This is a genomic window from Thalassospira alkalitolerans (assembly GCF_002115745.1).
In the GTDB taxonomy this organism is placed as follows: Bacteria; Pseudomonadota; Alphaproteobacteria; order Rhodospirillales; family Thalassospiraceae; genus Thalassospira; species Thalassospira alkalitolerans.
Genome location: NZ_JFKB01000003.1, coordinates 173,015 through 288,357, shown reverse-complemented (window position 1 = coordinate 288,357; position 115,343 = coordinate 173,015). Strand labels below are relative to the sequence as shown.

The window sequence follows — 115,343 nt, the reverse complement described above, 5'->3', positions numbered from 1 at the left end:
GCCTGATGGATACCCTGAAAGCTGAAGGTTTCGATACCAGCCAACTGATACAGGCACCCGATGCCCAAACGGGCACGGCGCTGATTTCAATTGATCATACCGGGGAAAACATGATCACCGTGGCGGGCGGGGCGAATATGACGATGACGCGCGCTGATATTCGCGACAAACAAATGCTTTTGGAAAATTGCACCTATCTTTTGGTGCAGCTTGAATGCCCGGTGGTTGCGGTGGCATATGCGATGAAATATGCCCATGATGTCGGGGCAACCATCATCCTTGACCCGGCCCCGGTTCCTGACCGGGTTGTTTTGCGCGATTTGATGGCTTTAACCGATATTGTCACCCCCAATTCCAGCGAATGTTTCGCCATGACCGGCATCCAGCCCGACAGCCTCGAAACCGCCAATCAGGCAGCGGCAAAGCTTCGTGAAATGGGGGCGCGTATCGCCGTCATCAAGATGGGATCAAAAGGCGCGTTTTATTGCGACGGCGACCAATCGGGCATCATCGAACCGTTTGATGTTTCAGCCATCGATACCGTTGCCGCAGGTGATTGTTTCAATGCCGGGCTGGCAGTTGCCTTGCATGATGGGCAGGCATTGCCCGACGCGGTGCGCTTTGCCTGTGCCACCGGTGCCTTGGCGACTACGCGCCATGGTGCGGCCGATGCCGCCCCGACACTTGATCAGGTCATGTCCCTGATCGAAGCTGCGCATTAATCGATCATCAGGATGGGGCGTTGATCAGGCTGTTAAAGTAATCGATAACCCCATCGGCATCCCATTTCGCCGTGCCTTCCAGTTTGCCGATCACCTGACCATTGGCATCAATCACAAAACTGGTCGGCAGGCCGCGCGCGCCAAATGCCCGCGCGGTTGCCCCGCGAGGGTCAAGCACGACGTCAAGGTTGCCGATTCCATTTTCATCAAAGAATTCACTAACCACATCCGCACCACCGCGATCCTGACTAAGGGCCAGAACCCGAAACGCCTTGCCATCCATTTCAGCAGCCAACCGATCAAGATCGGGCATTTCTTCGATGCAAGGGGCGCACCATGTCGCCCATAGATTGACCAAAATAACCTGACCTTTCAGGTCCTTAAGGTCACGCTTGGTGCCATCGGCATCGATGAAAATCGTCTTTTGGGGCAAAGAATGATCATCAAGTACGACGTCCATTTTCGAAAGTTCTTGCGGCAATTGCGTATCTGCAAAGGCAGGGCTTGCATAAATGGCCGATATGGCGACAATCACGCCCAGATTTACGTAACGAAGCAATGCCTTCACAATACTCACCTTTCCAACGCTTGCGGATCACAATGACCGACAAAAACGCTACCGACCAGAAAAATGCCAACGCCCTGTGGGGTGGCCGCTTTGAAGCAGGCCCCTCGGCCATCATGGAAGAAATCAATGCTTCCATCGGCTTTGACAAACGCCTTTACGCCCAAGATATTCAAGGATCCAAGGCCCACTGCGCGATGCTGGTCAAGCAGAAGATCATTCCCGCAGAAGATGGCGATAAAATCGCCACAGGTCTAGACCAGATCCTTCAAGAAATCGAGAGCGGCAATTTCACCTTTTCGGCCGCCCTTGAAGATATTCATATGAATGTCGAAAGCCGCCTGCGCGAATTGATCGGCCCGGCGGCGGGTCGCCTGCATACTGCGCGTTCGCGCAATGATCAGGTTGCCACCGATTTCAAACTCTGGGTTCGCGATGTTGCGCTGACCGATCTTGATGTCGGTCTTAAGGGGCTTCAGGAAGCCTTGATCAATCAGGCGGGCTCACATGCCAACACCATCATGCCGGGCTTTACGCACCTGCAAGCCGCCCAGCCGGTGACCTTTGGCCATCATATGCTGGCCTATGTTGAAATGTTCGGCCGTGATCGCGGCCGGGTTGCCGATTGCCGCACCCGGGTGAATGAAAACCCGCTGGGTTCCGCTGCCCTTGCCGGAACGCCCTATCCGATTGACCGGCACATGACGGCAAGCGCGCTTGGCTTTGACCGCCCGACCGCAAACTCGCTTGATGCAGTTTCGGATCGCGACTTTGCCTTGGAATACCTGAACGCGGCATCGATCACGGCGATGCATCTGTCGCGTCTGGCCGAAGAAATGGTCATCTGGTGTTCGGCACAGTTCAAATTTGTCGGCATGTCTGACAAGTTTTCGACCGGTTCATCGATCATGCCGCAAAAACGCAACCCGGATGCCGCCGAACTGATCCGTTCGAAAATTGGCCGGATCGTCGGCTGCTATAATTCTCTGATGCTGTCGATGAAAGGCCTGCCACTGGCCTATTCCAAAGACATGCAAGAAGACAAGGAACCGGTATTTGAGGCCCATGACCACCTTGGCCTTTGTGTTGCCGCCATGACCGGCATGATCGCCGACATGAAAGTGCATAAAGACAATATGCGGGCCGCTGCCGGTGCCGGTTATACCACCGCAACCGATCTTGCCGACTGGCTGGTTGCCGAACTGGGCATGCCGTTCCGCGATGCGCATCATGTGGTTGGTTCGACCGTGAAATTGGCCGAAACCAAAGGATGCGACCTTGATCAGCTATCCCTTGAAGACCTTCAAGCGATCGAGCCGAGGATAACCAAAGCAGTCTATGATGTTCTGACGGTTGAGGCATCGGTTGCCGCCCGTCAAAGCTTTGGCGGGACGGCACCGGTTCGCGTGACGGAATCAGTCAAGGCGGCAAAGGAAAGGTTCCTGAAATGAGCAACCAGATGCTTAAACGCAGCACGGTAATCGTTCTGGCGGTGATGCTGGGCCTGTCTGTTGCCGCCTGCGGCAAAAAAGGCCCGCTCGAACCGCCGACCGACGCAGGCAACAACTATCCACGGACATATCCGGCACAATGAACCATTTTCAATATATTGATGGCGTTCTTCACGCAGAAGGCGTTTCCATCCCGGCCCTTGCCGAAAAAGTCGGCACACCGTTCTATTGTTATTCCACCGCAACCCTTGAACGCCACTACAAGGTCTATGCCAGTGCGTTTGACGGGCTTGATGCCACGGTTTGCTATGCGATCAAGGCGAACTCCAATCAGGCAGTTCTGAAAACACTGGCCAAGCTTGGTGCGGGTGCCGATGTTGTTTCGGTTGGTGAAATGCGTCGTGCGCTGCGTGCCGGTGTTGCACCGGACAAGGTGATCTTTTCCGGCGTTGGCAAGGCCGATGCGGAAATGCGCGAAGCCCTTGATGCCGATATTGCCCAGATCAATGTCGAAAGCATCCCCGAACTGGAAGAACTGAACCGTGTAGCCATCGACATGGGTAAAAAGGCCCGCATTGCGATCCGCATCAATCCGCATGTCGATGCCAAAACCCACGAAAAAATCGCCACCGGCAAAGCCGAAAACAAATTCGGCATCGACTGGACCCGTGCGATTGAGGTTTACCGCATGGCCGCCGCCATGGAGGGCATCGACGTTACCGGCATTGCCATGCATATCGGATCGCAATTAACCGACCTGGCCCCCTTCCGCGAGGCATTTACCCGCCTATCTGGTCTGGTTGAAAAACTTCGCGACGAAGGAATTATCATTCGTAATCTGGATCTTGGCGGCGGTCTTGGCATCGCCTATCAAGGCGAAACCCCGCCATTGCCCGATGCCTATGGTCAGATGGTCCGCGAAACCGTAGGTCATCTGGGGTGTCACATCACGCTGGAACCCGGTCGTTTGATCGCGGGGAATGCCGGTGTGATGATTTCACGCGTCATGTATATCAAAGACGGCGAAGCCAAACGTTTCGTGATCCTTGACGCGGCGATGAATGATTTGATCCGCCCGACGCTTTACAACGCCTATCACGAAATCATCCCGGTTGATGAACAGGGTGAAAAAGATAAACAGGCATTGGTTGATGTGGTTGGTCCGGTCTGTGAAACCGGCGATACCTTTGGCAAGGATCGTAAACTGCCCGATAACCTGCAACCCGGCGATTTGGTTGCTGTGATGTCGGCGGGTGCCTATGGTGCTGTGATGTCATCGACCTATAATACGCGCGCATTGACGCCCGAAGTTCTGGTCAAGGATGATGCCTATGCCATCATCCGTCCGCGCCAGTCGATTGACGAACTGATCGGTCTGGACCGTATTCCAGAGTGGCTCGATTAATCGCCCCCTGAAAATCATCTTAAAGGCGGCCTTTTCACATAAAAGGCCGCCTTTTTATTTCGGCCACGGCATCATCGTTACTTGACCCGCCCGGCCAAAGCCCCAAACTTAGAATAAGGTCCCGATATCAAGCGGACCGAACGTCACGGCACATGGCCATATGCTGGGCCGAATGCAGGGGCCGAAATTCGATATGTCGATCATACCACCCAATCCCCGACTGGAACATCATCTGCGCCTTGCGCAGATGATCATGACGTGGGAACGCGTGTGGCCGCGCCTGATCCCGGCGATCAGCATGTTGATCTTGATCACCGGTCTGACCCTGACCGGCAGTTTTGAGATGTTGCCCGCGACCGGCCATATCATTTTTCTTTCGATCCTGTCGGTGACGACCCTTGTCGCGATTCTTCTGCCCTGGCGCCAGTTTGAATGGCCCGGCCGCCGGGCGGTTCTTCAACGGATCGAACGCGAAAACGACCTTGAAAACAATCCACTGCAAAGCCTCGAAGATCATATTCAGGACGATGAAGATCCCCTGACCAGTTATCTGTGGCAAAAGCAATTGCAACGCTACGAGACGATGCTCGATCATCTGCATCTGCCGCGTCCCATCCCGTCACTTGCCCGGATTGATAAATATGGCCTTGTCGTTTTACCGGTACTGTTGCTGGCGGTGGGATTATTTGCCGGACATGACCGGATCAGTGAACGTTTCCACAAGGCATTCAGCCCCCTGCAACGCCTTGGCACCGCTGATTTCAATACAACGCTATGGGTTACCCCGCCGGCCTATACCGGACAAATTCCACGTGTTTTGCGCTTTGCCGAAACCGGCGTCAAACCCAATATCCCTGCCGCCCAACAAGATACCAATTCCGAGACCAACAGCCCGAATATTATCAATGTCGACGTCCCGGTCGGGTCCATACTTGCGGGCAACATCGGCAGCATCTGGAAACCGACCCTGCGGGCGCCAAATGGCAACCGCACCGTTTCCGAAAGCAGCGACAGCAATTATGTGATTTCGACAGAACTTGATCAGGCCGGACCATGGCGCATTTCGATATGGGGCACGGACCGCCTGACGCTTAATGTCAATCTGATTGCGGACAAACCCCCGGCACTTTCCTTTGTCAGCCCCCCATCGATAACACGGCGCGATCACATCCGCCTCGACTATGTCGCGACGGATGATTACGGCATGAACAACCTTGATCTGGTCATCACACCCGCATCTAGCAGCATTGGGCGCGATCCATTTGGATTGAATGACACGATCCGTATCGATATGTCCGGCTCTGACGGTCAGGCTGGTGGTGGTATCAATGCCATGCCGACACGGATTGAAGGCCCACGTTTCATTGATCTGGTATCCCATCCCTGGGCAGGGCTGCCGGTTAACCTGCAACTGGTGTCGCAGGATAATGCCGGGCAAAGCGGGCAAAGCGATATCCGATCAATTATCCTGCCAGAACGCGAATTCACCCATCCGGTTGCAAAAAAACTGATCGCCATCCGTCAGGGGTTATTGCGCTATCCCGACCGCGCCCTCGAAATGCGCAACGCCCTGTTGCCAGTCTTATATGCCCCGCAGGCATTTAACGGGCATATCGGTGTTTTCCTTGCCCTTTCCGTGACCGAAGCACGCCTATCAGCCCATCTTCAAGACCGCAAAGTCCATCAAGATGTCGCCGGTCTGCTTTGGCACATTGCCGAAGAAATAGAACGCGGCAGTTATGGCATTGCCGAACGCAACCTGATGGAGGCCGAGGAACGCCTGCTGGACGCTTTGACCAATCCAAATGTAACCGAAGCGGAAATCGCCGAACTGATCGAAAATTATCGTCGGGCGCTGAATGAATATATGGCCGCTCTTGCCCGCGAAGCCCCGCAAAATCAACAAAACCCCCAAGGCCCCGCCGCAATTCTTGAACAACAGGACCTGTCGCGCATTGTCGATCAGATAGATGCCCTGATGCGCGCCGGGGCACGTGATCAGGCTCGCGCCCTGATCGATCAGCTGCGGGAACTGGTTGAAAACATGCAGGTCACATCGGGCGAAGGCGGCGCCGACATCACATCGACACTGCGTGAAATGCTTGATGGTGTACGCGATATCGCCCGCCGCCAGCAGGATTTGATGAATGAAGGCGACGACCCTGCAAATACCAACGGAAACGGCGACCGCGCCGATCAACAACATTCCCTTGCCAGTGATGCAAAAGGCCTGACAAGCAACCCCGGCTTTGGTCAGTTCGGCAATCTAAGTGGCATCGAAACCGCAATTGACGCCATGCAACGCGCCGCCGAAGCTCTTGACCACAATCGCGCCCATGAAGCCCTTCAACAACAGGGACAGGCGATAGAAGCCCTTCAGCGTGGCATCGGCGAACTCAGCCGCGCACTCGAAGGACTAAGCCAGATGATCCCGATGCTTGAAGAACTTAGTGGTTCGGGTAATCGTGATCCACTGGGCCGCCCTGTTGGGGGCGACGGCACAACGGTTATCCCCGAAGTCGATACTCTTGAACGCGCCTGGCGCATCTTGCAGGAACTGCGCCGCCGTTCCGGTGACCCTGATCGGCCACAAGTCGAACAGGAATATATCGATAGGCTGCTGAAGCGCTTCTAAAGGCCGCGTGACGCCACAACAGAAACTCCGCAGCACCTCTTTATGCAATCAGCACAAAACGTCCTGACGACTGTTTTTATCGCACCACAAGGCGGCAACGGCTCATCGGAAAAACGTCCCATCCGTCCAAGATGCTGCACCGTCCAAAAAATCGGCAAACCTGTTTCCAAACGACACAGCCAACGTGCAATCACCTTGCATGTGGAACACCGCGCCATGTTTGCCTTGGTCAGAACCAATCCCTTGGGGTGAACCTTCTTTCAGGACGAGACACACAAACAAAAAAAGGGCAGCGACGGATCACTGCCCTTTATCATTTTTCGGCTCAAACCGCCTAGGGTTCAACACCATCACGCGGGTCAAGGAAGGTGACCTGCAAGCGGGTCGCCGTTGGGTTCGGGCGACGAATTTTGGTTTCCACCGTCATTGTCTGCCCAACCGGAAGCATCTGTGCCTCCATCGGCATGTCCCCACCGCTCTGAACCGCACTTTCGTCAAAGATCAGCGGCACTTTTTTGCGCTGAACCACACGATCAAGCGGGTCAAGAAGTTCGATCAAAAGATAAGGCAAAACGCGGTCGGTTTCGCTGATATTGACGATCTCGGCGCGAACGACAAGAACATCAACACCGTCTTCTTCTTCACGAGTCGGCGGCAATTCCCGAATATCAAGGCCATCGCCAACATGCGGCACATCGAACCCGACCATGTCATAGACCTTGGCAATCGGCGGCCACAGATTGATCAGAATATCTTTGGCGAAATATCCACCCGCACCGATCCCGCCCAAAATCAGGAAGAACAATATCCAGCCAATGACGCCTTTTTTCGATTTCGCAGGCGGCTTTGGATTATTGCGGATCAATTGTTGTGGAATGGGGGGCGGATCCGGCATCTTATCGGGATCTTCAACCGGCTGACCTGCTTGGCTGGCCATCTGGTCGGCATTGAAATCAGCACCAAGCGCGCCATCCTGATCAAAGGGCGGCGGCGGGTTGTTTGCCGGTGCAGGCGCAGCAGGCTTCGTCCCTGGCGGGTCCTGATGCCAGCTATTGCCGCAACTTTTGCAGCGTACCGTTCTGCCCTTTGGGCCGATCGCCTCTGTTTTCACAGAGTATTTTTTGGAACAATCTGGGCAAGTAATGATCATTGCAAACCTGGCATCTCGATGTCAGCGGCATATAACCCGGGGCACGGCCATAACCTGTGTGACTTCCGACGTTTCCCCGAATGCCCCGGTATAGGCGGAACCTACACTATATGTAAATAGCGGCGATTTAACAGACTGTTAAGTACAGATAACTGAAGCTGCCCTGATTTGGGTATCACAGCATTGCATATATGGTGTGACAATAGCATCCGAAGAACTGTTTAAGTCGTCATATTTTCGGCCAATCTGCGATGATATGCATCACAGCGACCGTCAGAAACGGACTTTCGCAATTGTTCACCCGCCCCCGTCATTATCATGTTATGTCGGGACCTTATGCGTCGTTCTGCGATATGGAGCGCAAGTTTTGACTGAAGTCGTCAGTTTCAGGAATGTGGGTGTTCGTTATGAATCCGGGCCGGAGATTCTGCGCGATCTGAATTTTGCCTTGCACCGCGGCAGTTTTCATTTCCTGACCGGAGCTTCGGGGGCTGGAAAATCAACATTAATGCGGCTGCTGTACCTTGCCTTGCGCCAAACGCGCGGCGAAATAAGTATCTTCGGTCGTGACAATATCCGTATTCCACGCGATGAATTGCCCGCCATTCGCCGCAAGATTGGTGTGGTATTTCAGGATTTCCGCCTGATTAATCATCTTTCGACATTTGAAAATGTCGCCCTGCCGCTACGTGTGGCCGGGGTCGAAGACCTGCAAATTCGCAAAAATGTCACCGAACTTCTGGAATGGGTAGGCCTTGGCGAACAGATCAATGCCATACCATCCCGTTTGTCAGGCGGGCAGCAACAGCGCGTTGCCATCGCACGCGCCGTGATCGGACGCCCGGCCTTGCTTTTGGCCGATGAGCCCACCGGCAATGTCGATGATCGCATCGCAATGCGGTTGCTGTATCTTTTTGAAGAACTCAATAAACTTGGCACCACCGTGCTGATTGCCACCCATAACCGCCAACTGGTACGAAAATTTGGCCATAACCAGTGGCTGTTGGAAGCTGGCACCCTGCACGACATAACCCACAGCACCTGATAACACACCTGACAGCGCATCAACTGACGGCAACTGGACCACACAGGACCCTAAAACGATCATGGCTTTTCGTTCGCACCCGTCACATCTGCCGCTCGACAATGATTCATCGACGCGCTTTTTGCCAAGCATCGTCGCATTGATGGTGGCGTTACTGACTTTTTCGATCGTTGGCCTTGCCGCCCTGCATGACAGTGTCGGCAAATGGTCCGGTCAGATCGAAGGCAGCCTGTCAATTCAGGTGCCCCCGACCCGCATGGCCGAACGCAATCCCGAAGAACGCGAACAGGCGCTGCAGGTAACTGTTGATAATATCATCGACCAATTGTCGGGCATATCCGGCATTGCCCGGATCGAAGAACTCAGCCCCGAAACCATGTCGGCCTTGCTTGAACCCTGGCTTGGCCCCGATGAAGTCGTCAGCGAACTGCCCATCCCGCGCATCATCGAAATCACGCCAGAAACCGGCTTCAATTTCGATATGCTGGAACGCAGACTGGGTGAAATCGCCCCCGAAGCCGTGCTTGACGATCATCGTATCTGGATCGAACGCATTGCTGATGTCGCTTTTTCTGTCGAACTTGCCTTAACCGCACTGATCATTGTTTTGTTTGGTGCGACCATGCTGTCGGTCGTGTTTGCCACCCGATCCGGGCTTTCGATCCATCGCACCATCATTGAATTGCTACATCTGATCGGGGCACAGGATTCTTATATTGCCGGTCAATTTGCCCGTCATAACCTTCGATTGGCTTTCTTTGGGGCACTGATCGGGCTTTTGATTGCACTGCCGATTTCCGGACTAATTGCATGGCTTGGCCTGCGGGCAGGCTGGCCGATCCCATCACTGGTGTTCAGCCCGCTTTTCATCGGAATTATCATTGCCATTCCGTTCGTGGTTGCCGGGGTTGCCCAGATGACGGCGAAAAGAACTGTGCTGCGTGTGTTACGCAGAATGTTGTAACCAACGCCACAGCTTCGTATAGTCATCTGCACGGTTATGATCATTTGCCTTTTGAGATCATGACCTTGGCCCTAACAGGAGACCGAATTCGAATGCCCGCGCCCCGTCAGGCCCAATCATATGAGTAAGCCGCCCCTTTCCGTTTTGCACCGCCGACGTTTTCGCCGGTTTCGTTTTCTGCTGTCGACCGTGATCCTTGTGGGATTGCTGTGGGCCGGTGGTTTTGTCTGGTATGTCGGCATCATTCCGACAAATGTCGAAGAACCGGATCGCAAAACCGATGCGATTGTCGTTCTAACCGGTGGTAGCGAACGCCTGTCCGAGGGGCGCCGCCTTCTGACCCGCAGACTTGCCGAAAAACTTTTTATTTCGGGGGTTTATCGCGGGGTCGAGGTTGACGAACTTCTGTCGGCAGGCCAAGCCGATCCGCGTCTTCTTTCATGCTGTGTGGTTTTGGGCCATGTTGCCGAAAACACCCGCGGCAATGCGATTGAAACCGCGGTATGGGTTTACGAGGAAGGCTATAAAAGCCTGCGTATCGTGACAGCAAACTATCACATGCCGCGATCGCTTCTGGAATTCCGCAGCCTGATGCCCGATGTCGATATCATCGCCCATCCGGTTTTCCCCGATACCGTCAAGGTCGACAGCTGGTGGCGCTGGCCAGGCAGTGCCAGCCTGATTGCCAGCGAATACAACAAGTTTCTGTTTGCCAGCCTGCGCAATTATGTCCTGCAACTTCTGCCTGGCGGCAATAGCGCGTCCCTGCACCGCTCAACACCCGCCCCGCAAGAACAGGATTACTCGGCGTCGAACTGAATTTCGCAAAAACCGAGCCAGACAAACAACATTTCGTTCGTACCGCATAACTGTTACAAACCCTTGAACGAGTAGCTTGAAGGACTTGTCTGCATGAGAAATCTGCGCGCGTTTCTTTTTAACGTGTTGTTTTTCGGTGGTACGACGCTGTTATGTATCGTCATGATTCCGCTGATACCACTTGGTCGCAAAGCCAACCAGTTTGTTGGCCACGCATGGGCCTGGATGACCCAGAAGATGCTGGAATCGACCGTTGGCATGTCCCGGCGCATACGCGGTCAGGAAATCCTTCCCGATGGTCCCTGCATATTGGTCGCCAAACATCAGTCGGCCTGGGAAACCCTGACATTCCATACCGTCGTTCCCGATCCGGCCTATATCCTGAAAAAGGAACTGACGCGCATTCCGCTGATGGGACAATTCCTGTTGGGGTCCGGGCAAATCGCGGTTGACCGCTCTGCGGGGTCTTCGGCCTTAAAAGACATGATCAAGGGCGCTGGACAGGCGATTGCTGATCGCCGTCAGATTATAATCTTCCCCGAAGGCACACGAACCCCACCGGGTTCGGATCGTCCATATCATCCGGGGATTTACGCCCTGTACAGGGCCTTTCCTGATGTTCCGGTCATTCCCGTCGCCGTTAATTCCGGCATGTTCTGGGGCCGTCACAGCTTTATAAAATATGGTGGCGAAGTCACCATGGAATTTCTGGCGCCAATCGAACAGGGGCTGGATCGCAAGACCTTTATGAAAGAAATCAAAGCCAAGATCGACGGTCGCACCCGCGAACTTGAACGCGAAGCACAGGCTGAATTCAACCTGCCGACCCTGACATCACAGGATATCGAGGTCGAAGAAGCGCGGGAAAAAGCCAAAGCCGACGCCGACAAGCAAGACGCACAAACCGCGATCCCGCTTAAAACCAAAGCCGAAGAAAAAACCCCGTCCTGATTAAAGCGAATATCCCAGATACGTAAAAGGCCGGACACATGTCCGGCCTTTGGTCGTTCTCATATCAAGGCCATCAGAACCCTATGCCTTTCGGCGCGTCGCCTGCCAGATACCAAAGGCAATCAAGGCAATGCCGCCCAGATGATACAAATGCAACTCTTCGCCCAAAAAGATAATTGCAAGCACACTGGCAAATACCGGCATCAGATACAAAAACACCCCCGCATTTGCCGGTCCGACAACCGCAACCCCCTTGTTCCAGAACAGATAACCCAAAAATGCTGGTCCGACCCCGATATAGAAAATCTTGATCATATCGGGCCATGCCGGATCAAGATGGGTAAAGAACGGTTGGCCTTTTACTGTTACGGACCAGATATAAAGCGGGGTCAGGAACACCAAACCAATCAGTGCCGAGACAAAGACAAGGCTTAGCGGATGCACGCCCCGGGGCGCACGTTTGAGCAACATCGAATAAGCTGCCCAGACCATCGCCGACACCAGAGCAAACAAATCACCCGACACAAAGTCCATGTCGGCAAAAACCGCAAAATTGCCCTTTGCAATGATCACGGCGGTGCCAACACCGGCAATCAACACACCAACCCATTGACCGATCTTTGGTTTGTCTGCCGTTAACAAAGCCGCAAACAACAAAACCCAAACCGGGGTTGTTGCATTCAAAAGCCCGGTGTTAACCGCCGTGGTGTTATAGGCCGCCAGATAAATGATGATCGAAAACAGGAAAACACCGGTGGTTCCAATCAGGAACATCGACATCTTGTGATGCGCCATCAGTTTCAGATCGCGTTTCAGATGCGGAATGCAAACCGGCAACAACAAAACAGCCGCCACAACCCAGCGCCAAAAGGCCAATGCCTCAAGCGGGACCGTCGCATTCACCCCGCGCGCCACAACATGGTTTGATCCCCACATCATCGCACAGGCAATCAGCATCATATAGGCCGCCGTCATCGACGTATTACCGCTCTTGGTCATCGTGGTGGCATCCGGCATCAGATCCCGGCTCCCATATTGATTTCACCGTATTCGCGCCGGACCAGATCCATCAGATCATGCAGGGGCGGATCAACAATCCCCATTTCATCAAGATGGCAGACTGTATTTTCCAGATATTCAAGGTTCGGGCCGACATTGCCATGGGCGGCAACAATAATTTCGACCGCGGTGCGCACCGAAAGGTTCCCGGCAAACTGTTCATGTGTCGGATCCGCGACATAGGTATGCGCGATGACCGTGCGCCCGTCTGACAGTTCAATCTCGATATCGGTCGGGATATAGGTATTGGTCACCAACTCGCGTTCATCAAGATAGTCTTTGACGACGGACCACGCATCGGGCGCGATGCGAAAGGCATTGCCAACACATTCCCCACCTTCATTCAGGCCCAAAACAAGCCCGGGGTTTTCCGGCGTGCCGCGATAGTGATGCGAATAAATGCAAAAAGACCGGTGATAGCCGCGCAACAGGGCCTGCGCCCGTTCTTCAAAATCGAAGCCCGGACGCCACAACAGCGATCCATATCCAAAAACCCATCTTTCTTCGGGCAGCGTCAAAATATCCTCCGGCAGGATTGGCGTTTAATATTCGTCGCAAAATCCACAGGCAAAATCTAGCGTTTGATCATGACCAATGCCACCCCAAGGGCTGCAATTGCAAACCCGACAAAGCCCAACAGACCCAGATTTTCGTCAAACAGCACCCAGGCAAAAAACGCAGCCGTTGGCGGCACCAGATAAAACATGCTGGCAACCCGTGTTGCTTCGCCCTGTTTGATCAATACCATCAAAAGCATGATCGCCCCGATTGACAGCACCAGCACCAGCCAGGCCATCACAAGGATGAAATCCATGCTCCAATCAACGACCAATGGTTCCCGGATCAGCGCAACAATGCCGACAAAGATCCCCGCGGCCATGTATTGGATGACTGTACCGCTCATCAAATCCATGCTGGTACAGAACCGTTTCTGATAAATCGTCCCGGCCGTCATGCCAAACAGGGCCATAATGGCAAGTCCAATACCAAACCCGGTGATGCCAACACCATCACCGATCTTGGGCACCAGAACCAGCGCCACCCCGATCAGGCCAAGGATAAGCCCGCCCCATTGGCGCGCCGTCACCCGTTCACCCAACAGCGCCCCGACAACAGACGCGGTCACAACGGGCTGCATCCCGACAATCAATGCCGAAAGCCCGGCAGGCATCCCGGTATCAATCGCCCAGAAAACCCCGCCCAGATAGATGCCATGCACCAGCATCCCGGTGGTGCTGATATGGGCGACCTCGCGCCAGCTTTTGGGCCATCTGGCGCCCAGCATCCAAATCACCGGCACCATCAATACGATGACAACGGCAAAGCGAATAAACAAAAAGGTAAATGGATCGGCATAGGGAAGACCGAATTTCGCACCGACGAAACCCGTGCTCCACAGGAACACAAATACGAACGGCATGACCCGGCCAAAAGCAGGATGGTTGGTGGCAGACATGACATTTCCCTTTAACCAAGCAGGGGATGCCTGTGGGGCGCATCATCCCGCCACAACACAGCCCGCAAATCACGGGCCGCGCAAATATCTTATTTAATCGGGCTTTTTCTTGCCCGTTTCATCGCTATGGCGGTCTTCGCCCTCGGCCGAGAAATTGGTAAAATACTGTCCGGCGTCAACAATGCCGCGGCGAATTTCGCGCGTACGGCTAAACAGTTCGAACAGTTTATCCCCCTCGCCCCAGCGGATCGCCCGTTGCAACGCCATCAGGTCTTCCTGAAAACGTCCAAGTACTTCCAAAACGGCTTCGCGATTGTTTAAAAACACATCGCGCCACATCGTCGGATCGGACGCGGCAATTCGGGTAAAGTCCCGAAAACCGGATGCGGAAAACTTGATCACTTCCTGACGCAGGGCATCTTCAAGGTCGGTCGCGGTGCCAACAATCGTATAGGCAATCAAATGCGGCAGATGCGACGTAATGCCAAGAATACGATCATGATGATCGGCATCCATGCATTCCACCTTCATCCCGCAGGCTTCCCAAAGCGCCTGAACCAGCGCCGTTGCCTTTTCCGATTCACCGGGAACCGGGGTCAGGATGCACCAACGGCCTTCAAACAATTCCGGAAAGCCAGCATCCGGGCCGGAATGTTCCGTCCCGGCAAGCGGATGACCGGGAACAAACGAAACGCCTTCGTCCAGATGCGGGGCAATATCCCGAATTACCGCCTGTTTAACCGACCCGACATCAGAAACAATCGCGCCTTTTTTAAGCACACCTGCCAATTGGGCACCAATGGTTTCATTGGCGCCCACCGGCGCACAGATCATGATCAGATCCGCATCAACCACCGCCGACTTGATATCGCAATAGGCCTCGTTGGCGATGCCAAGTTCAAGCACACGGTCGCGCGTTGCCTCGGACCGCACGGCACAGGTGACTTTTTTCGCCAGACCATCGCGCAAAATGCGACGCGCCAAGGACGAGCCAATAAGCCCCATGCCGATAAAAGCAACGGTATCAAATAGCGGTTTGGATGCGGTGTTGGTCATTTTACCTGTTCACAAAGTCTTTGATGGCCTGAAGGCAGATATCCATTTCTTCCTTCGTACCGATCGAAATACGAAGCATCTGCGGCAGACCATAGCCACCGATCTTGCGCGGGATAACCCCCTTGGACATCATGAAATCATTGGCCGCGTCGGCGTTTTTGCCCTCAGCCGCGGGGAATTCAACCAGCACAAAGTTGCCATAGCTCGGATGGGCGATCAGACCAGAAATCGCATTCACCTCGTCACGGAACCATGCCAGCGTTTCGGCATTATGACGCACACAGGTATTGACGAATTCATCATCGTCAAGGGCTGCCAGACCGGCTTCCTGCGTCGGAAGGGCAACGTTGAACGGATTGCGCAGACGCCCCAAGACATCGGCAATATCAATCGGCGCATAGCACCAGCCAAGACGTATGCCGCCAAGACCGTAAATCTTCGAAAATGTCCGGGTCATGACCGTATTTTTGCCCGCACGGACCAGTTCTTCACCGGCAGTGTAATCTTCCTGACCGGTCATAAATTCGGCATAGGCCGCATCAACCACCAGAACGATATCTTCGCGCAGGCCGTCACGCAGGCGTTTCATTTCGCCGTCCGTAATATAGGTCCCGGTTGGATTGTTCGGGTTAGCCACAAACACGATCTTGGTCTTTGCTGTCACCGCAGCCAGCAACGCATCGACGCTGGTGGTCATGTTGGTTTCAGCTGCCGTCACCGGCACCGCACCAACACCCTTGGCCGCAATCGGATACATCAGGAAACCGTGCTGCGAATACAGCACTTCATCGCCCGGACCGGCATAGGCACGGATCAACAGCGTGATCAGTTCATCCGACCCGGCACCGCAAACAATCTGATCGGCCTCAAGGTCGTATTTCTCGGCCAGCTTGTTGCGCAGGGCTTCGCAGCCGCCATCGGGATAACGATGCAGCTTGTCGGCGGATTTACGCAGCGCTTCAATCGCTTTGGGGCTTGGACCCAGCGCGCCTTCATTCGATGAAAGCTTGATCACGCGGGTTGCACCACCAGCGGTCGATACACCGCCTTTATAGGGGGCAATATCAAGAATTCCGGGACGTGGGGTGGGCGCAGACATTTCCTAGATTCTCCCAATAAGCAAGACCGATGACATCCAGCGGCCTCTGCCAATCATTTATCCATCAACTCAGCGCATCTTCGGGGATCGGCACAGCATAGGCACCGACAACACTTAAGCCTTCGGGGGCCAGCCCCTGTTCGCTCAGTGCGCGCTGAAACGCTTCGGCGCGATTACAAAAGAAACCTGGCACATCAACAAGAACAAAACGACGATCACCAGTTTCATTGGCAGAAAAGCCAAGGATTGCCGAACCATCGATACCATTCGCAATTTTTTTGCGCGCCGTATCCATCGAAATCTCGTTTGGCAGGCTTACGATAAACAATGTGCGGTCGTCACCGCTTTCTTCCAACTCGATTGGGGCAAGAACAAATCCCTCTGTCTGCTCGCCCCGGCCGACCGGACGGCCGCCAAAGGGCAGCTTGGAAACAATCCGAACCGGACTGTCATCAGACAAAAGCGTCCACCAGGGCTGGGTCTCGCCGACTTCGGGCTTGGGGAACACCCCCACGGCTGCCCGGCCTTCTTCCAACGCATGAAACGCCTCGCGCGGGGTATCAAATTCGACGATTTCGTTCAGACAACCGAAATTAAGCCGTGCCAGTTCCCAGCAATCGATCCCATCGGCATTGCGGCATAATGCGACCGTATAAGGCGCTTCAAGCCGCGTCCCGGCTGCGATCATTTCGCGCCATATCTGGATCAGGGCGGTTTTGGGAAAGGCACCGTCATGGCGGTCAACCAATGTTCGCATAATGCGGGCTTCGCGCGCCGGGCGATAAGGCACTTTGACCTTGCCACCGGCGGCAATGACGCGATCCTTATAGGCCCCAACCGCCTGAACCACTTTGGTGCGTCGAATGATCAGTGATTGCAGCGCCTGATCGATCTCATCGATTTCGGTCCGCAACCCATCTAGGTCAAGATTTGCTAAATTTTCGTCGCTTTGCGCCATGATCCGCTCTTTTCTCAAACGGCGCCCAGTATTAGGACAGGGCAACCGAAAAGCAAAGAAAAGATTGACTAAATCCAGTGCGCTTCATAGCTAGAACCATACCCTGCGGCCAATCATGCCCGCCGGACGCCATCAAGAAGCCCGCATAACGGGTTCCGGTCAATCAAGATACAAGCCATCTCGCCTGACCGATCAGCAGAATCAAGGGGATAGGACGTCTATGTCGACCGCCGACAGCAAAGATCAACGCCGCACCCTTCCCGGCCATCACATGGTCCTTGGGGAAACTGCCAAGTTGCGCCTTGATAGCGGCATCGAATTTGGTCCGTTTACCATCGCCTATCAAACCTATGGCGAACTGAATGCCGAAAAATCCAATACCATTCTGGTATGCCATGCCCTGACCGGTGATCAATATGTCGCCGACGAAGTTCATCCGATCACCGGCAAGGAAGGCTGGTGGCGTGAAATCGTCGGGCCGGGCAAGATCATCGATACCGACAAATATTTCGTCATTTGCTCGAACGTCATTGGCGGCTGCCTTGGCAGCACCGGACCTAAGGATATCAACCCGGAAACCGGAAAACCGTGGGGTTTGGATTTCCCGGTGATTACCATTGCCGATATGGTGCGCGCCCAAACCATGCTGATTGATGCCTTGGGCATTGATACGTTATTCGCCGTCATCGGCGGATCGATGGGCGGCATGCAGGTGCTGGAATGGTGCAAAAGCTATCCCAAACGGGTTTTTGCCGCCGCGCCTATCGCCACCAGTTTTCGCCACTCGGCCCAGAACATTGCGTTCCACGAAGTCGGGCGTCAGGCGGTTATGGCCGATCCGGACTGGTGTGGTGGCAATTACCTGTTAGAAGGCAAAAAACCGGCACGCGGCCTGGCTGTTGCGCGGATGACCGCCCATATCACCTATCTGTCGCAACCGGCCCTGCATCGCAAATTTGGCCGTAAACTGCAAAACCGCGGGGCGATCACCTATAGCTTCGATCAGGATTTTCAGGTCGAAAGCTATTTACGCCATCAGGGCAAAAGCTTCGTCGACCGGTTTGACGCCAACAGCTATCTCTATATCACACGCGCGATGGATTACTTTGATCTGTCGGTTGAATTTGATGGCCGTCTTGCCGATGCCTTTAACGGGTCCAAAACCCGGTTCTGTGTCATTTCATTTTCAAGCGACTGGTGCTTTCCCACGCCAGAAAGTCGCCAGCTTGCCCATGCGCTTAACGCGGCATCGTGTAATGTCAGCTGTGTCGAAATTGAAAGCGACAAAGGCCACGATGCCTTCCTGCTCGACGAGCCGGATTTCCACATGGTGCTGAGCGGCTTTATCGACGGTGCAGCCAAAAGTCGGGGATTGAAATAAGCCATGAACCATTTTGCAAAAAACGGCACGAACACCTCGCTTCATAATGACCGCATCCGTGTCGATCTTCAGCTGATTGCCGATATGGTCGAACCGGGCACGCGTGTGCTTGATATCGGGTGCAGCGACGGTGAACTGCTGGGTTATCTGACCCGCAACAAAGATGTTGATGGCCGGGGACTGGAACTCTCGAACCAGGGCGTGCGCAATTGCGTTGCCCAGGGCCTGCCCGTCATGCAAGGTGATGCTGATCGCGATCTTGGCGATTATCCTGATGGCACATTTGATTACGCCATCCTCAGCCAGACACTTCAGGCCACCCACCGCCCCAAAGAAGTCCTGTCGGAATTGCTGCGTATTGGCCAAAAAGCCATTGTGTCCTTCCCGAATTTTGGCCATTGGCGCGCACGTTTTGACCTGATGTTTCGCGGCCGGATGCCACAAAACCCCAACCTGCCGATCATGTGGTACGAAACACCGAACATCCATTTCTGTACCGTGCGCGATTTTGTCGCCCTGTGCGATGAATGCGGCTTTAAAATCGAACGGTCTATGGTGCTTAATGAAAGCGGATCAAAAGTCAGCCTGGACAGTCATTCCCGACTGGCCAATTTCTTTGGCAATCAGGCGCTGTTCATGCTGAGCAAGTAACAACACCGTTTTACCCCCCCCAAAGGCCGCAGGTTTTCTGCGGCCTTTTTGCGTTTTTCTATCACAAAAACGTCCCTTCTTCGTCATTGCACGAACATGGTCACATCATGGGGACGTTATGGCACAATCATCACTTTATCGTATTGGGCGCACTGCAATTCTGGTTATCGGCATTGGGCTGATGGCTGCGTGCTCGCAAAAAGCCGAAACCTTGAAAATCACCGTCGACCAATTCGGCAGTGCGACCGAGGCCGCCTTTGACGCCTTTGGCACCGCGCAAACCGCACAGTTCGCGCCGGCACCGAAATCCGCAAGCGCCAAACAAACCGAATTCATTGCCAATATGGATGCCTTCACCGGCAAGGTGACGCCATCCAACCTGCCGATCCTGCTTGATCCCGATGCGGTCAAGGTTGATGCAACGGTTGCCCAGCAATGGCAAAAAACACTGGCGCAACTGCGCAACCAGTACCGCCAGTTTGTTGCGATCTTTGATCAAATCGAAGCCGGATCCGCACTGGGGGCATCGGCGGTCACTGATTCCGGGCCGATCCTTGAGAAACTCCGCAGCCAGCTTGACGCGATCACCAGTGATCTGGCCAAAGACCCGCCGCAATATCTGGTGCGGCGCGGGGCCCTGATCGCCGAGCTGAACAAAATCCGTGCGGATAGCGACGCCCAAGGAAAATCACTGCGTCTGCAAATCTGGTGGCAGGACTGGCAAGCTTTGATGACAGAAGAAAAGCTGCTTCAGACCCACACCCTGCGCAGCTTCCTGACTGCATCATCGCTGGGAACCCATCTGCAAAGCCAGATTGATGATTATGCCAAACTTGATATGGCCGCTCTGATTGGCGCCGCTGAACAGGGAATTTCACTTGCCGGACATGTTCGCGACCTTTCGCCCACCGAACTGGTCGCACAGGGCAGCAATCTGTTTGAAACCGCAACCGGCGCTACGGCTGCCACAACCGCGCAATAAGGGGGTAAAACCATGACAAATCTTGACGAAATGATCCGTGCCGCCAAGGCAAGCTTTGTAGCCATCGACACCGCCTATCAAGCGGCCGACATCAATGACAAACTGATAATGGCTGAAACACGCAACAAGGCCGCCGATCAACTGGTTGCCTTGCAGGCCAAACAACTGATCCGCAATGCATCACAAATCACCGATGCCGATATTGCCGAAATGAAAAACCTGAAAGAACGGATCGATACGGCGGCACAAATTCAGGCCGCCCTTTTGCAATTCGTCGGTCTGGTTGCAAAATTCGTCGGTTAACTTTGGTTCCAGCGATCGGCATCGGCATCGTCCGATGCCTTCGCTGTGACCCAATGATCGCCTTTTGGGGTTTCCTCGCGCTTCCAGAACGGGGCACGGGTCTTTAGGAAATCCATGATAAAGTCACAGGCCTCGAACGCCGCACGGCGATGAGCTGACAGGGTGATCACCAGAACAATCTTCTCGCCGGGCAACATGCGCCCGACCCGATGGACAATCCGCACATCATCAAGTGGCCAGCGACCGGCGGCTTCATCGGCGATCTTTTCAAGTTCGCGCTCGGTCATGCCCGGATAATGATCAAGTGTCAGGGCGGAAACCTGATCCCCGCCATGGATATCACGCACCAACCCGACAAAACTGACCGCCGCCCCGATATCGCGGCGCCCGTCAGTCAGGGCGGCCAGTTCTGCGCCCGGATCGAAATCCTGTTCCTGAACGGTAATGCGTGCCATTGCCCTTGATCCTGATGATGCGCCTAGTCGAGGTATTTAAGCCCGGTACGAAGATAAATATACCCGGTCTGAACCGTTACCAAGCCTGCAATCCACAACAGGATATCACCGATCATGATCGACGGGATCATTTCGGGTGACGCATCCCCGACCAAAAGAAAACCAAGTGCTAATATCTGCGCTGTGGTTTTCCATTTCGCAAGAACGGTAACCGGCAAAGGCACCTTAAGCTCGGCCAGATGTTCACGCAGGCCCGACACCATGATTTCGCGGCACATGATGATCACAGCCGGCAAAATCGCAAAACCGGAAATGCGATCAAATGCCACCATCATCATAAGGGCTGCAGCGACCAAAAGTTTGTCGGCAATCGGATCCAAAAACCGGCCCAGCGGCGAGACAACATTCATGCTGCGCGCAAGGTAGCCGTCAAAAAAGTCTGTCACCCCGGCAAAGGCAAACAGGGCAAACCCGATCCAGTTACCAACCGGTCCGTGGATATAAAAGGACGCGACCAATGCCGGGATCACGATGATGCGCGACAAAGTCAGCAGATTGGGAATCTGGTTTCTCATGAAAAGGCCTGTTTGCGGATATTTGGGGCGAACGATCCGGCAGGGCTGTGATAACCAGCCCCGGATGACGCAATTATTAATAGCTCCGGGCACTTACCACAAGGGCCGCGTTCAATTGCAACAAAGCTGTTATCAAACTAACCACTCAAATACCCGAAAACACGATCAGGTTTCCCCGTGAAAATGGTCGTAAATCTTGCGTGCAATTGCCGCACTGATGCCGTCCACCGCTTCCAAATCCTTTAACCCGGCATCGGCCACCCCGCGCGCCGATCCGAAATGATGCAACAACGCTTTTTTGCGCGCCCCACCAATCCCCGGCACGGCATCCAACTGGCTTTTGCCGATCTGTTTGGATCGTTTGGCACGATGGGTCCCAATCGCCCAGCGATGGGCTTCGTCGCGCAAACGCTGAATAAAATACAGCACCGGGTCCTTCATATCGAGGCGCACAGGCGCCTTTCCCGGAATATGAAGGACTTCCTTGCCCGCATTGCGATCCACCCCCTTGGCGACCCCGACCAACATCACATCTTCGATGCCAAGGTCTTCAAGCACGGCCCGTGCAATGCCCAACTGCCCCAGCCCGCCATCAATCAGGCACAAATCCGGCCAGGTACCATTTTCACGATCCGGGTCTTCTTTTTGCGCACGCGCAAACCGGCGGGTCAAAACTTCGCGCATCATGGCAAAATCATCGCCGGGCGCGATATCGCCTTTGATATTGAATTTACGATAGGCATTTTTCATGAACCCCTCTGGCCCGGCGACAATCATGCCGCCAACCATATTGGTTCCCTGAATATGGCTGTTATCGTAAACCTCGATCCGTTCCGGCGTGCTTTCAAGATCAAGCTTGTCTGCCAGGTCTTCAAGCAGTTTGCGCTGTGACGCGCTTTCGGCCATGCGCCGGCCCAACGCATCCTTGGCATTGGTCAGGGCATGCTCCACCAACTTGCGCCGTCCGCCACGCTTGGGCACCTGCAAGGTGATCTTGCGGTTATTATTGATCGACAATGCGGTTTCGACCAGTTCCTGTCCTTCGATCTCATGCGACAGTAAAATCTGTTTCGGGGCCGGTTTATCGGCATAGAACTGCCCGACAAAGGCCGACAGAATTTCCGGTATCTCGGCACTCTGTTCATGGCGCGGAAAATACGACCGGTTGCCGTAATTTGAACCGGATCGGAAAAAGAACACCTGAACACAGCTTTGCCCGCCTTCGTGATGCAGGGCAATCACGTCGGCTTCCTCAACCCCTTCAAGATTGATGTCCTGATGGGACCTGATCTGGCTTAAGGCCCGAATACGGTCGCGATACATCGCCGCCTGTTCAAAATCCATGCGTTCGGATGCGGCCAGCATATCGGTTTCTAGCTGCTTTAGAATTTTCTGGCTGCGCCCGGTCAGGAAGTCGCGGCAAATATCGACCAACCCGTCATATTCCGCCTTGGCGATACGATCCACACATGGGGCGGCACACCGCTTGATTTGGTACAACAGGCACGGGCGCGACCGGTTGGAGAACACAGAATCAGTACAGGACCGCAGCAAGAAGGCGCGCTGCAAATGATTAATCGTGTTGTTGACCGCCCAGGCCGAGGCAAAGGGACCAAAACAACTGCCATCCTTGGCCCGCGCCCCGCGATGCTTGACGATACGCGGATAATCGTGATCTTCGGTAATCAGGATATAGGGAAAGCTTTTATCATCGCGCAAAAGGATGTTGTAACGCGGCTTAAGCTTTTTAATCAGATTCGATTCAAGCAGAAGCGCTTCGGCCTCGGTATGGGTGGTGATGATTTCCATCCGCACCGTCTGGGCCACCATCCGGGCAATCCGGATCGGCAGTTGCATCAAACGGGTATAGGCCACCACGCGCTTTTTAAGGTTCTTGGCCTTGCCGACATAAAGGATGCGATCCTTGTCATCGATCATCCGATACACCCCGGATGAGCCCGGCATGGTTTTTAGCGCATGTTTGATCGCCTCGACCCCGCGTGCGGCCCCCCCTTCAAGTTCATCGCTTTCAAGCGACAATCCGATTTCCCGAACGGGGGTTTCGGATGGGGTTTCAGGCTTCATCAAGGCTTCTCCGGCAGATTTATTAAAAATCAAAAGTTGTGACGACCGTCACTTCCCAAACGGGCTTCTGACAATACCCAAAAAGATTAACGCCGCAACATCACTTCACAGAATCGCTGTGGGAAAAAGATGTCCACCAAGCCTGTGGATAAGTATGTGGGTAATAGGGGGGCTGTTTTCTGCACCCCTTGAGAGTCTTAACGTTCTGTGAAGTGATTAATTATTGGGCAAAACATCTAAGTCATTGTTTTATATGGTAAAAAATACTGTCAACCTGAAAACATTCGGTAATAGAGGAGTCAAAAAAGAATATTTTCCTTTGATTCCCTAGCGGCAGATGCTTGTGCATAAGGACAACAACGATTCGGCCCAGAGGAATCACAGAGTCCCCGTCCCAAACCGTTAACAAAAGTAAATTTCAAGCCGGTTTAACAAAGCGATCAACGCGCGATATTAAAGCGCTCTATTTCGACCCCGACCGCCGCAACGTCGTCAAAGACATCAAGCTTTTCAACCCGAACGTTTACCTTGCGCACCCGGCGATCCGCCAGACACATATCGGCCAGTTTTTCCCCAAGAGTTTCCACAAGGTTCACATGGCCGTCCTGACAAATCTCGCGCGTGCCGGTCACCAAATCTTCATAGCTTAAAACAGTGGCAATATCGTCATTCAAGACGCCCTCGCCTTCCAGAACGGCAAGGTCAAGATTGATACGCACCCGTTGCGGACGACCTTTTTCATGATCATACACCCCGATCGATGTCCCAACGACCATGTCACGCACGAAAACACGACGCAAACTGCCCGCATGATCTGCATAGGGCAGTGTCGTAATGTTATCGTCCTGTTTAAGGCCTGCGGTCATGGTCTGGTCTTCCTTGTGCTGCGCTTGTGCGGCCAGATGTCCGAAATCCATGTCCGGCACATCATTCCTCTGGCATTTCATCTTCGCCACTGGCTGCCCAATTAAGGTGCTGCCCGCCGTCAAGGGCTAACATTTGCCCGGTGATGGCAGGCGCGGCAAGGAAAAACCGAACCGCGTCGCAAATCTCTTGCGGGTTTGTTCCCACTTTCAGCGGGGTCTGATCACATTGTTGATCAAAAACTTCCTGTGTTTGCCGGGCACTAGGCAATGCCGGCCCCGGCCCAATGCCATTAACCCGAATACGGGGCGCTAATGCCAGCGCCAGCGTCTGGGTCAAGGCCCAAAGCCCCGCCTTGGACAGGGTATAGGTCATGAAATGCGGTGTCAGGTTCCAGACACGTTGATCAATCAGATTGATAATCGCCCCTTTTTGCCCCGCCGGAAGACGCTTGGCAAAGTCCTGTGACAAAACAAACGGCGCCCGAAGATTGGCCTCCATATGATAATCCCAGCCCGCACGTGTGGCGGTCGCGATGTCATCATATTCAAAGGTGGATGCATTATTGATCAGAACACCAACCGGGCCAAGGGCCGCGGTTGCTTCGCGGATAACACGCCCGGTGTCTTCTTCTTTGCCCAGATCGGCCGAAATCACGCAGGCGCGCTGTCCCATGGCCCGAATTTCATCGGCAAGGATGTCAGCATCCCGGCGCGATGAATGGCAATTAAGGGCAAGATCATAACCCTGCCCGGCAAGATCAAGTGATATCGCCCGGCCGATACGTTTGGCCGCCCCGGTGATAAGGGCCGTTTTCGGCATTGTCCCTGTCATATGGTTTCCATCCCGTCAGTCATGATGTCCCCCTGTTACGGGACCACCGGCCGGTTTGATCACCACCGGCGCCGCCAGATATGATTGGTAAAACCGGAACTTACAATCAAACCCGCCTGTCGGTCCATCATCGCGTCACCTGTCAGACAAGCAACCAGTCAGGCTGAAACCAGACTGGCGACATAGCCAATATAGGCCGCAACAAACACCATCCCGGTAACCCGTGATATCCCGCGCATGAAATAACCGACAATCAGCAAAACAACCGTCACCGCCAGCATGATCCACAAATCAGATCGCAAAATCTGATCCGGCACCGCAATCGGCGCAATTAGCGAAACACCACCAATGATCACCAAAAGGTTCAACAGGTTCGATCCGACAACATTGCCCAATGCCACATCGGAATGCCCGCGCAACGCGGCCACAATCGAGGCCGCCAATTCCGGAAGCGACGTTCCAAATGCCACAAGGGTCAGACCAATCACCGCTTCGGACACACCAAACTGGCGCGCCACGGTCACACCGCCATCAACCAGCAAATCTGCCCCAAAGGTAAGGGCGACAATACCAACAAGCGTTGTAACGACCGGTTTCATCCACCCCTTTGGCACCTCACCGACTTCGTCGACTTCTTCTTCATGCAGGTCACGGGCATCACCCGGATTTTTCATGTCATGCTGATAGGTAAAGTACCAGATCGCCGCCAGCACCAGCAGCATGATCCCCCCGGCCCAACGATCGATCACCCCAAACAGGCACAGCCCGATAAACAGAACCGTTCCCAGCAACATGGTTCCCCCGTCGCGCAGGATCATGGTCTTGGATGCGGCAATCGGTTTTAAAATGGCCGCCGCTCCCAAAATCAGCAAAATATTGGCGATGTTCGAACCAACCACATTACCCATCGCGATATCCCCCGAATCCCCCAATGCCGCATTCAGCGACACGACGAATTCCGGGGCCGATGTCCCGGCCGCAACCACTGTCAGGCCGACAATGACCTTGGAAACCCCCATCAAAAGCGCCAGACCGACCGCGCCGCGTACAATAAACTCGCCACCGGCAGTCAAAAGCACAAGGCCCGCGATAATCTGTAAATAAGGGATAAACTGTTCCAATTTAGGCCTGCTCGTTTGGGAATTTTATCATTGTTTGTCGGCCCGTTCGGGGGCACGCGGAACATCGCATCCCCGAACCGGAATAGCAAGCCACGTCATCGCGGATTTACAGGCGCGAAACAAGCCCCGGACAAGTCAATACGATAGGGCCACGTCGCGGTTCGTTTCTGTTTTTCTTCTGGCTCATCATCGCCACAGGTCATCACCATTTGCCCGTGTCATCCGTCACAGTGATCTTCGCATGCGCGAAATTTCCATAGAAATCATAAGGGTATTTCCGCTATCCTTATTCTATTGATTTCCTTTGCATCCCTTCCACCCCGGTAGCGTACCCAATTATGTCTCACAGTGTCTTGTTCGAGCTGTTTCTGGTCCTGACTGCGGCGGTGATTGCTGTGCCGCTGGCCCAAAAACTGCACGCAAATTCGATCATTGGTTTTCTAATCGGTGGATTTTGCATCGGGCCATTCGGCCTTGGCCTGATCAATGACCGCGAAGACATTTCAACCGTTGCCGAACTTGGTGTCGTCTTTCTGCTGTTCATGATCGGCCTTGAATTGTCGCGTGAACGGTTGCGTGTGATTGGTGGCCGGTTTGCCACACTGGGTTTCCTGCAAATCGCCGTCACATTGGCAGTGATATTTGGCATCCTGCTGCTGATCAGCAAGGATATGCCATCATCCATGGTGATTGCCGGGGCGCTGGCCTTGTCATCGACCGCGATCATTTTGAAACATCTTTCCGATGAACGGCAATTGCATACCCGGTTCGGACGGGCAGCCCTGGCGATCCTTTTGTTACAGGACGTCGCCGTTGGTCCCTTCCTGATCATGGTACAGGCCGCGGGCAAGGCCGGGACGGAAACCAGCCCATGGATCAGCGTCCTGACCGGTATCGGCGCGGTTGCCATCCTGTTACTCGTCGGGCGCTATTTGTTGCCGCGCCTGTTTCGCTATATCGCGGCCCTTAAAAACCCGGAACTGTTTGCCATCGGAACACTTTTTGTCGTTCTGGCCGCCAGCACCCTGACCGAGGCCGCCGGGCTTTCCATGGCACTGGGCGCCTTTATTGCCGGGGTGATGCTGGCTGAAACAGAATTCCGCCATCAGATCGAAGCCGATATCTCCCCCTTCCGGGGGGTATTCCTGTCGCTGTTCTTCATGTCGGTTGGCATGTCGGTCAATGCCAATGTCGTCATCGGCGAAGCTGGCACCATCATTTTGTGGCTGATTGCCCTTCTTATGGTCAAGGCAGCCGTTCTGTTTGGATTGTCACGGCTCATCGGCTTCAATCAGGCATCATCAATCCGGGTCGCCATGAGTTTGGCTGCCGGGGGTGAGTTTGCCTTTGTGATGCTGGCCCTGGCATCCCAAAACGGCGCCGTATCCCATGATATTGTTGTCATGCTGATCCCGGTGGTAGCGATTTCAATGGGCCTGACCCCGACCTTGATTTCGTTGGGACACCGAATCGAACAAAGACTTCACCCAAAAGAAAGCGACCAACTGACCGCGATCGAAGAACAAACCGGCGGCATTGAAAAACATGTTCTGGTGATCGGCTGTGGCCGTGTTGGTCGGGTTTTGGCCCGTTTACTGCGGACCAAGAATATCCCGTTCATCGTTCTTGAATCGGATGCACAACAAGTTTCACGCGGTCGTGCCGAAGGATTGCCGGTTTACTTTGCTGATGGCACGCGCCCGGAAACCTTCCGCGCGGCCCATACCGAACAGGCCCATATCGCCGCCGTTGCCATGGGCAACCCGCATGCAACGGAAAAAACCGTTGCCCTGCTGCGTCAGCATTATCCGCATCTGAAAATCTTTGCCCGTGCGCAGGACATCACCCATATCGGCCCCCTGTCACGCAGCGGCGCGGATGCCGCCATCCCCGAAGTTCTTGAAACCGGGTTACGCATGTCCGATCACGTCTTGTCGGCCTGTGATATCCCGCAAGAAGAAATCGATATCGAAATTGCCAAGTTCCGGCGCGCCGATATGTTGCTGATGAACGAACTGGCCCCGCGCAGCCCGCGTCACAAGGTCGATGAGCCAACCGCAGCCCCTGCAAAGCCTTCCAAGCCACCGAAAAAGAAGTAACGTTCCTAAGAACAAAAACCCCCACCGCATGGATGGGGGTTTTTCGTTTTCCGGACCGGAATTCTTATGGTCCGAGGAATCTGTTATGGCTCAGGCAGCTTCAACATCAAGCGCATAACCCGCCGCACGAACCGTACGGATCACATCGCGCGTGCCCTTGACATCATTCAAGGCCTTGCGCAAACGGCGGATATGAACGTCAACAGTACGGGTTTCGACATAGATATTCGGCCCCCAAACTGCGTTCAAAAGCTGCTCGCGCGAGAAAACACGCCCCGGATGCTCAAGGAAATACCGCAGCAAACGGAATTCCGTCGGGCCAAGATGAATGGCTTTGCCGTTGCGACTGACGCGATGGGCTGCAAGATCCATTTCGATATCGGAATAGATCAACTGCCCTTGTGGTTGCGCCGGACCAGATCGACGTAAAAGCGCACGAATACGTGCCAGCAATTCGCCAATTGCAAAGGGTTTGGTCACATAATCGTCGGCACCGGTATCAAGGCCGCGAATACGATCACCCTCTTCTCCGCGCGCAGTTACCATAATCACCGGAAGATCCCGGCTTTCAGGCTTACGGCGGATCTGGCGGCAAACCTCGATCCCCGACATAACCGGCAACATCCAATCCAGCAAAACCAGATCAACATGGGTTTCAGCCAGAATTTTCAACGCTTCGTCACCGTCTCCGGCTTCAACAACCTGCATCCCCTCGCGTTCGAGGTTGTAGCGCAACATGGTTACGATTGCAGCTTCGTCCTCGACGATAAGAACCGTTGGGTCCATCTTCCTATGCTCCAGTGTCACTCATTCGGTTCTACGACCGCAAAGTTCGCGGCGTCATTTTTTGGCCGACTATCCATCGGCAGGTCTTCGCCTTTGATCCGGTAATAGATCGTCTCGGCGATATTTGTTGCATGATCGCCAATACGTTCGATGTTCTTGGCAATAAACAACAGATGGGTCGATGCCGTAATGTTACGCGGATCTTCCATCATATAGGTCAGCAACTCGCGGAACAGCGAGTTGTACATATCGTCAACTTCCTGATCGCGCGCCCAGACACGCTGGGCTTTTTCCGCATCGCCTTCGATATAGGCGTCCAGAACGTCTTTGATGATTTCCTGGCACAGCTTGGCCATGTTCGGGATAACCTGAACCGGGCGGATCGGCGGTACCTGGTTCAAAACCTGGGCACGTTTGGCAATGTTTTTCGCCAAATCACCGATACGTTCCAGATCATTGGAAAGCTTCAGCGCTGTCACAACCTGACGCAGGTCATCTGCCATCGGCTGACGCAAGGCCAGAAGACGCACGGCAAAGTCCTGGACTTCCTGTTCCAGCTTGTCGATCCGATGATCGGAAAGAATGACCTTTTCAGCCAGTTCCGAATCACGTTTGACAATCGCACGGATCGCCGAGATCAACTGGCTTTCTGCAAGCCCGCCCATCTGCGAGATGATATTGTTCAAACGGGTCAGTTCTTCGTCAAACGAACTGACGATGTGATGTTTGTCGTCGGCCATCTATAAATACTCCTGCCCGGAATTAACCGAAGCGACCCGTGATATATCCCTTGGTACGCTCGTCCTTGGGATTTGTGAAAATCTGATCGGTTTCGCCCACTTCGACCACTTTGCCGAGATGGAAGAATGCGGTGCGCTGCGACACACGTGCCGCCTGCTGCATCGAGTGCGTTACGATCACAATGGTGTAGTTTGAACGAAGTTCGTCGATCAGTTCCTCGACCTTTGCAGTTGCAATCGGATCAAGGGCCGAGCACGGCTCGTCCATCAGAATAACTTCGGGGCTAACCGCAACCGCACGTGCAATGCAAAGGCGCTGCTGCTGGCCACCTGAAAGACCGGTTGCCGGTTCCTGCAAACGGTCTTTGACCTCTTTCAAAAGGCCGGCCCGTTCAAGCGAGGTCATGACGATTTCATCAAGTTCGTCGCGCGAATTGACCAACCCGTGAATACGCGGGCCATAGGACACATTGTCATAGATCGATTTCGGGAACGGGTTTGGTTTCTGGAACACCATGCCGATGCGTGCCCGCAACTGAACAACGTCAATCGCCTTGTCATAGATGTCGCGATTATCCAGCGTCACCTGACCGTTGATCGTCACACCATCAATGGTATCGTTCATGCGGTTCATGCAGCGCAGGAAAGTCGATTTCCCGCAACCCGACGGGCCGATCAGCGCGGTGACCTGACGTTCAACAATGTCAAGATTGACATCAAAAAGCGCCTGGTTCTCACCATAGAAAAGATTGAGGTCACGGGCCGTCATTTTCGGGCTCGTAACGGACGGCTCTGCCGTCATCGCGCTTTGAGTTACAACAGCCATTTTACCACTTCCGTTCAAATTTTTTGCGCAGATACACGGCAAATCCGTTCATCAGGACAAGGAAGCCCAGCAGCACCATAATGGCGGCCGAGGTTTTCTCGACGAAGGCACGTTCCGGGCTGTCTGCCCATAGATAGATCTGCACCGGCAGGACCGTCGCCGGATCAAGCGCGCTTCCAGGGATATCAACGATAAAGGCGACCATCCCGATCATCAAAAGCGGTGCAGTTTCACCAAGTGCCTGCGCCATACCAATGATCGTTCCGGTCAGGATGCCCGGCATTGCCAGTGGCAACACATGATGGGTCACGGTCTGAACCGGTGACGCCCCAAGACCAAGGGCGGCCTGACGGATTGACGGCGGAACCGCCTTGATCGCGGCACGGGCGGCAATAATGATCGTCGGCAAGGTCATCAGCGCCAGCGTCAAGCCCCCGACAACCGGGGCCGATCGCGGCAAATGCATGACATTAAGGTAAACTTCAAGCCCCAGCAGACCGAACACGATTGACGGCACCGCCGCCAGATTGTTGATATTGACCTCGACAATCGTCGTAAAGCGGTTGCGCGGTGCGAATTCTTCAAGATAAACCGCCGCCAGCACCCCAATCGGGAAAGACAGCGCCAAGGTCACGGCCAAGGTATAAAGCGACCCGACAGCAGCCCCCCAAATCCCGGCAAGTTCGGGCTCGCGGGAATCTCCATTGGTAAAGAACCGGGTGTGGAACTGTTTTTCAACCGCCCCGTCTGCCTGCAACGCATGATACCACGAGATTTCTTCGTCATTCAGACGGCGATCACCTTCGTCAACATCAGCGCTGATATAGCCTTTGTTAAGCATGTCAAAGTCATCGCCCGAAATCATCCAGACCTTGCGGGTCTGCCCGATCAGGCTTGGATTTTCCATCACCCGCTCACGCAGGTCATAGGACGCACCACCCGAAATGATGTCATACATGTCGCGCTTGCTGCGACGATCAGTGACTTCCGGGAAACGTTTGCGCAGGCTTTCCTTGATCAGGCCGTCAAAATTGGCCTTGCCGATCACGGCGGGATCACCTGTGCCATCCGGGTCAATCTGTGCCGGGTCAAAGAAGACTTCGACCTGCACATAGGTCTGGAAAAAGGCCGTATAGCCCTTGGACCCGATCGAATACGTCAGCACGGCCAATGCCAAAAGCGCGATCGCAATTGCGCTCAGGCCATACATCTTAAAGCGGCGCTCGGCGGCGTAACGCTTTTTGATCTGGCGTGAAATCTTGGGGCTGTCCCAATCAACCGGCTTGCGCAGATTTCCTGAGATAACCTTTGCAGCGGCTCTGTCTTCCATCAGCGATGCCATATCAGTCATATTTCTCGCGATACTTCTGAACAAACTTAAGGGCAAACACGTTCAAACCCAGCGTGATAAGGAACAGAGCCAGCCCCAGCGCAAACGCCGACAAGGTTTTGGCACTGTCAAATTCCTGATCACCAACCAGAAGCGTTACAATTTGAACGGTTACGGTCGTCACGGCCTGCAAAGGATTGACCGTCATATTGGCAGCAAGCCCTGCTGCCATCACCACAATCATGGTTTCGCCAATCGCACGCGATACCGCCAGCAACACCGCCCCGACAATACCGGGAAGGGCTGCCGGGAAAATCACATTTCGAATGGTTTCCGATTTGGTTGCGCCCAAGCCATAAGAACCATCGCGCAACGATTGCGGCACCTGAGACATCACGTCATCAGACAACGAAGATACAAACGGAATAATCATGACACCCATGACCAGCCCGGCTGCCAGCGCACTTTCGGAACTGACATCAAGCCCAAGAACAGCACCGTTATCGCGCAGAAATGGCGCCACGGTCAGGGCCGCGAAAAATCCATAAACAACCGTCGGCACACCGGCCAGAATTTCAAGTGCAGGCTTGGCAAAGGCGCGGAATTTCGGGGATGCGTATTCCCCCATATAGATGGCTGAGAACAATCCGACAGGCACCGCCACACACATCGCAATCAGTGTGATCAACAAGGTCCCAACGAAAAGCGGGATGGCACCAAATGCCCCCTCGGAAGCCACCTGATCAGCGCGAATTGCCGTCTGCGGGCTCCATTCCAGACCAAACAGGAAGTCCAGCGGATTGATCTTGGTAAAGAAATGCAGCGCTTCAAACAAAAGCGAAAATACGATGCCGACCGTCGACAGGATCGCAATCCCGGAACAGGCAATCATCACATAGCGTGAAATCCGCTCGACATTATTACGCGCCCGCATGTCACGGCTGATTTTGCGATACGAAAACGCAAGGCCAACAAGCGCCACGCTTATCATCACAACCACCAGCGCAACATTGGCAATGATCTGCAAACTCGCAAGACGTTTGCCCGCGTCAATCACTTCCGGTGACACGCTAAGGTGTTCGCCGTTATCGGCAGCAAGCAGAAAAATACTGTTAAGCGCCAGCGACAATTTACCCGAGTCATTAAGGATCTCTGGCGGCAAATCCGAGATAATCATTCCCTGAATGATCGTTCCCTGAAACATGTGCCAAACCAGCAACAGCAAAATTGCCGGAAGACCACACCACATTGCCGTATAGGTCCCGTAATGGGCTGGCAGGGAATGAAGGTTGCTGTACCGGCCGCCCGACAGGGCAATGGCCCGCTGACGCCCGAAATAGAATGATAGCGCACAAAGGGCCGCAATCGCGAGCAACAGAAAGGTCAGGGACATTACGATAAATCCGTTTGTCTGGAGGGCCAGCTTAAATCACGAAAAGGCCAATAGGACAAAAACAATAAATCAATCAAGCCTGGAAACAAAGAAACCGGTGGCAGCATGGGCCGCCACCGGTTGAAAGATCGCGTTACATGCTCAGCGGAGCAAGGTTCATCGCTGCATCATGAACGGCTTTGCGTTCTGCGGCATCCATCGGGATCAGACCACGGTCAGCAAGGTAACCTTCCTCGCCCCAAGCTTTGTCAGAGGTGAATTCCGAGACATATTCTTTGATGCCCGGAATGGTTCCGACGTGGGCGTTTTTGACGTAGAAGTAAAGCGAACGGGAAACAGGGTAGTCACCAGCTGAGATGGCTTCGAAGGTCGGCTCGATGCCTTCGATTTTCGAACCCTGAAGTTTGTCGCCATTCTGGTCGAGGAACGAGAAGCCAAAGATACCGAATGCGTCTTTGTTGGCTTCGAGTTTCTGAACGATCAGGTTGTCGTTTTCGCCAGCTTCGATGTAAGCGCCGTCTTCACGGACACCGGCACAAACAGCTTTGAATTTCTTTTTGTCAGCTTTTTCAAGCTCGGCAATAACCGGGAATTCTTCACAAGCTTCTTCAAGTACCAGCTCGGTGAAAGCATCGCGTGTGCCAGAGGTCGGCGGCGGGCCAAGAACTTCGATTTTCACGGTCGGCAGGCTCGAATCAATCTCGTTCCAGGTGCTGTACGGATTGTCGATCAGCGACTTGCCGTCTTTCGAAGGAACGGTTTTGGCCAGTGCCAGGAAGATCTGTTCTTTGGTCAGGTCAAGCTGACCGGCATCTTTGGAGTTCGACAGAACGATACCGTCAAAGCCGATTTTGACTTCGGTGATTTCGCTGATGCCGTTTTTGCCGCAAGTCTCAATTTCGGACTTCTTGATGCGACGCGATGCATTGGTGATGTCCGGATGTTCTTCGCCAACACCGGCGCAAAACAGCTTCAAACCACCGCCAGAACCGGTCGATTCAATAACCGGGGTCTTGAACGAGGAGGTCTTACCGAATTCTTCAGCAACCGCGGTTGCGAACGGGAATACGGTGGACGAACCAACGATACGAATCTGGTCGCGTGCCTGGGCAGCGCCAACAAAGGCAACGCTCATCAGCGCTGCAACAGCAAGAGTCTTCTTCATGGTAATTTCCCCAATGATTGTTCCAAAGCGGAACGGTGCAACGATCTGCGAGCCGGACTCTACCGCTGGGTGCTTACGGTATTGCGTCACTTTTATGAACGTTATGTGACAACGCATCAGAGATGCAAAAAATCCGCTAAAAACCTTTATATTTCAACGAATTTGATTGTTTTGCACAATCAGTTTTCCGCGCAATCAACCCGGCGTTTTTGGCCCCAACATCCCTTGGCCCAATATCTCTGTTACAAAAACTGTAACAAAGATACCGCGCCCAAACCGCCGCCTGCCAACCGCGCAGGCGCTCGTTGCCACGATTGGTCGGCACATTCCTTGGACTTTACAAACCCGGTTGAAAACACGAAGCTTGTTCATAAGATATCAACCCGATGGGGACATTGTTGCGGGGAACCGCGCAAAAGGGAGACGACAATGAGCACGACGCTCGACGAGATTCAGGAACTGATCCAGAAGCTTTCCGGTGAACTGGGCGATATGTCCCAAGCCGCTTCGCGCCATATCGACGACCTGCATGTTGCGGTCAATAATATCGCATCACATGTTCTGGCCATGGAAGCCGTGATTTCGGTTATGGCAACAAAAGTCGATATCAACGAAGCCGATGTTCAGGAATGGATCCGCGAAAAAACCGCGGCCTATGCCGAAGACAGCAGCGAAAGCTCGGCTGCCGAAGGCATCGCCCACAGCCTGCTGACTAAAGAGCCGGCCAAAGAATAGTCGATTACGCCTTCTGCCCCGGCAGTTGATCCGTTCGGCACAAAAATTCACAAAAGCCCGCAGACAATGATGTCATGCGGGCTTTTGTCATTTGATTTAATCGCATCCCCGATACCTGGGTGACGTGACCTTAATAATAGGCCGCCAACTTGCCCGGCACCGGTCCGCCCGCTGCCCAATCCAAAAGCTGGACGGTATGCAGGACTTTCAGATCATCGGTTTCAAGTTGCACCATGCAGCCAATATTACCCGTCGCGACAAGATCCGGGGCGATATTCTTGATATTGCCAAGCTTGCGTTCGCGCAGTTTACCGGCAATTTCGGGCTGCAACAGGTTATAAACCCCGGCGGAACCGCAACAAAGATGCCCCTCGGCGATCTCTAGCACCTCAAACCCGGCTTTTTTCAAAAGATCACGGGGTTCGCGAATGATTTTCTGGCCATGCTGCATCGAACAGGCCGAATGATAGGCAACCCGCACATCATTCAATCCCGTTGCCGCAAACGCCCCGGCAGGAATATCAATACCCGCCAGATATTCCGTAATGTCACAAGCAAGTTCGGAAACCTTGGCGGCCTTGGCGGCATAGACCCGATCATTACGCAACATATGGCCGTAATCCTTGACCGTCGTCCCGCAACCCGATGCAGTAATCACAATCGCATCAAGCCCCTCGCCCTTCAGTTCTGCGGTCCAGGCATCGACATTGGCCTGGGCCTGATGATGGGATTTTTCTTCCTTGCCCATATGATGAACCAGCGACCCACAACACCCCGCCCCCTTGGCAACGACAATCTCGATCCCAAGCCGGGTCAAAAGCCGCACAGTCGCTTCGTTAATCTCGGTTTCCAAAACCTGCTGCGCACAACCGGTCAGGATGGCAACACGCCCTTTGCGTTCACCAATCGCCGGAATCACCTGTGGTTTATCAACCCAGCTTGGCGGTGGCATATGACGTGCCCCCATTTTTACCATGCCTTTAAGCCGCCCCGGCAATAGCCCCGCAAACGGCGATGCCAGCTTTGCCCCGATCAGCGACAATCGGAAAAGCGTCGGGTTGGGCACGACAATCGCCAAAATCTTGCGCAGCCATTTATCGGCAAAGGGCCGTTCATAAGTCTGTTCGATATGGGCGCGCGCATTATCAATCAGATGCATGTAATCAACACCCGATGGGCATGTCGTCGTACACGACAGGCACGACAGACAACGATCAAGATGCTTAACCACCTTGTCCGTTGCCGGTTTGTCGTTTTCCAGCATGTCCTTGATCAGGTAAATTCGCCCGCGCGGGCTATCAAGTTCATCGCCTAATGTCACAAAGGTCGGGCAGGTTGCGGTACAGAACCCGCAGTGCACACATTTGCGAAGGATCTGTTCACTTTCGGCAATCGCCGGATGGGCAAGCTGGGCCGGGGTAAAATTGGTTTGCATTATGCGCCCTCCCCGCCTGATATTGATGGCATCATGCGCCCCGGATTAAGGATCGCGGCGGGGTCAAAATTCGCACGAATTTTTGCATTGATCCGGGCCAGTGCCGCGTCTTCGGACTGAAACACCGAAATCCGGTTTCGGATATCAACCGGGGCCCGCACCAAAACCGCCCGTCCATCTGCCGCCAAGGCGATTTGGCGGGTTTTATCGACCATGGCATCCGCCACATCCGCCCCCGGCAAGCGCAACCAAATTTGCGCCCCGGCCCAATCCATCATGATCGCACCACCGGTTTCCGCCGCCAAAGTCGCCGCAACATCGCCACCCGATGCTGGCGGAACTGACACCCGCCATAACAGGCCCGATCCCCCGGCAAAGGGCGCAACATCGGCAACCGCCGCCCAGAACGCTTCGCTATTGGTACTATGCAATTCTTCGCTGGCGCCGATATCCGCCAACAGTTTGCGTAATGCTTCGCACCGCCATGCGACCGACGGGGCTGGTCCCTCGACCCGCAAGGCAACAATCCCCGATCCCATTTCGGTCGCAACCGACACACCCAGCTTGGCGACATCAGCCGATGCAATCCACGCCGCACCCGAAACCTCGTTCTCGCTGCCCATGGCATCGGTCATTGCCCGTCCGGCGGCTTTGGGATCATCACAGGCAATCAAAACCGTTCTGGTTTTTTCATCGCGCGGCATGACTTTCATGGTGATGGTATGCATCACGCCAAGGGTGCCAAACGATCCCGACATCAATTTTGACAAATCAAACCCGGTAACGTTTTTCATCACACGACCACCGGATTTAAAATCTTCGGCCCGGCCACTGATGGCTTCAAACCCCAAAATATGATCCCGTGCCGCACCAACTTTGATCCGTCGCGGACCAGAAAGATTGGTGGCGATCAATCCGCCAATTGTGCCCGCATGATCGACAACACCATCGGCCAAAAGCCCCGGGAAATTTCCGGGCTCAAAATGGAATTGCTGATTTTTTTCGCGTAAAAGGCCCTGAATTTCGGCAAGTGACGTTCCTGCCCGTACCGACATCACCAATTCTTCGGGTTCGTAAAACAAAACCCCGGTCAGTTTTGACAGGTCTAAAACATGATCGCTGGCAACCGCGTGACCAAACTCACGCTTGCTGCCGGACCCGATGATTTCAAGCGGGGTTTTCGATCCAAGCGCCCAGCCAATTGCATCGCGCAACTGTTCGGGCGTGGTGGGGGATATGACGTCCGCCATTTTGGTCTCTCTCTTCCTCTCCTGATCCTTGCCGACTGGTTTGTGGGAACCGATGGCAGGATTATTTTTCTTATCGTCTCTCGGCTCTTGTTTTTCGCCTAGCCTCAGAAACGCGGGATATTCGGGAATTTATCGGCAACACCGCGCGCATGCAGGGTCTTAAGCTCGCCACAGCCATGCAAGGTCGGGAATACCTTGCCGGGATTAAGCAACTCGTCCTCGTCAAACGCCAGTTTCAGGCGTTCCTGATGCTTCATGTCGTCTTCGGTAAACATTTCGGGCATCAGGTCGCGTTTTTCGACCCCAATCCCGTGTTCACCGGATAAAACCCCGCCGACTTCAACACACAGCTTAAGGATATCAGCGCCAAAGGCCTCGGCGCGTTCAAGGTCGCCGGGCTGATTGGCATCAAACATGATCAAAGGATGCAAATTGCCATCACCGGCATGAAAAACATTGGCCACCCGAAGCCCGTGCCGCTGTGACAACACCTGCATCCCGGTCAGCACTTCGGCCAATCGACGGCGCGGGATGGTGCCATCCATGCACATATAATCGGGTGAAATGCGGCCAATCGCCGGGAAGGCATTTTTGCGCCCGGACCAAAATAGCAGTCGTTCTTCTTCGCTTTCGGAAATGCGCGAATAGACCGCCCCACATTGGGTCGCAATGGCCCCAACCTGTTCGATCAAATAATCGACTTCAACCTTTGGCCCGTCGAGTTCGACCAGCAACAACGCCTCGACATCAAGCGGATAACCGGCATGAACAAAATCCTCGGTCGCCTTGATCGCCGGGGCATCCATCATTTCAAGCCCGCCGGGAATGATGCCATCGGCAATGATTTTGGCCACGCAATCGCCCCCGGCTTCGCTGCTGTTAAAGCCCAGCAAAAGCGCGCGCGCGGTTTCGGGTTTGCGCAAAATCCGCACGGTCACTTCGGTCACAATGCCCAGCAAGCCTTCGGAACCGGTAATCACACCCAAAAGATCATAACCCGATTGATCAAGCCCCTTGCCCCCGACACGAAGGACTTCGCCTTCGATCGTGACCATTTCAACGCCAAGCACGTTATTGGTCGTTAGCCCATATTTAAGCGAATGCACCCCGCCGGAATTTTCGGCGATATTGCCGCCAATCGAACAGGCAATCTGGCTGGATGGGTCCGGGGCATAATAAAACCCCTTATGTTCGACCGCGCGCGTAATCCCCAGATTGGTTACACCGGGTTGCACAACAACCGCCCGGTTATCCCAATCGATATCCAGAACCCGATTGAATTTCATCATACCAATGGTAATCGCATCTGCCATCGGCAGTGCCCCACCCGAAAGCCCGGTACCCGCACCACGCGGAACAACCCGGATTTTATGGATATGACAATACTTAAGGATGGCCGCGACCTGCCCGGTATTTTCGGGCAGGACCACGATCATCGGCAATTGCCGATAAGCCATCAACCCATCGCATTCATAGGGCCTGAGCTGATCTTCATCGACAATAACCCCGCCATCAGCAGGAACGATGTTCCGCATGGCGGCAATAATATCCTTGCGACGTGCAAGGGTCGATTGATCGGGCTCAGGCATCCTAAGCATGCGGGGTTACTCCGTTAATTCGATCAGCAAATCCTTGCTGTCGACCTGTGTACCGGCGGGGGTATAGATAACTGCCACAACCCCGTCCTTTTCCGCGTGGATCGCGGTTTCCATTTTCATCGCTTCAAGCGAACACATCACATCGCCTGCCTTGATCTTCTGGCCTTCGACAACATGTACCTCGACCACAAGACCGGGCATCGGGGCTGCGATATGCAGCTTGTTACCGTCTTCGGCCTTGGGTTTGACCTTGCCCGTCACGGCCAGCGTCTTATCAGCGACCTTAACCGTCCGGGGTTGACCATTCAGTTCAAAAAACACCGTCCGATGACCTTCCTCGTCCCCGCCTTCGGATGTCGCAAGATACCGAATGACAAGCGTCTTGCCCTTTTCCAGATCAACGGAAATTTCGTCATTCTGGCTCATCCCATAGAAAAAGATCGGGGTCGGCAGGATCGAAACATCGGCGTGATGACTGCGATGTTCAGCATAATCAAGGAACACCTTGGGATACATCACATAGGATGCGACCTCGGCATCGCTGATATTGCGATGGGTTTTCTTTTCCATTTCCGAACGGGTGGCTTCAAAATCAATCGGCGCCATGGATTTGCCCGGACGATCACTTAATGCCTCGCCACCTTTCAGCACCTTGCGCTGAAGGGCGGGCGGGAAACCGCCAACCGGCTGACCAATTTCACCCCGGAAGAACGAAATCACGCTGTCGGGGAATGCGATGTCCTTTTTCGGGTCCATCACATCCTGTTCGGTAATACCCGACGTCACCATGGTCAGCGCCATATCACCGACAACCTTGGAACTTGGCGTCACCTTAACAACGTCACCAAACATCTGGTTAACCGCCGCATAGGCTTTCGACACTTCGGGCCAACGTTCCTCGATCCCCAAGGATCGGGCCTGCTGGCGCAGGTTGGTATATTGGCCACCCGGCATTTCATGGACATAAACGTCCGATGTGCCGCTGCGGATATCGCTTTCAAACCCGGCATAGTAACGACGAATTTGCTCCCAATAGGTCGACACTTCCTTAAGCGCCTCGGTCGAAAGCCCCGGATCACGCGGCTGGCCGATATAGTTATTGGCGATTGATCCAAGATTTGGCTGCGATGTCAGACCTGACATCGAATCCATTGCGGCATCCACCGCATCGACCCCGGCATCAATCGCTGCAATCACGGTGGCTGCCGAAATGCCGCTGGTATCATGGGTATGGAAATGGATCGGAAGATTAACCGTATCCTTCAATGCCTTGATCAAGGTCGTTGCCGCCGCCGGCCGCAAAACCCCGGCCATATCCTTCAAACCCAGGATATGAGCACCGGATGCCTCAAGCTCGCGGGCCATTTTGACATAGTAATCAAGGTTATATTTCGGGCGTTTTTTGTCGAAAATATCGCCGGTATAACAAATGGTCGCTTCGCACAGCTTGTCGGTCTTCAGCACCGCATCCATGGCGACCTTCATGTTATCGACCCAGTTCAGAGAATCGAACACACGAAACACATCCATGCCGTGCTCAGCAGCCTGCTTGACGAAATATTCAACCGCATTGTCAGGATAATTGGTGTAACCGACCGCATTTGATGCCCGCAAAAGCATCTGGGTCAGGATATTTGGTACCCGTTCACGCAGCTTGACCAGACGATCCCACGGATCTTCTTTCAAGAACCGCATGGCAACGTCAAACGTCGCCCCGCCCCAACATTCCAGTGAAAACAGCTCTGGCAAACCATGCGCGTAATACGGCGCGATTTTCAACATATCGAACGTCCGCATCCGCGTCGCCAAAAGCGACTGATGCGCATCACGCATGGTGGTATCGGTCATCAGGACACGTTCCTGATCCTTCATCCAGCGCGAAAAGCCCTCTGGCCCCAATTGATCAAGCTTCTGCTTGGTGCCCGGACGAATTTCGTCCAGATCAATTGATTTTGGCATCACCGGCGCATGCTGGTTGGTCGGCACGACCCGGCCTTCGACCTCGGGATTGCCATTAACCGTGACTTCACCGATGAACCGCAACAACCGGGTTGCCCGGTCGCGACGACGCACGAATTTAAACAGTTCCGGCGTTTCATCAATGAACCGCGTGGTGTATTCACCCGCCCGGAATTTCGGATGATTGATCAGGTTTTCAAGGAACGCCAGATTGGTCGCAACCCCGCGAATACGAAACTCGCGCAAGGCCCGGTCCATACGATCCACCGCTTCACGCGGCGTGCTGCCCCATGCGGTAACCTTTTCCAGCATGCTGTCATAAAACGGCGTAATCACCGCCCCGGAATAAGCCGTGCCCCCATCCAGACGAATGCCAAAACCATTGGCCCCGCGATAAACCTTGATGATCCCGTAATCGGGCACAAAGCTGTTTTCGGGGTTTTCGGTCGTGATCCGACATTGTAACGCATGATCGCGCAGCTTGATCTTATCCTGCCAGGGAATGCCGGTTTCCGACGGGAAGCCGATCCGCCCGCCCTGCGCAATCAGGATTTGCGCTTTTACAAGGTCAAGACCCGTCACGCATTCGGTCACGGTATGTTCGACCTGAATACGCGGGTTAACTTCGATGAAATAGAATTTGGATGTATCGACATCCATCAGGAATTCGACGGTGCCAGCGTTGACGTAATTGGCGGCCTTGCCCAAACGAAGCGCCGCATCACACAGACCCGCACGCTGTTCTTCATCAAGATAGGGTGCCGGGGCGCGTTCGACGACTTTCTGATTGCGACGCTGTACGGAACAATCACGTTCAAACAGATGCACCAATGTGCCATGCGTATCGCCCAAAAGCTGGACTTCAACATGGCGGGCACGCCGGATCAGTTTCTCGAAATAAATCTCGTCATTGCCAAATGCGGCTGCGGCCTCGCGCTTGGCTGCCAGGACGTGTTTTGACAAATCCTTGGAATTTTCAATCACACGCATGCCGCGGCCGCCACCACCCCAACTGGCCTTAAGCATGATCGGATAACCGACCTGATTGGCAATACGGGCAACTTCGTCCATATCATCAGGCAACGCGCCCGATGCTGGCATAACCGGAACCCCGGCACTTTCGGCCATATTGCGCGCCGAAACCTTATTACCAAGGCTGCGCATTACTTCGGAATCAGGCCCGATAAAGGTGATCCCGGCCTCGGCACAGGCATCGGCGAAATCCGGGTTTTCCGACAAAAAGCCATATCCGGGATGAATCGCATCGGCACCAGCTTCGCGGGCGACACGCAAAATATCTTCGATATCAAGATAGGCGCGAATGGGTTTGTTGCCCTTGCCGACGGTGTAACTTTCGTCGGCCTTAAACCGATGCAGGGCAAAACGGTCTTCATCAGAAAAAATAGCAACCGTGCGAATACCAAGTTCATTGGCTGCACGCAGAACACGAATCGCGATTTCACCGCGGTTCGCGACCAGAAGTTTACGGATACGCTTTGGTGCTGAACGCGTCATGGACACCGGGCTCCTACCAGATTTACATGGCAGGCGCGTCCCTGTGCGCCCCTGCCGAAAGCCAAGAGAAACGCCACGATATGATCCTGGAATGCGTTGCGGTGCGGGATGCCTGCAACGCCATACCGTCTGTGGCGATTACGGATGCCTGTCACGTTAAAGCGTGTGCAGTGCATCCAAAGTTCCTGGCGCCCGGTGGGCAGGCGACGTTCCTGATATATGCGCAATGCGCTGCCTCTGTCAAAGCATGATCTTCGAAATTGGTAATACCAATTTCATTTTATCAGTGCGAGCCTCTTTTCACCATGTGGAAAACGGATATTTCGCCCAAGACACCCCGTGGGATCGAAAACTGCGATCAGCCGCAGACTTTTGTTACATTTGTGCTATTGTCCGCCGCTTGAAAACCACCCTGATTTCAAGGCTGTCGCGCCCATGCCGAAAATCAATCTTCGACTAAAGTTTCTGCTGCTCTCGATCCTGCCGCTGGTTCTGGCTGCTGCGGCGATCTCATATCTGGTGTTTGCACAGGCCGAACGACTGGCCGAAGCCGAAATCAGAACCTTCGAACGCAACATCCTCGAAGCCCGCAAGGAAGAGCTTAAAAGCTATCTTGAACTGGCCATGGCGTCGATCGATCATATCTATTCGGTCGCAAGTCCGCTGGATGCGGTATCCAAGGAACGCGTCAAGGCAATTATCGAAGACCTTTCCTATGGGCAGGATGGCTATTTCTTTATCTATGACCGCGATGGCACCGCCCTTGTCGATCCGCCGCAACCCTGGCGTCTGGGGCGGACATATTGGAACCTGCGCGACCTTAACGGCAATTCGGTCATTCAGGCATTGATCTTCAATGCGGAAAAAGGCGGCGATTTTCATCAGTTCATCTGGGATAAACCATCAACCGGGCTACCGGCTGAAAAGATCGCCTATTCGCTTATGCTGGAAAAATGGGGCTGGATGATCGGCACCGGGATTTATATCGACGACATTTCCGAGCAGGTGAAGGAAATCGAGACCGAGGTCTCGTCCCACATCCGCAGCACCACCATTTCCATCGTTGGCATTACCATTCTTGCCGTCATGCTGGTCGGCATATCGGGCACGGTGGTGACCCTGTCGGAACGCAAACTTGCCGATTCCAAGTTAAAGGAACTAACCCATCGGGTTGTCGATGTTCAGGAACAGGAACGTTTGCGTGTGTCGCGTGAACTTCATGATGGCATCAGCCAGATTTTGGTTTCGGCCAAATATTCGGTCGAAACCGCAATGGCGCGCCTGGCCCTGGGCAAGGATTACGCCACCGAGCCCATGGAAAAAGCCGCTAAACGGCTGCAAGATGCCATACACGAAGTCCGCCGTATTTCACGCGACTTACGTCCGGCGGTGCTTGATGACCTTGGCCTGCGCCCGGCGATTGAAAGCATGTGCAAGGAACTCGGCGATCGATCCGGCATGCAGATCGAAGTCAAATCCGACAACATTGATGTTGTCCTTGATATCGCCAAGAAAACCACGCTTTACCGCGTGTTACAGGAAAGCTTGACCAATATCGAACGCCATGCCGATGCCACCCATGTCAAGGTGACGATCCGCCGCGAAGGCCAAAGTGTTGTAATGAAGATCATGGATAACGGGGTTGGCTTTGAAACCAACCGTTATATCCGTAACCGCGATCCGCGTGCCGGTATCGGGCTTCGCAATATTCGTGAACGCATGGAATTCCATGGTGGCGGCATGACGGTTAAATCCGAACCCGACGATGGAACGACCATCACAGCTTATATTCCGGTTTCGCGTGATAATGATCTACCCGTCACGGCCATCAGCGGCTAATCTAATCAACTATTCCGGCAAAATGACAGAGAACTGATGTAACCATGAACAGCGCAAATATCGCCTATTCGCCCAACCGTCCCATTCGTGTTTTGCTGTGTGACGACCATGCGCTGGTCATGGACGGCATCCGTTCCCGCCTTGAATGCTATGACCATATCGACATCGTCGGCGAAGCCGGCAACGGCATGGAAGCCCTGTCTTTGGCGGCAAATGTCAAACCTGATATCGTTTTGATGGATATCTCGATGCCGGTCATGAACGGGTTGGAGGCCGCGGAAAAATTCCGCGAAACCATGCCCGACATACGGGTCATCATCCTGACCATGCATGAAAACCCCGAATATCTGCGCACGGCACAGGTCGCCGGGGCACGTGGCTTTATCTTAAAAGACGTCTCGTCAAACGATATGGTCCGCGCCATCGAGGCAATCGCCCATGGCGGCGAAGCCTTTAGCCCGACACTGGACCGCATCAACAGCACCGAAAGCGCATCGGGTGATGGCATGCCGCTTACGACTCGCGAACGCACAGTCCTGCGCCTTCTGGCCAAAGGTGCCAGCAACAAACATGTCGCGCGCGAACTCGATATCAGCGTACGTACCGTCGAAACCCACCGCCGCAACATCAAACGCAAACTTGATATCGACAGCTCGGCCGGTCTGGTCCGCTATGCGATTGAAAAGGGTCTGGTGACGCTTGACAGCACACCGTAACCATAAATCAAACACCAGACGAGGTTGTTGGCCTTTCCGTACAAATTGCACAAGACTTGAATTCACCAATTAACACGCTAAATTGTACAAGGGCTTAGAGTGCTTCCACCTAACGACTTGCAGCACCCGCCTCCATGCCTTTCCCGTTTTGCCAGGGGGCCTCGTGAATTACAGCGCACCACAACCAACCCTGCCCGATATGACGCGTTGCCGCCTTTGCAGCATTCGCCAGTTTGCCCTGTTCAACAACCTGACAGAGGACGACTTCGCGCTGGTGCATTTACCGGTCGAGGAAATATTCCTGTCAAAACGTCAGGCACTTTACAATGCCGGTGACGATGCGAATTCATTGTTCACCCTGCGCCGTGGCTTGATCAAACTGACCCATTATCTGGCTGATGGATCGCAACGGGTTGTCCGACTGGTGCGTCCCGATGGCACAATCGGTTTGGAAGCACTCGTCAGCAACAGCTACACCCATCATGCCGAAGCAATGCAAGACAGTGAACTTTGCAAAATCCCTGTGGCTGTCGTCGAAAAACTTGATCGCGAAAGCCCGCGCCTGCACAAACAATTGCTAACCCGCTGGCATCAGGCCGTCATGGAAACTGATACTTGGCTGACTCAGATGTCAACCGGCCCAGCCCGTGAACGGGTAGCACGGCTTTGCCTGTTTCTGAGTGATGAAAACGGTAATCATTGCATTCTTCCGGGGCGCGAAGATATTGGCGCGATGCTGGGTATCACGACCGAAACCGCCAGCCGTATTATTGCGGAATTTCGCCGCCTCGGCCATTTAACCCTGCGCAACCGCCGTGACTTTGATCTTGATACCAAAGCCCTTCAAATGATCGCCGGACTGACCCCCGACACTTTCCTGTCAATCCCGCACAAATCTCTGGACCGGGCCTAGCGCATCGCCTGTGGAAGGGTGGTCTGAAATGCCGAATTTGGCCCGCAGGCCTTTGACAACCGGTCGTATTCATCGGGTGTATCAATCGCCCGATGGTCTTCACGTCTTGAAAGATCAATGGCGCGCAGGCGTCGCTTGAATTCCAGCCCGTATTGGCGAAGCAATCGCTTTTGCAAACGTGCGACCTCGCCCGCCCCGACGGGGCGCATGGCGGCAAAATCATCGACGATTTCGACCACCATCGCGTCCAGCTCTCGCTGGACATCGCTTTGCATATGCTGGTTGATCTGCACATGCTGCCCTTCATGGCCATAAACGATGTCATATTCGCAACTGCCGCGTTCCAGTTCGGACGCGACATACACCAGATGTTTGACAACCTCGACCTGCGGGCTAACCCGAACCGGGCGCAAACAGAATTGGCCGATGCCAATCTCGACCGGCTCAATGCGCATATCGAACTGCGCCTGCATTTCAAATTCGGTCAGGCCCGTCACCATATAGCGGCTTCCCTGATTGGCCCGGCGGTTCAACCACCGGACCGAGCGATGCCGATCCAGCATCGGATCCCGATTGATGAATGAAAGCTTGGCATCCGGCATCCCGGGAATCGTGCAACGGCTTTGCTGTGCCTGTACAGCGTTCGCGTTAAACAACCCGACGAACAAGACAATCACGCCACAGAAAACGCCCCCGCCCCAGGCGACAAATCGGCTTAATCCTGATCGCGTTGCCTTGTCACCTGCCATAAATCAAATACATCATTCCGTGCGGTATTCCATGTTCTGAGGTGTCATCTGGATGCATCAAAAAGGGGTCATGTCAGCTATGGCTAACATGGGCGGCACACTCCACGCAAAGCGGTGTGGTCGGATCAAATTCCAGACGCTTCTTTTCGATTGCCTCGCCGCAATTATGGCAATAACCGTAATTCGCGCTTTCAATCCGCGACAGCGTCTTTTCGATCCGATCCAGCTCGGCCAGCCTGCGACGTTCTTGCTCCAGATGCATTTGCTGATTCTGAAGTGCGTCCATCCGCGACAAACGCCCGACGGCCTGCTGATCCAATTCAACCGGCTTTCGGTAATCTTCAGAATGGGTGGAATGGGCGCTGATATCGGCGCGCCGTTCTTCCAACCGCTGGCGCAGGAATGCAATATCAAGATCTTTGCGTTCTGAAACTTTGCGTTCTGACATTCTGATCCCTCACCGTTAAATTGCCGCCTTTTCATATATATGGGTAGCAACCAGTAGGTTTTGCCAAGGGGACGGACCGATTTTATTCCCGCCCCCCTGAAATCAGATGTCCTCAGCCGCAATTACCGCAGGCATCAACCAGTTTTTCCATCGCGGCTTCGGCCTCGTCATCGTCAAGTTTCTCGGCCTTCATATTTTTCTGGATTTTACAGCACAGTTTCGGGCCATTCGCAAAGGCATGATCGGTCCAGAATGGAATGTCCGTGCCGAAATATCCGACCTGATCAAGGAACGACACACCGTAATAATAGGCCGACCCGACCGAATTATAGAAGGTCGGATCATCCAGAAAACCGCCATCCGGGGTCATGGATTTGGTCAGGCACCAGTCAAGGATCACCGCAATATCGGCCGATGCCCGTTTTTGAGTCGCGCCATCGACTTCCGCCCAGCCAAGATCAAAAATCTTGGCGACGTCATAATTGTTGTGATTGTTGAATTCGCCGTCGTGCTTCCAACCGTAAGGATAAGCATCATCGCGAATGGCAAGCGTCGTATTAAAGATTGTCGGCCACAAATCAACCTTGCCATGCTGATAGGAAATATTGTGGAAAGTCAGGCTAAGATCCGGGCTTTTCAGAACCTCGCCTGTGTCGGTGGCAAACCATGCCCCCCAATATCCACTTTGATCATCCTGCCAGTCATTCAGCCACTTTTTATAGGCCGCGATATAATCGTCACTCAGGTCGAAACCTTTGACATATTGACGGAAATAATCGCGGATTTCGCTTTTGAAACACATCTCGGACAGGGCGGCACTTACCGCGCCCAGCGCATCACGCCGGTCCAGACCATCGGCAAAAATCTTTGATGTTTTCTGTCCGTCAAGCCATGCGACCATGTCTGCCGGCTTGGCAATCGGCGCCAGGAATGTCAGCGGATAATCTGGTGCGATACCTTCATCGGCCAACGCATTGACCGCGTCAATCATCGCATCAACTTTCAGGAACCACTGATCATAACACGGCCCCCAGGAACCATCACTAGCAACCTGTTCCTCCGCCCAGTCCTGATCCCGGTCAGACAACGATTTTGCAAACTGCGCGATCTTCTGTTCCAGCTTGTCCCAGTCCGCGTTGTAAAGCAGCAACCATTTGCATTCGATCATATACTGATCGGATGCTGCCATACTGTCGCCCGTCTGCTGGGCCGCAATCAGCTTGTCCTCAAGCGGTGCAAGCTTGTCGGCATAGACCGCTTTTTTGCCGGGATAATCCGGATCAAAAGCACAAAACTGCTGTTCAACCAGCGAATCGAAATCTGTCACGCCTGCCCCTGTCATCTATCGTCTTTACATCTGTCATCTGTATATCCGGTGACTTAACACAGGTGACGCCCAAAATGGAAAGTGAAACAGCAAAGACAGTCAATCGATCACCCGATCACCCAATCACCCCTGTGCAAGCCAGCTTCGGATAACACGCAATGCCTGTTCGGGGTCACTATCGACAACACGGCTGGCAACATTGGCCTTGCGCCGATCAATGCGGCCTTCAATCCCGGCAACAGAAAAATTCTCAATCCCGGTATTTTGGCCTGCCACCGCCCCAACCGCCCCGCCGGACTGATCGGGATCACGCCGACGGTCGGGCAATATTACGGGATCATAACGCGGGATCGGTGCCATCGGCTTTGGTCCGGGCAAGTGACCACTTTGCGCTGTGTCCGCCGCACCGGCAACCTCATCAGTTCCGGCAATCCCTGATGTAACTTTGTCTGCCATGCCTGAATTCTCCCCCTGTTGCCGCCCATGGGCAAGAAAAATCGGGCCTTTCCCCATCGCCGGCACTTGTTCTGGCCCCTGCACAGGTTCTCACACTGACGTGCTTTCCCCCGACCCACCGGGCAAGAAGCGACAAGTATTCAAACCCTCCCCAAAAAGAGGATCTTCAATTTCCAATCAAAATTTGGTATATTAGACCTGCTTAAACTTTAGTCGAATACGGTATCGGGTTTCAGACCACCCAATATCCGCTCCCAAGGTCGCGAATGGCGTGTTGATCGGAATACTGATCACCCTCAACCCGTTTATCAGCAGCCCGGACAGCAGGATATAAGCGGGTTAGCGACGCCCGGTGCCATAACATCAAAGTTACTTGCCCCGTGAATGCCGCGCTCATAGAAATTTAGGCTGGTGGCGTTGTAATAAGCTGTCAGCTCACGCATGTGTATCATGATGATATACCAAAGGTTTCAGAACTTTACCTCGGCTTACCTTTAGGGTAATCACCACCTAAGAATAGGTCTGCCGATACCTTTTGATTAATAAAATATGCGGGGGATGCCCTACGTGCACAGGGTAGTGGGAACATTAACGTCATTTGCAATCGCAATGGCGACAACGTTATACGCCGTAACAGGCGATGTGCGTGCTGTGGAATTCGGCGAAGCACCGATGCTTGAGAGTGCTGTCGAATACGGAACACTGCCTCCGGCAGTGGAACGCCTTCCCAAAACGCCGATGATCATCACCCCGAACGACAAACTGGGGCAGTATGGCGGCACATGGGAAATGGCCCAGAATGGCGAACGCGATCATGCGCTTCTGATCCGCACCATCGGCTATGAACCGCTTCTGCGCTGGACCCCGCAATGGACCGACACCATTCCCAATGTCGCCCTGTCCTTTCAGCCCAGCAGTGATGCGACGGAATTCTTCTTTCGGTTGCGGCCGGGCATGCGCTGGTCGGATGGCGCGCCATTTACCGCCGACGATATTACTTTCTGGTATGAAGACATTCTGCTGAACCCGGCATTTCAAAATGCCCTTCCCGAATGGCTGACCGCAGACGGAAAACCGGTACATATCGACCAGATCGACAAAACAACCGTCGCCTTTCGCTTCAGTTCACCCTATGGCCTGTTCCCGACCTTCCTTGCCCGCCCCGAAGGCGTCGAACCGGTAAGCTATCCGGCACATTTCCTGAAACCGCTGATGCCGAAATACAACCAGAACGCTGATGCCGAGGCTCGCAGCCTTGGATTTGCAAACTGGCAGGAACGTTTCATTTCCGTATTCGGAACTCCGGGCACAATCGATGATCCCAGTCGTTGGCGCAATCCAGACGTTCCGACCCTGAATGCATGGGTCCTGACCGGGGTCTATGGCAAGGACGATCCGTTGATTGCCATGCGCAATCCCTATTACTGGAAAATCGATCCGGCCGGACGCCAGTTGCCCTATATCGACAAGGTGTCATTCGAACTGGTCAACAGCAAAAATGCCGCGGCCGATGCCGCGATCGCTGGCCGTGTGAACATGCAGGAACGCCATGTCAGCCGCCGCGCCGACGAAGTTCTGGCCGCCAACAGCAATCTGGCGCCGTTCACATTGATTGAAAGCGACATGAATATTCTAACCCTGTCGCTGAACCTCAATGACAAAGACCCGGTCCTGCGCAAGATTTTCCAGGACAAGGAATTTCGCATCGCCCTGTCACATGCGATTGATCGTGACAGCATCATCGGCCGGTTTGTTCCCGGCGCCTTGCCCCATCAGGCAGCCCCGCGCCCCGAAAGCCCGCTTTACCACACAATGCTGGCCCGCCAATTCATCACCTATGACCCTGTTCTTGCCGCAAGTCATCTGGCCAATGCCGGGCTGACCCGCAAGGATCAGGACGGCTTCCTGTTGCGCCCCGATGGCAAACGCTTGTCCTTTACCATCGACACCCAGGGCACATCACGCCACGAAATGCTTGCCGCCGTTGTCGATTACTGGCGTGATTTGGGCATTGATGTCACCGCACGCGATCTGTCACGCGATGTTTTCGTCGCCATCCGTGATCTTAACGATCACCACGCCAGCGCATGGGGCGGTGATGGCGGGCTTGATGCCATGGTCATCCCGGTCAATTACCTGCCAATGTCAACGGAATCTTCGTGGTTCGCAACCAGCTGGGCAAGCTGGTATCTTAACCCGGCGAACACAAACGCCGTTGAACCACCCGCCGAGGTCATCAAGCAACTGGACCTTTATAACCAGTTGAAAGCAACCGCGAATGCGGAAACGCAAAACAAACTTATGCGCGATATTCTCGACATCAGTGCAAATCAGTTTTACGTTATGGGGATTGCATTGCCACCAAACCGCAAAGGGGTCGTGGCAAAGAATTTCAAAAATGTCCCCAAGGTCATCCCGGCAGCTTGGAGTTATGCCACACCGGCACCGACAAATCCTTGCCAGTACTATCTTGAGGTCCAATAACAAGTTCAACCGGCAATCAAGCTGGGCGTGGGTTTAGGGGTCGGCGTGAAGAAGCTGTTTCATCGCCTGTTTGGCAGTCTGGTTTTCAAGATCGGTGTCGCAATTATTATTGTCGAAACCATTCTGCTTGGCCTCTTTGGTGGTTACTACGTCCAGTATTTCGGCGCCGAGATCGACCGGCGCATCGTTGAACAAATCAGCGCCCCTGGCCGCCTTATTCAGGACGAACAACTTAAAATCTCGGTGATCAGCGACCCCAAACAGCTTGAATTGTTGTTGGGTCCGCACCTGCGCGACGCCATGGCCATCGGTTTTGACGGCACCATCTATCATGCGCTGGATCCGATGCTGATCGGCAGGGATATTGCCAATATCCCCGATTTTTCCACCAACCGGTTTTCCAGCAACCTCCGCAATCAGGTTCTGTTCACCACCGACGGCCCGGACGGGCGCAACATGGTCAGCATCACGCCCCTGTTCAGCCTGAATGCCAACCAGCCCTTCATGTTCGTTTACTTCAAGGTATCGACCACCGGCCTCGAACAAAGCCAGCACCAGATGCAATCGGTTCTGCTGATCGGTTCGGTGATGTGTATCCTGATGACGTCCGGCCTGATTTTCCTGTTCATGCAGCAAACGGTCCTGCGGCGCCTGATTACCGCCTCGCAATTTGTTTCCGAAATCCAGTTCGGCAAACTCAGCACCCGCCTTCTGCCGGCTGGTCGTGATGAAATCGGCACGCTTGAACGTGGGCTGAATGCCATGGCCGAAAGTCTGGAACGGCGCACAAATCAGCACCAGATTGCCCAAGAAGCGCTGCGTGACAGCGAAGAACGCTTCCGCGATTTCACTTTGTCTTCGGCGGATTGGTATTGGGAAATGGGTGCGGACCTTAAAATTGCCTTCGCATCCTATAAATTCTATCAGTTGATCGAAGAACTGCACGGCTCCCCGCAAGGCCAGTCTTTTGACAAGCTGGGACTGAAAGCCGAGGCCGATCAGGGCTGGGACAGTATGGTCAAACGGCTTGAAAGCCATTTGGCGTTCCAGAATTTTGAATTCTCGTGGATTGGTCTTGACGGGGAAAAACATTATGGCCGCATAAATGGCGTGCCGGTTTTTGATCTCGATGGATCGTTCAAGGGCTATCGCGGCACGGGCAGCGACATTACCGCACAGCACCGCGCCGCCGACGAACAACACGCCCTGCAGCGTCAACTTGCCACCTCGCAAAAGCTCGAAGCCGTCGGACAGATGGCAGGCGGTGTCGCGCATGAATTCAACAACTGCCTTGCCGGTATCCTAAGCTTCGCCGAGGTCGCACGCGCAAAAATCAATGATCCGGATCGGGTTAAAGAATACATCGATCACATCATTTCACTGGGCGAACGCGCCACCAGTGTTGCGGATCAACTTTTAATGTTTTCGCGCCGCCGGATCGATCAACCAACCATTATCCAGGTCGATACCGCCATCGCGGAAATGGAAAAGCTGCTGGTCACGCTTTTGGAACATCGGATCGAATTGCAAATCTGGTCCCATGACGCACCGCTTTATACCTGCGTTGACCCGACCCAGCTCTCGGCCTGTATCCTCAACCTTGCGATCAATGCCCGTGATGCCATGCCCGAAGGCGGCACGTTGCAAATCTCGTGCTGTGGCGCAACGATCCCGCCGATTAATGAACGATCCACCGATGATGACGATCACATCTATCCCAAAGGCGCCGCTGGCAATTATGTCGTGATAACCGTGCAAGATACCGGTACCGGCATTCCCGAAGACATTCTTGGCAACATCTTCGAACCGTTTTTCTCGACCAAGGAACCGGGCAAGGGGACCGGACTTGGTCTGTCCATTGTCCATAGCTGGGTCGAAGAATCGGACGGTTTTATAGAGGTTGAAAGCATCGCGGGCGAAGGCACCACGTTCTCGGTCTATCTGCCGCGCTCCGAGGCTGGCGTCACACGGGTGGCTGCCGCCCATGAAATCGAAAACTTCCCGGGTAACGGCGAACGTGTGCTGATTGTCGATGACGAACAATCCTTGCGCACCACCGCCAAGATCATCCTCGAAGATGCCGGTTTTAATGCCATCGTGGCCCGCAACGCCGAACAGGCTTTGGAAATCATTGCCAAGTCCTACAAAACAGACCGTATCGACGTCATTCTGACCGATGTCGTGATGGCAGGGCTCAGCGGCCCGCAACTTGCAATCGAGGCATTGCGCCAATATCCCGAAATTGCCGTTGTCTTAATGTCGGGCTATCCGGCCCGGACACGCAAGGAAATGGAAAAGATGCTGGGCGACTATATTTTCGTGAAAAAACCGTTCCGCCCGGCCCAGTTGCAAAAAGCCATCCACGAGGCCCTGGCAAGTAAAATGGAACGCCGGCGTCTTTAAAGACAAAGGGCGATTCGTTCGAAAATTGGCGCTATTTCGGATGAGCCGGGTTTGCCATCCTCGCATTGTTAAAAAAATTCCAATCCTCAAACACCGCGCAACTCCTTGATTTTGCCGTGCTCCTGAAAATGTCAGGGATCGAAAACGCTGTGCTGTGACAGCTGTCACTTTAAAAGTGTTAACCAGACCCTAATCTTTAAATCAGAAGACAGCGATATTACACGCAATTGCAGTATCAATACCCTTCACGACATTTGAGACGAGGATACCATGATCGGTTCGGTACAAGGTTCAGGACTTAGCTCAGCGGCACAGGCTGTTAACGATGCCATCACGCCAGGTGGCGGTGAAGACGGCGTTTCAGCACCAATCACTGCGGCGACCTCTTCGATCCAAAAGGCCGAAGGCCTTGCCAAGGTTATCGGATCCATCGTCACGGAACATCAGCCGCTTGAAACCAGTGGCTCGCGCGGTACGCGCCTTAATCTTCTAGCGTGATTTTCCCTCTCGTTAGCTTCCTCTGGGTGGTTTCGACCACCCTTTTTTCTGTCTGAACCAATCCAACATATCCCCAAAACCCCGCAATATTAATCCGGGGCGCGTTCACTGTTCGCATCGCGCTTTACATCATGCAGCGCACCATACATGGTGCATCGCATGATCATTGCCATGTCACGGATCAGGGGGTTTTCCCGTCTATTGGAAATGCCGAGGGTCAGGACCATGCGAATCGTGGCGGAATGTCATCTTCATGACAAAACCCGTTCGCCGTGGTAGTCTTATTGCGAATTTACAACGGAACAGTTGATGGCGACCAACCGCATTGGCAGCAATGCCACCCAATCGGGTCTTACAGATGCCCGCTCCATGCCGCAGGGTATCCCTGTCAGCACGCGTGGTCGTGTCGCCACCCATTCCGATCAGCCATCGCCTGACAGCTTCATCGCCGCCCAGCTTGCCCGGCTGCGCAATCTGATCGCCACCGATCAGATTGATCATAACGCCCGGCGTGGCACCTATCTGAATATCCTGCTCTAGGGGTCACTTATCCCCGGCCCCCCCAAGGCGCGCCCATCGGCCCGCCTTTTTTAAGGTCTGCAGATCGGCTTCCCGTATAAGGCAGGAACCGGCACCGATGATAAATTCCACCACAAAGAAAAGTGCCCCGTACCTAAGTACGGGGCCAGTTTGTTTGTCCGGGTGTGTGGACAAGGGAGCTTGCGCAAAAGCGTGAAAAAATCACGCAGTTGCCTGGTTTTCGCTCATCGAGCGAATGGGGTATTCCAGCTTGTCGACGATTTCTTTCGGCACAACCTGCCAGAAATGGCCGCGTTCACGATCCCAATTGTCAAGCATGGTACGTGCAAAACCGCTATCGGTTTCGGTAACATGCTCTTCAATCAGCGAACGACAGACTTCGTCCCAATGCTGGGTTTCAATACGCTGGTAAAGGATGGAACCATCATTGACGACATCGCCAAAGGTTCCCGCCAAATCATAGATGAACGCCATGCCACCGGTCATCCCGGCACCAAAGTTTTCACCGACCGATCCAAGGATCACCGCCGTGCCACCGGTCATATATTCACAACCGTTCGAGCCACAGCCCTCGACAACGACCGTGGCGCCAGAGTTACGCACACAGAAACGTTCCCCCGCCTGACCGGCCGCAAACAGTTTCCCGGCCGATGCACCATAAAGGATGGTATTGCCGATGATCGTGTTTTCGTTGGTCTTAAGCGGGCTGGAAGGCCGCGGACGCAAAACAATGGTCCCGCCCGAAAGGCCCTTGCCAACATAATCGTTGGCATCGCCCTGAACTTCCAGTTTCAAGCCCTGAACGGCAAAGGCACCAAGTGATTGCCCCGCCGATCCGCGCAGACGAACGTGCAGATGGCCGGGTTTCAAACCGGTCATGCCGTATTTCTGCGTGATCAGCGATGAAATACGGGTGCCGATGGCGCGCTGCGTGTTCTGGATATTGTATTGCAACTGCATCTTTTCACCGTCTTCAAGAAGCGCACGCGCATCCTTGATCATCTGGGCATCAAGCGTATCGGGAACCTCGTTACGGCCAACGGTCGTGCAATAACGTGCATGACCACCGGCATCGGCCTGTGCCAAAAGCGGGTTCAAATCAAGGTCAACAAGGTCTTTGGCGCCACGGTGAACCTGCTGAAGCAGGTCCGAACGACCAATGATGTCCTGCAAATTGTCATAGCCAAGCTCGGCCAGAATATCCTTGACCTCTTCGGCCATAAACGTGAACAGGTTCACCAGCTTGTCTGCCGTGCCGACAAATTTGGCCCGCAATGCCGGGTCCTGGGTACAAACGCCCACCGGACAGGTATTGGAATGGCACTGACGCACCATAATACAGCCCAGTGCGATCAGGGATGCGGTGCCAATACCAAATTCTTCGGCACCCAGCATCGCCCCGATCACCACGTCACGGCCGGTTTTGAAACCACCATCAACACGCAGTTTGATTTTGCTGCGCAGGTTGTTCAGCGTCAGAACCTGATTAACTTCCGACAGGCCCATTTCCCACGGAATACCGGCATATTTGATCGAGGTCTGCGGGCTTGCCCCTGTACCACCATCATAACCGGAAATCAGGATCACATCGGCCTTGGCCTTGGCCACACCGGCGGCAATCGTGCCAACGCCCGAACGCGACACCAGCTTGACGCAAACCTTGCACCGCGGGTTGATCTGTTTCAAATCGTAAATCAGCTGCGCCAAATCTTCGATCGAATAAATATCATGGTGCGGCGGCGGCGAAATCAGGGTCACACCCGGCGTCGCATTACGCAATTTTGCGATCTCTACCGTGACTTTAAAGCCCGGCAACTGGCCGCCTTCGCCCGGTTTTGCCCCTTGGGCAACCTTGATCTGGATTTCTTCGCAATTGTTCAGGTATTCGGCGGTAACACCGAAACGCCCCGATGCAACCTGTTTGATCGATGAACGGGCATTATCCCCGTTCGACCGCGGACGGAAACGTTCACGCGATTCACCACCCTCGCCCGAATTTGATTTTGCCCCGATGCGGTTCATGGCAATGGCCAATGCTTCGTGGGCTTCGGTCGAAAGCGCGCCATGCGACATCCCCGGCGTCACAAAACGCTTGCGGATTTCGGTGATGCTTTCGACTTCTTCCTGACGCACGGCCTTGCGATCCGACCGGAAATCAAGCAAGTCGCGCAGATGAAGCGGCTCGCGCGAGCGCAAACCTTCGGAGAATTTCCGGAACGTGTTGTACGACCCGGTCGTAACCGATGACTGCAACGTATGGATCAGCGGCCCGGTCCAGACATGGCGTTCACCCGAACGACGATATTTATAAAGTCCGCCCACCGGAAGCGTCACAACATTGCCGTTGAACGCCTCTTTGTGCTGGGCAATACAGCGACGCTGAATCCCCTGCATACCGATGCCTGAAATGCGCGACGGCATGCCGGGGAAGAATTCCGCCACCAGCGAGCGCGACAGGCCAATACTTTCAAAGTTATAGCCCCCGCGATAGGAACTGATGATCGAAATGCCCATCTTGGACATAATTTTCAAAAGGCCCGCATCAATTGCGGCCTTGAAACGCTGCATGACCTCGGCGGTGCTCCCCACATTGGGGAATAACCCGCGGGCATAACGGTCCAAAAGACCTTCCTGCGCGACATAGGCATTCACCGTGGTGGCACCGACACCGATCAGAACGGCAAAGTAATGCACATCCATGCATTCTGCCGACCGCACATTCAGCGAAATATAAGTCCGAAGCGACGTCTTCACGAGGTGGCTGTGAACACCACCGGTCGCCAGGATCATCGGGATCGCCGCATGATCCGCCGAAATATTTTCATCGGTCAGGATGATATGCAATGCACCACCGCGAACGGCCTCTTCGGCTTCGCGCTGGATACGGCTGATGGCATCACGAACAGCGGTTTTCCCGCCATTGATGTCAAACGTCGTGTCAATTTCGACCGCCGTTTCACCCATATAGCCGCGCATGGCATCATATTCGCCATTGGTCAGAACCGGGCTTTCAAGCTGAAGCAGATCACACTGGCTTTCATCCTCGTCAAGGATGTTACCAAGGTTGCCCAACCGCGTTTTAAGGCTCATGACACGCGCTTCGCGCAAACTGTCAATCGGCGGGTTTGTCACCTGTGCAAAGTTCTGGCGGAAGAAGTGATGCAAACCGCGATAGCGATCCGACAGGATCGCAAGCGGGGTATCATCGCCCATCGAACCGATGGCTTCCTTGCCGTCTTCACCCATCGGATGAAGGATCAGCTCAAGGTCCTCATGGCTCAGGCCCATCGCTTTTTGCAAACGCAAAAGCGTATCTTTGTTCAAATGTGCCGGTTCGATATGTTCTGGCGAAATAAGGTCATCAAGCACCTTGGTGCGACCAACCCATTTCGACCAATCCCGACGATTGGCAAGTTTGTCTTTAAGCTCGCCATCATGGAACAGCTTGCCTTCGGCCAAGTCGATGGCAATCATCTGTCCCGGGCCAAGCCGCCCTTTTTCAAGACAGCTTTCCTCGTCGATATGGACCATCCCGGCTTCGGAACCGGCAATCAAAAGGCCATTACCGGTCACCGCATAGCGCAGCGGACGCAAACCATTCCGATCCGTCCCGCCCATAAGCCATTTGCCGCCATAGGCCGCAAGGGCGGCCGGGCCATCCCAGGGTTCCATAACCGCGTTGCAATAGGCATAGAGGTTTTTATAGCTGTCGGGCGTGGACGCCTTTTTCGACCATGCTTCTGGCACCATCATGGTTTTAACCATCGGCAGGTCGCGACCGGCACGCACCATCAATTCAAACACCGCATCAAGGGCGGCGGAATCCGATGATCCGGGTTGAATAACCGGTTTCAAGTCTTCGATGCTGTCGGCAAAGGCCTCGTGGCCCATACGGGCTTCGTGGCTTTTCATCCAGTTGACGTTACCGCGCAGCGTATTGATCTCGCCGTTATGGGCCAGCACGCGGAACGGCTGTGCCAAGGGCCAGCTCGGGAAGGTATTGGTCGAATACCGCTGATGGTAAACGCAGAAATTCGACACAAAACGTTCGTCGCGCAAATCCGGATAGAACGTATCAACGTCTTCGGCCAGGAACATGCCCTTATAGATCACCGACCGGCACGACATCGAACAGATATAGAAATCCTTGATCGCTTCGGACAGGACGGCTTTTTCAACCCGGCGACGAATGGTGTAAAGGTCGACTTCGAACTGGTCTTCGTCAACACCGTCACGACCACCAATCAGAACCTGCTCGATTTCCGGGCGGGTCTGGTTGGCTTTTTCACCAATCACCGAAACATCCACCGGCACCTGACGCCAGCCAAGAATGCCGTAACCCTGTTTCAGGATTTCGGTTTCAACAATCGCGCGGCAGCGTTCCTGTGCGGCCATATCAATACGCGGCAAGAAGACCTGACCAACCGCAATCAGGTTTTCCGGGGCTTCCTGATTGGTAACCTTCAGGTATGCCTTAAAGAAATCCTGCGGAATTTGCAGGTGGATACCCGCGCCATCGCCGGTTTTGCCATCCGCATCAACAGCCCCACGGTGCCAGATGGCTTTCAGGGCTTCGATCCCGGCTTCAACCACTTCGCGGCGCGGCTTGCCATCAATCGCCCCGACAAGACCAACGCCGCAATTGGCGTGTTCTTCAGCCGGGTCATACATACCATTCGCCGACAGATGTTCAGCGTTCTGTTCAAAACGGGCGATTTCTTGGGCGCCACGGTCATGAATAATCTTGTTCATAACTCTCTCTCCTAATGCGGCAGCGGGATTAAGCAGCAGCTTCTTTGCGCGCCAGCAAATATTCGTCAATCCGATCAGCCGCATCGCGACCATCCCGAATGCCCCAAACCACAAGCGATGCACCGCGTGCAATATCGCCAGCAGCAAAAACGCCATCCAGATTGGTCATCATCGACCGGAAATCGATCTTGACCGTTCCCCAGCGTGACACACCCAATTCCGGTGCTTCAAACAGGGTCGGCAAATCTTCGGGTTCAAAACCAAGGGCCAGGATGACCATGTCGGCATCCATGGTGTAATTCGATCCCTCGATCACTTCCGGACTTTGACGGCCACCGGCATCGGGTGCCCCCAAACGCATTTTAACCGCCCGAACCCCCGTCACCTTGTCGTCGCCGACAAAGGCTTCGGGATTGGTCAACCAGACAAATTCAACACCTTCTTCTTCGGCATTGCCAACTTCGCGCTGGGAACCGGGCATATTGGCGCGGTCACGGCGATAAAGACATTTGACTGATTTTGCCCCTTGGCGAATGGCGGTCCGCACGCAATCCATCGCGGTATCACCGCCACCGATCACGACAACATTCTTGTCTTTGGCGTTTAACGTACCGTCGTCATAGGCTGCAACCGTATCGCCAAGACCAATGCGGTTCGACGTGGTCAGATATTCAAGCGCCGGATAAATATTGCCAAGGCCGACACCGGGCAATTTTAGATCGCGGGATTTATAAACGCCCGTCGCGATCAAAACGCTGTCATGTTTACGGCGCAGGTCTTCAAGCGTCGCATCCCGGCCAACTTCGAATTCGGTGTGCATGATAACACCGCCTTCTTCCAAAAGCTTAACCCGGCGCTCAACAATATGCTTTTCAAGCTTAAAGCTTGGAATGCCGTAAACCAGCAAACCGCCCATACGGTCATAACGGTCATAGATATGAACTTCATATCCTTTAAGGCGCAGCTGCTCGGCTGCGGCCATACCGGCGGGGCCACCGCCGATAATCCCGACCGACATGCCATTTTCCTGGGTCGGCTTTGGTGCCTTGACCCAGCCATTGGCGAATGCGGTATCGGTAATATATTTCTCGACCGACCCGATGGTCACCGCACCATGCGTTGATTGCTCGATCACGCAATTGCCTTCACACAGGCGATCCTGCGGGCAAATGCGGCCGGTCACTTCGGGCATGTTGTTGGTCGCCGACGAAATCGCATAAGCTTCTTCCATGCGACCTTCGGTCGTCAGGCGCAGCCAATCGGGGATGTTATTATACAAAGGACAATGGGCCTGACAGAACGGCACGCCACATTGCGAACAGCGCGAAGACTGATCGGCGGCTGATTGGCTTTCAAAGTCCTCGTAAATCTCATCGAAGTCCGTGCGACGCGCAGAGGCTTCTCTCTTGTGCGGATATTTTTGTTCAAGATGAACAAACTTCAGCATCTTTTCTGTCATGGCGGCCCTCTAAAAGGGTTTTATGTTGCGGGTTGGCTTTTATATACCCGCCGGTTTCGCAAGAATCCAGCACAAAATACAATATAGGTCAATATTACTGACCATTATATCCGCACGACAAATCCGGTTATCGGGGAATTCACAATCCGACACGCTGAAAGAAAGTTTCAATAGTACCGTTTTGGTACTATTATTGCATTTCGCCTGATCAAGCTAAGCTGCTATAAGCGATGAGTTTTTGCCGACAACAGGGATCGAGACCGGGGTGACGTTACATCATATAATTCTTCTGGCCGTCGTTCAGGGGATAACAGAATTCCTGCCCATCAGTTCATCGGGTCATCTGATCCTGACGCCGCTCCTGACAGGCACAGAAGATCAGGGTTTAATGGTAGATGTCGCCGTTCATGTCGGCACCCTTGCCGCCGTCATGATTTATTTCTGGCGCGACGTTCTGGCCATGATCGCTGGATTCTTCGTTCTTCTGTCGGGCCGGATTAACCCCGGTGCGCGACTCGCGCTGCACATCATCCTTGCCACCATCCCGGTTGTCGGAATCGGCTTCTACTTCAAGGTTTCCGGCATCGAAGAACAGTTGCGATCGGTTGAAATCATCGCCTGGACAACGCTTGGCTTTGGCATTGTACTTTGGGTGGCCGATAAAATCGGCATGACCATCAACCGTCTGGAACATATGCGTTGGGGCGGTGCCCTGTTTATCGGCTTTGCCCAGATTATCGCCCTTATCCCGGGCACCAGCCGATCGGGCATCACCATGACGGCCGCGCGCCTGATGGGCTATGAACGCGCCGATGCCGCACAGTTTTCCATGCTGCTGTCGATCCCGGTCATTCTGGGCGCCGGGCTTTTGGCTGGTATTGACCTGCAACAATCGGGCGATATGGCCTTAACCCTGGATGTTCTTCTGGCGGTCGGGCTTTCATTTCTTACCGCATTGATCGCGATTTCCATGCTGATGAACTGGTTAAAGCGCTCCACCTTTACGCCCTTTGCGATCTATCGCATTCTTTTGGGTGGCGGATTGCTGGTCTGGATTTATGGCTTTGGCGGCGGTCCGATTCCCTTCCTCCAATAACGATAACCAATAAACCGACCCCATGCCGGCACGGCGGATCTTTGCCAATGTCGATCCCGGTAACATTGCATTGATCCGCGCGTTTGAAAAATCAGGCGATGCCCGCGAAGGGCAACTTCGCGGCACGACGCATGCCACCCTATCGGCATTCGCGATCCGGTGATCTTTGGATTGATCGCCACCACCCCACAGACCCGCGTCACATGCGGGCCTTACACCGGTCGTAATCCGCCGCCGACCTAAGACTTCCCAACCAATCAACCCCGGCCAACCTGTGGCACTAGTCCTCCCAGACTGGCCCGCCCGACAATACGACCTGCGCCCGCGCCGGATCTTCGGCGGCATATCCACTATCCTCGACAAAGCCCATCAGAAACGGCTCGTGCGATAGCAAAAAATCAAGCGCACCACGCTGAACATCATTGCTGGTGATCCCGACTTTCAGGTCCTCAATCCCCATTCCGGTCTGGGCAAAAAGCCCTTCAAGCAATTCATCATCGCCCGCGATATGGGCAATCGCCCGGATCGCCAGTGTTTCGGCTGCTTCTTTGTTCATGACCCACCTGCCCTGTGACGCATCGTGTTTGAGTATCCAAACCATTCTATCTGGCAAGTGCGCGCCAGATCACAAGCCCCACCCCATCGTCCAATCATATTTAAATCCGCTAAACCTCTAACAAATACATGCCATTACCCGGTGATGCAAAACAGCCCCCTGTAAATTCGAAATTACTACCATACATCAAAGGGGAAGGTATGTTTTTCAGCCTTGAATACACATTGCTTCCCTGAAAACAACCACCTGAACCTTCCCCATACGGAATGAAGCAAAATGATATCACCGATAAAAGCGATACTCATCGGCATTGGGGCCATGTCTTTGATCGGTGCAGATTCAAATGAACATCATCTCATCACCAAAATCACATCCATTCAGCTGGCAGAACGATTGAACACAAGCGACGGCAAGGGTTTCTATGCCGAAATTCTGACCGCTATAACCAAAAACAATCGCTTCAGGATGGATATCCAGATCCAGCCCCTAAAACGTTCGCTGGTCGATTTCGCCGAAAGAAAAGCCGACTGCATATGGCCAATCGACCGAAATCTGATTGTCAAATTGATTGGGGAATCATCAGATATACTCGAAAGCGATTATGTATTCGAGGCAAGCCAGCACATCTTTACAGCCCCCGGGCAACCTGCCATTTCAAACCTGAAAGAACTTGCCGGAAAATTGGTGGGCGTCACAATCGGATCAAATGTTGAAGAAGAACTTCGGGATGCATCCGCCCTGGTTGATCCCGTTCCGCTGCAAGATAATAAAATAAACATGCTCATGGCGGGCCACTTATTCGCAATCATCGGCTGGGCACCGGATTTCCTGATCACTTTTCACGATTTGAAACTTGGGTCACCGCAATACGACAAATCCCTTGTTCTGACCAAGACCCGCAACGCGTTCGTCTGTCACAAGTCACCGGTAACGATCAACTTTCTGAAAAAAATGAACCCGGCAATCAAAGCATTTCGTGTTTCTGCGCAATCCAAAACAATTGCCGAAAAATATGGTGTTTCGCAAATTTTTGGCCACGAAGACATCAGCAACTAACCCTGCCGGTGACGGGCAAAAACCCGTCAAAAAATACGTCACCGCCTGCAATCTGGGAACTTGCCCGGATCATCCGTGTTTGGGCGGCTTCCATGTTGATTGCCACATGTCCTGCCTGCCCGTCACATTGGGTCAGCTAAACCATTTTCCCTTGGCAAGGGATCGCCAAATCACAAGCCCGGCAATCACGATCAAAACGCCGCCAATCATGCCGAAATTCTGCCCCAACAGAACCACAATGCCCCAGAACCCGATTGTACCAAAACCAACAGCAAGACCAAGAAAGGACGCTTTGGTCAGGCTATCCTGATTTTTTTGGGCGGCTTCGGCACGTTTAAGCTCGTCAACAATCTCGTACCAGGCGATCTGCTGCCAGCGAGAATATTTAAGTCCCTTGCGCGGGCCTTTGCGCAAAAATTCGTCAAGCAATTTGACGATATTGTTCGCGCGTTCTTCGGGCACGACATATTTGCCGAACCGTTCTTTCTTGCGCGGGCCTTCGTCTTCTTTTTCGGCGTCGATATCGCTCACCCAACCACTCCGCTCGTTACCCCCATATTCGGGCTATCTTCTTGGTCATAAGCGTTTCTGATTTATATCCGGTAAACCGGCCTGCCCAAACCAGCCGGGCCATCAGACTTTACGCCAAGTCACCGACATTGGCAGAGTGAACCTATTCAAACGCCACAAATCCCCCACCCGTTACACCGCAGATGGTTCGATGGCGTAATGGCGCGACAGCTAGATGGCCCAATATGGCCTAGCCTTATTCCAACCTGAAGACACGTCAAACAAGACAATCAGGCTGATCACGACGATCATTACCGCCTTTACGGTCTTTGCGGTCTTACAACCGGGAAAAAACGCCGCACCGCGTATTTTTCAATCTCGACAAGGACAAAGACCGATGCCGCTGTCACCACAATCGCCACCCATGCCATGGCATCCAGCGCCACCGTCTTAAACAAAAACTGCATCGGCGGTGCATAGGTGAACAAAAGCTGGAACCCAATCACCAAGAAAATGGCAAGCAGAACCGACCGACTGCCAAAAATCCCGGCAACGTTAAACGATGACGCCCTTAAGAAACGTGCATTCAACAAATAGAAAACTTCAAACATCACCAGCGTATTTACCGCCGCCGTCCGCGCCAGTTCCACCGATGCGCCCTGTTGCCTTTGCCACAAAAACATTCCAAACGTCCCGACGACCAGGATCATCGACACGAACAAGGTCCGCCATACCAAAAACCGTGACAAAATCGGTTCATTGCGCGACCGCGGCGGGCGAAGCATCACATCACGTTCCGCTGGCTCAAATGCAAGTGCAAGAGCAAGCGTCACCGCGGTGATCATATTCACCCACAAAATCTGTACCGGTGTAATCGGCAACATCTGGCCCAATGCAATGGCGGCGACAATGGTCAAGGCTTCGCCGCCATTGGTCGGCAAAATAAACATGATCGATTTTTTCAGATTGTCATAAACCGTCCGGCCTTCTTCAACCGCATGCGCGATAGAGGCAAAGTTATCGTCGGCCAGCACCATCTCGGCGGCTTCTTTTGCGGCCTCAGTACCTTTAACGCCCATTGCCACCCCGACATCGGCACGTTTCAGGGCCGGGGCGTCATTCACCCCGTCACCGGTCATCGCCACCACATGCCCCAATGATTGCAACGTTTCAACCAACCGCAATTTATGCTGGGGACTGGTGCGGGCAAAAACATGGGTATCGCGAATTCGCATCGCGAGTTCGTGATCATCAAGCTGGTCAATATCATGACCGGTCAAAACCACATCGGTATTGCCCAAGCCAAGCTGGGCGGCAATGGCGCGCGCGGTCAAGGCATGATCACCGGTAATCATTTTCACTTCAATACCGGCAGACCGGCATTCCGCCACCGCTTTGATTGCTTCGGCACGCGGCGGATCGGCAAGGCCAAACAGACCGATCAAAGTCAGATTTTTCTCGACATCGCCAAACCGTAATTCTCGATGGCTGTTCAATGCCGGACGCGATGCCAGCGCAAGAACACGCTGCCCCCGTGCGGCGATTTCTGCCATCTGCGCTTCCCAATACGTCCGGTCAATCGGCTCGTCCTGATCATAGCTGCGCTGCTGATCACACATTTCAAAAATGCGTTCCGGCGCGCCTTTGACATAGATAAAGCCCTGCCCGTCGTGATTGTGATGCAATGTCGCCATGAACCGATGCTCGGACTCAAAGGGAATAACATCGCTGCGCGGGCATCGCATGGCTTCAAATTCCGGGTCCAGCCCGGCCTTCATCGCCACCACAACCAGCGCCCCTTCGGTCGGATCACCGTCCACAATCCATTCTTCGTCAACCTGACGCAGCCCGGCATCACTGCACAGCAAAACCCCGCGCGCCATTTCCGACAAAAGCGGCCGATGATCCAGCGACACCGGCGCGTCATTTAAAACAAATTCCCCGACCGGCACATAACCGACACCTTTCACCGAAAACAAATGGCGGCTGGTGGCGATGGATTGAACCGTCATTTCATTGCGTGTCAGCGTGCCGGTCTTATCCGAACAAATCACACTGACCGATCCAAGCGCCTCGACCACGGGAAGGCGGCGAATAATCGCCTTGCGCCGGGCCATGCGCTGCACGCCGATGGCCAAGGTAATCGTCATGATCGCGGGCAGGCCTTCGGGGATTGCCGCAACCGCCAGCCCCACCGCACCGATAAACATCTCGGCGGCTGAATTGCCATAGACCAAAACGCCAAAGCCAAACGTCGCGGCGGCAATAACAAGGATTGCCGCCATCAACCAACGGCCAAAAATCGTCAATTGCTGCAAAAGCGGCGTGGTCAGGGTTTGAATTTCGGCCAGCATGGAACTGATGCGGCCAATCTCGGTATGCTCGCCGGTGGCGACAACCACCCCGGTCGCCTGCCCATAAGTCACCAATGTGCCCGAATAGGCCATTGATGACCGATCCCCAAGATCGGCGGTCTCGGCCACCACTGCCGGGTCTTTCTCGACGGGCAGGGATTCACCGGTCAATACCGCTTCCTGAATTTGCAGGGTCTTCACCCGCAAAAGCCGCAGATCGGCGGGGACCTTGTCCCCCGATTGCAAATAAACAATATCGCCGGGTACCAGGTCTTCGGCCGGAATTTGAATTCTTTTGCCGCCGCGCATCACACTGGCATAAAGCGACAGCATCTTTCGGATTGCTTCAAGCGCGCGCTCGGCCTTGCCTTCCTGAATAAAGCCGATCACGGCATTAATCACGACAACCCCGGCAATCACGGTGGTATCAACCCAATGTGCCAATGCCGCGGTGACCAAGGCCGCCCCCAAAAGCACATAAATCAGGACATTATGAAACTGAAGCAAAAACCGGATTACCGGCCCGCGTCGGCGTGGCGGACGCAAAACATTCGGCCCAAAGGCCGCCAAACGTTCTGATGCCTCTTTATCGCCAAGCCCCTTCGCAGCCGCAACGTTCTGCCGATCCAGAACCGCATCAACCGGCACTGCATGCCATGCAGTGCCCTGTGGCGGAAGGTCTTTATGCTGATGATGATTGGAGTCTTGCACCGGGCCATCCATTGGAAATCTTACCACGCTATAATCAGGAACCAGCTTCTTCTCTGAAGTCTGGTGTCATTGACTATTGTGGCGCAACAACCACTGACAATGCACTGATTAGAATCAAAATTGCTGCCGTCATACCTGCGTATTGTCGGCAGCAACCCACTGGCAATCGTCAGCAAACCTGTCGATCACATAACTAAATTACGATCAAACCGGGATCGGATTGACGCATGGCAATACGATGACATTTCATCTTGAGTTGCAAAATGCATGGTCGCCCATAATGATCGCGCCTCAGGCAACAACCAATGCCGTAATGGCAATCACACCAAAGACAATAAGGTGAATCATTGATGACTCCTGTCAGCAAGGAACAAAATCGTTCCGATCAAACGCGGTCAGGTTGCGTTTGTTGCAAAGCTATACATACCAATCTGGGTTATTTGATGGCGTCGGACCGAACATGCGCCCACACCGGGCAGTGCCGTTAACCGGCCCCGATAAACAGGATCAGACAAAAAATGGAATGGTGCGGGCGGCCGGACTTGAACCGGCAAGGTCTTTGAGGACCGGCGGATTTTAAGTCCGCTGCGTATACCAATTTCGCCACGCCCGCAAAACGTGTTCCAAACCGGCTTTGCACCGGAATTTCCACTTGGCCGATCAGGTTCTAGCGCGGCTTTAAAATCGGTGCAATACCGGATTGTCTGTTTATGCCAATCGCGATTATCCAAATCAACGATCTGCGGGTTTCCCGTCAAAGATGCCATTGCGCCACAAATGCCCGTCTTTCACCATATTGCCCCCATTTTTTATCGTGATGATGCCAATGGTCCCAATGGATTTTTGATATCAAAACAGGCATCCCGGTCAAATCGTGAAGCGGCGCACCTACATTTCACTGGTCATTGCAGCATGTCTGGCAATCGCCATACTGGCCCCTTTTTCGCGCCGGGAAATCGTCCCGAATGCCAATGCTGGCAACGGCGACAGTCGCCCGGATGCCCCGATATTGCGCAGCGAAACCCTAAACCGGACCGGCAATCAAAAACGTCACATTGACCGTCTCTATCAAAAAATGGAAACCGACATCGTCGGCAGCATGCTTGAACCGCTGTTTCTTGACGATTCCATCCCGCCTTCCGAACAACCGCCCAATGCGCTGGCACTTGGTACCGGGGACGCCACCACGATTGAAACATTTGGCGGGCGGTCGGCCTTGGCATCAATCGCCCGAAAACTCGATTTCGACAGCGCCAATGGCACATTCCCCAACCAGTCACGACGCCGCGCCACCCCGATCAGCATCTGGGTCCATGGCAGTCAGGCCGATATCGAAAACCGCGTTTCTGAAACCGGCTATAATCCGGGGCTGAGTGGCGATGTGATTTCAATTGATACCGGGGTAGATTATCTGGTCGATGACAGCCTGATTGTCGGGCTTGGCATCGGCTGGGGCAGCGTGCTCAGCGAAGTCGCCGCCCGTCAGGTGCTTTATCGCGAAAACAATGTCACGTTTTCCCCCTATTTCGTCTCGCGCATGACCGAATGGCTCAACATCCGGGGCAGTCTTGGCATTGGCAGCAGCACCATCGCCCAATCGGCCATAAATGGCGGTGCCAACGATCTTAACTACGCCGAAAGCCTTGATAGCGCGACCTTGTCCAGTTCCATCGGTTTTGGTGCAGAATACGATCTTGGCTTTGTCCCCGTCACGCTAAGCATCGATGGCGATATGATCACCGCGCGCGAAAAATTCGAAACCGCACGTGCCGCCGATGGCACCATGGTTCCGGCTCGCACCGCCCTAAGCCAGCTTTTCGATACCACGGCCGAGGCCCGCTATGATCTGGTTTTGGGCGATCATCGTCTTGTGCCCTTTGCCGGACAGGATCAAACCGTAACCCTGATGAACCAGGGCTATGGCCGGTCCACCAACCGGCGCTATTTCGCCGGCAGTGAATATACCTATGACCCTTGGCAGTTTGGCGTATCGGTTGAAGGTTTTCGGGAATTTTCCCCCAATGTCGCCCCCCTCGAAGGGATACGGTCAGAAATCACCCTGCAATCTGAACTTCCCTATGGCTATGGCGTGCTAAGCCCCTATGTAAACGGCGAAACCACCGGCACCTATCTTCAAATGGCGGGCGGGATTACCCATGACTGGGGCACCATCCCCGGACAAATGAGCATCGAATTTCAACGCAAACTGACGTTCGCAACCGAACACAACAATTTATCGGGATTGCTGACTGTACATTTTGACTTCTGACCGATTAATCGCCCATCGCCATCTTGTGGCTTGGCGTGGCCCCGCTGTGCGGTTAGGGTGCAGAAAGATTACAAAACCGCCAAATTCATCAGGTCTGCGCCATGACACAATCCGATCAAGATGCGCCAAAAAATGCGCCTGAAAATGTGACTGAAACACCGACTCCGCCGGTGTTTGACCGCATCTTTCAAAAGCAGTTTATCGATCTGTTGCTGTGGCGGCGCGATGTGCGCCGGTTTCTCACCGACCCCATCCCCAAAACCGATATTGACGATTTGATCAAGGAAGCCTGCCTTGCGCCCTCTGTCGGCAATTGTCAGCCCTGGCGCTTTGTAAAGGTCAATGACAAACACCGCCGCCGCGCCATCCGCGACAGTTTTGAACGCGCCAACCAGGAAGCACTTGACGATTATCACGGTGAACGCGCCAAACTTTATGCATCCCTGAAACTTCAGGGCATGGATCAGGCGCCGATACAGCTTGCCGTTTTTGCCGACGAAGAAACCGAGGCAGGCATGGGATTGGGCCGCAAAACCATGCCCGAAATGCTCGATTATTCTGCCGTCGCCGCCGTGCAACTGTTGTGGCTGGCAGCCCGCGTCAAGGGGATCGGGGTGGGCTGGGTATCTATTCTGGAACCTGAAACCGTGCTTAAAACCCTTGAAGTGCCGGGTCATTGGCGTCTGATCGCCTATCTGTGCATTGGCTATCCCGAAGAAGATCACGTTGTACCCGAACTGGTCCGCGAAGGCTGGCAGGATCGGATTGATCCCTCTGCCCTGACGCTTGAACGCTGATCGACTCGATCAAAACCAAAAGGAAATCAGGATGCCCACCGACAAGGATCAACCGGCCAACCCGGAACAACCGAATCAGACCGCCCGAAAAACCCTGCCAAATGGCCATTATTTCAAAATCATGGGCTATTTGCTGACCGCCGCTTGGGTCGGTTACATTCTGGCGATTTCCGGCGGTGACACCAGCCACCCGATGTTTGATTATATCTTTGTCGTGCCCTTGGCCTTCTGGATCGGCGGCATGATTGTCGGCAAAATCCTGCGCGCCAAAAGCGGCGCAGATCGCCCATAAACAATGCCCCAAAAAATGAACAAAGGCGCTGAAATCAGCGCCTTTTGTCATTTCCGGTCTTTATCCCGGCCATTCCGGTTTCGCTCATCGCGATAGGTATCATCATCGGAAAAACTGCCCAGCCGCATCACCCCCATGGCAAGGCTGATGCCGCCAAAGGTGATGAACAGGCCAAAAAACAGCAAAAAGATAAACATCGGCGCATCGCGTGACGACATGGCAAGGCTGTAAATCCCGCCAATATCGAAAAACAGCACCAACGCCCCAAACACCAGCGCCCCGAACCCGCCATAAGCGGTATGCTCGATCATAAACTTAACGATGGATCGCGCTTCGCGGGCGGCCTTACTGTTGCGTACAGTATCGTCGTTATTGTGGTCATCTGTGCTCATGATCTCTCCGACGATTTGTCATTACAACCAGCATAGCCGCGCCATGATCTTTGGAATATGACCAATCGCAATCTGCGTCTTAAGCTCACGCCCCTAGGACGAAACCGGCCCGCTATCTTCAATAACCTCGCGGCCCTGATCAACAATCACCGCACGAATACGCTCGGACGCCAGATCAACATCCTTGGCTTCTTCGCCGCGCACCACCAATGTCGTGCCCAATTTTCCTTCGCGAAGGAACGGATAGGAGCCGATATCGGTATCGGGGAAATCATGCTGAATGTCGCCCAGAACCTTGGCGATTGATCCTTCGGGGATATATCCCCCCACCGAACGCGATACCATCGGGCGCCCACCGGTCAGTTGATGTTTAATCCCCTGGAACATCGCCTGCATGATCATCGGCACACCGGCCATGACATAGACATTTTCCATACGGAACCCCGGTGCCTTTGATACCGGATTATCAATCAATTCCGCCCCGACCGGAATATGCGCCATGCGCAGCCGCGCATCATTCAGATCGGCCGGGTTTTCATAATGACTTTTCAGCAATGCGTGCGCCTTGGCATTTAGCTCAATCTCGACCCCAAAGGCCCGCGCCACACAAGGCGACGTAATATCATCATGGGTCGGGCCAATGCCGCCAGTGGTAAAGACATAATCAAACTTTGCCCGGCATTCATTGACCGTCTCGATGATGGTGGTCTCGATATCGGGAATGACCCGCGTTTCCGCCAGTCGAATGCCAAGCTTGTTCAGTTCTTCCGCCAGATACGGCAGGTTCTTGTCATGCGTCCTGCCCGACAGGATTTCATTACCGATAATAATCAAACAGGCCCGAACCGGATCAGACATCACAACCCTCACAAACTTGAACTCGTCATTTATCATCCCGCCAAATACGACGGATGATCACAGAAAATCGCGCAACATCGCCACAAGCGGCACATCGGCCGGGGGCATCGGATAATCCTTCAGCCGGATTGGCCGCACCCATTTAACCTGCTGGCCTTCCATCGGGGTAATCTCCCCCTTCCAGACCCGGCACAGATAAAGCGGCATCATCAGATGAAAATCATCATAGGCAAATGACGCAAAGGTAAACGGTGCCAAACAGCTTTCGGTGATATCAATGCCAAGCTCTTCCTTAAGCTCGCGCACCAGCGCCATTTCCGGCGTTTCCCCGGCCTCAACCTTGCCACCGGGAAATTCCCAAAGCCCGGCCATGGATTTTCCTTCGGGACGTTGTGCAATCAACACCCGATGATCCGCATCGACTAATGCCACCGCACTGACAAACACGGTCTTTTCCGGAATTTTACCTTGGCGCAAGTCAACCGACATGCAGCCCTTATTTGGATTTTCTATGCTCATGCGATTGTTTTATCCTCCATACCCGCTTTCGCCAAGAGGCGCATCACGAAGCGAAAATATGATCGGGGATTTTACCTTCAAAATATCGATCATAAGCCGCAACATATGCGTTTTCCAGATGCCGCGTATAGGCTTCGGAATCAAACAATGGCACGTCAAAACGCGTGTCGATCAATTGTTGGCGAATTTGGCCAAGCCGTTCGGGGTTTTCCACCAGATCAATAATCAATGCTTCGTATTGGGCTTCGGTTTCGGCCACCAGTTCGGGCAAGCCAACCGCACATAGCAGGCTGGCGGCAACGCGCGCGGAAAAACTGTCCCCGGCCTTGGTCACGATTGGCAATCCGGCCCAAAGCGCGTCACTGGCCGTCGTATGCGCATTGATATTAAACGTATCAAGGAACAAATCGGCATGCTTGTGCCGCGCAAGGTGTTCCGGCTCTTTTAATCGCTCGGCAAAGACGATGCGGGTCCGATCAATCCCGCGGGCTTCGACCTCGCGAAGCAGGTTTTCCTGAACCCCTTCATTGGCGCGTAACAGCCAAAGAACACTGTCCTCATATTTGGCCAAAAGTCGCATCCAGATATCAAACTCGTTCGGCGATATCTTGTAATTGCTGTTGAAACTGCAAAAGACAAATCCCGTTTCGGGCAGGCCAAAATCGCTGCGCGTTGTCGATGTTTCAGGGATGATCCGGTTACGATCATTGGGCTGATAGCTATCTGGCAGATAGATCACCTTTTCGGTATAAAACGGCCGCTGCTTTTCGGGAATAATCACCTTGTCGGCAACGATATAATCCATGAAATCAGCGCCGATTGTCCCGGGATACCCCAGATAATTGATCTGGATCGGCGCCAGCCGATAGGCGAAAAGCCCGGTGCGCCCCTGACGGGTAAAGCCCTTCAAATCAACGGCGATATCAATTTTCTGTTGTCTGACCGCGGCAACAATCTGCGGGTCCGAGGCGGTCGTTATATCGACAAAACTGTCAACGATACCTTGTAACCGGTCGCGCTTAACCCCTTGTTTGACCGTGCCATAGCTATAGGCATGGATTTCAAACTTTTCGCGATCATGATGTTCCAGCAAACCAATCATCAGGATCAACGTCGCGTGATCATGAAAATCGGCTGAAAAATATCCGATCTTGATTTTATCGGGTTTTGTCACCGGCCGTTCGGGCAGGGGCAATGCATTCACATGGTAGCGTTTCTTGACAATATTGGCCGCACGCTTTTGCTGGCGCTCCGCGTTGTCATCATAGGACAACATCGAAAATGGCTCGACCGCATCGCCGTCTATCCCGATACGCGATGCAAGCTTCTCAAACTCGGCAATGCCCGACCAATCACACAGCAAGGCCTGCATATAAAGCTTCTGCGACAGGGCGGGCATATTTTCGCCCTGCACCTTGGCGGCAAAGCCAAAGCTTTGCTGGGCCGCACTGATCTTGCCTTTTTGGAAGAACGTATTGCCCAGATTATAATAGGCCTCGGCATAGTTTTTGTTGGCCTGGATTGCGCCAACAAAATACTTCTCAGCCGTATCAAGCTTGCCCAGCTTGTGATAAATCCCGCCGATACTGTTGTATCCTTCGGCATATTTCGGGTTGGTTTTGATCGCATTGGCAAAGGCTTCCAATGCCGCCTGATGACGTTCCTGCTGATACAGCAAAACCCCCAGATTGGCGTGCGCCTGGGTAATTTCCGGCGCCAGTTCAACCGCCTTGCGAAAGCTCTGCTCGGCAAGTTCGAACTTCTTCAGAACAAACGCCGCCGCCCCGACCAAATTCCACACCACACCGGAATTTGGCGCTTCCTTGACAAGCGCATTTGCCGCGTCAAATGACGCCTCAACCTGCCCGCTATCAAACAGCCGCCGGACCTCGGTCACTTTATCCTGCAACGATCCCTTGCCCATAACGGCGGCCGGATCACGAAGCTCGGCCAGTGCCTTTCGGGCGCGTTCATTTTTCGGATATGACGTCAGGAAGTCTTCATAAAGCTTGATCGCTTCATCCTTTTGGCCCTGGCGTTCCAATGTTTTCGCCCGGCGTTTCACCTGATCAAATGAAAGCTTCAAACCCTACTCCCCGCATCACGCACTCTTTGGCCGCGTCCCCAACCGAAAACCCGACCCTCTGCAATTTTATGGCAGCTATCATAAACTGCCTTGCCAATTGATTGGTCAGAATTCGGCCCAACCGACCAAACATTCCGACAAACAAAAGGCCCGGATCAACAATCCGGGCCTTTTGTTAAATTATGGTTTCTGCCTTGGGATCAAGTCCAAGCCCAAAGCTCAAGACCTAGCTCAGTTGACCATGGCAATGTTTGTATTTCTTGCCTGATCCACATGGGCAGGCTGCATTGCGTGCAACACGCCCCCAGGTCGCCGGATTATTGGGATCAACATTCCCCGATGCCGCACGCGACTGAACCGTTGCACTATCGCCTGAACCACCGCCCATGGCTTCGGGTTCCGGGTGATTTTCATGCATTTCCTGCTGGGATCGGCGCGGTTCAAGGTCTTCCGGGCGCGGGGCCGATTGCAATTCAACATGTGACAACATCTGGGTCACACGTTCACGCAGTGTCACCAGCATCTCTTCAAACAGGTTAAACGCCTCGCGCTTGAACTCGTTCAACGGATCACGCTGGCCATAGGCCCGCAAACCAATCCCCTGACGCAGATGATCAAGCGCCAGCAAATGCTCTTTCCAATTCTGATCCAGCAATTGCAGCAACAGGCTTTTTTCAACCTGACGCATGATATCGGCACCGTAATTGGCAACCTTGGCCGCCATCTTACTTTCAACTGCCTTCTCGATACGCTCGCGCATGACTTCGACATCAATGCCTTCTTCCTTGACCCAATCGGTCACCGGAAGGTCAAGACCAAACAAACGCGTGCATTCTTCATGCAGGCTGGCGGCTTCCCACTGCTCGGGATAAACTTTTTCCGGGCAGTATTTGATCACCAGATTTTCAACAACTTCGGCCCGCATGTCGGCCACGTCTTCGGCAACATGCTTGGCCTGCATCAAGTCGCGACGCTGTTCATAAATCACCTTACGCTGGTCATTCATGACATCATCAAATTTCAGCACGTTCTTACGAATGTCAAAGTTACGCGCTTCGACCTTCTGCTGTGCCTTTTCAAGTGCCTTGTTGATCCACGGGTGATAGATCGCCTCGCCTTCTTTCAGGCCAAGCTTCTGCAACATCCCGTCCATGCGCTCGGACCCGAAAATACGCATCAAATCATCTTCAAGCGACAGGAAGAATTTCGATCCCCCCGGATCACCCTGACGGCCTGAACGACCACGCAACTGGTTATCAACACGCCGTGATTCATGACGTTCCGTCCCGATCACGAACAACCCGCCTGCATCCAGAACTTTCTGCTGATCGGCTTTAACCTCGGCCTTGATCCGCTCGATCCCTTCGGCGCGTTTGGCTTCGTCTTCGATATTGGTCAGTTCAAGATCGGCGCGCATTTCAACGTTGCCGCCCAATTTAATATCCGTACCACGACCGGCCATATTGGTCGCAATCGTGATCGCCCCCGGGGCACCGGCCTGCGCCACAATAAACGCTTCGCGTTCATGCTGCTTGGCGTTCAAAACTTCATGCGGGACTTTGCGCTCTTTCAAAAGGTCCGAAAGAATTTCGGACTTCTCGATCGACACCGTCCCGACCAATGCCGGTTGTCCGCGCTTGTGGCAATCATCGAGCAATTCGGCAATCGCCACCCATTTTTCCCGTGCGGTCCGATAAATTTCATCATCGGCATCTTTACGGGCAATCGGGCGATGGGTCGGGATTTCAATAACCTGAAGCTTATAGATTTCCTCGAATTCCTCGGCCTCGGTCATCGCCGTACCGGTCATACCCGCAAGCGTCGGATACAGGCGGAAAAAGTTCTGGAACGTAATCGATGCCAGGGTCTGATTTTCGTTTTGAATCTTGACCTTTTCCTTGGCTTCCAATGCCTGATGCAGGCCATCGGAATAGCGGCGGCCTTCCATCATGCGCCCGGTGAACTCATCAATGATAACAACCTTGTCATCCTTGACGATGTAATCGGTGTCGCGCTGGAAAAGCTTATGGGCGCGCAGCGCCTGATTAACGTGATGCACCAAATGCACATTGGCCACGTCATAAAGCGTGCCTTCGGTCAAAATGCCCATTTCACCCAAAAGACGTTCGGCATTTTCCGTGCCGTCTTCGGTCAGGGTGACGGCACGCGCCTTTTCATCTTTTTCGTAATCGTCATCGCCCAGTTTCGGGATCAGCACGTCAATCGCGCGATACAGTTCCGAACTGTCTTCAGCCGGGCCGGAAATAATCAACGGGGTCCGCGCTTCATCGATCAGGATGCTGTCAACTTCATCGACGATGGCAAAGTTGAACGGGCGCTGCACCATGTCTTCCAGACGGAATTTCATGTTATCGCGCAAATAATCAAAGCCCAGCTCGTTATTGGTCGCATAGGTCACGTCACACGCATAAGCCGCCCGACGTTGATCATCGGTCATGCCATGCATGATCACACCGACCGAAAGGCCAAGGAAGCCGTAAACCTGCCCCATCCATTCCGCATCACGACGTGCCAGATAATCGTTGACGGTAACGACGTGAACGCCCTTGCCCTCAATCGCATTCAGATAAACCGGCAAGGTCGAAACAAGCGTTTTACCTTCACCGGTTTTCATCTCGGCGATTTTGCCCGATGTCAAAACCAGACCACCCAAAATCTGAACATCGTAATGACGTTCACCGCGAACCCGCCGCGAAGCCTCGCGGACGGTGGCAAAGGCGTCTGGGATTATGTCCTGAAGGGTTTCACCCTTGGAAAGACGTTCGCGCAGCCAACCGGTCCGGGCGCGCAGTTCGTCATCAGAGAGCTTCTCGATCTCGGGTTCCAGGGCATTAACTTGCTCGACCGTGGCCTGCAGGGCTTTGACTTCACGATCGTTAGCTGAACCGAAAATTTTCCGGGCAATGGCGCCGAGCATTAATACGTTCCTGAACAAATGGAAAAACAGACATGAGGCAACGGCTATATACCGAGGCCCGATCACAGATAGAACCCTGTCTGCCATCTGTCAACGGAACGAACCAATATCGCTCATGTTTCACGCATCTGATGGATGAATTTGGCACCGATATCGGGATATCCCCCCTAATCAGATCACGAGTCTGATCACCCGCCCCTGTCATAAAGGACATCGGCCGCTATTCGGCATCAAAATCGGCGGATCCCCCCGGTTATGCAGGCCATTTGACCGAGATCAAGGAACCCGCAATGCCGCAAACATAACGTGCGCTGAGTTTGCAATTCATTATCAACCACAAAGAAAGCATTCCGCATGAAACACAGAAAACTTGCTCTATCGCTTGCTGTCGGTATTGGCACCCTTGTTTCAAGCGGTGCCTGGGCGCTCGAATATCCGATTGGCGAACCGCAGCTTGATGGCAACATGGAAGTCGCGGCGGTTTATCTGCAGCCGATCAAAATGGATCCACCGGGCATGATGCAACCTGCCGATAAAACCGACATCCATCTCGAAGCCGACATCCATGCGCTTGCCGATAATCCCAATGGCTTTGGCGAAGGCGAATGGGTTCCCTATCTCGACGTCTCATTCGAACTGACCAAAATCAACAGCGGTGAAAAAATTTCCGGCACCCTGATGCCGATGGTTGCCAGTGACGGCCCGCATTACGGCGACAATGTCAAATTGCTGGGCATGGGTGAATACACCCTGACATTCACCGTTTCCCCACCCAGTGCACATTTCGGCCGTCACACCGACAAGGAAACCGGCGTAAATCCGTGGTTCGCCCCTTTCACCACGCAATACACATTCACCTATGCCGGGACCGGCAAAAAAGGCGCCTATTAACCACGACAAACCTGAAATTTTGATCTTCCCCGGGATGCCCGCCATCACCCTCATCCCGTAACAAGGCCATGACGATGAAACGTCCGTTTTTTGCGATCGCGTTTGCAATCTCTTTGACAGTGCTTGCGATGCCTTTTGCCGATGCAGAAGAAATCACAACTTTTGTCATTGAAATGAAAGATGGCGTTCTGTCACCCGAACGGCTGGAAATTCCCGCCCGCACGCAGGTCAAGATTATCCTGCGCAATACGGGCGAAACCCCCGCCGAATTCGAAAGCCTCCGCCTGCGCAAGGAAAAGGTCCTTGCACCCGGCGTGGAATCCTTTGTGGTCATCCGGCGGGCATCCCCCGGGGAATATCCCTTCTTTGACGAATTTCATATTGAAACAGCACAGGGCGTCATCGTTGCGCGCTAGGGGCCACCAATGTTTGCACAAACTTTTTTTATCGTCTGGCGCGAAAGCATCGAAGCCCTTCTGGTCATCGGCATCCTGCATACATGGCTGCGACACAGCAGCCAGAACCCCCGCGCCTTGCGGTTCCTCTGGGCCGGTGTTTGCGCAGGGATCGGTGCGGCCCTGATCCTGTCCTTCGTCCTTCAATCCATATCCAACCTGCTGCCGCCCGAAGGCCAGGATTATTTCCAGATGGCGCTGATCCTCATCGCCGGGATTCTGATTGTTCAAATGGTTTTCTGGATGCGCCAGCATGGCAAAACCCTGAAAAACCAACTTGAAAATGACCTTTCAGATCAACTGCGCAGCGGCCGGCTTTGGGGCATTTTCGGCCTCGCCCTGATTGCGGTGATGCGCGAAGGCACTGAAACGGTTTTATTCCTTCAGGGGGTCTTTGCCGCCACCCGGGGAAACAGCAATACGGTTGCGGGCGGCGTGATTCTTGCCATCCTTGCCGCCACCGCAAGCTACGCCTTGCTGCAGCTTGGCGGGCGGTTCCTGTCGTGGAAGGTTTTCTTCCGTCTGACCGAAACGATGCTGCTGTTTCTGGCCTGCGCCCTTATGGTTTCAGCTGCCGGTTATCTCGTCTCGTTTGGCATTCTGCCCTATACTGATCCGCTGTGGGACAGTGCCGCCCTTCTTGATGACACCACACGCTTTGGCGCGGTGATCGCGGGCATGACCGGCTATCGATCCATGCCCGATAACGTCACGCTGGCAACCTGGCTGGTGTATTGGGGGGCCATTGCATCTATTTTCTGGCTGCAGGGCACGCGCCTGAACGCCCGGGAAAGAAAAGCATAATGCCCCATGCCTCGGCCTCGATTACCGGACGACAAGCACCGCCTTTAAAACATCGCGGCGCATTTTTCCTTGCCTTGGCGGGGGACTGGCTTCGACGTCACCAACGGTTCATTCGCAGGCTGCAATGGGGCATTATCGCGGTCTATGTCACGTTACTCGTTACACCAACACTGGTCCCGCTGCCCGACAGCACCGCCCATATCTGGGACAACATCACCTTGTTTTCGCAATTTGTCTTTTGGGGCATCTGGTGGCCCGGTGTGCTTGTATCGATGCTGCTTTTCGGACGGCTTTGGTGCGGGGTCATGTGCCCCGAAGGCGCACTTAGCGAAATGGCAAGCCGCCATGGGCGCGGCCGGGCCATCCCGCGCTGGATACGCTGGCCGGGCTGGCCATTTGCCGCCTTTGTCATCACCACCGTTTACGGTCAAATGATCAGTGTCTATCAATATCCGCTGCCTGCGGTTCTGATCCTTGGCGGATCAACGGCGGCGGCGATATTGACCGGCTATCTTTATGGCCGGAACCACCGGGTATGGTGTCGCTATCTATGCCCGGTCAACGGGGTGTTTGGCCTGCTGGCCAAACTGGCACCGATGCATTACGACGTAGACCGGCAAAACTGGGATAACTGCCTTCCCCATCAGGGCCGGGCTGACACCGTAATCTGCGCCCCGATGGTGCCACTGCGCACCATGCAAAGTACCTCACCCTGCCATATGTGCGGCCGATGTGCCGGGTTTCGCAATGCCATCGAATTGCGCCCGCGCGACCTTGGTTCCGAAGTCATTGAAACCAGTGCCAATACCGCAACCCGATGGGATAGCTGGCTGATCCTCTGTGGCATGATTGGTGTTGCATCGGGGGCCTTTCTCTGGTCGTCCTCGCCATGGTTTGTCATGGCCAAACAATGGATGGCCCGCATTCTGGTCCAACACGATGTTTTCTGGCCGCTGGAACATGGCCTGCCTTGGTGGGGCCTGACCAACTATCCCGAACTCAACGATGTTCTTACCCTGCTCGATGGTGCAATCCTGCTGGGTTATATCGCGGTTACTGCCCTTGTCATGACACTGGCAACCGGGCTTCCACTGGCTTTTGCGGCCCGCCTGCTATCCCCGTCATGGAAATGGCGGCGTTTTCATCATCTGGTTCACGGTCTGCTGCCGATTGCCGGATGTGGCATTATTCTGGGCCTGAGTGCGCAGACCGTCACTATTTTGCGCGCCGATGGCATGGCACTTGGATGGGTCAGTGACGCCCGCATGGCCGCACTTGCCCTTGCCACAAGCTGGAGCATTCATCTGATCTGGAAAATTTGCGGCCAATATAACTCAGGCTCGCATCGCAGTTTTGCGATACTCGGGGGCGTGATTGCGGTTGCGGTATGTATAATGCCCTGGCTGCTGTTGTTCTGGGTTTGGTAATGCCACCAAATACTTGCGGCGGTTTGCCTCCCCATCTGCCCCTGCCAGCACGTTAATTTGCCGCCAACCCCACATAAAACATCCCCGCAATCACCACCATTGCGCTTGAGAAACGCGTAAAAAACACGTATGGTTGCTGCTCAACTTTGAATTTAAGAGCAAGTAGCTCATCTTTTTCGCGACCTGCGGGACTGTTTAAAACCCGCGCGGGAAAAGCCTCAGGAGGAGGAAATGGTGGATTTCTCCACACTTAATCCCTTTCGGCAGGGACAATCTTCGCTGACCGATGCGCGCCAGCCAATTGCCACGTCTGGTGATCAGACGGGCAGTAATGCGGCGCAAACCAACCGTAATCTGCACCGGATTGTTGATCCGGTTGCACTGTCTGATGACGCGGTTGCCGCACGCAATGCCGATAAAAACCTGCCGCAAACAACCGGTTCAAATTCCCTGTCATCGGAACCGATGACCACGGATGAATTATTTAAAAAGGCCCTTGATGCCGCCCTTGAATTGATCAAGGACAGCATGGTCGACATGTTCAAAATGACTGGCATGGACGACGAACAGGCCCTTTCCGCGACCAATGCGATGTTTGATGGCATCCGCGAAATGGCCGCCGATGATGGCCAGATCGACTTTTCCTTCCAACAGGCAATCGCATCACATTCCCGCACGGAAATCGCCTATTCCGGAACGAATGCGTCGGGGGTCGGGGTTTCCGAGTCTGCGATGATGGCCGCCCAATCGCTTGATATCAGTATCAACAGCGACACCGGCGAATTCTCGTTCAATTATCAGGCATCCAAGATCGAAGTCGTCCGAACCGAAGTCGCGGCTGTTGGTAACAGCATGGGGGCCGCGATGGGCGCCGTTGGCACCATGATGGACGGTCTTGGCGGTGGTAATCTGGTTAATGCGCTGGGCAATCCGGCCAGTGCCGGTTCCGGTGGTCTTCTGTTTGATATGAATGACAGCGGAGTCGCCGATTTCATTCGTGAACTTCTGCTGGATACCACCGGCAGCGCACAGGGTGCGAATTCAGGCGATACTGATGGTGATGCTTCTGCCGATGGCGGTACCGATAGCACCAACATGCAGGACGTCCTTGCAAACCGCATGGCCAAACTCAATGCCCAGATCATGGAACAGGCAACCCTGATCGTGCGCAGCGTGACCGACACCATGGCCGAAGACGGCAGTGGCACATCGCTTAAGAAACTCTCTGTCGACATGTTGATGCCGATGGGCCGTTTCGGACAGGATGAAAACGGTGCCGCATTCCGGATGCCGAACGGCGAAACCGTTTCAGTGATTGACCCAAGCCAGGAACAGGACGTTCTGGCCTAATCAAAACAGCACGCGATGATGTCGGGCTTGCCTGACCTCATCGCACAGCCCTTCAGGAAGGAGGCGCTGAATGTTTGGACACCCATCGTTAAACAATACGACCCCTGGCCAGACATCTCAGGGACGGGCCGCCGATTTGCTGGCGACGTCCCGGCGCCTCAACCTGTCTGATAATCAATCCGATGCCCGCCAATCTGGCACAAATCAGGATCGCACCACACCCGATCAGGCCGATATTCGCGGCGGTCGGCGGATCATCGATCAGATCGATGAAAGCCTGAAAATCAATCTGCGCATTGACGAGGCGCTTCGCGACGCCACCCTGCCCACGGCGACGGCATCAGCATCACCGCTTGATACCTTAATCGGGGCAACCGGCGCGACCCTTGATGATGCTGCAACCAAAATGAACCGCGACGCCTTTATCGTGTTGGCCATGCTGGGCATTCCGCCCGCCGAGGCCCGCGAAATGGCCGATGCGCTGACGTCCGGGCTAAGCGGCGATATGACAGCAGGTGCCGGTGTTAGCGGAAGCCCCGCCGCCTTGGCCCGCGATTTCGGCCTTTCACTGGCCAACGGCTTGGCCCAACGCGGCAGCAACACCGCCTTTTCGATGGTGTCACAAACCATCCAGATCGATATGACACAGATCGAAGCCCGATTTGCATCCGCCAGTGGCAACGGTAAAATTTCGATCAGCGAATTTAACGCCCGCATCGAACAAATCCGCGTCGAAATCATCAACATCACCCAGCAAGACCCGCTGATTCTTGACCTTGATGGCAACGGCATTGACATCACCAGCCTTGAAAACGGCAAGGTGTTTGACATCAATGGCGATGGCACAGACGATAAAACCGCCTGGATCACCGGCAATGATGCGCTGCTGGCGCTTGATCGCAATGGCGATGGCACCATCAATGACGGAACCGAACTGTTTGGCGATCAAAACGGTGCCAAAGACGGCTTTGCCGAACTGGCCAAATATGATGCCAACAACGATGGCCGGATCGACAATCAGGACGATGTGTTTTCATCCCTGCTGCTGTTGCGTGCCGATGGCTCGACCGGTTCGCTTGAAGACGCCGGTATAACCGCCATTGATCTGACCTTCATCACTCCGCTTGATCAGAAACTTGTCGGCGGCGTTCAGGTCGCCAGCGCCCGTTTTGAACGCGATAACGGCAACATCGGCACGGTTGGCGAAGTCCTGTTTGACGTGCGCGCCTGATCCAACCCCCGGTGACATCGAACATCAGAGCAACCAACATCAAGGCATCAAGCAGGATCGCCCCTCCCCTCTCCGCCCGTGCGGCCACCTCGTCAAGCCTGCGCGACCGGCCCCGTCCATCATGCTGTCATGCCGTCATGCGGCCATCGACATGGGGGGCGGATCGGGGCAATCGCGGTTTATTTTCCACCTTACATCAGCACTTCACAATTTAGCCAAATTGCTTTGAAAAAACCGTGACATCCACGGGGAAGCCTTGTGTGTCGTCATCGGATGTGATTTATCCGTAGGGTGAGGCATGGGGATACTTTCCCTCCTAAAAATGAAAAAGTCTGGAGAAAATATGTTGCGCAAAACCCTTCTCGCTGCGTCACTCGCGACCGTCATGTTCGCAAGCCCGGTTATGGCCCAGGACGCTACACCGGTAAAAGACCAGGTTCTTGCAACCGTCAACGGCGATGAAATTCTGGAATCCGAAGTGCGCGCGACGCAACAGGGCCTGCCCCAACAGTATCGCCAGCTCCCGTTTGATATGCTCAAGCCGATGCTTGTTGATCGCGAAATCAATCAGCGCCTGCTAACATTGGCGGGTCAGGATGCCGGTCTTGCCGACGATGAAGACGTTAAAAAACAGGTCGCCGCAATCGAGCGCCGCATCATCGCTGAAACCTATCTTGAACGCGCGCTTTCGGAAAAAGTCACCGAAGACGCGATCAAAGCCCATTACGACGAATTCATCAAAACCAACGAGCCAGAGCCGCAGGTCCATGCGCGTCACATTCTTCTGGAAAACGAAGACGACGCCAAAGCTGTGATTGCCGAGCTTGACGATGGTGCCGATTTTGCGGAACTCGCCAAAGAAAAATCAACCGGCCCATCCGCTCCGACGGGCGGTGATCTTGGCTTCTTTAACCGTGGCGATATGGTTGCCCCGTTTGCCGAAGCTGCCTTTGCCATGGATGCTGGCAGCTATAGCAAAACCCCGGTCCAGACCCAGTTCGGCTGGCATGTGATCCAGGTTGAAGAGAAAAAAGACGGCGAACAGCCAAGCCTCGAAGAAGTCCATCAACAAATGGCTGCCGAGCTAAGCCAGAAAGCCGTCGAAGACTTGGTCAAAGAACTCCGGTCCAATGCCGAGGTTGTCGACAACACCCAAACCCCGGCCGCAGACGACGCTGCAGAAACCCCGAAAGAATAAGCCAATCGGCCTTTCCGGTTTCACAAGCTGATATCCAAAACGGGGTGAGCCATCGGGCTTCACCCCGTTTTTTTGTCATTCTTCCATGCCAAATGCGCTACCTTTGGGCTTATGGCCTTTGGGCATGATCACGTTCAACCAAGGAAATTGAACAGATGGTTGCGACTTCGCTTTCTCCGCTGGCACCAGCCAGCTTCCCCGATCTTCCGGCAATTGCCGGTGTGAAACTGCACACCGCAACCCTTGGCATTCGCTACAAGGGGCGCCCCGATGTCCTTCTGGCCGAACTTGAACCCGGCACACAGGTTGCGGGTGTTTTCACCACCTCGACCACGGCATCGGCGGCTGTCCGATGGGGACGCGAGGCGCTAAAGGGTGGCACCGCACGCGCATTCTTTGTCAATGCGGGCAACTCTGTCGCCTTTACCGGCAAGGCTGGCGAAAAATTCGTCGCCGACAAAGTCGAAGCCGCGGCAAAGGCACTGGGCTGTGACAAGACCGAAATCCTCACCGCCTCAACCGGGGTGATCGGCGAACCGACCACGGCAAACCGCATCACCGATGCCCTGCCCGATCTGCTGGCAAATGACGCGGGCTGGCTTGATGGCGCACGTGCCATCATGACCACCGATACCTTCCCCAAGGGCGCCTCCGCCACGGCCACCATTCATGGTGCCAAGGTCACCATCGCCGGTTTTGCCAAGGGATCGGGCATGATCGAACCCAATATGGCGACCATGCTTGGCTTTATGTTTACCGATGCCGCCGTGCCCCATGCCGTGCTTCAGGCCGTGTTGGCCGATTGTACCGACCGCTCGTTTAATGCGATCACGGTCGATAGCGATACCTCGACATCTGATACCGTCCTTTTGGCCGCAACCGGCAAGGCCGGTAATGCATCGGTCACCGGCATTGATGATCCGGCACTGGCCGATTTTAAAACCGCCCTTGAAAACGTCATGCGCGATCTTGCCCATCAGGTGGTTCGCGACGGCGAAGGCGCATCAAAATTCATCACGATTAATGTCACCGGTGCGATCAACACCGATGAAGCCAAAATCACCGCCAAGGCGATTGCCAATTCCCCGCTGGTCAAAACCGCGATTGCCGGTGAAGACGCCAACTGGGGCCGTATTGTTATGGCGGTTGGTAAATGCGGTGTGACCGCGGATCCGAACAAACTGACGGTTTCCATCGGCGGCATTGCGCTGGCCAAAAACGGCGAACGTGTTGCCGATTATGACGAAGCCCCGGTCGCCGCCCATATCAAGGGCCAGTATATCGATATTGATGTCGATCTCGGCTTTGGCGATGGCACGGCCACGGTTTGGACCTGCGATCTAACGCATGGCTATATCTCGATCAATGCCGATTACCGCAGCTGATCAGCCCCTGCGCGCCCCCCTTAAAAACATCAAAGCCGCCCTTGATCAAAGGGCGGCTTTTTTATCAACGACCGGTCACTTGGTTCGCCCAAGAAAAGCCAAGGCATCTTTGGGGATATTGCCATTCAGGATGGCACCAATATTGGCCCCGTCAAAGTCAACATTGGCAAGATCCGTATCGCCAAATGCCACCCCGGAAATATTTGCACGAGTCATTTTTACCTCGGCCATTTTGGGGTTTTCAAAAACGGCATTGCGAATATCGGCATTGGAAAAATCGGCCCCGCTAAGATCGGCATACCATGTGATCCCGGTTTTCTGACCGCTGCCATCGCGTTGTTCGATGGATCCAAACCGCACGCCTTGAAAAACAGCCTTGGTGCAATTGGCGTCATTCATCCGCACGCCGTTCATCACCGCACTGCTCAGTTTGGCCCGCGTCAAATCGACCCCGCGCAAGGACGTCATGGCAAGGATCGTATCGACAAAAAGCGCCCCGCGCAGATTGCATTCATCAAAACAGGCCGCCGAAAGATCAAACCCGGAAAAATCCATCCCCGAAAGATCGCGCCCTGTGGCATTTAACGGCGCCCCCGATTGCCCCCCGGTCGATAACCAGTCACTATGCGCGTTAACCAGATCCCGAATATCATCGGGCAAAGGTTCACCGCCTTTGCTGCCAATACTGTTGACGATATTGGCCTGGGATAAATCCACATTGGTCATATCGACATTGCGCAGGTTCGCACCGCTTAAATCCACGCCCGCTAAAACCGCCCCCTGAAGCTTTGCCCCCTTCAGGTTGGCATTCTTAAGCTTCGCCCCTGTCAGATTACAGCCCGAAAGATCAGCCCCCGCCAAATTGACGGCAAACATATTGGCATCGCTCAGATCCGCATTGGCCAGACTGGAACCCGACATGTTGCTTTCGGCCATATTGGCACCGGACATCATCGACCCTTCCATATCGGCATTGGCAAGGTCGGTGGCGCGTTTGACGCGCCGTTCACGTCCGGAATCCATCACAATCATAACACCGGATCGCATATCGACACCGGTCAGGTTTGCATTGCGCAATTTGGCACGCGCCATATTGGCCCCGCGCAAATCAGCCCGCACAAAGCTTGACCCTTCAAGATCGGCTTCAACAAAGTTGGCGCCAAAAAGATCACAAAAATTAAAGCTGACTTCCTTGATAACCGCCTGAATAAAATTCGAACCGGGCATAATGGCGTCTTCAAGACTTATTTTGCTCATTTTGATACGTGAAAGATTCCCGTTGCGAAGCTGCATACGCGTGCCGCCGGGTTGTCTCAAGACGTATTGCTGATGCTTTTTAATCGCTTCAATCAGCTCGATACGGGATGTCATCTGAAAATGTCGGCCTCTCAAAGATCCGGCCGGGTCTACGGCAATTATTTTCCAATTATTATAGTAGCCCGATTTCGGTATTTAATTTCTGACATAATATGGCTTTTTGGCAAAAACGCACTGTATTCCAAACAGTTGATACAATAAAAACCCGTATTTTCGCCAAAATTTATACTTACATATACGTTGGAGTATTATGTTTCTCATATAAAAGGCACCATTAGCACTGCGGTACATGCTCTTAAAAATCTTCTCACTACTGTCATGCACCTTTACGCAAAGAGTCGCCTGCGCAGCATTTGAACCCCGGATCAACCATAGGAGAATCACAGCAAAACTCGCGTCAAACCATTGGGAAACGCCGATCAGACCGCCATCTAAAAATATCGCAGATCAAACAATTCGGACCCCAACCTGGTAAATTCCAAAACATCCCTTTGATCCGGCGTATAAAATCACCAAATATAACCTCAAGACCGCAATGTATGGATCGCGATTTATGAACCACATCCTGTTCGTCGATGATGACGAGAATATCCTGAACGGTTTGCGCCGTCGCTTGCATGGCATGCGACCTGACTGGGAGATGGCATTTGCAACAAGTGCCGCCCAGGCAATGGAAATGGCAAACACCATGCCGCTTGATGTCATTATCACCGACATGCGCATGCCCGGTATGGACGGTGCAAGCCTGCTTGGCGCGCTACAAAAATCACATCCGCATATCACCCGCATCATCCTGTCGGGTTTCGCCGAAGAAGAAGCCGTCCTGCGTACCGTTGGTCCGGCGCATCAATATCTGGCAAAACCCTGCGAAGATTCCCTGCTGGTTGAAACCATCGAAAACGCGCTTGATCTGCGCCAATTGCTGGCCGGGGATGAACTGCGCTCTCTGGTCGCCAGCATCGAAACACTGGCGTCTCCCCCCGATACCTATCTTCGTCTGGTAAAGGCGCTTGAAGACCCAAAGGTCTCTCAGGAAATGATCAGCCAGATCGTCTCGTCGGACATCGCCCTGACCGCCGAAGTCCTGAAATTGACCAACTCGGCCTATTTTGCCATCGCGCAAAAAATCAGTTCGGTTTCCCACGCTGTGCGTATGATCGGCACGGAAACGCTTAAGGCACTTGCCCTGTTTATTGGTATCTTCCGTGGTTTTGATGGCCCGCCATCCGAAGCCGACAAACTCTTGCGTCTGTGCCATCGCAGCCAGCAAATCGGCGTGACCGCCGCCATGATTGCCGAATACGAACAATTACCCCGCGCCATCTGCCAGGCCGTACCATCGACCGGCATGCTCAGCCATGTCGGCAGCCTGATCCTCTATGCCAATCGCAATCAGGAAATGGCCGAGGTCATCAAACGTGTTGAAACCGAACACATCCCGATTGAACAGGCCGAACTCGAACAATTCGGCGCGGCCCATCCCGAAGTCGGCGCTTATCTTTTGGGGCTTTGGGGTTTCCCGGCCCCGGTGGTTCAGGCGGTTGCCTATCACCATCGGCCGATGGATCAGCCCCATCGTGAAATGAATGTCCTGACATCTATCTATGTCGCACAACACTTGACCCGTGAAGTCGGCCAGAAAGAAAGCGGTATAGATGCGCCAAGTCAGATCGATCTGGATTACCTTGCCAGCATCGGCAAAGCTGACAGCCTCGGAGAATGGGAAAACATCGCCCGGATTGTTGCCGATAAATATAAATCCCTGACTCAATAGCGGAAGCCGACCATGGAAACGAAAAAGGTCCTGTTCGTCGACGATGACACGAACCTGTTGCATGCGATGCAGCGCAAATTGCGCCGGAAATTTGACTTCTCAATCGCGGTTGGCCCCGAAGAGGCCCTGCGTCTTCTGCGCGAAGAAGGGCCGTTTGCCGTCTGTATCTCGGATATGCGCATGCCCGGTATGGATGGTGTTTCGCTGCTAAGTGAAATTAAAAAAATCAGCCCCGACACCGTCAAAATGATGTTAACCGGCAATGCCGATCAACACACCGCCGTCGATGCGATTAACCGCGGGCATATCTTTCGCTTCTTTTCCAAGCCCTGCGACGATGACATGCTCGAAGACGGCATTCGTGCCGCCATTCGCCAGTATCAGTTGATCACCGCGGAACGCGAACTGATCGAAAACACGCTGGCGGGTAGTATCAAGGTCCTGACCGACGTTCTCGCACAACTTAATCCGACGATTTTCGGCCGCGCCATGCGGGTCAAATCATGGTGCGATGCGGTTGCGGGTGAAATCGACTATCCGCAACCTTGGGAATTGGGTCTTGCGGCCCTTTTGTCGCCCATCGGGCTGGTTTCCCTGCCGCCTGATTTGCTGGCGCGCCTGTCACAGGAAAAGCCGCTTCAACCCTTGGAACGCGACATCATCAAACGCACCCCCGAAGTCGGCCGCCAGTTGATTTCAAATATTCCGCGTCTCGAACATGTCGGGCAAATGGTCTATTACCAGAACCGCAACTTTGATGGCACCGGCTTCCCGTCCGAAGGGCCGCTTGGCACCGATATCCCCTTGGGTGCACGGGTATTGCGCATCCTCAATGATCTCGGGCAACTCACCGACCGCGAAGCACCTGCCGTCCAAAACTTTGACGAATTGCGCCATAACCCGCATCGCTATGATCCGGATTTGTTTGAAAAAATCACCCAACAACTGGCGGTGGTTGACGAATCCTATGACGAAACGGTCTATCCCGACGGCGAAGAAATAGACATTTTCCTCAAAGATCTGCGCGTGCGCGATTTCCTGATGACCGATATCGAAACCAAGGCGGGACAAATCCTGCTGGCGCACGGGCATTATATTTCCGATGTCCAACTGCAACGTATTCGTGTGTTTCAAGAGCTCCACAAATTTCATGAACCCATACGTGTCAGACGGGGTGGAACCCAACCGGAATAAGACACACGTATAACCAAAGACACCAAAGGGAGCATCGCGAGATGAGCGACGGCACGAACGAAGCGGACCGCAAACAGGTCCTTCGCACAGACGCAACGCAGGAACACGAAGACGACCTGCTTGCCGCCGTGCATGAACTCAACGTGCCTGATGAAATTCGCAATCAGTTCCTGGCCCTGATGCATGCGCAAAAAGACCGCGAAAAGGAAACCACCCAACGCCTGAAAACCATCCTTGATAGTGTCGTCGAAGGCATTCTGGTTGTTGACGGGTCGGGGACCATTCGCGATTTCAACATGTCTGCGCTTAAAATTCTGCGCGCCACCGAAAGCCAGCTCAGCGGTGTGCTGGTCGATGGCCTGTTTATCGATCGCAAACTGACCGTCCGCCACAAGCTTTTGAACCGCTGCATCAATATCAGCAGCGGCACCCTGCGCTATGATTACACCGAAACCATGGCCCAGCGTCTTGATAATGACAGTTTCCCGATGGAAATCATCGTCAGCCCGGCCAATTTCACCGGCGAAATGAGCTACCTCTACATCTTTCGCGACATCACCCGGCGCAAACAGGCCGAAGAATCCCAGCACAAACTCGAAGGTGAATTGCGCGAGGCGCTCAAACTCGAAGCCATCGGCCATCTTGCTGGCGGCATTGCCCATGAAATCAATACGCCCAGTCAGTATATCCGCGACAACCTGAAATTCCTCAATGACGGTTACGGCGCATTGTCACGTATTCTGGGGCTGGCACTTCACACCCTGTGGCAACATCAGGAAAAATTGCCCCCCGAAACCTTCCGCAATTTTGCCCGCAAAATGCGCGATGCCGATCTTGAATTCCTGCTTGATGAAATTCCCAGTGCCACCCAACAATCACTGGATGGCATCAATCAGGTGGCACGCATTGTCCTGTCGATGAAGGAATTTTCCCATCCCGGCGGGGCTGAAAAAACCGCCACCGATATCAATCGCGTATTATCGAACGTGATTGTCATTTCGCGCAATGAATGGCGCCATACCGCCCATCTGACCGAGAATTTTGAACCCGAACTGCCCCATATCCCGTGCCATATCAACGAGATCAATCAGATTTTCCTCAACCTGATTGTCAATGCGGCACAGGCGATTGCATCTTCTGGAAAATCACCAGAGGAAGGCGAAATCTCCATCAAGACCACCCTCCTTGATGATAGCATTCTGATCAGCATCACCGATAATGGCACCGGGATCGCCAAGGAAGACCGGTCAAAAGTCTTCAATCCGTTCTTCACCACCAAGGAAGTCGGCAAAGGCACCGGTCAGGGATTATCAATCACCAATGAGATCGTAAAAACCCGCCATGGCGGACGTATCTGGTTTGAAACCGAACTGGGCAAGGGTACAACGTTTCACGTTCTGCTGCCCGGCGAAGATCGGGTGGGCACCCCCGATGGTGCGGCGTCCAAATCCGATAAATCTACAAAATCAGCCAAAACCGCGCAAAAAGCATGATGCATTTTGCGGGATTGGGGATTGGCACTTCAACGCCTTAATGCCTCAAAAGCACGGGGTGCCGGGACCAAGAAGAACCGCAAGGACGCGTCTGCACAACCCCGCCCTCAAAGACCGGCCATCCCCCTATCGTGGCCCAAACAAAATAATCGCCGCCCCGATCAGGCAAACCGCCCCGCCAGTCACATCCCAACGATCGGGCATCCGCCCCTCGATCAACCACAACCACATCAGCGACGCCGCAATATAAATCCCGCCATAGGCCGCATAGGATCGCCCGGCAAAATCGCTTTCAACCCGGGTCAAAAGCCCGGCAAACACCATCAGCGATAAAATCCCCGGCATCAGCCATAATGGCGATTTACCCAGCCGCAACCATGCCCAAAAGGCAAAGCATCCGGCGATTTCCGCAATGGCCGCACCGATATAGACCGCAATGCTGTGCATGGGCTTTCCTTGAAAATCAAACCACCGGAAAATCAGAACGCCGGGCGCAAATCACCGGCATATTTACCGGCCCAATTGGTCAGAACCGGGGTCAGGTATTTTTTCAAAACCTCGGCACGGGCATCATCAATCACGCCATGCTGGCGCAGGATCGCGCCCATGGCAACTTCGGCACCGCGCTGGGTGCCATCATCGATCTTAAGCGCCACACCCAATCCCTGTTTCGGAAAGGCCGCACAATAAACCCCTTCTGCCCCGACCTTGACCAAGGCATCTTCGCCGCATTCTTCCATGATCCCGGTGCAAAACCGCCCGGTGCCCGCCACCATAAAGGGTGCACTCGCACAGCCCTTGCGGATGCGTTTGATCGCCGCAACCCGTTTGGCATCCAATCCCGATGGATCGGCCATGCGCGCCATACCAAGGCCTAGATCGCGCAACCGCATGCCGATCACCGGAATGCCACAGCCATCAATACCGCGTGGCGTCGATGACACATCACAATCGCCCATTTCCTCAATAACCTTGATCAGGCGCTGCTGAACCGGATGGGCTTCTTCGATATATCCCTTGGGATCATCGCCCAGATGCATGGCCGTGGTCAGAAACCCGGAATGTTTGCCCGAACAATTGTTATGCGCCTTGGTCAATTTGACATGATCGAATGCCTGCTTGATCCCGGCGGACGGATCGATCGAATAATGCGGCGCACATTCCAGCGCCTCAACCGACAACCCGATTTTTTCAAGCCAGGCCTTGACCGTATTGGCATGTTCTTCCTCGCCATTATGCGACGAACACGCCAGCGCAATATGTTTGTCTTCCAACCCAAACGCATCTGCCGCCCCGCTTTCGACAAATGCGATTGCCAGCAACGGTTTGATTGCCGATCGCGGATACATCAACGCATCAATATCGCCGCCCTGTGCGACCACCGTGCCATCGGCTTTCATCACGACATAACGGCCACGATGGAAACTTTCGACCATCGTTCCACGGGTGGCTTCAACAAGGATCGGGTTGGCGGCAATCGGATTGGCAGACATGGCGGGGGCTCTCCATAACCGGGGCGCATTCAAAGGGTGGCTAATCCTATGCCTGAAAGTACCGCCCAAAAGCAAGCCTCACCGATGAAGCAACGCAACGCGATCACAATCGATTTTCCAAAGCGTCAAATTTGGGTTCCTTGCTTTCGATTATCCTCAACACTCAAAGGAAACCCTTAAATGAAACGCGTTTATTTTGTTCTGCTGGGATTGGCAACCGCCCTTGCCTTTACCGATCATGCGCTGGCTGCGGATAAGTGGACCGATCAACAAGACGCCATCGGGCAATTGTGGTCCGGTCGTTCCCCTGCTGGAAACGCTCAGAACTTCCCCGTCAATCAATGCAACAACTGGGGGGCCTTGCCACAAAACGTGCAAGCCGCCTCAACCCAAACCCTGTCCGGGCTGGTCGTGCCCTCGGTCAGTTCACAGCGTGCTGTTGTCACCAATGGTCTGCGTCAAATGGCCCAATCGCTGCATGCCTATAATGTGGCTCAGGTTGCCGTTGGTAACTTCTATCCCACCGATAATATCAATGGCCCCCTCAACATGGATCATGCCTTTTGGCAGGGTGCCGGCCGCTCTCCGCATGGCAATGCGCTTGACCATCTGCCACGTCTCAATCTGGCAGGCCTAAATAACGCCAATTGCCCGGCCAACATGAATGCACTGAACCGGCAGCAAATCATGGATGCGCTTGACCAGCTTGGCGGCATTTCCAACAGCCAGCGCTGGCATTGCTATTCGGAACGGTTCTCGATGGTGGGCGGTGCCGCCATTCCGCTAACCGGCTATGTTGAATTCACCCAGATCGAAATTCCCGCAGACAATCAATATGCCTATGCAGCCGCCGATGGCCGCATCGTTTACGACTATGTCAACAACCGCGTCTATTTCACCCCGGCCCATTACCGCCAATGGAAAAAAGCCGATTTCGCAATGGATATGACCGGCAATTACGGCTGCACACCGGGCGGCACCTGTTGCGACCCATTCTTCAAAATCACGCCGTGATGTCCTGACATCCAAACCAAATCCGATCAGGGGTGCCGGGCTTGGCATCCCTGATCGGCATATGCACGACCATCTGATCAGATCCGCTCATCCTCATCCCTCATCTCCCGCCATCAACCAATCGCCAGCACCCTTTTCCGTCTCGATCCATCCGTTCATCCCGCCCCATTCACTTTGCCCGGAACATTGCCGACAGCCCCCCCCGGACGCCCACACAATTTTTACCGCTGCAAACGCATTGCTGCCCCACACATTCGACGCTACCGCGAACACTCATCCCGGCCTTTCACTGCGCCCCTGATCACCCGGAAATTTTGACCGGGATCGCCGTCTGATTTTTGTATTCCTTCAGCACCAGACTGGATTGCACATCCCGGACATTGGGCATCGACAGCAATCGATGGGTGACAAAATCTCCGAAACTTTCAATATCGCGCGCCAATGCCATCAACAGAAAATCCTGCCGCCCGGTCATCGCCCAGCAAGACAGGATTTCCGGCAGATCGTTCATCGCCTTGGCAAAATCCTCGGCGCCCTCTTCGGTATGGCGTTGCAGTCGCACCTGAATGGTCGCCAAAACCCCCAGTCCAAGCTTCCTGCGATCCAAAAGCGCCACGGTCTGGCGGATCACGCCGGATGCCTCAAGCTGTTTGACCCGGCGCAAACAGGGCGATGGCGACATGCCGACTTTTTCGGCCAGTGCCACATTACTGATCGAAGCATCGCGTTGCAGGATTTGCAAAATCTTGATGTCAGTCGGGCTCAACATTTCACCGGTCATTATTCACCTCCTTTGCCAATATTATGGTCACAATATATCAACCATAGCGCAAACATCCCCAAACATCGCGCAAAAATGACATTAGAAACGATGTAAAATAAGGATCATCAAAGTCGCATCAGGGAGGCAACAAAAACCATTATGAGCCAGAACAAAAATCTGCGCGGCGATTACAGCCATATCAATGACGACTACACCGTCACTCAGGATTGGGCAGCTTATACCGAAGCCGAACACGATTTATGGCGTGCGCTTTACACCCGGCAAAAAGCCATCCTCCCCGGCTATGCGGCGGCGGATTTCATTGGCAATCTGGAAAAACTTGATGCCGCCGATCAAATCCCGCATTTCGGTCAGGTCAGTGAAAAACTGCATGCCGCAACCGGCTGGCATTTGGTCGCGGTGCCGGGATTGGTGCCTGATGACGTGTTTTTTGCCCATCTGGCCAACCGGCTTTTTCCAGTCACGGTTTGGCTGCGCACACCGTCGGAAATCGACTATCTGGTCGAACCCGATCTTTTCCATGATTTCTTTGGCCATGTGCCGATGCTGTTTGATCCGGTTTTTGCCGATTATCTGGCGGCCTATGGTGCCAAAGGCCCCGAAGCGATTGCCAAAGGCGGGCTTAAACAACTCGCCCGGATGTATTGGTATATGGTCGAATTTGGCCTGATCATGACCGATCATGGATTGCGGGCCTATGGTGCCGGCATGTTGTCATCACAAACCGAAACCATCTATTCCGTCACCGATCCAACGCCCAACCGGGTCGCCTTTGATCTTGAACGGGTGATGGCGACCGATTATGCGATTGATGACTTCCAGAAAACCTATTTCGTGCTGAACGACTATTCACAACTGTTCGATGCGATGAATGCCGATTTCACCGCGATCTATGACCGACTGGCAAATAAGCCCGCCATTGATCCGGCCACCACCGTTTCGGATGATCGGCTTTATCACGTTCATGGCGACGAAGATCACAGCATCGCCATGCCGGTCGACAACACATCGCAAATCCGGCACGCCTGATCTGTCTTTTTAATTGTATGACAAATAGAAATGCCCGATTTCGATCCGCGTTTCACGCCGGGTCGACTCGGGCATTTTATTATTTACCAAAAATGATCAATCAGGCAGATTGCTTAAAATTACTTAGCAATGACTCATGCTTTTGGCCAGCGCTCGGTTAAGCTGTTCGATCACCACCATCGGGCTGGCATCCTTGCTGATAAAGTCCGCCGCGCCAAGCGCATCGGCCTGCGCACGGGTATCGGCATCGTAATGAGCGGAAAAGAACAGCACCGGCACCTCGGCAGCATTCGGATAGCGGCGGCGGATCTCGCAAAACGCCTCAAAGCCGCTCATACCGGGCATTTCAAGATCCAGAATAATCGCACGCGGATACAAACCGTCCAGCTGATCAATCAGATCATCGGCACAGTCAAATCCAGCCACGTCATACCCGGCACGGCGCAAAACGGTTTCCAGGGCCGCTTTGGCGCTGGGGCTGTCGTCGGCAAACACCACCAGACCGTCTTGTGCAGGTCGGGGCGGCACGGCGCTGAGCGCATTCATAGATGGCAATACTCCGAGAATTGGGACAGCCCCAAATTGACAGATGAAAATGTCAAATTGGTTAAACCGCGCAAATTTTCCCCACGATCTTCACAATCCGGCCAAAGTATAATGGCAGATGCGGGCAATATTTTCGTTCCACCGCCACCAAAAATCCGCGATAAGCCAACACTTACAAGGCAATAACGTTACGGAAGCCTGCTACATCGAACCAGAGCATCAACTAAATAGGTATTTCCATGCCTATTTACGTAATTAGGGACGGGTGCTATAAACTATCGCCATGTCGCAGATGCGATATGGCAACATCCTTTCGGGAATTCGGTGCGGTTCGAAAACACCCTGAACCAAGGCCGGAACTGCCCTGCAACTGTATCTGCGCTGTTTTGGCGGCGCACAAGTCAGATGACCGAAGGATGACTTTGTTTCTGCCGGACCGGGCGGAGTGTACCGGACGACGGGAATCCGTAGTAACATAGAAAAAATTCGGCCAAGACCGAACCGCGACCGGGAGAGACCATGACAGACCCGTTGAAACTGGCATCAGAGTTTCCAGCCGCAGATTATGCAAGCTGGCGTCAACTGGCGGAAGCCGGGCTGAAAGGTGCGGATTTTAACAAAAAACTCGTCACCCAGACGCTTGACGGCTTTGCCGTTCAACCGCTTTACACCAATGACGATCAGGACGACGCCACCCGCCTGATCCATCAGGTACTAAGCGCATCGGTCGATTCCAAAGATGCGGCAAGCGGTTGGGACATTCGCCAGCTTCACGCCCATCCCGATCCCAAGGCGGTCAATGCCGCAATCCTTGAGGATCTGGAGAACGGCGCAACCTCGGTCCTGTTAAAACTCGATGCCAGCGCCCGTCACGGACGTGAAATCTCATCCGCCGAAGTCGGCGTTGGCGGTGTCGCCATTCACTGTCTGGCCGATCTCGAAATCGCCCTTGATGATATCTATACCGACCTTGCGACAGTCGCCCTTGATGCTGGCGCAGCCGCCATTCCCGCCGCCGTCCTGCTTGCTGCCTATATCGCCAAGACAGATGGCGCAGACGAAGCGGCACCGGCCTTTAACATTGATCCAATCGGCACCCTTGCCGCCACCGGGTCACTGCCCTGCGATGTAACCGATGCGATTAATCAGGCCGCCAGCATCGCATGTGACCTGATTGACCAATTCCCGCTTGCCACCGCGATCACGGTTGATGGGGCACCCTATTGCAATGCCGGGGCAACCGACGGACAGGAACTTGCCTGCCTGTTGGCAAGTGGTGTGACATACCTGCGCGCGCTGACCGATACCGGTATGGCCGCGGATCAAGCCGCAGGCGCGATTGCCTTTAACGTTGCGATTGGTACAGACTTTTTTGCCGGAATTGCCAAGCTGCGCGCCATTCGCCTGATGTGGAGTCGCATTCTTGGCGCATCGGGTATTGAAGATACCACCATCACCATCAATGCCGTTTCGGCCGAAATGGTGCTGAGCACAGTTGATCCATGGGTCAATATGCTGCGCACCACGGTAACAAGTTTTGCCGCCGGTCTGGGTGGCGCGGATAGTGTTGTTTGCCTGCCCTATGATCATTTAATCGGCCTGCCAGATGGCTTTGCGCGGCGCATCGCGCGCAATACCCAACTGATTTTACAAGAAGAAAGCAACGTCCACCGCGTTATTGATCCGGCCGGTGGAGCATGGTTTATCGAAAACCTGACCAAGGACCTGTCAACCGCGGCATGGGCCCGTTTCCAAAAATTCGAAGCCACTGGCAGCATTGTAAAGTCACTTAAGGATGGATCGCTTAAAGCCGAAATCGAAACCATCTGGCAAGCGCACCAAAAGCGCCTTGCCACGCGGCGTGATCCATTAACCGGCGTGTCCGAATTCCCCAATATCGCCGAGGCCAAAGTCACCTGTGCCACACCCGACCTTGACACCATTCAGGCCGAGGCCAAGGCCCGTCAGACCAAATTTGATGGCACAATCGGCAAGGATTTTAACAGCCTGATCAACGCCGCCAGCAACGGGGCGACCATCGGGCATATGTTCACCGATCTTTACGGCACCAGTGCTGCAACACAGATTGCCGCGCTTGTCCCGCATCGGCTGAGCGAGAGCTTTGAAAGCTTGCGCAAACGCTCTGATACCCACAAGGCCAAGACCGGGAAGTTGCCACAGATATTCCTGGCCAATCTTGGCCCGGTTGCCAAGCACACCGCGCGCGCCATGTTTGCCCGGAACTTTTTCGAAGCTGGCGGGATCGAGGCGATCAGTAATAACGGCTTTGCCGATGCCGATACATGCGCCAAGGCCTTTGCCGACAGCGGGGCGAAAATCGCCATCATTTGTGGCACGGACGCGCAATATAGCGAAATGGCTACCGATATTGCCAAGGCCCTGAAACAGGCGGGGGCCAACCGCATCTATCTTGCCGGTCATCCGGGCGATGCCAAGGCCAGCTATGAAGCAGCCGGTATCGACGATTTCATTTCCATCGGGGGCGATGTTCTTGACGTTTGCAAGACAGCCCTTACCCATCTGGGGGTAAAATAACCATGACCCGGATCCCGAATTTTTCCGATCTGCCGCTTTTTGACAGCGGCAACACAAATGCCAATCCAGCCAACCCGGTCAAGACCGAGGCATGGACCACCCCCGAAGGCATCGACGTTAAACCGATTTACGGGGCAGATGATCTGGCGGGGCTGGATCATTTAAACACCATGCCGGGCATGCCGCCGTTTTTGCGCGGTCCGTATCCGACCATGTATGTTCAGCAGCCTTGGACAATCCGCCAATATGCCGGTTTTTCCACCGCCGAAGAATCAAATGCGTTTTATCGCCGCAACCTTGCCGCCGGGCAAAAGGGACTTTCGATTGCCTTCGACCTTGCCACGCACCGCGGATATGACAGCGACCATCCGCGGGTGACCGGTGATGTTGGCATGGCCGGTGTGGCAATCGACAGCATCTATGACATGCGCACCCTGTTTGACGGCATTCCGCTGGATCAAATGTCGGTTTCGATGACGATGAACGGCGCGGTTTTGCCGATCATGGCGCTTTATATTGCAGCCGCCGAAGAACAAGGTGTCAAACATGAACAGCTTTCAGGCACCATTCAGAATGACATTCTGAAAGAATTCATGGTTCGAAATACCTATATCTATCCGCCGAAACCCTCGATGCGGATCATCTCGGACATCTTTTCCTTTACCTCGCAACATATGCCGAAATTCAATTCGATCTCGATTTCCGGCTATCATATGCAAGAAGCCGGGGCGACGGCGGACCTTGAACTGGCCTATACACTGGCCGATGGCATCGAATATGCCCGTGCCGGTCAGGCCGCCGGATTGCCGATTGATAAATTCGCGCCGCGTTTGTCGTTCTTCTGGGCAACTGGCATGAATTTCTTTATGGAAATCGCCAAAATGCGGGCCGCGCGCATGATCTGGGCCAAGATGATCAAACAGTTTGATCCGCAAAACCCCAAATCATTGTCGCTGCGCACCCACAGTCAGACATCGGGTTGGTCACTGACCGCACAGGATGTGTTTAACAATGTCATCCGCACCTGTGTTGAAGCCATGGCATCAACACAGGGCCACACACAGTCGCTGCATACCAATGCGCTTGACGAAGCCTTGGCATTGCCGACTGATTTCTCGGCCCGAATTGCCCGTAATACTCAGTTGTTCCTGCAACAGGAAAGCGGCACCACCAATGTGATCGATCCGTGGGGCGGTTCCTATTATGTCGAACGCCTGACCCGTGATTTGGCTGAAAAAGCATGGGCCCATATCGCCGAGGTCGAAGAACAGGGCGGCATGGCCAAGGCGATTGAAGCCGGTATCCCGAAAATGCGCATCGAGGAAGCCGCAGCACGGACGCAGGCCCGAATTGATAGTGGCCGTCAGACATTGGTTGGGGTCAACAAATACCGCACCACCGATGATCGCCCGGTCGATGTTCTTCAGGTCGATAACGCCGAAGTTCGCCGCCAGCAAATCGCCAAACTTGAAAAACTGCGTGCCGAACGTGATGACAGCGCGGTTGCCAATGCGCTTGGCGCGCTGGCCGATGCGGCAGCCCATGGTACAGGCAATCTGCTTGATCTTGCGATCAAGGCCGCCCGGTCAAAATGCACCGTGGGCGAGATTTCAGACGCGCTTGAAAAAACCTATGGCCGTCATCAGGCGGTGATCCGATCCATTTCCGGCGTTTACAAGACCGAGGTTGGTGCGGGCAACGAAGCCCTTGCCAAGGTCGATAAACTGGTCGCCGAATTCGCCGAAACCGAAGGCCGCCGTCCGCGCATCCTGATTGCCAAGATGGGTCAGGACGGCCATGATCGCGGTCAAAAGGTTATCGCGACGGCCTTTGCCGATCTTGGTTTTGATGTTGATATCGGCCCGTTGTTCCAAACCCCCGAAGAAGCCGCACGTCAGGCGGTTGAAAACGATGTTCATATCGTCGGCGCAAGTTCGCTGGCGGCAGGCCATCTAATCCTTGTGCCGCAATTGCGTGCCGAATTGGATAAGCTCGGCCGCGAAGACATCATGATCGTTGCCGGGGGCGTTATCCCGCCACAGGATTTCGACAAACTTTACCAAGCCGGGGCCGAAGCAATTTTCCCGCCCGGAACCGTGATTGCCGAAGCGGCATCGGACCTGCTAGAAAAGTTGAAAGCAGCAACATCCGAGGAAGCGGCCTGATCGTGAAGGCAATATCGTGACAGAAACTGTGCCGGAAACATTGCGCACCCTGTCGGGCGGCCCCAAGGGCCAGCCGCGCAAAACGGTGCGCAGGCGGGTTCTTTCGACCAATCAGATTGTTGATGGCGTTCTGGCTGGCGACCGCACCATTCTGTCGCGCGCGATCACGCTGGTCGAAAGCCGCAATACCAAGCATTTCGATCAGGCACAGGATGTTCTTTCACGTTTGATGCCGCACACGGGCGGATCACAACGCATCGGTATTACCGGTGTGCCCGGTGTCGGCAAATCGACGTTTATCGAGGCCTTTGGCAAGAACCTGACGGCTGCGGGTCAAAAGGTCGCGGTACTGGCGGTTGACCCGACCAGTGCACGGTCTGGTGGCTCGATCCTGGGGGATAAAACCCGGATGAACGAGCTTTCAATTGATCCCAATGCCTATATCCGCCCATCTCCCAGCAGCGGTTATCTGGGCGGGGTCAATCGCATGACACGCGAGACCATATTATTGTGCGAGGCCGCCGGGTTTGACGTAGTGCTGGTTGAAACCGTTGGTGCTGGTCAAAGCGAAACCATGGTCGCGCAAATGACCGATTTCTTTTTGGTTCTGATGTTGCCCGGCGCGGGCGATGAGCTTCAGGGCATCAAAAAGGGCGTGCTTGAAATCGCCGATCTGATCGCGGTCAACAAGGCCGATGCCGATCCGGCCAAAGCGCGTGAAGCCAAACGCGAATATTCATCGGCCCTGCGTATCCTGCAACCAACCAGCCAGCACTGGCGACCGCAATCGATCATGGTTTCCAGCCTGATCAATGACGGGCTGGATCAGGTCTGGGACCTGATTACTCAACATCGCACAATCATGGAAACCGAAGGCGAATTTACCGCCAAACGGGCGCGTCAGCAACGCGACTGGATGTGGACGATGTTGCGCGACCGGTTACTGGAAACATTTACCGCACGCGAAGATGTTGCCGGGCGGCTTAAAACACTTGAAGCCGATGTCTTGGCCGGAACAACCAACCCGACGGCGGCGGTCGAAGAGATGCTTGCACTCGTTAAATCGACCAATTGACAAGGACCTGTCTAGAATTCCACGGCATGATTTTTTAAACCGAATTGCTTCTTATAACTACTCTTAAGAGCAATTAATCACCCGGCACTCCCCTAAAGCACAAATTGCCACCTGCTGTTTACGCGCGATAGTATGAAAATCGTTCATTTTTCATACTATTCAGGGGCGGAACAACCATGCAAAACGGAATCAAACGTCGCGACTTTCTGGCCGGTATCGGCGCAGGTGCCATGATGACGGCGTTTCCGATGATCGCAAAGGCGGCCATTGCATCGGGCAGTGCCAAAGCCGCCCCCGAAGGTGCCAAGGTTGCACGGCTGGGCATTTATCCGGCAATCGGGATTTCCCGCGTCGGGGGGAGTCCAAAATGGTTTTATGCCCCCGAAGTGCCCGGATTGCCCGCCAATCCCGAAGGCGGCTTTAAAGATGGCGAACAGCTGATCAAAAAGCAGGTTCAGCGTTTCCGTGTTTATGCCTTTGATGATCAGGACCGTGTGATCGGCGAGGTAACCGCCGATGATGATACAACAATTGAATGGCACGTCCATGTCGCCAACACCAAGGCCGCTTGGTACGGCTTTAACAATCCGCTTGATAACAAGGAATTGGCACCGGGACTTCCGGGACAGATGCGCAACCAGTATTTTGTTTCCGATGCAGACCGCGAAAAGATGCTTGTTATCGACCCCGGAAACAAAAAAATATCCGGCAAATCGATCAATTATGATGGGAAACTGCCAGAGCATTCCATGGATGGCCATTTTTACAACACAGAACGGGTAAATCTTGGTCAGTTGCGCACCGACGACGCCGGTCGTTTGCTGGTCGTGCCGGGGGATGGAAAATCAAACAGCCCGGTCAATGCCGCCATCACAAGCTTTGCCGACAATGATGGCTGGCACGACGATTGGTGCGACGGGCCGGTCACCGCCAAAGTCACATTGTCCGATGGCAGCGAAATGGATGCCGAAAGCGCATGGATTGCCTGTGTCGGACCAAACTTTGCCCCGGAAATCCCGCCTGTTACGACGCTTCATGACGTTATTGATGATTTAAACGTGACCCAAGGTTGGAGCCAGTCGCCGACAACACCGCTTTCATTCCGCAAATACATCTATCCGACTTTCCGTCGCCTTGCGCTTATGGAATGGTTGACCAATGAAGCCAATCTGCGGCAAGGCTGGCTGGGTGTCGGGGACTTTTCCGATCCGGCCTATATCGCCAAAATCGCCGATCCATCGGAATCCAATCGCGCCTTCCGACACAACATTTTCAAAAAATTCCGCGATCCTTACAATGACGGCCCGAATGCCTATAAGGACGAGCGCCTTAAAATGCCGTTCATGTTGGGCGATGGGATCAATTACGATGGCAGTCCGCTGCAATGGTTCCAATTCCCCAAACTTCAATATTCATATTTGAAATCATGGGCCGATGGTGACTTTGTCGATGACTTTGAAAACAGTCAAAGCGACGCCATCACAACACTTGACGATATCGAGGTTGCCCTACAGCCCGCAGCCTTGACCGAGGCCGCATTGGAACCTTGTTCTGGCGGGGCATTCCATCCCGGCGTAGAATTAACCTATTACCTGCGCCTTGCGGCAATGTATGCGCGCAATACCAATGAAAATGCGGAACCATTCCGTCTTGCCGTTGGCGACCGGCCCAGCTTGATCCAAAATATCGGGCGGCTTTTGACCCCGGAAAAGGCCTTTGACGGTGGCAATGGCGCACCACCGCCCATCGGCGCGCAAATGCCCGGCGATTTGACCCGTTGGATGGGGTTGCCTTGGCAATGTGACGCGTTCAGTTGCCAACAGGTCGAAATGCAATCGGACTTCCCAACCGCAGTTTGGTGGCCGGCCCTTTTGCCGATCGATGTGTTGCCGGAAAAATATTACGAAGAACTGATGCGTGATGACCTTTCGACCGAAGAACGTATGAAGTTCTTTGAAAATCGCGTTGCATGGTCACGCGGTGTTGCTGGTATCGGCTATCATGCCAATGGCAGTTATTGGGATGGGATCACCAATATGATCACGCTTTGGCAGCGCATGGGCTTTGTCGTTAGCCGCCCCGGCCCGACCGACCAAAACCGCCCGGAAGAAATCCCGGAAAAGCTGTTTGTCGAGGTTGGCCGCAGCAACGTCGAAATGCGTTTTGACTGGAAACCGTCGGACGGTGATCTTCCAAAATGACGCCCACCGGGATCGCGGTGATTGGCGGGGGCATTGCCGGTGCAACAAGTTGTATTGCACTGGCAAAAGCCGGGTTGCGTCCTTGCTGGATTGCGCCCACCCCCGGTGACGGGCCCCATCTTGGTGAAACCCTATCCCCGGCGGCCAATACGATCTTGGAAAATCTTGGCCTGTCGGGCCTTCTGACCTCGGACCGGCACCGTCATGCCAACACCACCTTTTCCGCATGGGGACATGATCAATTGCGTGAACGCAATTCGATCATCCATCTGGAAGGCGCGGGCATGGTGCTTAACCGGGCGGTCTTTGAGCGCGACCTTTGCGACGCGGCATTGAAAACCCGGCCGGAACTTTTTCAAACCACCCTGCGCGATGCCCAAAGCACCCCGAACGGATGGCAATTGGTTCTGGGTGATGGACGCAGCATTCAAACCCGTTTCGTGCTTGATTGCACGGGTCGCAAAGCGGTTATTGGCCAACAAAACAATCAAATGCATCGTGCGGACCAACTTGTTACCGCGTGGTCTTGCCTGTGTCAGGACGACACCAAACCCGACGTCGAACCGACACCGGCAACCCTGATTGAAGCGGTCTCAAACGGATGGTGGTATGCGTCGTTGCTTCCCGACAAACGTCTTATGGTGTGTTATTTTTCCGACCCTGACCTTTTGCCATCCGGCATGAGCCATGACGTCGCACATTGGGAAAGCCTGATATCGCAGACAAACTATATAAAACAGTGGATCGAAAGCGCGCATTTCGCCGTCCAATCGCCACCGTCTTTAGCAAGTGCGGGCACGACATGGCTATCGTCGGCAGCGGGCGAAAATTGGGCATCTGTGGGCGATGCCGCGGCGGCGTTTGATCCGCTGTCATCGCATGGCATGACAACCGCCCTTTGGATGGCAGCCCAAGCCAGCAACGCCGCGAAAGCATATCTGGAAAACGACCTTGACCCGCTTGAAAAATACCGAGCCGCTGTTTCAAAAGGGGTTGATGACTTTTTGACCCAGCGCCGAAAAATCTATGGTCAGGAACATCGTTTTCGCGATAGCGCATTCTGGCGCCGCCGCCATCAGGACGTTCGCGAAAAATCCCCGGACCAACTTGGCATTCCAGCCTAAGGACCAATTTTCCGGTTTGCATTTCCACATGCGGGGGTTGATCAAATCGCCACAAAAATAAAGGCCGCGCAAAAGCGCGACCTTGATCGGTATCTGTGCAGATGCCCGACTTATTTTTTATCGGTGGTGGCTTCAAGCTTTTCTTTCAAAGCTTTCAGCTTCTCGACCGCGTCATTGATTTCAGCATCAAGATGGGCCAGATTTTCGCGTTTGTCGCGCGGCATGGCTTCGATTTCGGTCAACGCTTTTTCGATTATATAAAGCAAATCAGGATCCCCCGGTTCTGGCCAAATGGTTTCGGCCACTAGAATATGTTTTGGACATCGACGAATCATCCCCAAACGGGGCAATCCAGACAAAAAAAGTCCATGGCGATTTTCTACAGGTGTCGGGGATTATGATCAACCGCTAGGCGCAATCCATTGGTCTACATCCGCACATAATTTTATATCGCGGCTTTCGCCATATCTTGCGCAAGGCATCGAAAATAAACAAAGAAGACGAAAACCAAAACGGAAAATTCCGACGCTGTTATCCGTTGGCGGCAGGCTGTTCAAGCTTGTCTCGAAGGATCTGCAAGTTTTCTGCGGTCGATTTCATTACGCGATCAAGGTTTGATAAATTTTCACGCATGTCACGCGACACGGCTTCGACTTCATCCAGGGCCGTTTCAAAAATATACAGCATTTCCACACTCTCCTGCCCGGACCATTTGGCCGGGTCATTTTGTTTTATTTTAATTGAGAATTTAAAGGTGAGCCCCAAACCCGCTGATACCGTGACCAAAATAGGTCCATTCCGCCTTATTTCGAATTTCATACTTTCATCCAAGAGCAATCGCGCCGCGATCAGGGCAAAGCTGATCTGTGATTTTTGACCGGCATCGGGGCACCTTTTGTGGTAAAAGCCGCCAATAAAATTCATGACACGGGATGAAATGACGATGACGCATCTGGTGCTTGCACCGATGGAAGGGCTGGTTGACTGGCGCGTTCGGCAATTGCTGAGCGCGACCGGCGGCTTTGACCTATGCGTTACCGAATTTATCCGGGTGTCACAAAACCTGTTTCCGGCGCATGTGTTTTATCGTTATTGCCCGGAATTACTTCAAGGTGGCAAAACCGCATCGGGCACCCCGGTTCTGGTGCAATTGATGGGCCATGACCCTGAATTGATGGGCGAAAATGCCGCCTTTGCCGCGTCACTTGGCGCACCGGGGATTGATATCAATTTCGGCTGCCCATCGAAAACGGTGAACAAACGCGAAGCCGGGGCGTCGCTTTTGAAATGCCCGGATAACTTGTTTAACATCATATCTGCGGTACGGCGTGCGGTGCCCGACCATGTGCCGGTCAGTGCGAAAATCCGGTTGGGCTATGCCGACAAGGAACTTTATCTTGATAATGCGCGCGCGGTCGAGGCCGCCGGTGCCCAGCACCTGACGGTTCATGCCCGCACCAAGGTTGAAGGATACAAGCCCCCCGCCCATTGGGAATATCTGGCGCGTATCCGCGCGGCGATTTCAATCCCGATGACCGGCAATGGTGAAATTTGGAGCGTCGCCGATTACGCCAAATGCCGTGATATTTCGGGATGCGACAGCTTTATGCTGGGCCGTGGCGCGATTGCCGCCCCTGATATCGCCAATCGCATCAAGGCATATGACGTTGGGCAAACCCTTGCCAAGCAAAGCTGGTCAGTGGTTTTGACCATGCTTTTGACCTATATCGATTTGATGGTGGCCGATGACGCGACCGAAAATCATCAGGCCGGGCGCATCAAGCAATGGGTGGCGATGATCCGCAAGGGCCATGACCAAGCCGCCGATTGTTTTGATCAGATCAAGCGCATCCGTGATATTGGCGAATTACGCGCCAAACTGTCTGAGGATCGCGACAATCCGGAAAATCAGCGCCAAAATGATCAAATCGCCGCTGAATAACGACTGAAATCGAAAAAATAAAACAAAAGGCAGCCAAATTGGCTGCCTTTGTCGTTTTTATTCAAGTCCAAGACCTATCAGGTACCAAAGCCGAAATCATCAGCATCAAGATCATCCGTGTCATGAACCCCCATCAGGGTGACAGATGCATCATTGCCCAGTTCGATGACAACATTGCCATCGGTATCAAGATGCATGTCGTTCTGGATCTGGCAGAAATTATTGTAGTTCCATTCCGACAGATTGATGATGTCTTCGCCCGGCGTGAAATCGGTGATGATGTCGTGGCCGTTGGTTTTGCCAATTTCGAACTCGTCCCAGCCGGAACCGCCGGTCAGGGTATCATCGCCAGCGCTGCCATAAAGACGGTCATTACCCGCCCCGCCCAGAAGCACGTCATCGCCTGAATTGCTCCAGAGGATGTCATTGCCGTTGCCACCATCAAGCGTGACATTGCCATAGGTTTCATACGAGCTGGTCAAATCGATGATGTCATCACCGTCCCCGGCTTCGATGACTTCGATATTGCTGATACGCGGCGAACCACCTGATCCACCATCAAGGAACAGCGCGTCATCGCCACTGGTCAGTTTCAGGGTATCAGTGCCAGCCCCGCCTTCGAAGGTGTCATCCGACTGGTTATAGCCGTTCAGATTGACATATTCGCCGGTGCCGTTATCGCCGCCGGTACCATGGCCCCAGCCATTGCCATTATGATGGAAATGACCCCAGCCATTATTATGTTCATGACCGTCTTCGCCCGGCGCACCATCGTTCAGCGCATGCCAGTTCGAGCTCCAGACATCGTCAGCATTGTATTGCAAGACGTCATCACCGGCACCGCCATTCAGCACATCAGTACCAGCGCCACCGGCAAGGGTATCGTTACCCGAACCACCCCAAATCGTATCGTTGCCCGACCCACCATCAAGCACGTCATCACCCGCATTGCTCCAGATGATGTCATTGCCGGTACCACCAAGCACGGTCACATTGCCATAGGTTTCGGTATCGCTGGTCAAATCGACAATGTCATCACCGTTTCCGGCATCGATGACTTCGATATTGGAAATACGCGGCGACACGCCCGGATCGGTAAGCTTGTCATCCAGGAACAGGGCGTCATTACCACTGGTCAGAGACAGGGTATCGGTCCCATCGCCACCGTCAAAGATATCTTGCGAGCGGGTATACCCCTGCAAGTTGATCTGCTCGTTGGTGCCGTCCATGCCGTCGTCGCCAACGTTTTTGGCGGCATAACTGCCCGACCAGGTCGCGTCTTTTTGATATTCGATGATGTCATCACCGGCACCGGCATCAATAATGTCCGTACCCGTACCGCCATTGATCACATCATTGCCATCGCCGCCCCAGATGGTGTCATTCCCGGCGTCACCGCTTAGAACATCATCGCCCGACAGGCCCGACAACAGGTTCGCACCGTCATCCCCAAACAGGTAATCGTTGAAGTTCGAGCCGATCAAATCTTCGATCGAGGTCAGAACGTCATAGCCGTCACCACCAACCGCCGTGCCGGTTTTCAGGCTAACACCAACCGCCGACGAAGCATTGGCATAGCTTGCAGTATCACGGCCTGAACCACCCGAAATGCTGTCATTGCCCTGACCGCCCATAAGCGTGTCATTGCCATCTTCGCCGTACAGCTTGTCATCGCCCGATCCGCCAAACAGCGTATCGGTGCCATCACCGCCCCAAAGACGGTCATTGTTTTCGCCGCCATCAAGGACGTCATTGCCGGTACCGCCAAGGATCGAGTCATCGCCGGTGCCGCCATTAATGACGTCATTTCCAGCATCGCCATACAGCTTGTCCTGACCCTGGCCACCGAGCAGCGTATCGGTGCCGTCACCACCCCAGACACGGTCATCACCCGACCCGCCATCCAGCGTATCATCGCCGTCGCCGCCGGTGATGCTGTCCTGGCCACTGCCGCCGTCAACCAAGTCATTGCCCGCGTCACCGGTCAGTTTGTCATCGCCATCACCGCCATAAAGGCTGTCATTACCATCCATGCCCGAAAGCGTGTCCTGACCATTCAGGCCAAACACCGTATCGTCACCGGCAAGGGCGGTAATCGTGTCGTTGTTGCTGGTGCCATAAAGCACATCATCATATTCGGTCGGCCCGGTCGTGGCTTCGACCCCGACAAACATATCGGCATTCAAATCACTAACCGCGACACCAATCAGCGTCAGCGTGCCCTGACCGTTCAGGTCGATCACGGCATTGCCATTAACCTCGGTGATCAGACCACGTAACTCGGCCCAGTCATCAACATCAAGCGCCGACAGATTGATCTGATCGCTGCCCGGGGTGAAATCGGTAACGACCTTGTCGCCCACATTGTTCGATACAATGATCTGATCCGAACCGGCACCGCCGGTATAGGTATCGTTCCCGGCACCGCCATCAAGCGTATCATTGCCATCGCCACCGATCAGGGTGTCGTTGCCCGCATCACCCGAAAGCGTGTCGCTTCCGGTGCCGCCTTCAAGAAGGTCATCATCAGCACCGCCCGACAGAACATCATTGCCCGAACCGCCCGAAAGCGTATCGGCACCCGTGCCACCATCAAGCGTATCGTTGCCATCGGAACCCGAAAGGATGTCATTCCCGGCATCCCCCGACAGGACGTCATTGCCAATACCGCCATTCAGCGTATCGGCACCGTCGCCGCCCGATATGACATCGTCGCCGTTTTCGCCCGAAAGCTGATCATCACCGGCACCACCAAGGATCGTATCGGTATCATCACCACCGGTGACAACATCGTCGCCATCCATGCCATCGACATAGTCCGAACCGCCGCCGCCCGAAATAACGTCATCGCCCGACCCACCGATCAGGGTGTCATTCCCGGCACCGCCCGCGATCACATCGTGGCCGTCATTCCCATCAAGACTGTCATCGCCATCGCCGCCATCAACAACATCATTGCCATTGCCGCCCGAAATCGTATCGTTCCCGGCACCGCCCGACAGGTTATCGTCGCCATCATTGCCAAGAATAGTGTCATCGCCCGCACCGCCATCAACAACGTCATTCCCGGCCAGCGCATCGATATAATCATCTTCGCTGGTGCCGAGCAGAACATCATCAAACGGGGTCGCGCCAACCGGGCCTTCGATGCCGACAAACATATCGGATGTGACTTCGTTCAGGCGCACACCAAGCAATGTGACCGAGCCATCCGGGCCAAGATCAATGACGGTATTACCGTTCACTTCACTAAGACGCGGGGCAAGTTCGGACCATTCGCTGATGCCAAGCGCATCAAGCGAGATTTGATCGGCACTGGTGTTGAAATCGGTCACGACCTTGTCACCGACAAGGCTTGTAACATTGATCAGATCGGCACCCGACCCGGTCGAGATACGATCATCGCCCGATCCGCCATCCAGCGTATCATTGCCATCACCGCCCACCAGGCTGTCATTACCAGCGCCACCATCAAGGGTGTCGTCGCCTTTTTCACCGTTCAGATAATCATTGCCATTGCCACCGATCAGGGTATCGGCGCCATCGCCGGTCCAGATCGTGTCATTGCCTTCGCCGCCATCAATAGTATCGGCGCTGACATCGGCTTCGACATTATCGAAGGTGTCATTGCCATCGCCAAGATCGACAACGTTATCCTGACTGTTGCCATAGATGTAATCATCATGAGCAGAGGCAATCACGCGTTCAAAGTTGGAAAGAATATCCCCCGCCGCGTCACCGCCAAATGCACGGGCACCTTCGCCCGGTGTTTGGGCGTGTGTATCGGTATCACCAAGATAAACTTCGACCCCGGCATCGGAGCCTTCGTAGCTGATGGTGTCGATACCATCGCCGCCATCAAGGGTATCGGCACCCGCACCGCCTTCGATGGTGTCATTGCCGGACCCGGCATCAATCACATCATCGCCAGCACCGGCAACCACAAGGTCATCACCCGCACCCGATGAAATCGTATCGGCATTGCTTGATCCGGTAATGTCGTCATTTCCGGCCGAGCCAATCACATTTTCAAAGCCGGAAATAGTGTCATTCCCGGTTTCGGCACTGCTTGCGGTGCCCGCCGACAGATCAACCGTGGCACCACTGGTGGCGCGCGTCAGATCAAGGGTGTCATTACCCGCCCCGCCCGAAAGCGTGTCCGCGCCAGCACCGGCCAGAACCGTATCGTTGCCAGCCCCACCGTAAACAGAATCGTCACCCGCCCCGCCATCAAGAATATCGTCGCCATCCGCACCCGACAGCACGTTTGCGCCATCCGACCCGGTCAGCGTATCCGCCCCGGACGAGCCGAGAACATTTTCAAAGCCAGAAATCGTATCATCGCCGGTCACATCGCTGTTGGCGATACCGGTAGACAGATCAACCGTTGCCCCACTGGCTGCAGCGAAATCAAGCGTATCGGTGCCATCACCACCAACAAGCTGATCATTGCCCGCACCGGCAACAACCGTATCATCACCGGTCCCGCCATCGACTGTATCGGCACCTGCACCGGCATTGATGATGTCATTGCCATCACCGGCCAAAATCACATCATCGCCATCGCCTGCATCAAGCGTGTCGTTCCCGGCACCGCCATCGAGCGTATCATTGCCTGCTCCGCCATTCAGACTATCCGAACCGTCGCCGCCTATCAGCGTATCGGCACCTTCACCACCGACAAGCATATCGTTGCCAATACCGCCATCAAGGATGTCGTCGCCGCCATTGCCGATCAGGCTGTCATTGCCAGCCCCACCCGACAGCATGTTATCGCCATCCGACCCGGTCAGCGTATCACTGCCCCCCGATCCGATCAGGTTTTCAATGCTGGTAAGGCTATCGGCATCGCCATTGGCAAGCTCGGCCGTGCCGGTTGCAAGATTGGCCCGAACAGCCGCACCGGAATTGCTGTAATCGGCGGTATCGTTGCCATCACCACCGACAAGCGCATCATCACCCGCCCCACCCGAAAGCGTATCGTCGCCTGTACCGCCATCAAGGGTGTTGTTACCGGCATCACCGGCCAACGCATCGTCATGGGCAGAGCCAACAACGTTTTCGACCCAATAAATACCGTCATTCCCGGCACCGCCGGTTGCGGTGTTATTGGCCAGATCGACATTCACGCCCGAAGCCGCATCATCATAGGTCACGGTATCGATGTCGCCACCGCCGTGGATGATATCGTCGCCTTCGCCGCCGCGCAGGGTATCGTTACCCGCGCCACCGATCAGGGTATCGCTGCCTTGCGCACCGTCCAGAACGTCACGGCCATACCCACCATCAAGGTAGTCATCGCCCGCACCGCCATAAAGATTATCGTCGCCCAGTTCGCCATTGAGGCGGTCATCGCCTTCGCTGGACCAAAGCGTATCATTGCCGCCACCGCCATTGATGGTGACATCGCCGTAGGTAATGGTATCGCTGGTCAGATCGACAACGTCATTGCCTGCACCAGCATTGATGACTTCAACACCGTCAAGACGCGCGCCGTCGGTTACGGTTTCTTCGACCACGGCATCAAAGGTGATGGACCGCACGAAGTAATCGCTGCTGTCGCCGCCAGTCGTGCCATCGGCATAGGGTTCGCCTTCAAAGGCGAGATAGCGGAATTCAACCGGATTGCCGAGGCTGTCGGTGACACTGATCGTTGCCGTACCAACACCACCACTGGTGTAATCCACCGTGCTGTCATCAAGCGTGCCCGATGCGACCAGATTGCCATCGGCATCAAAGGCCTGCCATGACCCGACTTCGCCGCCATGCTCGGCAGAAATCAGGTTGGAAACCTGAACCGTGGCATTCAGCGCATTGGCGCCAAGATCGACAACCACGGCCTCGCTTTCGCCGGTGACGCCATCATGGTTGATCTGGTTGCCCGCAGGCGATCCACCGTTACTGCCGATACCGTTGCCGTCATAGGTAATGGTGTCGTCAGATGCGCCAAGGTTCAGCTTGCCGTCTTCGCCGACATAAGGCGTTCCAAAATCATAGGCATAAAGATTGGCATCCGACCAAGCAGCCTGAACATCCCCGGCCGAGGCAGAGCCTGTCAAACCAAGGGTTCTGGTTTCGGTCGTTGTTTCTGTCGTCTGGCCATCGCCCGACTTGCTGCCATCCAGGATCAGTGCATCATTGCCACCGGTCATGTTCAGCGTGTCGGTACCGTCGCCACCGATAAAGGTATCGTCGGAAATATTCTTGCCCGCGATATCAGCCAGATCGCCACTGCCATCGACACCGGGGCTTCCGGTATTTTCGGTGGTTGTGCCGGTCGCAGCCGTACCATCGGCTTCAAAGTTCAGGACATCATCGCCCGAACCGCCATCCAGCGTATCGTCACCCGACCCACCCGAAAGCGTGTCGTTATCCGCACCACCGTTCAGGGCATCGTTACCGGTGCCACCCGAAAGCGTATCCGAACCTGTACCGCCATCAACGGTATCATCGCCCGAAC

94 protein-coding genes and 1 tRNA gene (2 of these 95 running past the window's edge) are annotated in these 115,343 nt (G+C 54.1%); 47 read left to right on the top strand and 48 right to left on the bottom strand.

Features of this window, described 5'->3' with window-relative positions; genetic code table 11:
* Window positions 1–722 carry the 3' portion of a ribokinase gene (gene rbsK, locus TALK_RS06310; RefSeq protein ID WP_085616980.1) on the top strand. It extends 202 nt beyond the left edge of the window, so the window shows 722 of its 924 coding nt (coding positions 203–924); its start codon lies off the left edge, out of view; it ends in the stop codon at window positions 720–722.
* Between the two features lie 7 nt (window positions 723–729).
* Here rbsK and TALK_RS06305 read toward each other — a convergent pair whose 3' ends face one another.
* Window positions 730–1,290: a TlpA disulfide reductase family protein gene (locus TALK_RS06305; protein ID WP_085616978.1), complete on the bottom strand. Its 561-nt coding sequence runs from the start codon at window positions 1,288–1,290 to the stop codon at window positions 730–732.
* Window positions 1,291–1,322: 32 nt separating this feature from the next.
* Between TALK_RS06305 and argH the strand changes: the two genes are divergently transcribed.
* The 4 genes from argH to TALK_RS06290 all read left to right on the top strand — a co-directional run bounded on the left by argH (window position 1,323) and on the right by TALK_RS06290 (window position 6,778).
* Complete coding sequence (gene argH, locus TALK_RS06300; protein WP_085616976.1) at window positions 1,323–2,738, top strand: argininosuccinate lyase; 1,416 nt, start codon at window positions 1,323–1,325, stop codon at window positions 2,736–2,738.
* The gene (lptM, locus tag TALK_RS22090) at window positions 2,735–2,881 is read left to right on the top strand and encodes an LPS translocon maturation chaperone LptM (protein WP_169714963.1); all 147 of its coding nucleotides are present in this window, start codon (window positions 2,735–2,737) and stop codon (window positions 2,879–2,881) included. Before argH ends, lptM begins: the two co-directional genes overlap by 4 nt.
* On the top strand, window positions 2,878–4,143 hold the full coding sequence (gene lysA, locus TALK_RS06295) for a diaminopimelate decarboxylase (RefSeq protein ID WP_085616974.1): 1,266 nt from the start codon (window positions 2,878–2,880) through the stop codon (window positions 4,141–4,143). Before lptM ends, lysA begins: the two co-directional genes overlap by 4 nt.
* A gap of 193 nt (window positions 4,144–4,336) precedes the next feature.
* Window positions 4,337–6,778: a DUF4175 domain-containing protein gene (locus TALK_RS06290; protein ID WP_245829719.1), complete on the top strand. Its 2,442-nt coding sequence runs from the start codon at window positions 4,337–4,339 to the stop codon at window positions 6,776–6,778.
* A gap of 334 nt (window positions 6,779–7,112) precedes the next feature.
* Here the strand turns inward: TALK_RS06290 and TALK_RS06280 are convergent, their stop codons facing one another.
* Window positions 7,113–7,928: a DUF3426 domain-containing protein gene (locus TALK_RS06280; RefSeq protein ID WP_085616970.1), complete on the bottom strand. Its 816-nt coding sequence runs from the start codon at window positions 7,926–7,928 to the stop codon at window positions 7,113–7,115.
* Window positions 7,929–8,295: 367 nt separating this feature from the next.
* On the opposite strand from TALK_RS06280, the gene ftsE reads away from it, so the two are divergent.
* The 4 genes from ftsE to TALK_RS06260 all read left to right on the top strand — a co-directional run bounded on the left by ftsE (window position 8,296) and on the right by TALK_RS06260 (window position 11,707).
* Window positions 8,296–8,973 (top strand): cell division ATP-binding protein FtsE, encoded by a 678-nt coding sequence (gene ftsE, locus TALK_RS06275; protein ID WP_085616968.1) that lies wholly within the window; start codon window positions 8,296–8,298, stop codon window positions 8,971–8,973.
* A 61-nt stretch (window positions 8,974–9,034) separates the two neighbouring features.
* The gene (locus TALK_RS06270) at window positions 9,035–9,937 is read left to right on the top strand and encodes a cell division protein FtsX (RefSeq protein WP_085616966.1); all 903 of its coding nucleotides are present in this window, start codon (window positions 9,035–9,037) and stop codon (window positions 9,935–9,937) included.
* A gap of 120 nt (window positions 9,938–10,057) precedes the next feature.
* On the top strand, window positions 10,058–10,756 hold the full coding sequence (locus TALK_RS06265) for a YdcF family protein (RefSeq protein ID WP_139833748.1): 699 nt from the start codon (window positions 10,058–10,060) through the stop codon (window positions 10,754–10,756).
* A gap of 93 nt (window positions 10,757–10,849) precedes the next feature.
* Complete coding sequence (locus TALK_RS06260) at window positions 10,850–11,707, top strand: lysophospholipid acyltransferase family protein (protein ID WP_085616964.1); 858 nt, start codon at window positions 10,850–10,852, stop codon at window positions 11,705–11,707.
* Window positions 11,708–11,788: 81 nt separating this feature from the next.
* On the opposite strand, the gene TALK_RS06255 is transcribed toward TALK_RS06260, so the two are convergent.
* From TALK_RS06255 to TALK_RS06230, 6 genes are all read right to left on the bottom strand, one after another.
* Window positions 11,789–12,706: a DMT family transporter gene (locus tag TALK_RS06255; RefSeq protein WP_245829715.1), complete on the bottom strand. Its 918-nt coding sequence runs from the start codon at window positions 12,704–12,706 to the stop codon at window positions 11,789–11,791.
* Window positions 12,707–12,723: 17 nt separating this feature from the next.
* Complete coding sequence (locus TALK_RS06250) at window positions 12,724–13,284, bottom strand: gamma-glutamylcyclotransferase (protein ID WP_085616960.1); 561 nt, start codon at window positions 13,282–13,284, stop codon at window positions 12,724–12,726.
* 56 nt (window positions 13,285–13,340) lie between these two features.
* Window positions 13,341–14,222 (bottom strand): DMT family transporter, encoded by an 882-nt coding sequence (locus TALK_RS06245; RefSeq protein ID WP_085616958.1) that lies wholly within the window; start codon window positions 14,220–14,222, stop codon window positions 13,341–13,343.
* A 93-nt stretch (window positions 14,223–14,315) separates the two neighbouring features.
* The gene (locus TALK_RS06240; RefSeq protein ID WP_085616956.1) at window positions 14,316–15,278 is read right to left on the bottom strand and encodes a prephenate/arogenate dehydrogenase family protein; all 963 of its coding nucleotides are present in this window, start codon (window positions 15,276–15,278) and stop codon (window positions 14,316–14,318) included.
* A gap of 1 nt (window position 15,279) precedes the next feature.
* Window positions 15,280–16,377: a histidinol-phosphate transaminase gene (gene hisC / locus TALK_RS06235; RefSeq protein ID WP_085616954.1), complete on the bottom strand. Its 1,098-nt coding sequence runs from the start codon at window positions 16,375–16,377 to the stop codon at window positions 15,280–15,282.
* 64 nt (window positions 16,378–16,441) lie between these two features.
* The gene (locus TALK_RS06230) at window positions 16,442–17,335 is read right to left on the bottom strand and encodes a chorismate mutase (protein ID WP_085616951.1); all 894 of its coding nucleotides are present in this window, start codon (window positions 17,333–17,335) and stop codon (window positions 16,442–16,444) included.
* A 220-nt stretch (window positions 17,336–17,555) separates the two neighbouring features.
* On the opposite strand from TALK_RS06230, the gene metX reads away from it, so the two are divergent.
* The 4 genes from metX to TALK_RS06210 all read left to right on the top strand — a co-directional run bounded on the left by metX (window position 17,556) and on the right by TALK_RS06210 (window position 20,652).
* Window positions 17,556–18,716: a homoserine O-acetyltransferase MetX gene (gene metX, locus TALK_RS06225; RefSeq protein WP_085616949.1), complete on the top strand. Its 1,161-nt coding sequence runs from the start codon at window positions 17,556–17,558 to the stop codon at window positions 18,714–18,716.
* A gap of 3 nt (window positions 18,717–18,719) precedes the next feature.
* Window positions 18,720–19,367, top strand: a complete 648-nt coding sequence (gene metW, locus TALK_RS06220) for a methionine biosynthesis protein MetW (protein WP_085616947.1) — start codon at window positions 18,720–18,722, stop codon at window positions 19,365–19,367.
* A gap of 118 nt (window positions 19,368–19,485) precedes the next feature.
* Window positions 19,486–20,349, top strand: a complete 864-nt coding sequence (locus TALK_RS06215; RefSeq protein WP_085616945.1) for a hypothetical protein — start codon at window positions 19,486–19,488, stop codon at window positions 20,347–20,349.
* A 12-nt stretch (window positions 20,350–20,361) separates the two neighbouring features.
* Window positions 20,362–20,652, top strand: coding sequence for a hypothetical protein (locus TALK_RS06210; RefSeq protein ID WP_085616943.1), 291 nt, complete (start codon window positions 20,362–20,364; stop codon window positions 20,650–20,652).
* Here the strand turns inward: TALK_RS06210 and moaE are convergent.
* From moaE to TALK_RS06180, 6 genes are all read right to left on the bottom strand, one after another.
* A complete protein-coding gene (moaE, locus tag TALK_RS06205) occupies window positions 20,649–21,107 on the bottom strand; it encodes a molybdopterin synthase catalytic subunit MoaE (protein ID WP_085616941.1) in 459 nt (152 codons plus the stop codon). The two genes, TALK_RS06210 and moaE, sit on opposite strands and share 4 nt — an antisense overlap.
* 23 nt (window positions 21,108–21,130) lie before the next feature.
* Complete coding sequence (gene pgsA, locus TALK_RS06200) at window positions 21,131–21,682, bottom strand: CDP-diacylglycerol--glycerol-3-phosphate 3-phosphatidyltransferase (protein WP_085616939.1); 552 nt, start codon at window positions 21,680–21,682, stop codon at window positions 21,131–21,133.
* Window positions 21,683–21,847: 165 nt separating this feature from the next.
* The gene (gene uvrC / locus TALK_RS06195) at window positions 21,848–23,767 is read right to left on the bottom strand and encodes an excinuclease ABC subunit UvrC (protein WP_139833747.1); all 1,920 of its coding nucleotides are present in this window, start codon (window positions 23,765–23,767) and stop codon (window positions 21,848–21,850) included.
* Window positions 23,768–24,207: 440 nt separating this feature from the next.
* A complete protein-coding gene (gene folB, locus TALK_RS06190) occupies window positions 24,208–24,633 on the bottom strand; it encodes a dihydroneopterin aldolase (RefSeq protein ID WP_085617148.1) in 426 nt (141 codons plus the stop codon).
* A gap of 61 nt (window positions 24,634–24,694) precedes the next feature.
* Window positions 24,695–25,465 (bottom strand): SDR family oxidoreductase, encoded by a 771-nt coding sequence (locus TALK_RS06185; RefSeq protein ID WP_169714962.1) that lies wholly within the window; start codon window positions 25,463–25,465, stop codon window positions 24,695–24,697.
* A gap of 158 nt (window positions 25,466–25,623) precedes the next feature.
* The gene (locus TALK_RS06180; RefSeq protein ID WP_085616936.1) at window positions 25,624–26,586 is read right to left on the bottom strand and encodes a calcium/sodium antiporter; all 963 of its coding nucleotides are present in this window, start codon (window positions 26,584–26,586) and stop codon (window positions 25,624–25,626) included.
* 338 nt (window positions 26,587–26,924) lie between these two features.
* Between TALK_RS06180 and TALK_RS06175 the strand changes: the two genes are divergently transcribed.
* The gene (locus TALK_RS06175; protein ID WP_085616934.1) at window positions 26,925–28,685 is read left to right on the top strand and encodes a cation:proton antiporter domain-containing protein; all 1,761 of its coding nucleotides are present in this window, start codon (window positions 26,925–26,927) and stop codon (window positions 28,683–28,685) included.
* Window positions 28,686–28,775: 90 nt separating this feature from the next.
* On the opposite strand, the gene phoB is transcribed toward TALK_RS06175, so the two are convergent.
* The 6 genes from phoB to TALK_RS06145 form a co-directional block, all read right to left on the bottom strand.
* Window positions 28,776–29,471, bottom strand: coding sequence for a phosphate regulon transcriptional regulator PhoB (gene phoB / locus TALK_RS06170; RefSeq protein WP_007091986.1), 696 nt, complete (start codon window positions 29,469–29,471; stop codon window positions 28,776–28,778).
* Window positions 29,472–29,488: 17 nt separating this feature from the next.
* On the bottom strand, window positions 29,489–30,211 hold the full coding sequence (phoU, locus tag TALK_RS06165) for a phosphate signaling complex protein PhoU (protein WP_085616932.1): 723 nt from the start codon (window positions 30,209–30,211) through the stop codon (window positions 29,489–29,491).
* Between the two features lie 22 nt (window positions 30,212–30,233).
* Window positions 30,234–31,037: a phosphate ABC transporter ATP-binding protein PstB gene (gene pstB, locus TALK_RS06160; RefSeq protein WP_085616930.1), complete on the bottom strand. Its 804-nt coding sequence runs from the start codon at window positions 31,035–31,037 to the stop codon at window positions 30,234–30,236.
* Window position 31,038: 1 nt separating this feature from the next.
* Window positions 31,039–32,388 carry a phosphate ABC transporter permease PstA gene (gene pstA, locus TALK_RS06155; protein ID WP_085616928.1) on the bottom strand — a complete coding sequence of 450 codons (1,350 nt, stop codon included), beginning with the start codon at window positions 32,386–32,388 and terminating at the stop codon, window positions 31,039–31,041.
* Window positions 32,381–33,760, bottom strand: a complete 1,380-nt coding sequence (pstC, locus tag TALK_RS06150) for a phosphate ABC transporter permease subunit PstC (RefSeq protein WP_085616926.1) — start codon at window positions 33,758–33,760, stop codon at window positions 32,381–32,383. The genes pstA and pstC overlap by 8 nt, the downstream gene beginning before the upstream one ends.
* A 133-nt stretch (window positions 33,761–33,893) precedes the next feature.
* Window positions 33,894–34,925 carry a PstS family phosphate ABC transporter substrate-binding protein gene (locus TALK_RS06145; RefSeq protein ID WP_085616924.1) on the bottom strand — a complete coding sequence of 344 codons (1,032 nt, stop codon included), beginning with the start codon at window positions 34,923–34,925 and terminating at the stop codon, window positions 33,894–33,896.
* A 429-nt stretch (window positions 34,926–35,354) separates the two neighbouring features.
* Between TALK_RS06145 and TALK_RS06135 the strand changes: the two genes are divergently transcribed.
* On the top strand, window positions 35,355–35,660 hold the full coding sequence (locus TALK_RS06135; RefSeq protein WP_085616920.1) for a hypothetical protein: 306 nt from the start codon (window positions 35,355–35,357) through the stop codon (window positions 35,658–35,660).
* Window positions 35,661–35,790: 130 nt separating this feature from the next.
* Here the strand turns inward: TALK_RS06135 and glcF are convergent, their stop codons facing one another.
* The 4 genes from glcF to pyc form a co-directional block, all read right to left on the bottom strand.
* Window positions 35,791–37,095 (bottom strand): glycolate oxidase subunit GlcF, encoded by a 1,305-nt coding sequence (glcF, locus tag TALK_RS06130; RefSeq protein ID WP_085616919.1) that lies wholly within the window; start codon window positions 37,093–37,095, stop codon window positions 35,791–35,793.
* Window positions 37,095–38,345 (bottom strand): FAD-binding protein, encoded by a 1,251-nt coding sequence (locus TALK_RS06125; RefSeq protein WP_085616917.1) that lies wholly within the window; start codon window positions 38,343–38,345, stop codon window positions 37,095–37,097. The genes glcF and TALK_RS06125 overlap by 1 nt, the downstream gene beginning before the upstream one ends.
* Before the next feature lie 104 nt (window positions 38,346–38,449).
* Entirely contained in the window at window positions 38,450–39,934 is a 1,485-nt protein-coding gene (locus tag TALK_RS06120) for an FAD-linked oxidase C-terminal domain-containing protein (RefSeq protein ID WP_085616915.1), read from the bottom strand.
* A gap of 15 nt (window positions 39,935–39,949) precedes the next feature.
* Entirely contained in the window at window positions 39,950–43,417 is a 3,468-nt protein-coding gene (gene pyc / locus TALK_RS06115) for a pyruvate carboxylase (RefSeq protein WP_085616913.1), read from the bottom strand.
* A 435-nt stretch (window positions 43,418–43,852) separates the two neighbouring features.
* Between pyc and TALK_RS06105 the strand changes: the two genes are divergently transcribed.
* The 3 genes from TALK_RS06105 (at window position 43,853) to TALK_RS06095 (ending at window position 46,885) form a co-directional block, all read left to right on the top strand.
* A complete protein-coding gene (locus TALK_RS06105; RefSeq protein ID WP_085617146.1) occupies window positions 43,853–45,256 on the top strand; it encodes a cache domain-containing protein in 1,404 nt (467 codons plus the stop codon).
* Between the two features lie 44 nt (window positions 45,257–45,300).
* Window positions 45,301–45,972 carry a response regulator gene (locus TALK_RS06100; RefSeq protein ID WP_085616909.1) on the top strand — a complete coding sequence of 224 codons (672 nt, stop codon included), beginning with the start codon at window positions 45,301–45,303 and terminating at the stop codon, window positions 45,970–45,972.
* Window positions 45,973–46,135: 163 nt separating this feature from the next.
* Window positions 46,136–46,885, top strand: a complete 750-nt coding sequence (locus tag TALK_RS06095; protein ID WP_245829714.1) for a Crp/Fnr family transcriptional regulator — start codon at window positions 46,136–46,138, stop codon at window positions 46,883–46,885.
* Here the strand turns inward: TALK_RS06095 and TALK_RS06090 are convergent.
* The 4 genes from TALK_RS06090 to TALK_RS06075 all read right to left on the bottom strand — a co-directional run bounded on the left by TALK_RS06090 (window position 46,882) and on the right by TALK_RS06075 (window position 49,865).
* Window positions 46,882–47,634: a hypothetical protein gene (locus TALK_RS06090; protein ID WP_085616907.1), complete on the bottom strand. Its 753-nt coding sequence runs from the start codon at window positions 47,632–47,634 to the stop codon at window positions 46,882–46,884. The genes TALK_RS06095 and TALK_RS06090 overlap by 4 nt on opposite strands.
* Before the next feature lie 73 nt (window positions 47,635–47,707).
* Window positions 47,708–48,082, bottom strand: a complete 375-nt coding sequence (locus TALK_RS06085) for a TraR/DksA family transcriptional regulator (protein ID WP_085616905.1) — start codon at window positions 48,080–48,082, stop codon at window positions 47,708–47,710.
* A 112-nt stretch (window positions 48,083–48,194) separates the two neighbouring features.
* Window positions 48,195–49,409 carry a hypothetical protein gene (locus TALK_RS06080; RefSeq protein WP_085617142.1) on the bottom strand — a complete coding sequence of 405 codons (1,215 nt, stop codon included), beginning with the start codon at window positions 49,407–49,409 and terminating at the stop codon, window positions 48,195–48,197.
* A gap of 123 nt (window positions 49,410–49,532) precedes the next feature.
* Window positions 49,533–49,865, bottom strand: coding sequence for a hypothetical protein (locus TALK_RS06075; protein WP_085617140.1), 333 nt, complete (start codon window positions 49,863–49,865; stop codon window positions 49,533–49,535).
* 609 nt (window positions 49,866–50,474) lie between these two features.
* Here TALK_RS06075 and TALK_RS06070 point away from each other — a divergent pair.
* From TALK_RS06070 to TALK_RS06060, 3 genes are all read left to right on the top strand, one after another.
* Entirely contained in the window at window positions 50,475–52,349 is a 1,875-nt protein-coding gene (locus tag TALK_RS06070; RefSeq protein WP_139833746.1) for an ABC transporter substrate-binding protein, read from the top strand.
* A gap of 45 nt (window positions 52,350–52,394) precedes the next feature.
* Window positions 52,395–54,752 (top strand): ATP-binding protein, encoded by a 2,358-nt coding sequence (locus TALK_RS06065; protein ID WP_085616903.1) that lies wholly within the window; start codon window positions 52,395–52,397, stop codon window positions 54,750–54,752.
* Window positions 54,753–55,022: 270 nt separating this feature from the next.
* Window positions 55,023–55,250: a hypothetical protein gene (locus TALK_RS06060; RefSeq protein ID WP_085616901.1), complete on the top strand. Its 228-nt coding sequence runs from the start codon at window positions 55,023–55,025 to the stop codon at window positions 55,248–55,250.
* Window positions 55,251–55,339: 89 nt separating this feature from the next.
* Here the strand turns inward: TALK_RS06060 and TALK_RS22085 are convergent, their stop codons facing one another.
* Window positions 55,340–55,477, bottom strand: a complete 138-nt coding sequence (locus tag TALK_RS22085) for a hypothetical protein (protein WP_169714961.1) — start codon at window positions 55,475–55,477, stop codon at window positions 55,340–55,342.
* Window positions 55,478–55,559: 82 nt separating this feature from the next.
* On the opposite strand from TALK_RS22085, the gene TALK_RS06055 reads away from it, so the two are divergent.
* A complete protein-coding gene (locus TALK_RS06055; RefSeq protein WP_085616899.1) occupies window positions 55,560–55,790 on the top strand; it encodes a hypothetical protein in 231 nt (76 codons plus the stop codon).
* 201 nt (window positions 55,791–55,991) lie between these two features.
* On the opposite strand, the gene gltB is transcribed toward TALK_RS06055, so the two are convergent.
* Together gltB and TALK_RS06045 are read right to left on the bottom strand one after the other, a co-directional pair.
* Complete coding sequence (gltB, locus tag TALK_RS06050; RefSeq protein ID WP_085616897.1) at window positions 55,992–60,542, bottom strand: glutamate synthase large subunit; 4,551 nt, start codon at window positions 60,540–60,542, stop codon at window positions 55,992–55,994.
* Window positions 60,543–60,570: 28 nt separating this feature from the next.
* Complete coding sequence (locus tag TALK_RS06045; protein WP_085616895.1) at window positions 60,571–62,001, bottom strand: NAD(P)-dependent oxidoreductase; 1,431 nt, start codon at window positions 61,999–62,001, stop codon at window positions 60,571–60,573.
* Window positions 62,002–62,266: 265 nt separating this feature from the next.
* Between TALK_RS06045 and TALK_RS06040 the strand changes: the two genes are divergently transcribed.
* A complete protein-coding gene (locus TALK_RS06040) occupies window positions 62,267–63,097 on the top strand; it encodes an undecaprenyl-diphosphate phosphatase (protein ID WP_169714960.1) in 831 nt (276 codons plus the stop codon).
* A gap of 22 nt (window positions 63,098–63,119) precedes the next feature.
* Entirely contained in the window at window positions 63,120–63,260 is a 141-nt protein-coding gene (locus TALK_RS22080; RefSeq protein ID WP_169714959.1) for a hypothetical protein, read from the top strand.
* Between the two features lie 117 nt (window positions 63,261–63,377).
* Here TALK_RS22080 and TALK_RS06035 read toward each other — a convergent pair whose 3' ends face one another.
* The gene (locus TALK_RS06035) at window positions 63,378–63,653 is read right to left on the bottom strand and encodes a DUF3572 domain-containing protein (RefSeq protein WP_085616891.1); all 276 of its coding nucleotides are present in this window, start codon (window positions 63,651–63,653) and stop codon (window positions 63,378–63,380) included.
* 318 nt (window positions 63,654–63,971) lie between these two features.
* Between TALK_RS06035 and TALK_RS06030 the strand changes: the two genes are divergently transcribed.
* Window positions 63,972–64,709 (top strand): substrate-binding periplasmic protein, encoded by a 738-nt coding sequence (locus tag TALK_RS06030; protein WP_169714958.1) that lies wholly within the window; start codon window positions 63,972–63,974, stop codon window positions 64,707–64,709.
* A 132-nt stretch (window positions 64,710–64,841) separates the two neighbouring features.
* Here TALK_RS06030 and TALK_RS06025 read toward each other — a convergent pair whose 3' ends face one another.
* From TALK_RS06025 to TALK_RS06015, 3 genes are all read right to left on the bottom strand, one after another.
* Window positions 64,842–65,240: a hypothetical protein gene (locus tag TALK_RS06025; RefSeq protein ID WP_085616887.1), complete on the bottom strand. Its 399-nt coding sequence runs from the start codon at window positions 65,238–65,240 to the stop codon at window positions 64,842–64,844.
* 299 nt (window positions 65,241–65,539) lie between these two features.
* A complete protein-coding gene (locus TALK_RS06020; RefSeq protein WP_245829712.1) occupies window positions 65,540–68,284 on the bottom strand; it encodes a cation-transporting P-type ATPase in 2,745 nt (914 codons plus the stop codon).
* Window positions 68,285–68,808: 524 nt separating this feature from the next.
* Window positions 68,809–68,897 (bottom strand) — tRNA-Leu (locus tag TALK_RS06015).
* 261 nt (window positions 68,898–69,158) lie between these two features.
* On the opposite strand from TALK_RS06015, the gene TALK_RS06010 reads away from it, so the two are divergent.
* The 3 genes from TALK_RS06010 (at window position 69,159) to TALK_RS06000 (ending at window position 71,642) form a co-directional block, all read left to right on the top strand.
* Window positions 69,159–70,553: a hypothetical protein gene (locus tag TALK_RS06010; protein WP_085616884.1), complete on the top strand. Its 1,395-nt coding sequence runs from the start codon at window positions 69,159–69,161 to the stop codon at window positions 70,551–70,553.
* Window positions 70,554–70,654: 101 nt separating this feature from the next.
* Window positions 70,655–71,350 carry a 5,6-dimethylbenzimidazole synthase gene (gene bluB, locus TALK_RS06005; RefSeq protein WP_085616882.1) on the top strand — a complete coding sequence of 232 codons (696 nt, stop codon included), beginning with the start codon at window positions 70,655–70,657 and terminating at the stop codon, window positions 71,348–71,350.
* 31 nt (window positions 71,351–71,381) lie between these two features.
* On the top strand, window positions 71,382–71,642 hold the full coding sequence (locus TALK_RS06000; protein ID WP_085616880.1) for a hypothetical protein: 261 nt from the start codon (window positions 71,382–71,384) through the stop codon (window positions 71,640–71,642).
* A 47-nt stretch (window positions 71,643–71,689) separates the two neighbouring features.
* On the opposite strand, the gene TALK_RS05995 is transcribed toward TALK_RS06000, so the two are convergent.
* The 5 genes from TALK_RS05995 to secA all read right to left on the bottom strand — a co-directional run bounded on the left by TALK_RS05995 (window position 71,690) and on the right by secA (window position 78,435).
* Window positions 71,690–72,034, bottom strand: coding sequence for a hypothetical protein (locus TALK_RS05995; RefSeq protein WP_085616878.1), 345 nt, complete (start codon window positions 72,032–72,034; stop codon window positions 71,690–71,692).
* 93 nt (window positions 72,035–72,127) lie between these two features.
* On the bottom strand, window positions 72,128–72,892 hold the full coding sequence (locus tag TALK_RS05990; protein ID WP_085616877.1) for a competence/damage-inducible protein A: 765 nt from the start codon (window positions 72,890–72,892) through the stop codon (window positions 72,128–72,130).
* Between the two features lie 57 nt (window positions 72,893–72,949).
* Complete coding sequence (mutT, locus tag TALK_RS05985; RefSeq protein ID WP_085617136.1) at window positions 72,950–73,381, bottom strand: 8-oxo-dGTP diphosphatase MutT; 432 nt, start codon at window positions 73,379–73,381, stop codon at window positions 72,950–72,952.
* 73 nt (window positions 73,382–73,454) lie between these two features.
* Window positions 73,455–75,497 carry an O-linked N-acetylglucosamine transferase family protein gene (locus TALK_RS05980; protein WP_085616875.1) on the bottom strand — a complete coding sequence of 681 codons (2,043 nt, stop codon included), beginning with the start codon at window positions 75,495–75,497 and terminating at the stop codon, window positions 73,455–73,457.
* A gap of 226 nt (window positions 75,498–75,723) precedes the next feature.
* A complete protein-coding gene (gene secA, locus TALK_RS05975; RefSeq protein WP_085616873.1) occupies window positions 75,724–78,435 on the bottom strand; it encodes a preprotein translocase subunit SecA in 2,712 nt (903 codons plus the stop codon).
* A 354-nt stretch (window positions 78,436–78,789) separates the two neighbouring features.
* On the opposite strand from secA, the gene TALK_RS05970 reads away from it, so the two are divergent.
* From TALK_RS05970 to argJ, 8 genes are all read left to right on the top strand, one after another.
* Window positions 78,790–79,326, top strand: coding sequence for an iron transporter (locus TALK_RS05970; protein ID WP_085616871.1), 537 nt, complete (start codon window positions 78,790–78,792; stop codon window positions 79,324–79,326).
* Between the two features lie 74 nt (window positions 79,327–79,400).
* Window positions 79,401–79,742: a cupredoxin domain-containing protein gene (locus TALK_RS05965; protein WP_085617134.1), complete on the top strand. Its 342-nt coding sequence runs from the start codon at window positions 79,401–79,403 to the stop codon at window positions 79,740–79,742.
* Window positions 79,743–79,751: 9 nt separating this feature from the next.
* Entirely contained in the window at window positions 79,752–80,585 is an 834-nt protein-coding gene (locus TALK_RS05960) for an FTR1 family iron permease (protein ID WP_085616869.1), read from the top strand.
* Complete coding sequence (locus tag TALK_RS05955; RefSeq protein WP_085616867.1) at window positions 80,585–82,012, top strand: 4Fe-4S binding protein; 1,428 nt, start codon at window positions 80,585–80,587, stop codon at window positions 82,010–82,012. The genes TALK_RS05960 and TALK_RS05955 overlap by 1 nt, the downstream gene beginning before the upstream one ends.
* Before the next feature lie 231 nt (window positions 82,013–82,243).
* Entirely contained in the window at window positions 82,244–83,362 is a 1,119-nt protein-coding gene (locus TALK_RS05950; RefSeq protein ID WP_085616865.1) for a hypothetical protein, read from the top strand.
* A gap of 70 nt (window positions 83,363–83,432) precedes the next feature.
* Window positions 83,433–84,593: a hypothetical protein gene (locus tag TALK_RS05945; RefSeq protein ID WP_085616863.1), complete on the top strand. Its 1,161-nt coding sequence runs from the start codon at window positions 83,433–83,435 to the stop codon at window positions 84,591–84,593.
* Between the two features lie 343 nt (window positions 84,594–84,936).
* Window positions 84,937–85,791, top strand: a complete 855-nt coding sequence (locus TALK_RS05940) for a peptidylprolyl isomerase (RefSeq protein WP_085616862.1) — start codon at window positions 84,937–84,939, stop codon at window positions 85,789–85,791.
* A gap of 155 nt (window positions 85,792–85,946) precedes the next feature.
* The gene (gene argJ / locus TALK_RS05935) at window positions 85,947–87,176 is read left to right on the top strand and encodes a bifunctional glutamate N-acetyltransferase/amino-acid acetyltransferase ArgJ (protein WP_085616860.1); all 1,230 of its coding nucleotides are present in this window, start codon (window positions 85,947–85,949) and stop codon (window positions 87,174–87,176) included.
* Between the two features lie 75 nt (window positions 87,177–87,251).
* Here the strand turns inward: argJ and TALK_RS05930 are convergent, their stop codons facing one another.
* Complete coding sequence (locus TALK_RS05930) at window positions 87,252–88,433, bottom strand: pentapeptide repeat-containing protein (protein WP_245829710.1); 1,182 nt, start codon at window positions 88,431–88,433, stop codon at window positions 87,252–87,254.
* A gap of 613 nt (window positions 88,434–89,046) precedes the next feature.
* Here TALK_RS05930 and TALK_RS05925 point away from each other — a divergent pair.
* Genes TALK_RS05925 through TALK_RS05915 form a run of 3 tightly spaced genes read left to right on the top strand, consistent with a single transcriptional unit; the run spans window position 89,047 to window position 92,954 of the window.
* Window positions 89,047–90,267: a response regulator gene (locus TALK_RS05925; protein ID WP_085616855.1), complete on the top strand. Its 1,221-nt coding sequence runs from the start codon at window positions 89,047–89,049 to the stop codon at window positions 90,265–90,267.
* A 12-nt stretch (window positions 90,268–90,279) separates the two neighbouring features.
* The gene (locus TALK_RS05920; RefSeq protein WP_085616853.1) at window positions 90,280–91,461 is read left to right on the top strand and encodes an HD domain-containing phosphohydrolase; all 1,182 of its coding nucleotides are present in this window, start codon (window positions 90,280–90,282) and stop codon (window positions 91,459–91,461) included.
* Between the two features lie 41 nt (window positions 91,462–91,502).
* Window positions 91,503–92,954, top strand: a complete 1,452-nt coding sequence (locus tag TALK_RS05915; protein WP_085616851.1) for a two-component system sensor histidine kinase NtrB — start codon at window positions 91,503–91,505, stop codon at window positions 92,952–92,954.
* A gap of 126 nt (window positions 92,955–93,080) precedes the next feature.
* Here the strand turns inward: TALK_RS05915 and TALK_RS05910 are convergent, their stop codons facing one another.
* Entirely contained in the window at window positions 93,081–93,401 is a 321-nt protein-coding gene (locus tag TALK_RS05910) for a YnfA family protein (protein WP_085616850.1), read from the bottom strand.
* Window positions 93,402–93,433: 32 nt separating this feature from the next.
* The gene (locus tag TALK_RS05905; RefSeq protein ID WP_085616848.1) at window positions 93,434–94,447 is read right to left on the bottom strand and encodes an asparaginase; all 1,014 of its coding nucleotides are present in this window, start codon (window positions 94,445–94,447) and stop codon (window positions 93,434–93,436) included.
* A 180-nt stretch (window positions 94,448–94,627) separates the two neighbouring features.
* On the opposite strand from TALK_RS05905, the gene TALK_RS05900 reads away from it, so the two are divergent.
* Window positions 94,628–95,461, top strand: a complete 834-nt coding sequence (locus TALK_RS05900) for a hypothetical protein (RefSeq protein WP_085616846.1) — start codon at window positions 94,628–94,630, stop codon at window positions 95,459–95,461.
* A 301-nt stretch (window positions 95,462–95,762) separates the two neighbouring features.
* Here the strand turns inward: TALK_RS05900 and TALK_RS05890 are convergent, their stop codons facing one another.
* Complete coding sequence (locus TALK_RS05890; protein ID WP_085616842.1) at window positions 95,763–96,242, bottom strand: Lrp/AsnC family transcriptional regulator; 480 nt, start codon at window positions 96,240–96,242, stop codon at window positions 95,763–95,765.
* A gap of 141 nt (window positions 96,243–96,383) precedes the next feature.
* Here TALK_RS05890 and phhA point away from each other — a divergent pair, with 141 nt between their 5' ends.
* Window positions 96,384–97,274 carry a phenylalanine 4-monooxygenase gene (phhA, locus tag TALK_RS05885; RefSeq protein WP_085616840.1) on the top strand — a complete coding sequence of 297 codons (891 nt, stop codon included), beginning with the start codon at window positions 96,384–96,386 and terminating at the stop codon, window positions 97,272–97,274.
* A 123-nt stretch (window positions 97,275–97,397) separates the two neighbouring features.
* Here phhA and TALK_RS05880 read toward each other — a convergent pair whose 3' ends face one another.
* A complete protein-coding gene (locus TALK_RS05880) occupies window positions 97,398–97,820 on the bottom strand; it encodes a response regulator (protein ID WP_085616838.1) in 423 nt (140 codons plus the stop codon).
* Between the two features lie 519 nt (window positions 97,821–98,339).
* Here TALK_RS05880 and TALK_RS05875 point away from each other — a divergent pair.
* The 5 genes from TALK_RS05875 (at window position 98,340) to goxB (ending at window position 106,941) form a co-directional block, all read left to right on the top strand.
* The gene (locus TALK_RS05875) at window positions 98,340–100,376 is read left to right on the top strand and encodes a methylmalonyl-CoA mutase family protein (RefSeq protein ID WP_085616836.1); all 2,037 of its coding nucleotides are present in this window, start codon (window positions 98,340–98,342) and stop codon (window positions 100,374–100,376) included.
* A 2-nt stretch (window positions 100,377–100,378) separates the two neighbouring features.
* Window positions 100,379–102,541: a methylmalonyl-CoA mutase gene (gene scpA, locus TALK_RS05870; protein WP_085616835.1), complete on the top strand. Its 2,163-nt coding sequence runs from the start codon at window positions 100,379–100,381 to the stop codon at window positions 102,539–102,541.
* A gap of 16 nt (window positions 102,542–102,557) precedes the next feature.
* Entirely contained in the window at window positions 102,558–103,616 is a 1,059-nt protein-coding gene (gene meaB / locus TALK_RS05865) for a methylmalonyl Co-A mutase-associated GTPase MeaB (protein WP_425444019.1), read from the top strand.
* A gap of 176 nt (window positions 103,617–103,792) precedes the next feature.
* On the top strand, window positions 103,793–105,817 hold the full coding sequence (goxA, locus tag TALK_RS05860) for a CTQ-dependent glycine oxidase GoxA (protein ID WP_211274775.1): 2,025 nt from the start codon (window positions 103,793–103,795) through the stop codon (window positions 105,815–105,817).
* Window positions 105,814–106,941, top strand: coding sequence for a glycine oxidase maturase GoxB (goxB, locus tag TALK_RS05855; RefSeq protein WP_085616833.1), 1,128 nt, complete (start codon window positions 105,814–105,816; stop codon window positions 106,939–106,941). The genes goxA and goxB overlap by 4 nt, the downstream gene beginning before the upstream one ends.
* 110 nt (window positions 106,942–107,051) lie before the next feature.
* On the opposite strand, the gene TALK_RS22075 is transcribed toward goxB, so the two are convergent.
* Both TALK_RS22075 and TALK_RS05845 read right to left on the bottom strand, forming a co-directional pair.
* Complete coding sequence (locus TALK_RS22075; protein ID WP_169714957.1) at window positions 107,052–107,207, bottom strand: hypothetical protein; 156 nt, start codon at window positions 107,205–107,207, stop codon at window positions 107,052–107,054.
* 265 nt (window positions 107,208–107,472) lie between these two features.
* Window positions 107,473–107,865 carry a hypothetical protein gene (locus TALK_RS05845; protein WP_085616829.1) on the bottom strand — a complete coding sequence of 131 codons (393 nt, stop codon included), beginning with the start codon at window positions 107,863–107,865 and terminating at the stop codon, window positions 107,473–107,475.
* Window positions 107,866–107,878: 13 nt separating this feature from the next.
* On the opposite strand from TALK_RS05845, the gene TALK_RS05840 reads away from it, so the two are divergent.
* Window positions 107,879–108,883 carry a tRNA dihydrouridine synthase gene (locus TALK_RS05840; protein ID WP_245829708.1) on the top strand — a complete coding sequence of 335 codons (1,005 nt, stop codon included), beginning with the start codon at window positions 107,879–107,881 and terminating at the stop codon, window positions 108,881–108,883.
* A gap of 77 nt (window positions 108,884–108,960) precedes the next feature.
* Here the strand turns inward: TALK_RS05840 and TALK_RS05835 are convergent, their stop codons facing one another.
* A protein-coding gene (locus TALK_RS05835; RefSeq protein ID WP_085616827.1) for a hypothetical protein crosses the window boundary here: on the bottom strand, window positions 108,961–115,343 show its 3' portion. Its footprint extends 17,890 nt past the window's final position; the window shows 6,383 of its 24,273 coding nt (coding positions 17,891–24,273); its start codon lies off the right edge, out of view — the gene reads right to left on this strand; its stop codon occupies window positions 108,961–108,963.

Coding starts and splice junctions, on each gene's coding strand:
- TALK_RS05915 (WP_085616851.1), top strand. CDS start 91,503: ATGAGCGACGGCACGAACGAAGCGGACCGCAAACAGGTCCTTCGCACA.
- TALK_RS05930 (WP_245829710.1), bottom strand. CDS start 88,433: ATGAGCAAAATAAGTCTTGAAGACGCCATTATGCCCGGTTCGAATTTT.
- TALK_RS06075 (WP_085617140.1), bottom strand. CDS start 49,865: ATGGCAGACAAAGTTACATCAGGGATTGCCGGAACTGATGAGGTTGCC.
- TALK_RS05880 (WP_085616838.1), bottom strand. CDS start 97,820: ATGAATGCGCTCAGCGCCGTGCCGCCCCGACCTGCACAAGACGGTCTG.
- phhA (WP_085616840.1), top strand. CDS start 96,384: ATGAGCCAGAACAAAAATCTGCGCGGCGATTACAGCCATATCAATGAC.
- TALK_RS05900 (WP_085616846.1), top strand. CDS start 94,628: ATGAAACGCGTTTATTTTGTTCTGCTGGGATTGGCAACCGCCCTTGCC.
- TALK_RS06105 (WP_085617146.1), top strand. CDS start 43,853: ATGCCGAAAATCAATCTTCGACTAAAGTTTCTGCTGCTCTCGATCCTG.
- TALK_RS06030 (WP_169714958.1), top strand. CDS start 63,972: ATGTCTTTGATCGGTGCAGATTCAAATGAACATCATCTCATCACCAAA.
- TALK_RS05990 (WP_085616877.1), bottom strand. CDS start 72,892: ATGTCTGATCCGGTTCGGGCCTGTTTGATTATTATCGGTAATGAAATC.
- TALK_RS06210 (WP_085616943.1), top strand. CDS start 20,362: ATGACAAATCTTGACGAAATGATCCGTGCCGCCAAGGCAAGCTTTGTA.
- pstA (WP_085616928.1), bottom strand. CDS start 32,388: ATGACTGATATGGCATCGCTGATGGAAGACAGAGCCGCTGCAAAGGTT.
- bluB (WP_085616882.1), top strand. CDS start 70,655: ATGACACAATCCGATCAAGATGCGCCAAAAAATGCGCCTGAAAATGTG.
- lysA (WP_085616974.1), top strand. CDS start 2,878: ATGAACCATTTTCAATATATTGATGGCGTTCTTCACGCAGAAGGCGTT.
- TALK_RS06090 (WP_085616907.1), bottom strand. CDS start 47,634: ATGGCAGGTGACAAGGCAACGCGATCAGGATTAAGCCGATTTGTCGCC.
- TALK_RS05960 (WP_085616869.1), top strand. CDS start 79,752: ATGTTTGCACAAACTTTTTTTATCGTCTGGCGCGAAAGCATCGAAGCC.
- TALK_RS06175 (WP_085616934.1), top strand. CDS start 26,925: ATGTCTCACAGTGTCTTGTTCGAGCTGTTTCTGGTCCTGACTGCGGCG.
- lptM (WP_169714963.1), top strand. CDS start 2,735: ATGAGCAACCAGATGCTTAAACGCAGCACGGTAATCGTTCTGGCGGTG.
- TALK_RS06185 (WP_169714962.1), bottom strand. CDS start 25,465: ATGACAGGGACAATGCCGAAAACGGCCCTTATCACCGGGGCGGCCAAA.
- secA (WP_085616873.1), bottom strand. CDS start 78,435: ATGCTCGGCGCCATTGCCCGGAAAATTTTCGGTTCAGCTAACGATCGT.
- folB (WP_085617148.1), bottom strand. CDS start 24,633: ATGACCGCAGGCCTTAAACAGGACGATAACATTACGACACTGCCCTAT.
- goxB (WP_085616833.1), top strand. CDS start 105,814: ATGACGCCCACCGGGATCGCGGTGATTGGCGGGGGCATTGCCGGTGCA.
- TALK_RS06055 (WP_085616899.1), top strand. CDS start 55,560: ATGGCGACCAACCGCATTGGCAGCAATGCCACCCAATCGGGTCTTACA.
- pyc (WP_085616913.1), bottom strand. CDS start 43,417: ATGACGCGTTCAGCACCAAAGCGTATCCGTAAACTTCTGGTCGCGAAC.
- TALK_RS06085 (WP_085616905.1), bottom strand. CDS start 48,082: ATGTCAGAACGCAAAGTTTCAGAACGCAAAGATCTTGATATTGCATTC.
- phoU (WP_085616932.1), bottom strand. CDS start 30,211: ATGGCCGACGACAAACATCACATCGTCAGTTCGTTTGACGAAGAACTG.
- pstC (WP_085616926.1), bottom strand. CDS start 33,760: ATGTCCCTGACCTTTCTGTTGCTCGCGATTGCGGCCCTTTGTGCGCTA.
- TALK_RS05955 (WP_085616867.1), top strand. CDS start 80,585: ATGCCCCATGCCTCGGCCTCGATTACCGGACGACAAGCACCGCCTTTA.
- argJ (WP_085616860.1), top strand. CDS start 85,947: ATGGTTGCGACTTCGCTTTCTCCGCTGGCACCAGCCAGCTTCCCCGAT.
- TALK_RS06045 (WP_085616895.1), bottom strand. CDS start 62,001: ATGACAGAAAAGATGCTGAAGTTTGTTCATCTTGAACAAAAATATCCG.
- TALK_RS05970 (WP_085616871.1), top strand. CDS start 78,790: ATGAAACACAGAAAACTTGCTCTATCGCTTGCTGTCGGTATTGGCACC.
- moaE (WP_085616941.1), bottom strand. CDS start 21,107: ATGGCACGCATTACCGTTCAGGAACAGGATTTCGATCCGGGCGCAGAA.
- TALK_RS22080 (WP_169714959.1), top strand. CDS start 63,120: ATGCCGGCACGGCGGATCTTTGCCAATGTCGATCCCGGTAACATTGCA.
- mutT (WP_085617136.1), bottom strand. CDS start 73,381: ATGTCGGTTGACTTGCGCCAAGGTAAAATTCCGGAAAAGACCGTGTTT.
- TALK_RS06280 (WP_085616970.1), bottom strand. CDS start 7,928: ATGATCATTACTTGCCCAGATTGTTCCAAAAAATACTCTGTGAAAACA.
- TALK_RS06255 (WP_245829715.1), bottom strand. CDS start 12,706: ATGACCAAGAGCGGTAATACGTCGATGACGGCGGCCTATATGATGCTG.
- TALK_RS06135 (WP_085616920.1), top strand. CDS start 35,355: ATGAGCACGACGCTCGACGAGATTCAGGAACTGATCCAGAAGCTTTCC.
- TALK_RS05940 (WP_085616862.1), top strand. CDS start 84,937: ATGTTGCGCAAAACCCTTCTCGCTGCGTCACTCGCGACCGTCATGTTC.
- TALK_RS06070 (WP_139833746.1), top strand. CDS start 50,475: ATGGCGACAACGTTATACGCCGTAACAGGCGATGTGCGTGCTGTGGAA.
- TALK_RS06060 (WP_085616901.1), top strand. CDS start 55,023: ATGATCGGTTCGGTACAAGGTTCAGGACTTAGCTCAGCGGCACAGGCT.
- TALK_RS05965 (WP_085617134.1), top strand. CDS start 79,401: ATGAAACGTCCGTTTTTTGCGATCGCGTTTGCAATCTCTTTGACAGTG.
- TALK_RS05840 (WP_245829708.1), top strand. CDS start 107,879: ATGACGATGACGCATCTGGTGCTTGCACCGATGGAAGGGCTGGTTGAC.
- TALK_RS06290 (WP_245829719.1), top strand. CDS start 4,337: ATGTCGATCATACCACCCAATCCCCGACTGGAACATCATCTGCGCCTT.
- TALK_RS06000 (WP_085616880.1), top strand. CDS start 71,382: ATGCCCACCGACAAGGATCAACCGGCCAACCCGGAACAACCGAATCAG.
- pgsA (WP_085616939.1), bottom strand. CDS start 21,682: ATGAGAAACCAGATTCCCAATCTGCTGACTTTGTCGCGCATCATCGTG.
- TALK_RS06120 (WP_085616915.1), bottom strand. CDS start 39,934: ATGCCTGAGCCCGATCAATCGACCCTTGCACGTCGCAAGGATATTATT.
- TALK_RS05945 (WP_085616863.1), top strand. CDS start 83,433: ATGTTTGGACACCCATCGTTAAACAATACGACCCCTGGCCAGACATCT.
- TALK_RS06245 (WP_085616958.1), bottom strand. CDS start 14,222: ATGTCTGCCACCAACCATCCTGCTTTTGGCCGGGTCATGCCGTTCGTA.
- TALK_RS06215 (WP_085616945.1), top strand. CDS start 19,486: ATGGCACAATCATCACTTTATCGTATTGGGCGCACTGCAATTCTGGTT.
- TALK_RS05920 (WP_085616853.1), top strand. CDS start 90,280: ATGGAAACGAAAAAGGTCCTGTTCGTCGACGATGACACGAACCTGTTG.
- phoB (WP_007091986.1), bottom strand. CDS start 29,471: ATGGACCCAACGGTTCTTATCGTCGAGGACGAAGCTGCAATCGTAACC.
- TALK_RS06260 (WP_085616964.1), top strand. CDS start 10,850: ATGAGAAATCTGCGCGCGTTTCTTTTTAACGTGTTGTTTTTCGGTGGT.
- TALK_RS06100 (WP_085616909.1), top strand. CDS start 45,301: ATGAACAGCGCAAATATCGCCTATTCGCCCAACCGTCCCATTCGTGTT.
- TALK_RS05890 (WP_085616842.1), bottom strand. CDS start 96,242: ATGACCGGTGAAATGTTGAGCCCGACTGACATCAAGATTTTGCAAATC.
- TALK_RS06270 (WP_085616966.1), top strand. CDS start 9,035: ATGGCTTTTCGTTCGCACCCGTCACATCTGCCGCTCGACAATGATTCA.
- TALK_RS06240 (WP_085616956.1), bottom strand. CDS start 15,278: ATGACCAACACCGCATCCAAACCGCTATTTGATACCGTTGCTTTTATC.
- uvrC (WP_139833747.1), bottom strand. CDS start 23,767: ATGAAGCCTGAAACCCCATCCGAAACCCCCGTTCGGGAAATCGGATTG.
- TALK_RS06265 (WP_139833748.1), top strand. CDS start 10,058: ATGAGTAAGCCGCCCCTTTCCGTTTTGCACCGCCGACGTTTTCGCCGG.
- goxA (WP_211274775.1), top strand. CDS start 103,793: ATGCAAAACGGAATCAAACGTCGCGACTTTCTGGCCGGTATCGGCGCA.
- TALK_RS06145 (WP_085616924.1), bottom strand. CDS start 34,925: ATGAAGAAGACTCTTGCTGTTGCAGCGCTGATGAGCGTTGCCTTTGTT.
- gltB (WP_085616897.1), bottom strand. CDS start 60,542: ATGAACAAGATTATTCATGACCGTGGCGCCCAAGAAATCGCCCGTTTT.
- TALK_RS05950 (WP_085616865.1), top strand. CDS start 82,244: ATGGTGGATTTCTCCACACTTAATCCCTTTCGGCAGGGACAATCTTCG.
- TALK_RS22085 (WP_169714961.1), bottom strand. CDS start 55,477: ATGGTCCTGACCCTCGGCATTTCCAATAGACGGGAAAACCCCCTGATC.
- TALK_RS06230 (WP_085616951.1), bottom strand. CDS start 17,335: ATGGCGCAAAGCGACGAAAATTTAGCAAATCTTGACCTAGATGGGTTG.
- TALK_RS05995 (WP_085616878.1), bottom strand. CDS start 72,034: ATGAGCACAGATGACCACAATAACGACGATACTGTACGCAACAGTAAG.
- hisC (WP_085616954.1), bottom strand. CDS start 16,377: ATGTCTGCGCCCACCCCACGTCCCGGAATTCTTGATATTGCCCCCTAT.
- scpA (WP_085616835.1), top strand. CDS start 100,379: ATGACCCGGATCCCGAATTTTTCCGATCTGCCGCTTTTTGACAGCGGC.
- TALK_RS05875 (WP_085616836.1), top strand. CDS start 98,340: ATGACAGACCCGTTGAAACTGGCATCAGAGTTTCCAGCCGCAGATTAT.
- argH (WP_085616976.1), top strand. CDS start 1,323: ATGACCGACAAAAACGCTACCGACCAGAAAAATGCCAACGCCCTGTGG.
- TALK_RS06035 (WP_085616891.1), bottom strand. CDS start 63,653: ATGAACAAAGAAGCAGCCGAAACACTGGCGATCCGGGCGATTGCCCAT.
- TALK_RS05925 (WP_085616855.1), top strand. CDS start 89,047: ATGAACCACATCCTGTTCGTCGATGATGACGAGAATATCCTGAACGGT.
- pstB (WP_085616930.1), bottom strand. CDS start 31,037: ATGGCTGTTGTAACTCAAAGCGCGATGACGGCAGAGCCGTCCGTTACG.
- metW (WP_085616947.1), top strand. CDS start 18,720: ATGAACCATTTTGCAAAAAACGGCACGAACACCTCGCTTCATAATGAC.
- glcF (WP_085616919.1), bottom strand. CDS start 37,095: ATGCAAACCAATTTTACCCCGGCCCAGCTTGCCCATCCGGCGATTGCC.
- TALK_RS05845 (WP_085616829.1), bottom strand. CDS start 107,865: ATGAATTTTATTGGCGGCTTTTACCACAAAAGGTGCCCCGATGCCGGT.
- TALK_RS05910 (WP_085616850.1), bottom strand. CDS start 93,401: ATGCACAGCATTGCGGTCTATATCGGTGCGGCCATTGCGGAAATCGCC.
- TALK_RS06125 (WP_085616917.1), bottom strand. CDS start 38,345: ATGGCGGACGTCATATCCCCCACCACGCCCGAACAGTTGCGCGATGCA.
- TALK_RS05905 (WP_085616848.1), bottom strand. CDS start 94,447: ATGTCTGCCAATCCGATTGCCGCCAACCCGATCCTTGTTGAAGCCACC.
- metX (WP_085616949.1), top strand. CDS start 17,556: ATGTCGACCGCCGACAGCAAAGATCAACGCCGCACCCTTCCCGGCCAT.